Source organism: Streptomyces sp. NBC_01775 (genome assembly GCF_035917675.1).
In the GTDB taxonomy this organism is placed as follows: domain Bacteria; phylum Actinomycetota; class Actinomycetes; order Streptomycetales; family Streptomycetaceae; genus Streptomyces.
Window position 1 is genome coordinate 2,665,963 of the sequence record NZ_CP109104.1, and the last position, 114,981, is coordinate 2,780,943.

At 71.3% G+C, this 114,981-nt stretch carries 102 protein-coding genes, 3 tRNA genes and 2 pseudogenes (2 of these 107 cut by a window edge); 21 read left to right on the top strand and 86 right to left on the bottom strand.

The features are described 5' to 3' along the window. The 16 genes from OHB04_RS11880 to OHB04_RS11955 all read right to left on the bottom strand — a co-directional run. A protein-coding gene (locus OHB04_RS11880; protein WP_326687649.1) for a proline--tRNA ligase crosses the window boundary here: on the bottom strand, positions 1-717 show its 5' portion. Its footprint begins 993 nt before the window's first position; 717 of the gene's 1,710 nt are visible here — the first part of the coding sequence; the start codon lies at positions 715-717; its stop codon lies off the left edge, out of view. A gap of 255 nt (positions 718-972) precedes the next feature. Next, complete coding sequence (locus tag OHB04_RS11885; protein WP_326687650.1) at positions 973-1,542, bottom strand: GNAT family N-acetyltransferase; 570 nt, start codon at positions 1,540-1,542, stop codon at positions 973-975. Positions 1,543-1,608: 66 nt separating this feature from the next. Beyond that, positions 1,609-2,454: a GNAT family N-acetyltransferase gene (locus OHB04_RS11890; RefSeq protein WP_326687651.1), complete on the bottom strand. Its 846-nt coding sequence runs from the start codon at positions 2,452-2,454 to the stop codon at positions 1,609-1,611. 148 nt (positions 2,455-2,602) lie between these two features. Beyond that, the gene (gene ispG / locus OHB04_RS11895; RefSeq protein ID WP_326687652.1) at positions 2,603-3,760 is read right to left on the bottom strand and encodes a flavodoxin-dependent (E)-4-hydroxy-3-methylbut-2-enyl-diphosphate synthase; all 1,158 of its coding nucleotides are present in this window, start codon (positions 3,758-3,760) and stop codon (positions 2,603-2,605) included. A 158-nt stretch (positions 3,761-3,918) separates the two neighbouring features. Next, positions 3,919-5,223: a M50 family metallopeptidase gene (locus OHB04_RS11900; protein WP_326807432.1), complete on the bottom strand. Its 1,305-nt coding sequence runs from the start codon at positions 5,221-5,223 to the stop codon at positions 3,919-3,921. After that, positions 5,220-6,479: a 1-deoxy-D-xylulose-5-phosphate reductoisomerase gene (gene dxr / locus OHB04_RS11905; RefSeq protein ID WP_326687654.1), complete on the bottom strand. Its 1,260-nt coding sequence runs from the start codon at positions 6,477-6,479 to the stop codon at positions 5,220-5,222. The genes OHB04_RS11900 and dxr overlap by 4 nt, the downstream gene beginning before the upstream one ends. A 131-nt stretch (positions 6,480-6,610) precedes the next feature. Beyond that, on the bottom strand, positions 6,611-8,527 hold the full coding sequence (locus OHB04_RS11910) for an acyl-CoA dehydrogenase family protein (protein WP_326809432.1): 1,917 nt from the start codon (positions 8,525-8,527) through the stop codon (positions 6,611-6,613). Positions 8,528-8,740: 213 nt separating this feature from the next. Then, on the bottom strand, positions 8,741-9,421 hold the full coding sequence (locus OHB04_RS11915) for a response regulator transcription factor (protein ID WP_326687655.1): 681 nt from the start codon (positions 9,419-9,421) through the stop codon (positions 8,741-8,743). Positions 9,422-9,438: 17 nt separating this feature from the next. Further along, entirely contained in the window at positions 9,439-10,737 is a 1,299-nt protein-coding gene (locus OHB04_RS11920) for a sensor histidine kinase (protein ID WP_326687656.1), read from the bottom strand. A gap of 378 nt (positions 10,738-11,115) precedes the next feature. Continuing rightward, positions 11,116-11,886, bottom strand: a complete 771-nt coding sequence (locus OHB04_RS11925; RefSeq protein ID WP_326807433.1) for a phosphodiesterase — start codon at positions 11,884-11,886, stop codon at positions 11,116-11,118. 231 nt (positions 11,887-12,117) lie between these two features. Then, positions 12,118-13,041, bottom strand: coding sequence for a phosphotriesterase family protein (locus tag OHB04_RS11930; protein ID WP_326807434.1), 924 nt, complete (start codon positions 13,039-13,041; stop codon positions 12,118-12,120). Continuing rightward, on the bottom strand, positions 13,038-13,652 hold the full coding sequence (locus OHB04_RS11935; RefSeq protein WP_326687659.1) for a DUF4865 family protein: 615 nt from the start codon (positions 13,650-13,652) through the stop codon (positions 13,038-13,040). The genes OHB04_RS11930 and OHB04_RS11935 overlap by 4 nt, the downstream gene beginning before the upstream one ends. Positions 13,653-13,654: 2 nt before the next feature. Next, positions 13,655-14,266 carry a TetR/AcrR family transcriptional regulator gene (locus OHB04_RS11940; protein WP_326807435.1) on the bottom strand — a complete coding sequence of 204 codons (612 nt, stop codon included), beginning with the start codon at positions 14,264-14,266 and terminating at the stop codon, positions 13,655-13,657. Positions 14,267-14,427: 161 nt separating this feature from the next. Then, a complete protein-coding gene (locus OHB04_RS11945) occupies positions 14,428-15,882 on the bottom strand; it encodes an aldehyde dehydrogenase family protein (protein WP_326687661.1) in 1,455 nt (484 codons plus the stop codon). Positions 15,883-16,174: 292 nt separating this feature from the next. Continuing rightward, positions 16,175-18,109 carry a PucR family transcriptional regulator gene (locus OHB04_RS11950; RefSeq protein WP_326807436.1) on the bottom strand — a complete coding sequence of 645 codons (1,935 nt, stop codon included), beginning with the start codon at positions 18,107-18,109 and terminating at the stop codon, positions 16,175-16,177. Positions 18,110-18,166: 57 nt separating this feature from the next. After that, entirely contained in the window at positions 18,167-20,437 is a 2,271-nt protein-coding gene (locus OHB04_RS11955) for an ATP-binding protein (RefSeq protein WP_442814820.1), read from the bottom strand. Between the two features lie 308 nt (positions 20,438-20,745). Between OHB04_RS11955 and gabT the strand changes: the two genes are divergently transcribed. Both gabT and OHB04_RS11965 read left to right on the top strand, forming a co-directional pair. Next, positions 20,746-22,095, top strand: a complete 1,350-nt coding sequence (gene gabT / locus OHB04_RS11960; RefSeq protein ID WP_326692688.1) for a 4-aminobutyrate--2-oxoglutarate transaminase — start codon at positions 20,746-20,748, stop codon at positions 22,093-22,095. 396 nt (positions 22,096-22,491) lie between these two features. Continuing rightward, complete coding sequence (locus OHB04_RS11965) at positions 22,492-23,121, top strand: phosphatase PAP2 family protein (RefSeq protein WP_326807438.1); 630 nt, start codon at positions 22,492-22,494, stop codon at positions 23,119-23,121. Here OHB04_RS11965 and OHB04_RS11970 read toward each other — a convergent pair. From OHB04_RS11970 to OHB04_RS12005, 8 genes are all read right to left on the bottom strand, one after another. Then, the gene (locus tag OHB04_RS11970; RefSeq protein WP_326807439.1) at positions 23,108-23,596 is read right to left on the bottom strand and encodes a hypothetical protein; all 489 of its coding nucleotides are present in this window, start codon (positions 23,594-23,596) and stop codon (positions 23,108-23,110) included. The genes OHB04_RS11965 and OHB04_RS11970 overlap by 14 nt on opposite strands. Before the next feature lie 174 nt (positions 23,597-23,770). Beyond that, complete coding sequence (locus OHB04_RS11975) at positions 23,771-25,195, bottom strand: NAD(P)/FAD-dependent oxidoreductase (protein ID WP_326687666.1); 1,425 nt, start codon at positions 25,193-25,195, stop codon at positions 23,771-23,773. Between the two features lie 175 nt (positions 25,196-25,370). Continuing rightward, entirely contained in the window at positions 25,371-26,225 is an 855-nt protein-coding gene (locus OHB04_RS11980; RefSeq protein ID WP_442814821.1) for an ABC transporter permease, read from the bottom strand. Further along, positions 26,225-27,196 (bottom strand): ABC transporter permease, encoded by a 972-nt coding sequence (locus OHB04_RS11985; RefSeq protein ID WP_326687668.1) that lies wholly within the window; start codon positions 27,194-27,196, stop codon positions 26,225-26,227. Before OHB04_RS11985 ends, OHB04_RS11980 begins: the two co-directional genes overlap by 1 nt. After that, complete coding sequence (locus OHB04_RS11990; RefSeq protein WP_326687669.1) at positions 27,193-28,329, bottom strand: ABC transporter ATP-binding protein; 1,137 nt, start codon at positions 28,327-28,329, stop codon at positions 27,193-27,195. Before OHB04_RS11990 ends, OHB04_RS11985 begins: the two co-directional genes overlap by 4 nt. 81 nt (positions 28,330-28,410) lie before the next feature. Further along, complete coding sequence (locus OHB04_RS11995) at positions 28,411-29,652, bottom strand: polyamine ABC transporter substrate-binding protein (RefSeq protein ID WP_326807440.1); 1,242 nt, start codon at positions 29,650-29,652, stop codon at positions 28,411-28,413. Between the two features lie 140 nt (positions 29,653-29,792). Beyond that, complete coding sequence (locus OHB04_RS12000) at positions 29,793-31,316, bottom strand: gamma-aminobutyraldehyde dehydrogenase (RefSeq protein ID WP_326807441.1); 1,524 nt, start codon at positions 31,314-31,316, stop codon at positions 29,793-29,795. Between the two features lie 300 nt (positions 31,317-31,616). After that, a complete protein-coding gene (locus tag OHB04_RS12005) occupies positions 31,617-32,381 on the bottom strand; it encodes a DUF4190 domain-containing protein (protein ID WP_326807442.1) in 765 nt (254 codons plus the stop codon). Between the two features lie 85 nt (positions 32,382-32,466). Here OHB04_RS12005 and OHB04_RS12010 point away from each other — a divergent pair, with 85 nt between their 5' ends. The 3 genes from OHB04_RS12010 to OHB04_RS12020 all read left to right on the top strand — a co-directional run bounded on the left by OHB04_RS12010 (position 32,467) and on the right by OHB04_RS12020 (position 34,834). Then, on the top strand, positions 32,467-33,537 hold the full coding sequence (locus OHB04_RS12010; RefSeq protein ID WP_326807443.1) for an adenosine deaminase: 1,071 nt from the start codon (positions 32,467-32,469) through the stop codon (positions 33,535-33,537). Positions 33,538-33,542: 5 nt separating this feature from the next. Continuing rightward, positions 33,543-34,292: a glycerophosphodiester phosphodiesterase gene (locus tag OHB04_RS12015; protein ID WP_326687674.1), complete on the top strand. Its 750-nt coding sequence runs from the start codon at positions 33,543-33,545 to the stop codon at positions 34,290-34,292. Between the two features lie 176 nt (positions 34,293-34,468). Next, positions 34,469-34,834: a zinc-ribbon domain-containing protein gene (locus tag OHB04_RS12020; protein ID WP_326692689.1), complete on the top strand. Its 366-nt coding sequence runs from the start codon at positions 34,469-34,471 to the stop codon at positions 34,832-34,834. A gap of 98 nt (positions 34,835-34,932) precedes the next feature. Here the strand turns inward: OHB04_RS12020 and OHB04_RS12025 are convergent, their stop codons facing one another. Next, on the bottom strand, positions 34,933-36,366 hold the full coding sequence (locus OHB04_RS12025) for a gamma-aminobutyraldehyde dehydrogenase (RefSeq protein WP_326687675.1): 1,434 nt from the start codon (positions 36,364-36,366) through the stop codon (positions 34,933-34,935). 171 nt (positions 36,367-36,537) lie between these two features. Between OHB04_RS12025 and OHB04_RS12030 the strand changes: the two genes are divergently transcribed. From OHB04_RS12030 to OHB04_RS12050, 5 genes are all read left to right on the top strand, one after another. After that, positions 36,538-37,026, top strand: a complete 489-nt coding sequence (locus OHB04_RS12030; RefSeq protein ID WP_326687676.1) for an Lrp/AsnC family transcriptional regulator — start codon at positions 36,538-36,540, stop codon at positions 37,024-37,026. After that, a complete protein-coding gene (locus OHB04_RS12035; RefSeq protein WP_326687677.1) occupies positions 37,011-38,417 on the top strand; it encodes an aspartate aminotransferase family protein in 1,407 nt (468 codons plus the stop codon). Before OHB04_RS12030 ends, OHB04_RS12035 begins: the two co-directional genes overlap by 16 nt. A gap of 179 nt (positions 38,418-38,596) precedes the next feature. Further along, the gene (locus OHB04_RS12040; RefSeq protein WP_326687678.1) at positions 38,597-39,373 is read left to right on the top strand and encodes an ABC transporter ATP-binding protein; all 777 of its coding nucleotides are present in this window, start codon (positions 38,597-38,599) and stop codon (positions 39,371-39,373) included. Further along, positions 39,355-40,587 (top strand): hypothetical protein, encoded by a 1,233-nt coding sequence (locus OHB04_RS12045; RefSeq protein ID WP_326687679.1) that lies wholly within the window; start codon positions 39,355-39,357, stop codon positions 40,585-40,587. Before OHB04_RS12040 ends, OHB04_RS12045 begins: the two co-directional genes overlap by 19 nt. Positions 40,588-40,771: 184 nt before the next feature. Further along, positions 40,772-41,782: a hypothetical protein gene (locus OHB04_RS12050; RefSeq protein ID WP_326687680.1), complete on the top strand. Its 1,011-nt coding sequence runs from the start codon at positions 40,772-40,774 to the stop codon at positions 41,780-41,782. On the opposite strand, the gene OHB04_RS12055 is transcribed toward OHB04_RS12050, so the two are convergent. From OHB04_RS12055 to rpsB, 9 genes are all read right to left on the bottom strand, one after another. Continuing rightward, positions 41,765-42,808, bottom strand: coding sequence for an ABC transporter ATP-binding protein (locus OHB04_RS12055; protein ID WP_326807444.1), 1,044 nt, complete (start codon positions 42,806-42,808; stop codon positions 41,765-41,767). The genes OHB04_RS12050 and OHB04_RS12055 overlap by 18 nt on opposite strands. Next, positions 42,808-44,418 carry an ABC transporter permease gene (locus tag OHB04_RS12060; protein WP_326809434.1) on the bottom strand — a complete coding sequence of 537 codons (1,611 nt, stop codon included), beginning with the start codon at positions 44,416-44,418 and terminating at the stop codon, positions 42,808-42,810. Before OHB04_RS12060 ends, OHB04_RS12055 begins: the two co-directional genes overlap by 1 nt. A 122-nt stretch (positions 44,419-44,540) precedes the next feature. Further along, positions 44,541-45,617: a thiamine ABC transporter substrate-binding protein gene (locus tag OHB04_RS12065; RefSeq protein WP_326687682.1), complete on the bottom strand. Its 1,077-nt coding sequence runs from the start codon at positions 45,615-45,617 to the stop codon at positions 44,541-44,543. Positions 45,618-45,781: 164 nt separating this feature from the next. Next, complete coding sequence (rlmN, locus tag OHB04_RS12070) at positions 45,782-46,894, bottom strand: 23S rRNA (adenine(2503)-C(2))-methyltransferase RlmN (protein ID WP_326687683.1); 1,113 nt, start codon at positions 46,892-46,894, stop codon at positions 45,782-45,784. Between the two features lie 159 nt (positions 46,895-47,053). Continuing rightward, on the bottom strand, positions 47,054-48,217 hold the full coding sequence (locus OHB04_RS12075) for a phosphatidate cytidylyltransferase (protein ID WP_326687684.1): 1,164 nt from the start codon (positions 48,215-48,217) through the stop codon (positions 47,054-47,056). 39 nt (positions 48,218-48,256) lie between these two features. Further along, positions 48,257-48,814 carry a ribosome recycling factor gene (gene frr, locus OHB04_RS12080; protein WP_326687685.1) on the bottom strand — a complete coding sequence of 186 codons (558 nt, stop codon included), beginning with the start codon at positions 48,812-48,814 and terminating at the stop codon, positions 48,257-48,259. 245 nt (positions 48,815-49,059) lie between these two features. Continuing rightward, positions 49,060-49,812 carry a UMP kinase gene (gene pyrH, locus OHB04_RS12085; RefSeq protein WP_326687686.1) on the bottom strand — a complete coding sequence of 251 codons (753 nt, stop codon included), beginning with the start codon at positions 49,810-49,812 and terminating at the stop codon, positions 49,060-49,062. 193 nt (positions 49,813-50,005) lie between these two features. Further along, positions 50,006-50,842: a translation elongation factor Ts gene (gene tsf, locus OHB04_RS12090; RefSeq protein ID WP_326687687.1), complete on the bottom strand. Its 837-nt coding sequence runs from the start codon at positions 50,840-50,842 to the stop codon at positions 50,006-50,008. A gap of 147 nt (positions 50,843-50,989) precedes the next feature. Then, positions 50,990-51,934: a 30S ribosomal protein S2 gene (rpsB, locus tag OHB04_RS12095; protein WP_326687688.1), complete on the bottom strand. Its 945-nt coding sequence runs from the start codon at positions 51,932-51,934 to the stop codon at positions 50,990-50,992. A gap of 444 nt (positions 51,935-52,378) precedes the next feature. Between rpsB and OHB04_RS12100 the strand changes: the two are divergent. Further along, positions 52,379-52,987, top strand: a pseudogene (locus OHB04_RS12100) (peptidoglycan DD-metalloendopeptidase family protein); the annotation flags it as partial. A 409-nt stretch (positions 52,988-53,396) separates the two neighbouring features. On the opposite strand, the gene OHB04_RS12105 reads toward OHB04_RS12100, so the two are convergent. The 16 genes from OHB04_RS12105 to OHB04_RS12180 form a co-directional block, all read right to left on the bottom strand. Further along, positions 53,397-53,954 (bottom strand): TetR/AcrR family transcriptional regulator, encoded by a 558-nt coding sequence (locus tag OHB04_RS12105; RefSeq protein WP_326692691.1) that lies wholly within the window; start codon positions 53,952-53,954, stop codon positions 53,397-53,399. Positions 53,955-54,075: 121 nt separating this feature from the next. Further along, positions 54,076-54,921: an RNA polymerase sigma factor WhiG gene (whiG, locus tag OHB04_RS12110; RefSeq protein ID WP_326687689.1), complete on the bottom strand. Its 846-nt coding sequence runs from the start codon at positions 54,919-54,921 to the stop codon at positions 54,076-54,078. Between the two features lie 320 nt (positions 54,922-55,241). Then, a complete protein-coding gene (gene dprA / locus OHB04_RS12115) occupies positions 55,242-56,567 on the bottom strand; it encodes a DNA-processing protein DprA (protein WP_442815087.1) in 1,326 nt (441 codons plus the stop codon). Positions 56,568-56,602: 35 nt separating this feature from the next. Continuing rightward, positions 56,603-58,219 carry a YifB family Mg chelatase-like AAA ATPase gene (locus OHB04_RS12120; protein ID WP_326687690.1) on the bottom strand — a complete coding sequence of 539 codons (1,617 nt, stop codon included), beginning with the start codon at positions 58,217-58,219 and terminating at the stop codon, positions 56,603-56,605. Beyond that, positions 58,219-58,749, bottom strand: a complete 531-nt coding sequence (locus tag OHB04_RS12125) for a YraN family protein (protein ID WP_326687691.1) — start codon at positions 58,747-58,749, stop codon at positions 58,219-58,221. The genes OHB04_RS12120 and OHB04_RS12125 overlap by 1 nt, the downstream gene beginning before the upstream one ends. Positions 58,750-58,897: 148 nt before the next feature. Further along, a complete protein-coding gene (locus OHB04_RS12130) occupies positions 58,898-59,221 on the bottom strand; it encodes a DUF2469 domain-containing protein (RefSeq protein ID WP_027735391.1) in 324 nt (107 codons plus the stop codon). Between the two features lie 39 nt (positions 59,222-59,260). After that, the gene (lepB, locus tag OHB04_RS12135; RefSeq protein WP_326687692.1) at positions 59,261-59,998 is read right to left on the bottom strand and encodes a signal peptidase I; all 738 of its coding nucleotides are present in this window, start codon (positions 59,996-59,998) and stop codon (positions 59,261-59,263) included. 71 nt (positions 59,999-60,069) lie between these two features. Further along, positions 60,070-61,089, bottom strand: a complete 1,020-nt coding sequence (gene lepB, locus OHB04_RS12140; protein ID WP_326692693.1) for a signal peptidase I — start codon at positions 61,087-61,089, stop codon at positions 60,070-60,072. Beyond that, the gene (gene lepB, locus OHB04_RS12145; protein ID WP_326809435.1) at positions 60,971-61,972 is read right to left on the bottom strand and encodes a signal peptidase I; all 1,002 of its coding nucleotides are present in this window, start codon (positions 61,970-61,972) and stop codon (positions 60,971-60,973) included. Before lepB (OHB04_RS12145) ends, lepB (OHB04_RS12140) begins: the two co-directional genes overlap by 119 nt. Positions 61,973-62,621: 649 nt before the next feature. After that, on the bottom strand, positions 62,622-63,344 hold the full coding sequence (gene lepB, locus OHB04_RS12150; RefSeq protein WP_326687693.1) for a signal peptidase I: 723 nt from the start codon (positions 63,342-63,344) through the stop codon (positions 62,622-62,624). A gap of 44 nt (positions 63,345-63,388) precedes the next feature. Beyond that, a complete protein-coding gene (gene rplS / locus OHB04_RS12155; protein ID WP_326687694.1) occupies positions 63,389-63,739 on the bottom strand; it encodes a 50S ribosomal protein L19 in 351 nt (116 codons plus the stop codon). A 129-nt stretch (positions 63,740-63,868) separates the two neighbouring features. Beyond that, positions 63,869-64,678 carry a tRNA (guanosine(37)-N1)-methyltransferase TrmD gene (gene trmD / locus OHB04_RS12160; protein WP_326687695.1) on the bottom strand — a complete coding sequence of 270 codons (810 nt, stop codon included), beginning with the start codon at positions 64,676-64,678 and terminating at the stop codon, positions 63,869-63,871. Continuing rightward, positions 64,675-65,289 carry a ribosome maturation factor RimM gene (gene rimM / locus OHB04_RS12165; protein WP_326687696.1) on the bottom strand — a complete coding sequence of 205 codons (615 nt, stop codon included), beginning with the start codon at positions 65,287-65,289 and terminating at the stop codon, positions 64,675-64,677. The genes trmD and rimM overlap by 4 nt, the downstream gene beginning before the upstream one ends. 97 nt (positions 65,290-65,386) lie before the next feature. Next, positions 65,387-65,626, bottom strand: coding sequence for an RNA-binding protein (locus OHB04_RS12170; RefSeq protein ID WP_326687697.1), 240 nt, complete (start codon positions 65,624-65,626; stop codon positions 65,387-65,389). A 2-nt stretch (positions 65,627-65,628) separates the two neighbouring features. Then, a complete protein-coding gene (rpsP, locus tag OHB04_RS12175; RefSeq protein WP_326687698.1) occupies positions 65,629-66,081 on the bottom strand; it encodes a 30S ribosomal protein S16 in 453 nt (150 codons plus the stop codon). A 247-nt stretch (positions 66,082-66,328) separates the two neighbouring features. Then, positions 66,329-67,027, bottom strand: coding sequence for a hypothetical protein (locus OHB04_RS12180; RefSeq protein ID WP_326687699.1), 699 nt, complete (start codon positions 67,025-67,027; stop codon positions 66,329-66,331). A 481-nt stretch (positions 67,028-67,508) separates the two neighbouring features. Between OHB04_RS12180 and OHB04_RS12185 the strand changes: the two genes are divergently transcribed. Further along, positions 67,509-68,312 carry a class I SAM-dependent methyltransferase gene (locus OHB04_RS12185; RefSeq protein WP_326807445.1) on the top strand — a complete coding sequence of 268 codons (804 nt, stop codon included), beginning with the start codon at positions 67,509-67,511 and terminating at the stop codon, positions 68,310-68,312. Between the two features lie 34 nt (positions 68,313-68,346). Here OHB04_RS12185 and OHB04_RS12190 read toward each other — a convergent pair whose 3' ends face one another. From OHB04_RS12190 to OHB04_RS12215, 6 genes are all read right to left on the bottom strand, one after another. Further along, the gene (locus OHB04_RS12190; protein ID WP_326687701.1) at positions 68,347-68,865 is read right to left on the bottom strand and encodes a GNAT family N-acetyltransferase; all 519 of its coding nucleotides are present in this window, start codon (positions 68,863-68,865) and stop codon (positions 68,347-68,349) included. Between the two features lie 32 nt (positions 68,866-68,897). After that, positions 68,898-70,454: a signal recognition particle protein gene (ffh, locus tag OHB04_RS12195; RefSeq protein WP_326687702.1), complete on the bottom strand. Its 1,557-nt coding sequence runs from the start codon at positions 70,452-70,454 to the stop codon at positions 68,898-68,900. 138 nt (positions 70,455-70,592) lie between these two features. Then, a complete protein-coding gene (locus tag OHB04_RS12200; RefSeq protein ID WP_442815088.1) occupies positions 70,593-73,196 on the bottom strand; it encodes a [protein-PII] uridylyltransferase in 2,604 nt (867 codons plus the stop codon). 59 nt (positions 73,197-73,255) lie between these two features. Next, entirely contained in the window at positions 73,256-73,594 is a 339-nt protein-coding gene (locus OHB04_RS12205) for a P-II family nitrogen regulator (RefSeq protein ID WP_326687703.1), read from the bottom strand. Next, complete coding sequence (locus tag OHB04_RS12210; RefSeq protein ID WP_326687704.1) at positions 73,591-74,913, bottom strand: ammonium transporter; 1,323 nt, start codon at positions 74,911-74,913, stop codon at positions 73,591-73,593. The genes OHB04_RS12205 and OHB04_RS12210 overlap by 4 nt, the downstream gene beginning before the upstream one ends. Before the next feature lie 300 nt (positions 74,914-75,213). Next, positions 75,214-76,956 (bottom strand): hypothetical protein, encoded by a 1,743-nt coding sequence (locus tag OHB04_RS12215; protein ID WP_326687705.1) that lies wholly within the window; start codon positions 76,954-76,956, stop codon positions 75,214-75,216. 376 nt (positions 76,957-77,332) lie between these two features. Here OHB04_RS12215 and OHB04_RS12220 point away from each other — a divergent pair, with 376 nt between their 5' ends. After that, positions 77,333-78,031, top strand: a complete 699-nt coding sequence (locus OHB04_RS12220) for a bifunctional DNA primase/polymerase (RefSeq protein ID WP_326687706.1) — start codon at positions 77,333-77,335, stop codon at positions 78,029-78,031. A gap of 126 nt (positions 78,032-78,157) precedes the next feature. Here the strand turns inward: OHB04_RS12220 and ftsY are convergent, their stop codons facing one another. After that, positions 78,158-79,378 (bottom strand): signal recognition particle-docking protein FtsY, encoded by a 1,221-nt coding sequence (gene ftsY, locus OHB04_RS12225; protein ID WP_326687707.1) that lies wholly within the window; start codon positions 79,376-79,378, stop codon positions 78,158-78,160. A 93-nt stretch (positions 79,379-79,471) separates the two neighbouring features. Here ftsY and OHB04_RS12230 point away from each other — a divergent pair, with 93 nt between their 5' ends. Beyond that, the gene (locus OHB04_RS12230) at positions 79,472-80,497 is read left to right on the top strand and encodes an LLM class flavin-dependent oxidoreductase (protein WP_442814823.1); all 1,026 of its coding nucleotides are present in this window, start codon (positions 79,472-79,474) and stop codon (positions 80,495-80,497) included. 97 nt (positions 80,498-80,594) lie between these two features. On the opposite strand, the gene OHB04_RS12235 is transcribed toward OHB04_RS12230, so the two are convergent. The 4 genes and pseudogenes from OHB04_RS12235 to OHB04_RS12250 all read right to left on the bottom strand — a co-directional run. After that, positions 80,595-82,019 carry a sugar porter family MFS transporter gene (locus OHB04_RS12235; protein WP_326687708.1) on the bottom strand — a complete coding sequence of 475 codons (1,425 nt, stop codon included), beginning with the start codon at positions 82,017-82,019 and terminating at the stop codon, positions 80,595-80,597. Positions 82,020-82,356: 337 nt separating this feature from the next. After that, positions 82,357-85,938, bottom strand: a complete 3,582-nt coding sequence (gene smc, locus OHB04_RS12240; RefSeq protein ID WP_326807446.1) for a chromosome segregation protein SMC — start codon at positions 85,936-85,938, stop codon at positions 82,357-82,359. Between the two features lie 280 nt (positions 85,939-86,218). After that, a complete protein-coding gene (locus OHB04_RS12245) occupies positions 86,219-86,434 on the bottom strand; it encodes a hypothetical protein (RefSeq protein ID WP_326687710.1) in 216 nt (71 codons plus the stop codon). Positions 86,435-86,744: 310 nt separating this feature from the next. After that, a pseudogene (locus OHB04_RS12250) lies at positions 86,745-87,020 on the bottom strand (acylphosphatase); the annotation flags it as partial. A gap of 276 nt (positions 87,021-87,296) precedes the next feature. Between OHB04_RS12250 and OHB04_RS12255 the strand changes: the two are divergent. After that, a complete protein-coding gene (locus OHB04_RS12255; RefSeq protein WP_326807447.1) occupies positions 87,297-88,226 on the top strand; it encodes a CAP domain-containing protein in 930 nt (309 codons plus the stop codon). Between the two features lie 40 nt (positions 88,227-88,266). Here OHB04_RS12255 and mutM read toward each other — a convergent pair whose 3' ends face one another. From mutM to OHB04_RS12300, 9 genes are all read right to left on the bottom strand, one after another. Next, positions 88,267-89,130 carry a bifunctional DNA-formamidopyrimidine glycosylase/DNA-(apurinic or apyrimidinic site) lyase gene (gene mutM, locus OHB04_RS12260; protein WP_326687712.1) on the bottom strand — a complete coding sequence of 288 codons (864 nt, stop codon included), beginning with the start codon at positions 89,128-89,130 and terminating at the stop codon, positions 88,267-88,269. Positions 89,131-89,246: 116 nt separating this feature from the next. Continuing rightward, on the bottom strand, positions 89,247-90,158 hold the full coding sequence (gene rnc, locus OHB04_RS12265) for a ribonuclease III (RefSeq protein ID WP_326687713.1): 912 nt from the start codon (positions 90,156-90,158) through the stop codon (positions 89,247-89,249). A 19-nt stretch (positions 90,159-90,177) separates the two neighbouring features. Then, the gene (gene rpmF, locus OHB04_RS12270) at positions 90,178-90,351 is read right to left on the bottom strand and encodes a 50S ribosomal protein L32 (RefSeq protein ID WP_016470089.1); all 174 of its coding nucleotides are present in this window, start codon (positions 90,349-90,351) and stop codon (positions 90,178-90,180) included. Positions 90,352-90,353: 2 nt separating this feature from the next. Then, positions 90,354-90,950 carry a YceD family protein gene (locus tag OHB04_RS12275; protein WP_326687714.1) on the bottom strand — a complete coding sequence of 199 codons (597 nt, stop codon included), beginning with the start codon at positions 90,948-90,950 and terminating at the stop codon, positions 90,354-90,356. A 171-nt stretch (positions 90,951-91,121) separates the two neighbouring features. Beyond that, complete coding sequence (locus OHB04_RS12280; protein ID WP_326807448.1) at positions 91,122-92,330, bottom strand: cell division initiation protein; 1,209 nt, start codon at positions 92,328-92,330, stop codon at positions 91,122-91,124. 58 nt (positions 92,331-92,388) lie between these two features. After that, positions 92,389-92,868 (bottom strand): pantetheine-phosphate adenylyltransferase, encoded by a 480-nt coding sequence (gene coaD / locus OHB04_RS12285; protein ID WP_326687716.1) that lies wholly within the window; start codon positions 92,866-92,868, stop codon positions 92,389-92,391. A 53-nt stretch (positions 92,869-92,921) separates the two neighbouring features. Continuing rightward, positions 92,922-93,521, bottom strand: a complete 600-nt coding sequence (gene rsmD, locus OHB04_RS12290; protein WP_326687717.1) for a 16S rRNA (guanine(966)-N(2))-methyltransferase RsmD — start codon at positions 93,519-93,521, stop codon at positions 92,922-92,924. Between the two features lie 292 nt (positions 93,522-93,813). Further along, the gene (gene recG / locus OHB04_RS12295; protein WP_442815089.1) at positions 93,814-95,991 is read right to left on the bottom strand and encodes an ATP-dependent DNA helicase RecG; all 2,178 of its coding nucleotides are present in this window, start codon (positions 95,989-95,991) and stop codon (positions 93,814-93,816) included. 279 nt (positions 95,992-96,270) lie between these two features. Continuing rightward, on the bottom strand, positions 96,271-98,022 hold the full coding sequence (locus OHB04_RS12300; protein WP_326807450.1) for a DAK2 domain-containing protein: 1,752 nt from the start codon (positions 98,020-98,022) through the stop codon (positions 96,271-96,273). Between the two features lie 257 nt (positions 98,023-98,279). Between OHB04_RS12300 and rpmB the strand changes: the two genes are divergently transcribed. Next, a complete protein-coding gene (rpmB, locus tag OHB04_RS12305) occupies positions 98,280-98,465 on the top strand; it encodes a 50S ribosomal protein L28 (RefSeq protein WP_016470082.1) in 186 nt (61 codons plus the stop codon). Positions 98,466-98,602: 137 nt separating this feature from the next. Here rpmB and thiD read toward each other — a convergent pair whose 3' ends face one another. Together thiD and OHB04_RS12315 are read right to left on the bottom strand one after the other, a co-directional pair. Beyond that, on the bottom strand, positions 98,603-99,412 hold the full coding sequence (gene thiD / locus OHB04_RS12310) for a bifunctional hydroxymethylpyrimidine kinase/phosphomethylpyrimidine kinase (protein ID WP_326807451.1): 810 nt from the start codon (positions 99,410-99,412) through the stop codon (positions 98,603-98,605). A gap of 14 nt (positions 99,413-99,426) precedes the next feature. Further along, positions 99,427-100,476, bottom strand: a complete 1,050-nt coding sequence (locus tag OHB04_RS12315) for a thiamine-phosphate kinase (RefSeq protein WP_326687721.1) — start codon at positions 100,474-100,476, stop codon at positions 99,427-99,429. 189 nt (positions 100,477-100,665) lie between these two features. On the opposite strand from OHB04_RS12315, the gene OHB04_RS12320 reads away from it, so the two are divergent. Both OHB04_RS12320 and OHB04_RS12325 read left to right on the top strand, forming a co-directional pair. After that, the gene (locus OHB04_RS12320) at positions 100,666-100,899 is read left to right on the top strand and encodes an Lrp/AsnC family transcriptional regulator (RefSeq protein ID WP_326687722.1); all 234 of its coding nucleotides are present in this window, start codon (positions 100,666-100,668) and stop codon (positions 100,897-100,899) included. Positions 100,900-100,972: 73 nt separating this feature from the next. After that, positions 100,973-101,434 carry a DUF3515 domain-containing protein gene (locus OHB04_RS12325; protein ID WP_326687723.1) on the top strand — a complete coding sequence of 154 codons (462 nt, stop codon included), beginning with the start codon at positions 100,973-100,975 and terminating at the stop codon, positions 101,432-101,434. A gap of 158 nt (positions 101,435-101,592) precedes the next feature. Here the strand turns inward: OHB04_RS12325 and OHB04_RS12330 are convergent, their stop codons facing one another. The 3 genes from OHB04_RS12330 to OHB04_RS12340 all read right to left on the bottom strand — a co-directional run bounded on the left by OHB04_RS12330 (position 101,593) and on the right by OHB04_RS12340 (position 104,794). Continuing rightward, on the bottom strand, positions 101,593-102,729 hold the full coding sequence (locus OHB04_RS12330; RefSeq protein WP_326687724.1) for a D-alanine--D-alanine ligase family protein: 1,137 nt from the start codon (positions 102,727-102,729) through the stop codon (positions 101,593-101,595). Between the two features lie 203 nt (positions 102,730-102,932). Beyond that, a complete protein-coding gene (locus OHB04_RS12335; RefSeq protein WP_326687725.1) occupies positions 102,933-103,958 on the bottom strand; it encodes an NAD(P)H-dependent glycerol-3-phosphate dehydrogenase in 1,026 nt (341 codons plus the stop codon). Further along, a complete protein-coding gene (locus tag OHB04_RS12340; protein WP_326687726.1) occupies positions 103,955-104,794 on the bottom strand; it encodes a lysophospholipid acyltransferase family protein in 840 nt (279 codons plus the stop codon). The genes OHB04_RS12335 and OHB04_RS12340 overlap by 4 nt, the downstream gene beginning before the upstream one ends. A 223-nt stretch (positions 104,795-105,017) precedes the next feature. Between OHB04_RS12340 and cofC the strand changes: the two genes are divergently transcribed. Then, positions 105,018-105,680: a 2-phospho-L-lactate guanylyltransferase gene (gene cofC, locus OHB04_RS12345; protein WP_326687727.1), complete on the top strand. Its 663-nt coding sequence runs from the start codon at positions 105,018-105,020 to the stop codon at positions 105,678-105,680. 18 nt (positions 105,681-105,698) lie between these two features. Then, positions 105,699-105,902 (top strand): hypothetical protein, encoded by a 204-nt coding sequence (locus tag OHB04_RS12350; protein WP_326687728.1) that lies wholly within the window; start codon positions 105,699-105,701, stop codon positions 105,900-105,902. A gap of 152 nt (positions 105,903-106,054) precedes the next feature. Here OHB04_RS12350 and OHB04_RS12355 read toward each other — a convergent pair whose 3' ends face one another. The 4 genes from OHB04_RS12355 to leuC all read right to left on the bottom strand — a co-directional run bounded on the left by OHB04_RS12355 (position 106,055) and on the right by leuC (position 109,410). Then, on the bottom strand, positions 106,055-106,711 hold the full coding sequence (locus OHB04_RS12355) for an HU family DNA-binding protein (RefSeq protein ID WP_326687729.1): 657 nt from the start codon (positions 106,709-106,711) through the stop codon (positions 106,055-106,057). Positions 106,712-106,836: 125 nt separating this feature from the next. Further along, on the bottom strand, positions 106,837-107,091 hold the full coding sequence (locus OHB04_RS12360; RefSeq protein ID WP_326687730.1) for a hypothetical protein: 255 nt from the start codon (positions 107,089-107,091) through the stop codon (positions 106,837-106,839). Positions 107,092-107,364: 273 nt separating this feature from the next. Further along, a complete protein-coding gene (gene leuD / locus OHB04_RS12365; protein WP_326687731.1) occupies positions 107,365-107,958 on the bottom strand; it encodes a 3-isopropylmalate dehydratase small subunit in 594 nt (197 codons plus the stop codon). Positions 107,959-107,985: 27 nt separating this feature from the next. Then, positions 107,986-109,410 carry a 3-isopropylmalate dehydratase large subunit gene (leuC, locus tag OHB04_RS12370; RefSeq protein ID WP_326687732.1) on the bottom strand — a complete coding sequence of 475 codons (1,425 nt, stop codon included), beginning with the start codon at positions 109,408-109,410 and terminating at the stop codon, positions 107,986-107,988. Between the two features lie 166 nt (positions 109,411-109,576). On the opposite strand from leuC, the gene ndgR reads away from it, so the two are divergent. Continuing rightward, entirely contained in the window at positions 109,577-110,293 is a 717-nt protein-coding gene (gene ndgR / locus OHB04_RS12375; RefSeq protein WP_326687733.1) for an IclR family transcriptional regulator NdgR, read from the top strand. A gap of 84 nt (positions 110,294-110,377) precedes the next feature. Here the strand turns inward: ndgR and OHB04_RS12380 are convergent. The 7 genes from OHB04_RS12380 to OHB04_RS12410 all read right to left on the bottom strand — a co-directional run. Next, positions 110,378-110,450, bottom strand: a tRNA-Glu gene (locus tag OHB04_RS12380). Between the two features lie 25 nt (positions 110,451-110,475). Further along, positions 110,476-110,548 (bottom strand) — tRNA-Glu (locus OHB04_RS12385). A gap of 26 nt (positions 110,549-110,574) precedes the next feature. Continuing rightward, positions 110,575-110,646 (bottom strand) — tRNA-Gln (locus tag OHB04_RS12390). A 469-nt stretch (positions 110,647-111,115) separates the two neighbouring features. Beyond that, positions 111,116-112,729, bottom strand: coding sequence for a glutamate--tRNA ligase (gene gltX / locus OHB04_RS12395; RefSeq protein WP_405805725.1), 1,614 nt, complete (start codon positions 112,727-112,729; stop codon positions 111,116-111,118). Then, positions 112,719-113,504 carry a fumarylacetoacetate hydrolase family protein gene (locus tag OHB04_RS12400; RefSeq protein WP_326687734.1) on the bottom strand — a complete coding sequence of 262 codons (786 nt, stop codon included), beginning with the start codon at positions 113,502-113,504 and terminating at the stop codon, positions 112,719-112,721. The genes gltX and OHB04_RS12400 overlap by 11 nt, the downstream gene beginning before the upstream one ends. 218 nt (positions 113,505-113,722) lie before the next feature. After that, positions 113,723-114,319: a GTP-binding protein gene (locus tag OHB04_RS12405; RefSeq protein ID WP_326687735.1), complete on the bottom strand. Its 597-nt coding sequence runs from the start codon at positions 114,317-114,319 to the stop codon at positions 113,723-113,725. Continuing rightward, positions 114,300-114,981: the 3' portion of a DUF742 domain-containing protein gene (locus tag OHB04_RS12410; protein WP_326807452.1), read on the bottom strand. It continues 107 nt past the right edge of the window; only the last 682 of its 789 coding nucleotides appear in the window; its start codon lies off the right edge, out of view; the stop codon is at positions 114,300-114,302. The genes OHB04_RS12405 and OHB04_RS12410 overlap by 20 nt, the downstream gene beginning before the upstream one ends.

Sequence of the window (114,981 nt, forward strand, 5' to 3'; positions counted from 1 at the left end):
CTCGGTGTTCGCCGCGTATCCGCACTGCGGGCACTGCACGAAGGTGTCCTCGCCCGCGGCGGCGGGAGCCAGGAACTCCTCGGAGGCCGAGCCGCCCATGGCGCCGGAGATGGCGGAGACGATGCGGTAGTCCAGCCCGAGGCGCTCGAAGATGCGCTTGTAGGCGACACGGTGCTTGGCGTACGAGTCGGCCAGGCCCTCGTCGGAGACGTCGAAGGAGTACGAGTCCTTCATCGTGAACTCCCGGCCCCGCAGGATGCCGGAGCGGGGGCGGGCCTCGTCGCGGTACTTGGTCTGGATCTGGTAGACGGTCACCGGCATGTCCTTGTAGGACGTGCACTGGTCCTTGACGACCTGGGTGAAGATCTCCTCGTGGGTGGGCCCGAGCAGGTACTCGCCGCCCTTGCGGTCCTTGAGGCGGAAGAGCAGGTCGCCGTACTCCTCGTACCGCCCGGACACCTCGTAGGGCTCCTTGGGCAGCAGCGCGGGCAACAGCACCTCCTGGCCGCCGATGGCGTCCATCTCCTCGCGCACGATCCGGGTGATGTTCTCCAGCACCTGCTTGCCGAGCGGCAGCCACGTCCACAGCCCGGCGGCGGTACGGCGCACGTAACCGGCGCGGACCAGCAGCTTGTGGCTGAGCGTCTCGGCGTCGGCCGGGTCGTCCCGCAGCGTCTTCAGCATCGACCGGGACAAACGCTGGACACGGGCTGCCATGGGAACTCCTGCTCGGGGCTGCTGGTGATAGGTGACGAACTCGTCGAGGCGGAGCCTATCCGCCCGCACCGACGCCACGAAAACGAGATGTCACCGCCAGGGCAGTGGGGAGCCCCCGCACACTGCCACGGCGGCGGCAAGCCCCCCGCTCACCGCCGCACCAACGGCAACACAGCCCCCATCACCGCATATGGCTGCACCGCACTGGGACTGCCACCTCCCGGGGGACAACCCCCGTACCCCCGGCCGCACCCCTCACCGCCGCACCAACGGCAACACAGCACCCATCACCGCATATGGCTGCACCGCACTGGGGAACTGCACGCGGCGGGCCAGGTCGTGGTAGCCGAGGCCGTGGTAGAGGGCGCGGGCCGGGCTGTCGGTGTCCAGGGCCGAGAGCAGGGAGCGGGGTTCGGCGGCGGTGTCGGTGAGGGCGGTGATCAGGCCGCGGCCCACGCCCCGGTGCTGGAAGGCCGGGTGGACGTGCAGCTCCGTGATCACGAAGGAGTCGCTGAGCCAGCCCTCGTTGCCCTCCCGTGCCAGGTAGGGCCGCACGACACTGGACCACCACTGGGTGTCGTCGTTGGGCATGCCGTAGACGAAGCCGACGAGCCGGCCCTCCTCGGTGGTGGCGCCCAGGGCCCTGGCACCGGGGCTGGTCATGTGGCGCAGGACGATGTGCCTGCGGACGCCGATCTCGTCGTCGGTGAGGCCGAAGGCCACCGCCTGCACCGCCAGCGCGTCGTCCACACGGGCGGCCAGGTCCAGCGGGCCGATGATCACGCTCCGGGGGTCCGGGAGCTGCCCCCGGGCTGAATGCCGCATGGCGGGGAGGCTACTTCCTCGGCCGTGCCGCCGCGAAGAGGCGGCACACCGCGGGGCAGACGGCGCTCAGAACAGCACGCTCATGAAAGCGCCGACCTCACGGAAGCCGACGCGGTGGTAGGCGGCCCGCGCGGGGGCGTTGTAGTCGTTGACGTAGAGGCTGACCAGCGGCGCGACATCCCGCAGCGCGTAGGCGACGACGGCGGCCATGCCCGTCTCGGACAGGCCCTCGCCACGCCGCTCGGGCGCCACCCAGACCCCCTGGATCTGGCAGGCGTAGGGGGTGGCGGCGCCGATCTCGGCCTTGAAGACGACCTGGCCGTCCTCGATGTGCGCGAAGGAGCGGCCCGAGCTGACGAGTTCGGCCACGCGGGCCTGGTAGACGAGGCCGCCGTCACCGGCGAGCGGGGAGATGCCGACCTCTTCGGTGAACATGGCCACGCAGGCGGGCAGGACGATGTCCATCTCGTCCTTGGTCACGCGGCGCACCAGCGGGTCGGGCTCGATGTCGCGCGGCACGCGGTCGGTGATCATCAGCGGCTGGTTGGCGCGCACCTCGCGCGCCGGGCCCCAGTACGGTTCGAGGGCGGCCCACAGGGCCGTCGTGGGGCCTACGGGGCCGACGATGGAGGAGCAGCGCCTGCCCTGGCGCCGGGCGCGCTCGGCGAAGGCGCTCACGGCCTCGGGGCCCGCGCACAGGGGGACGAGGTTGGCTCCGGCGTAGCAGAGGGACTCCAGGCGCCCGTCCTGGTACCAGCCCCACATCTCCCCGCCCAGGCGCCACGGGTCGAGCCCGGAGACCTGGACGCGGGCCGTGACGAAGGCGTTGTTGACCGGCTCCCTGCGCAGCACGGCCAGCGCGTCCTGGAGCTCGGCCGGTTCAACGACCTTGGTGGAGGTGGTGGTCAACAACGTCTCGGTGCCTCACCGTACGGCCCGTGGGCAAGAGGGAACGATCTCTCGCACTGTACCTCTGCCCATGGCCCGGCCGCCGCCGTGCGTCCGGATCGGCCGCGCGACGGCGCTTCGGGGTGGTGGAGCGCGAAGGGACGGTGCGGGATCAGTCGGCGGTGGTGACGACCGGCTCGCCGGAGGCGACGCCTTCCTTCTCCATCTGCTCGGCGATCTTCATCGCCTCGTCGATGAGCGTCTCGACGATCTTGGACTCGGGGACGGTCTTGATGACCTCGCCCTTCACGAAGATCTGGCCCTTGCCGTTGCCGGAGGCGACACCCAGGTCGGCCTCACGGGCCTCACCGGGACCGTTGACGACACAGCCCATGACGGCCACGCGCAGCGGAACGTCCATGCCCTCCAGGCCCGCGGTGACCTCGTCGGCGAGCTTGTAGACGTCCACCTGGGCCCGGCCGCAGGAGGGGCAGGAGACGATCTCCAGGCCGCGCTGGCGCAGGCCGAGGGACTCCAGGATCTGGATGCCGACCTTGACCTCCTCGGCGGGCGGCGCGGACAGCGAGACCCGGATGGTGTCGCCGATGCCCTCGCTGAGCAGGGCGCCGAAGGCGACGGCCGACTTGATCGTGCCCTGGAAGGAGGGGCCCGCCTCGGTGACGCCGAGGTGCAGCGGGTAGTCGCACTGGGCGGCGAGCCGGCGGTAGGCGTTGACCATCACGACCGGGTCGTTGTGCTTGACCGAGATCTTGATGTCGCGGAAGCCGTGCTCCTCGAAGAGTGAGCACTCCCACAGCGCGGATTCGGCCAGCGCCTCGGGGGTGGCCTTGCCGTACTTCTGGAGGAGCCGCTTGTCGAGGGAGCCCGCGTTGACGCCGATGCGGATCGGGGTGCCGGCCGCGGAGGCGGCGTCGGCGATCTCCTTGACCTTGTCGTCGAACTGCTTGATGTTGCCGGGGTTGACGCGGACGGCGGCGCAGCCCGCGTCGATGGCCTGGAAGACGTACTTCGGCTGGAAGTGGATGTCCGCGATCACCGGGATCTGGGACTTCCGGGCGATCGTGGCGAGGGCGTCGGCGTCGTCCTGTGTGGGGCACGCCACACGCACGATCTGGCAGCCGGACGCCGTCAGCTCCGCGATCTGCTGAAGCGTCGAGCCGATGTCCGAGGTGCGGGTCGTGGTCATCGACTGCACGGACACCGGCGCGTCTCCGCCCACGGCGACCTGTCCGACCTGGATCTTCCGGCTGACCCTGCGGTCGGCGAGCTTGGCGGGAACGTCCGGCATTCCGAGCGAAATCGCTGTCATCAGCGTGCAACCCCAACGGTGTGGTTCAAGTCCCGGGTTCGACGGGCTCCAGGCCCCGAGATTACGGCACCCGCTCCGCATCGAGCACATCCCTACCGGGAAGCAACAGCAAAGTGTGACGTCCGCACACGAAACGTACGGACGTCACACGAGCCGGGCTAGCCGGTGAGTCTCACCGGATTCACCACGTCGGCGACCAGGACCAGCAGGGTGAAGCACAGGAAGATCCCGGCCACGACATACGCGACCGGCATCAGCTTGGCGACGTCGAAGGGACCGGGGTCGGGGCGCCGGAAGACCCGGGCGAACATCCTGCGTACGGACTCCCACAGCGCCCCCGCGATGTGCCCGCCGTCCAGCGGCAGCAGCGGCAGCATGTTGAACAGGAACAGGCTGAGGTTGAAGCCGGCGACCAGGAAGAGCATGGTCGCCACCCGCTGGCTGGGCGGGATGTCGAGCGAGAAGACCTCACCGCCGACCCGTGCGGCGCCCACGACGCCCATCGGGGAGTCCTGCTTGCGCTCCCCGCCGTCGAAGGCCGCGTTCCACAGGTCCGGCACCTTGCCCGGCAGGTCGATGAGCGCCTGGACGCCGTTGACCATCATGTCGCCCATCCGGTCCACGGCCTGCGGGAAGGACTGCTGCACGACGCCGCTGGCCGGGGTGAAGCCGAGGAATCCGGCCTTCACGTACTCGTCGGGGACGTAGCTGCCGCTGCCGTCGGACTTGGCGACCTTGTTCTCGATGAGGTTCGCGTGCAGCGTGCGGCGGGCGCCGTCGCGCTCGACCGTGATCGTGGCCGGGCCTGTCGTGTCGCGGATGTGCTGCTGAAGGCCGCTCCAGTCCTCCACGCGGCGGCCGTCGAAAGAGACGATCTTGTCGCCGGGCTTGATGCCCGCGGCCTTGGCCGGGGAGTCCTTGGCGTCGGAGGGACACTTGTCGGTCTGCGCCGAGGCGGGGATCACACACTTCGAGACGGAGGAGACGGTAGTCGTCTGGGTGTTCACCCCGAAGGTCATCAGCACCGTCAGGAAGATCACCACGGCCAGGATCAGGTTCATGAACGGCCCGGCGAACATCACGATGACGCGCTTCCACGGCTTGCGCGTGTAGAGCATCCGGTGCTCGTCGCCGGGCTTCAGCTCTTCGTACGCCGCCGCCCTGGCGTCCTCGATCATGCCGCGGAACGGCGAGGAGGAGCGCTGCCGCACGGTGCCGTCGTCCCCCGGCGGGAACATGCCGATCATCCGGATGTAGCCGCCCAGCGGGACCGCCTTGACGCCGTACTCGGTCTCGCCCTTGTGCTTGGACCAGATGGTGGGCCCGAATCCGACCATGAACTGCGGGACGCGGACACCGAACATCTTCGCTGTGGAGAAGTGCCCCAGCTCGTGCCAGGCGATGGAGAAGAGCAGGCCGACAACGAAGACGACTATGCCGAGGATGGTCATGAACGTCGTCATGCGCGGGCCTCCGCTGCTTTCGCCGACTGTGCGGCCAGTTCGCGGGCGCGCTCACGCGCCCAGGTCTCTGCGGCGAGGACATCGGACAGGGTCAGCCCGGTTCCACCCGGGGTGCCGTGCTCCTCGACCACAGCGGCAACCGTATCCACGATGCCGGTGAACGGCAGCCTTCCCGCGAGGAACGCCTCGACGCACTCCTCGTTCGCCGCGTTGAAGACGGCGGGGGCGGTGCCCCCCAGCGCGCCCACGTGGCAGGCCAGCGGCACGGAGGGGAAGGCGTCCTCATCCAGCGGGTAGAAGTCCCAGGACATGGCCTGGCCCCAGGGGAAGACCGGTCCCGCGTCCGGCACCCGCTCGGGCCAGCCCAGCCCCAGCGCGATCGGCAGCCGCATGTCGGGGGGCCCGCACTGGGCGAGCGTGGATCCGTCCACGAACTCCACCATCGAGTGGACCGCTGACTGCGGATGGACCACGACCTGGATGCGGTCGAAGGGGATGTCGTAGAGCAGGTGGGCCTCGATGACCTCCAGGCCCTTGTTCACCAGCGTGGCCGAGTTGACCGTGATGACCGGGCCCATGTCCCACGTGGGGTGCGCCAGCGCGTCCTTGGGGGTCACGTCGGCCAGCTCCGCCCTGGTGCGGCCCCGGAAAGGGCCGCCCGAGGCGGTGACCAGCAGCTTGCGCACCTCCGCTCGGGTGCCGCCCATGAGTGCCTGGAAGAGCGCCGAGTGCTCGGAGTCGACCGGAACGATCTGGCCCGGCTTGGCCAGGGCCCGCACCAGGGGGCCGCCGACGATCAGCGACTCCTTGTTGGCGAGCGCCAGCGTGCGGCCCGCCTCCAGGGCCGCCAGGGTCGGGGCGAGCCCGATGGAGCCGGTGATGCCGTTGAGCACGGTGTGGCAGGGGGAGGCGGCCAGCTCGGTCGCCGCCTCGCTGCCCGCCAGCACCTCCGGCGGTGGCTCCCCCGTCCCGTACACGGCGCGCAGTGCCTCGCGCAGCTCCTGCGCCTTGTCCTCACGGGCGACGGCGACGGTGCGGACGCCCAGCCGGTGCGCCTGCTCGGCCAGCAGCCCGACCCGGCCGCCGGACGCGGCCAGCGCGGTGACCCGGAAGCGGTCCGGATTGTTCAGCACGACGTCGACGGCCTGGGTGCCGATCGATCCCGTTGAGCCGAGGATCACGATGTCGCGCGGGGCACCTGCCTCCGGCGCGATGCCGGGATAGCGCAGATGCGGGTCAGCGAGGGAGTCGGTCATGCCTCCATTGTGTCCGCTCCCCGCGCGGGACCCGACAGCGCACTGACCGCGCACGGACGTGGGCGCCGTATCCCCCGCGTACCGCACGTTGCTGCCGGGGCGTCAGCGCCCCCTTCGGGCCGGTCCGGGGATCAGCGGACGCGGCGGTGGACGTTGTCCTTCCTGGAGGGGCCGGGGGTCGCGTCGGCGATCCAGGGGCCTTCGGTGGACGGGTCGACGATGCCTTCCTCCAGCCAGGTGTAGGAGCCGTCGAGAACCTCGCGTACGACCTTGTGGTCGAGGTCGTCGGTGTTGGTCCACAGGCGGGCGAACAGCTCGTCGACACGGATGCGGGACTGGCGGCAGAAGGCGTCGGCCAGCTGGTGGGCGGCGGTGCCGTCCGCGCCGTCGCGGCGCAGCTTCTCCGCGCGCACGCAGGCGGCGCTCATCGCGAACAGCTCCGCGCCGATGTCGACGATCCGGCCGAGGAAGCCCTGCTTGGTCTCCATGCGGCCCTGCCAGCGGGACATGGCGTAGAACGTGGAGCGGGCCAGCTTGCGGGCGGTGCGCTCTACGTGGCGCAGGTGCGGGGCGAGCGTCCCGAACTCCGCGAACGTACGGGGCAGCTGGCCGGGGCCCGCGACGAGTTTGGGCAGCCACTTCGCGTAGAAGGTGCCAGCGGCGACGGCTGCCTTGCGCTTGTCGGCGAGGGTCTTGTCCGGGTCGATGAGGTCGCCGGCGACGGACAGGTGCGCGTCGACGGCCTCGCGCGCGATCAGCAGGTGCATGATCTCGGTGGAGCCCTCGAAGATGCGGTTGATGCGCAGGTCGCGGAGCACCTGTTCGGCGGGGACGCCGCGCTCGCCCCGGGCCGCGAGGGACTCGGCCGTCTCGAAGCCCCGGCCACCGCGGATCTGCACCAGTTCGTCGGCCATCAGCCAGGCCATCTCGCTGCCGTACAGCTTGGCGAGCGCCGCCTCGATGCGGATGTCGTTGCGGTCCTCGTCCGCCATCTGCGAGGACAGATCGAGCACGGCCTCCAGCGCGAAGGTGGTGGCTGCGATGAAGGAGATCTTGCTGCCCACGGCCTCGTGCTCCGCGACGGGACGGCCCCACTGGACGCGCTCCTGCGACCACTCGCGGGCGATCTTCAGGCACCACTTGCCGGCGCCGACACAGGTGGCGGGGAGGGAGAGCCGGCCGGTGTTGAGCGTGGTGAGCGCGATCTTGAGGCCGGCGCCCTCGGGGCCGATGCGGTTGGCCGCGGGGACGCGGACCTGGTGGAAGCGGGTGACGCCGTTCTCCAGGCCGCGCAGGCCCATGAAGGCGTTGCGGTTCTCGACGGTGATGCCTTCGGCGTCCCCCTCGACGACGAAGGCGGTGATGCCGCCCTTGTGGCCCTCGGCCTGGCGCTCGTCGCTCTTGGGCACGCGGGCCATGACCACGAGGAGGTCGGCGACGACGCCGTTGGTGGTCCACAGCTTGACGCCGTCCAGGACGTAGTCGTCACCATCCGGTACCGCGCTGGTGGCCAGGCGCGCCGGGTCGGAGCCGACATCCGGTTCGGTCAGCAGGAACGCGGAGATGTCCGTACGGGCGCAGCGGGGCAGGAAGGCGTCCTTCTGTTCCTGGGTACCGAACAGCTTCACCGGCTGGGGTACGCCGATGGACTGGTGCGCCGAGAGCAGGGCGCCGACGGCGGGGCTCGCGGAGCTGACCAGGGCGAGCGCCTTGTTGTAGTAGACCTGGGTGAGGCCGAGGCCGCCGTACTCGGTGCCGACCTTCATGCCGAGCGCGCCCAGCTCCTTCAGCCCGCTGAGGACCTCGTCGGGGATGCGGGCCTCGCGCTCGACGAGGGCGCCGTCGACCTTCGCCTGGACGAACTCCCGCAGCTTGCCGAGGAATTCCTCGCCGCGCCTGATGTCCTCGGCCGCCGGTTCGGGATGGGGGTGGATGAGGTCGAGGCGGAAGCGGCCGAGGAACAGCTCCTTGGCGAAGCTGGGCTTGCGCCAGTCCTTCTCTCGGGCTGCCTCGGCGACTTCGCGTGCTTCGCGCTCGGAGACGGTCATCTCGCTCACCTCGTGGCGGTATGGGAGGAGGGTTCGCCGTGCGTGACGGTGACTACCGACGGGTGCTACTCGCTCGTATGTACCCGATTCATCCGGTGCGTACCAGACGCCGCGCACGAGAAAGGCCGGATGCGGTCCCTCCGGGGCGGGCCCGCGCGGGGCCCCGCCGGGCGCTCCGTGGCCGAGCGGCCGTTCCCCGCGGCGGCACCCTGCTCAAGCCCCCGCGTGGCCTCCGCCCGGGGTGACCAGGCCGGACTCGTACGCGAGGACGACGGCCTGGGCGCGGCTGCCCAGGCCGAGCTTGGCCATCGTGCGGTTGAGGTGGGTCTTGACGGTCGACTCGCTGATGACGAGGGCCTCGGCGATCTCCGGGTTGGACAGGCCACCGGCCACCAGCCGCAGCACATCCAGCTCCCGCCCGGTGAGGACTTCCAGGGTCTCGGGGGTGCGGGCCCCGGGCTCGGTGCGGGGCGCGTACGCCTCGATCAGGCGGCGGGTGACGCTGGGCGAGAAGAGCGTGTCGCCCTCGCAGACGGCGGCGATCGCGGCCAGCAGCCGCTGTGGCCCGGTGTCCTTGAGCAGGAAGCCGCAGGCCCCGGCGCGCAGCGCGGCGTACACGTACTCGTCCAGGTCGAAGGTGGTCAGCACCAGGACGCGGGGGCGCGGGTCGGTGACCGTCTCCAGGATGCGTTCGGTAGCGGTGATGCCGCTGGTGCCGGGCATCCGGATGTCCATGAGGACGACGTCGGGGCGGTGCTGTTCGGCGAGTTGGACGGCCTCGTCGCCGTCGGACGCCTCGCCCACGACCTCCATGCCCGGGGCCGCGCGCAGCAGCGCCGCCACACCCGCCCGGATGAGCACCTGGTCATCGACGACGAGCACTCTGGTCGGCACCGTGTCCCCCCTGCCTGTCAGGCGGGGAGGATCAGCCGTACCTCGAATCCGCCGCTCGCCCGTGGTCCGGCGTGGAGCCGGCCCCCGTAGATCCTGGCGCGCTCGCGCATCCCGATCAACCCGTGCCCGCCGGAGGGCAGTTGGTGGGCAGGGGCCTGACCGCTGCCGTCGTCGGTGACGGTCACGGTGAACTGGCGCGGCTCGTAGGCGACCGTCACCCGCGCCTGTGCGGGACAGGCGTGCTTGAGCACGTTGGTGAGCGCCTCCTGGACGACGCGGTAGGCGCACTGGCCTGCGCCGGGGGCCAGGACGCGCTGTTCGCCGGTGACGGTGAACAGCACCGGCACGCCCGCGCCGCGCACCCGTTCGGCCAGCGCGGGCAGCTGGTCGACGCCGGGGGCCGGGCCGAAGTCCGGCTCGCCGCCGGGGCCCCGTTCCAGCCCGCTGCCGCCGCCCGGGGACGTGTCGCCCGCGGGCCGCTGTCCTTCGGCGCCGCCCCCTTCGAGCCTGCCTCCGTCCAGCCTGCCCCCTTCGAGCCGGTCCCCGTCCTCGATGCGCAAGACCGCGAGCAGGCGGCGCAGTTCGGCCAGGGCCTCGCCGGAGGTGTCGGAGATGGTGCCCAGGGCGCCGCGCGCGGTCTGCGGGTCGGAGTCGAAGACGTATCCGGCCAGGCCCGCCTGCACGGAGATCACCGACATGTGGTGGGCGACGACATCGTGCAGCTCACGGGCGATGCGGACCCGCTCCTCGGCGACGGCCCGGCGCTCGGCGCCCGCGCGCTCCTTGCGCAACTGTTCGGCCAGCCGCGCCAGTTCGACGTTGCGCCGTGCCGCCTTCCGGGCGAGGTGGCCGAAGCCGCAGATGACGGTGGTGTACAGGACGCTCTGGCCGAGAACGGTGGCCCAGGAGCTCTCCTGGCCGGTGGTGCCCGCGAAGTTCCACAGCCCGGCGAGCAGCAGCGCGCAGAAGGCGGCCTCGCGCAGCGGGCGCATGGAGGCGACGGTGTAGAGCGCGAGGAGCGGGCCGAGGGTGTTGACGACGGGCCAGTAGTCGAGCGCGATGTAGACCGCCCACACGGCCAGCACACCGGTGCACAGCACCACGGGGGCCTTGCGGCGGGCGGCCAGGGGGAGGTTGACGACGCAGGTCAGCACCACGCCGGTGACATCCGGGCCGTGCCAGCCCTGCGGCGTGCGGTCGTTGCCGAGCAGAAGGCTGACGGCAGTGATGGCCAGCGCGATGGCGCCGTCGTATGCCCGGGCCGGCACCCGCTCAGCCCCGCGGCGCAACTCGCCCCACACCGTCGCGCTCCCCATCGTCGCAGCGTAGCCACCCTTCCTCGGCGCCGGCATCCACCGCACGCGCTGTCCGGAGGGCGTCGGGGTCTACCGCGTGGGTATGACAGCCGGACGCGGCTACCGCAGAAGGACGGGTTCCACTTACACCCACACGCTGACGACCGGGCGCCGAGTGCCCGCGTACCTTCGATTTCCGGAAGCGCGTCACGCCCCGGAGCACGGGGGAGGGACCTGGCCGGGGGGCGGGTCCCAGGAAGGCGGCTCCAGGGCGTGGCGCAGCCCGCCGCCGGGCGCCGTTCCGGCACGGTCCCCGTGCCGGAACGGGGGCCGTCAAGTGGGCGGGAGTCGGGGCTCATCTCGCCCTCGGCGGCCCGGCAGGCGGGCGGGCGGGCGCGCCTACATCACGACACGGAAGTGCGTGGTCAGCCGCCGCTCGTCGTCGTAGACGTGGTAGGCGATCATGGGCGGCAGCTCGTAGTCGATCGGGCCGCTCTCCTCGCCCTCCCAGGGCATCTTGAGGGTCGAGACGACGCCCGGGGCCGCGACCAGCGGCAGCCCGGCGAAGGTGGTGACGGCCGGCGTGTGGCTGTGCCCGCACAGCAGCCCCGCCACGTGCGCGTGCCTGCCGACAACCTCCGCCAGGCGCTCCTCGCCGAACTGCCGGATGGGGTCGACGTACTGGCCGTGCAAGGGCACCGGAGGGTGGTGGAAGCAGACGAAGGCGGGCTTGTCGCGGGGCGCGCCGGCCAGCGCCTGGTCGAGCCAGGCGAGGGTGGCGTCGTCGAGGTAGCCGTGGCCCCTGCCGGGGACGCTGGAGTCGCACATCAAGAAGGTGGCGCCCAGCAGCTGGTGGGCCTGGTTGACCGGCGAGCGGTCGGAGACGTCGCCACCCAGGAGCTCGGCGCGGTAGGGGCCCCGCACGTCGTGGTTGCCGGGGCAGATCAAAGGCAGCACGCCGTACTCGGCGAACAGCTTTGCGGCCAGCGCGTATTCGGCCTCTTCGCCGTGGTCGGCGATGTCTCCGGTGAGCAGGACGGCGTCCAGGCTGCCGGGCAACGCGGCCAGGTAGGAGAGCACGCGCTCGGTGCGCTCACGGGCGCGTGAGCCGCCGTCCCCCTCCCTGTCCTGGCCGATGTGTATGTCGCTGATCTGCGCGAAGGCGAACATCCGGAGTGTCCTCGCTTGTCGTGGGGCGTCTGTTGTCGTGGTGCGTTCGGCCGGGTGCGTTCTGTCGGGTCGGGCGCGCCTGTCGGGATACGGGTCGGGCGTCGCGCCTGTCGGGATGCGTTCTGCCGGTGGGCGTTGAGCGGGCGGCGTCTGCCGGTGGGCGCGTTGGGCGGTTCGTCGTGGGGCGCGGCAGGACGGCCCTTCTCCGCCGGGTTCCTGCGTGGGCGGCGCTCAGTCCTTCCAATCGGCCGCGAAGGCGCGCGCGGGGTTGGCCACGAAGATCCGCCGCGCCAGGTCCTCGCCCAGCTCACGGGCCAGGCGGGGGCGCAGCACCCGCGTCACGTACGGCGCTCCTGTCTCGGCACGCGCCGCCGAGGAGACCGTGTCGCCGCCTACAAGCAGCTGCCCTGCGTGGCCCCGCTCCGCCAGCTCGGCGAAGCTGTCCAACAGCCTCCAGTCCGTGGCGTGGTGCGTACGCGAAGGACCGTCGAAAACCAGCCAGGCGCCCGCGCGCGCCGCCTCGCGCTGCATCCGGAGGTCGGGACACCGTCCCGGATGCCCCAGCAGGACGCTGCCCGGCGGCACTTCGTGCCGGGAGCACAGCAGGTCGAGCACCTCGGTGGCGCCCGTGCCCAGCTCCAGGTGTACGGCGATGGGGGCCCCGGTGGCGTGGTGGGCCTCGGCTGCGGCGCTCATGGCACGGCACGCGTGGGCGCCCAGTCCGTGGAAGTCACCGGCGACCTTGATCAGTCCGGCACGGGGCCCCTCGCCGCACACGGCGCCCCGCACACCGCGGGTCAGCTCCTCCACGAAGAGCGCGGCGGGGTCGGCGGGCGGGCCCTCGGGGTAGTGCACGGCCTGGTGCAGCCCGGTCGCCGCGATCACGTGCACACCGGTCCGGCGGGCCAGCTCCACGAGGGCACCCGCGCGCCGCCCCATGCCGTAGGGCGTCCACTGCACGAGGGCCTCTCCCCCGTGCTCGGCGAACCCGCGCAGCTGCCGCTCGGCCTCGTCGGTATCGGCCAGCTCCTGGCCGGGCAGCCGGGGACTGCGCAGGAAGAGGTGGTCGTGCGCGTCGCACACGCCCAACTCGGGCCCGGATATGTCGCGTCGGACCGTACGCACCCGCCCGGCCGGTGTGCCGCCTTCGCTCACGGGGCGGCCCCGAGCGCCGGGGCCGCCGCGCCGAGGGACAGACGCAGGATCTCGTACGTCTCCCCGGGCGCGTCCGCCGTCTCCCCCGGCACGTGCTCGCTCGGCGCTGAGGGCGTGCCCTCGCGCAGCAGGAAGCGCACCAGCTCCCAGCGGTACGGGTCCAACCCCAGCACGGCCGCGCCGATGCCCGGCCGACCGGCGACCTCGCGCAGTTCCGCCAGGGCCCGTTCGGTGCGCTCACCGACGTCCTCGCCCTCGCCGAGCGGGGTGATCCGGCGTTCGGCCGTGGTCAGCCGCGCGCCGTACGACGGACCTTCATGGCGGCCCAGGACATGCCAGGTGCGCACCGGGGGCCGGCCGAAGTCCGCGCTCAGACCGCGGAACCCCGGACCGCGCAGCATGCCGGTCAGCGCCGCGGACCGGTCCCAGAGGTAGAAGGGCGCGTACTCGTTCACGGAGGAACCGTTCTTGCCGCGCTCGCGGATGCCGTACACCTTGAAGGCCAGGCCCTCGGCGCCGTCGAGGAGATGACCTCTGGTGCGGACGCGATCCCGGATGATCTCCATGTCGTAGTCGGCGGGCAGCGTGATGTCGTACTGCATGGCGTGCATGATCAGCTCCTTGCCATGGGCCGGGCGCCTGCCGGCCCGCCGTCCGCCGCGTGGGAGTCCAGAAGCGCGATCAGCCCCTCGACCGCCTCCCGGAACGGGCCGGGGTTCCCCGCGGCACGGGCGAGGACGTAGCCGCCCTGGACGACGGCGAGGATGACGGCGGCGGTGCCGTGCGCGTCGAGCCCGGGTCTGAACTCGCCCCGCTCGCGGCCCTCTTCCAGCACGCGGGTGAGACGGCCGCGCAGCCAGGACAGCGTCTCCTCCACCGGAGCGCGCAGCGCGGGGTCGGCCACCACGTCGGGGTCCTGCGCGAGTCCGCCGATCCGGCAGCCGCGCAACACGTCGCGCTCGCGCCGCAGATAGGCACGTACGCGCTCCAGCGCCGCCCCGTCCCCCGCGAGATCCGCCTCGGCGCGCGCCCTCAGCTGCTCCGCGCTCCTGCGCACCGCCGCTCGCGCCAGGTCGGGCTTGCCGCCGAAGTGGTGGTACATGCTGCCCTGGCCCGCGCCGGCGCGCTGCTGGATGGCCCGCGGACTGGTGCCCACGTAACCGCGCTCCCACAGGAGGTCCTGTGTGGCCTCGATCAGCTTCCCGGCCGTGTCTCCGTCGCCCATACCCAGACTGTACATACTAGTAGGTACAGAATCCAGAGGTCCCGGCCCCGCCCACAAGGTCCCTCCCCCACAAGCCCGCTGCCGGGCACCCCGAAGGGCACCCGGCAGCGGTGGCGGCATCGCCGATGTTGGTGGTCGTCAGCGAGGGAGACCCGAAAGAGTCACAGGTCGAGGCCGGTGAGGACCATGACGCGCTCGTAGGTGTAGTCCTCCATCGCGAACCGGACGCCCTCGCGGCCGACGCCCGACTCCTTGACCCCGCCGTACGGCATCTGGTCCGCGCGGTAGGAGGGGACGTCGCCGACGATCAGGCCGCCCACCTCCAGGGCGCGGTGCGCGCGGAAGGCGGTCTGCACGTCGTGGGTGAACAGTCCCGCCTGGAGGCCGTACTTGGAGGAGTTGACCGCCTCGAAGGCGGCTTCCTCGCTGTCCACCTTGGTGAAGGACATGACCGGCCCGAAGACCTCCTCGCAGCCGATCTGGGTGTCGGCGGGCACGTTCTCCAAGACCGTCGGGGCGACCGTCGCGCCCTCGCGCTTGCCGCCCGTGAGCAGCTTCGCGCCACGGGAGACGGCCTCCTCGACCCAGGACTCGACGCGCTTGGCGGCGTCCTCGCTGACGAGGGGGCCGACGTCGGTCTCGTCGTCGGAGGGGTCGCCGGTCCGCAGTGCCTCGACCGCCGCGACGACCTTCGGGACCAGCCGGTCGTAGACCGAGGCGTCGGCCACCACGCGCTGCACGGAGATGCAGGACTGGCCCGCCTGGTAGTTGGAGAAGGTGGCGATGCGCTGGGCCGCCCAGTCCAGGTCGGCCTCGGAGGAGTAGTCGGCGAGCACGACGGCCGCGCCGTTGCCGCCCAGCTCCAGGGTGACGCGCTTGCGCGGCGCCGAGTCGAGGATGGACCAGCCGACCGGCGCCGAGCCGGTGAAGGAGATGATCGGCAGCCGCTCGTCCTGGACCAGGCCGGGCATCTGGTCGTTCGGCACCGGAAGCACCGACCAGGAGCCGGCCGGAAGGTCCGTCTCGGCCAGCAGCTCGCCCAGCAGCAGGCCCGACAGCGGGGTGGCGGGCGCGGGCTTGAGGAGGATCGGGGTGCCGACCGCGATGGCCGGGGCGACCTTGTGCGCGCACAGGTTGAGCGGGAAGTTGAACGGCGCGATGCCGAGCACCGGGCCGTAGGGGAAGCGGCGGGTGTAGGCCAGGCGGCCGGTGCCGCCCGCGTCCGAGTCCAGCCGCTGGGCCTCGCCGCCGTTGAACCGGCGCGCCTCCTCGGCCGCCCACCGGAAGACGGAGATACAGCGGCCGACCTCGCCACGCGCCCACTTCATGGGCTTGCCGTTCTCCGCCGAGATCAGCTCGGCGATCTCCTGGGTGCGCTCGACGAGGCGGGTCACGACATGGTCGAGAGCGGCGGCCCGTACGTGCGCGGGGGTGGCGGAGAACTCTCCGGCCACCGCAGCCGCCGCGGCCACAGCCTCCTCCACCTGGTCCGCCGTGGGGATGCTGACACTGCCGACGTGCCTGCCGTCCCAGGGCGAGGTGACATCGAGCGTGCTGTCGCCGGTGGCCTTGCGGCCGGCGAGCCAGAATGCGTGAGGGGAAGTCGCTGTCGTCACTGCGGATCGCCTTCCGGAAGGGGGGAGGTTGGCTCACTCCGAGAGTGTGGGTCCACCGTAGGGCGTGCGGGCCCGGCCGCTTCTTGTCCGCTGCGTAGCATCTGACGGGTAGGGTGCTACGGATTGGCTCTTTACGCGCTTCCCCGGACTGTCTTGGGGCCGTGAGCTGGGACTTCGAGGCGGCTGGAGCTTCGGGCTCCGGGTCAGCCGGGCTCCGGCCGGCTGGGGATTCCGGTCCGCTGGGATTCCGGTCCGCTGGGGATTCCGGTCGGCTGGGGCTTTGGGCTTCGGGTCAGCTGGTGGCTTTGAGGGCCAGCCACAGCTCCATGCGCACGTCCGGGTCGTCCAGGGAGCGGCCGAGGATCTCCTCCACCCGGCGCATGCGGTAGCGCAACGTGTGCCGGTGCACGCCCAGTTCGGCGGCGGCGGCGTCCCACTGGCCGTGCCGGGACAGCCAGGCGCGCAGCGAGGCGACCAGGTCGCCCCGGCCGTTGGCGTCGTGCTCGCGCAGCGCGCGCAGCAGCCCGTCGGCGAACGCGCGGACGGCGTCGTCGGCGAGCAGCGGCAGCACCGAACCGGCCGCCACATCCTCGTGCTCCACCAGCGGTACGCCACGGCGCCGGGCGACGGAGAGGGCCTGGTCGGCCTGCTTGAAGGCGACGGCCGCCGCCGGGAGGCCGATGGGGGCCGAGACGCCGATGGCCAGCCCCTCCTCCCCCGCCCCGCTGCCGCGCCGTCCCGGCTGGGCCAGCGGGTTGGTGGCCGCGAACTCGCCGCAGGCCGCGACCGCCGCGCCGCCGTCCGACGCCAGGACGACCAGCCGCGCCCCGTCGGGAACCACGAGCACGGCCTCACCGTTGCGCGCCGCCGCCGTCTCCATGGCGTCGGACAGCTCCTCCAGCGGCCACACGGCCCTGCCGGGGGCGCCGCCGTCCGCGGGATCGGTCTGCGGGCCGCTGCCGGAGCCGACGACCACGCCGGCGGTGGCGCGGGACTCGTCACCGGAGCCGGAACCTGAACTGGAGGCGGAGCCGGGCCCGGGGCTCTGTCTGGAGGCCGATCCGCCTCTGCTGCCGGACGCGGCGCCGGGCCGGGAGCCGACCGCGGCCCCCGACTGATCGATGGTGCTCCCGGACTCCGGGGCGGGGGCGGCGGAGCCGGTCCAGGCAGCGGACCCGGACTTGGACGCGGAGCCGGACTGGGACGCGGAGCCGGTCCGGGTCCGCGCCGCGTGGGTGGCCAGCACGCTCTCCTGCGCGACCCGCACGGCGGCACCCGAGGCGGGCTCGGCCACGATCACCCGCATCGGCGCGTCCAGCAGCCCTCCGTAGAGCTGACCGGAGACCGCCCGCGCGTGATCGCCCTCCCCCACCAGCAGCATCTTCAAGACCGCCGCGCCCAGCCTCTGTTCCGCCTCCTGGAGGGCGCGCGAACGCTCCGTCGTCAAGGTGAGCAGGGCGATCGCGGAGTGCACGGCGTAGCGCTCGGCAGTGCCCAGCGGAGCCGCCGTCCCCACGGCGAGCACCGCCTTGGCGCGCCTGCCGCTGCCCACCGATTGCAGCTCGACGCGGTCATCGCCGCTGTCCGACTCGCTGACCAGGGCGCTGGCCGGCGTAGGCCGGTCCCGCAGCCGGACGGCGTCGCCGATGAAGCGGGAGGCGCGGCGCACCGCCCAGGACGGCGCGGTGGCGACGACGGCACCGGAGGCGTCGTAGAGCGCGGCCCAGCCGTCCACCTGCGAGGCGAGCCGCGCCAGCAGCGCCGCCGGGCCCTCGCGGGAGAGCGCGGCGCGGGTCATTTCGCGCTGCGCGTCGAAGCCCGCCGTCACCGCGCGGTATTGCTCGGCGGCGATGGCCGCGGAGACCGCCTTGCTGATCGCGATGAAGGGGGTGCGTCTGGGCACCTCCAGCAGCGGCAGGCCGGCGCTCTCGCAGGCGTCGGTCAGCGCCTTCGGCACCCCTTCGTAGTTGACCCCCGCGGCGAAACCGAGCCCGACCACGTCCTTGCCGACCAGCTTGTCCACGTAGGCGTGCATGGCCTCCGGGTCGGCGGCGTCCAGCTTGAGTCCCGTGAAGAGGATCAGCTCGCCGCCGTCCATGTACGGCGTGGGGTCGGCCAGCTCACTGGCGTGCGCCCACCGCACAGGCACGTCCAGCCGATCGTGCCCCGCGAGCACGGAGAGCCGGAGTGCGGAGTGCTGAACGAGCGTGGCAAGAGTCGGTGGCATAACGCACCTCACCGTACAGGCGTCCTGCCGAATTCGGTCATTCGGCCATTCTCCCGGTCACTCCCCCAACTTTGTGAGGATGGGAGGCGTACGCTCACCGCGCACCGTAGTCAGAGAAAGCACCAGATGCTCGGGCTGCAACTCGTTGGCCAGGTCGGATGCCGACCAGCGCTCCCGCTGCTCACTACGCACCGTGACCGACTCGGCTGTGACGTGCTTGCCGGTGGCCAGCCGCCGCACGGCGTGCAGGACGCGGGTGAACGGCTCGTCGGAGACCAGCTGGCGGTTGGTGACCGTACGGGTCTGCACCCACTCGGTGCCCCACACCTCGGCGAACCGTTCGGCGTCCCACGGGGTGACCCCGGCGCACACCATCCGGCAGCCGACCGCGCCCAGCAGCGGGCCGCGCAGCGGCTCGGGAACGTCGTCCAGCGCACGCAGGGTCAGCAGCACCCCCGCGTGCGCCGAACGCAGCCGCTGGAGCCCGCGCAGCGCCTGAGGGGTCACCGTCTGGGCCGCGTCGTCCAGCACCAGGCAGGCGAACAGCGACTGATCCCCCCGGGCGACCGCGCACTCGGTGAACTGCGCAAGGATCAGCCGCGCCAGGATCCGGGACGCCTCCGCGTGTCCCCGCTCGGGCAGGTCGATCCGCACCCGCAGGGGGTGCTCCAGGGCGCGCGGGGAGAAGGTCCGCCGTCCATCGGCGCGGGCTACGCCCTCGGACTGCTCGGGCTGGAAGAAGTCGGCGAAGGCCGGACGGTCGAGCAGCGCTATCCGGTCCGCCAGCAGCGCCGCGAGATCGCCCGCGCGCCCGGACTGACGCTCGAAAGCGTCGAGTTCGCGCAGCTGGGCGCCCTGGTTCGCCGCGCGCAGCTCCTGGCGCAGCCCGTCGAGCGCCACCGCACCTCCGTCCAGCAGCTCGCGCAGTTCCGGGACGGCGGGGAAGCGGCCGTGCACGGCGGCGAACGGGCCGATGAGCTGCGCCAGCGAGGTGGCGGCCCGCCTGCTGTCGCCGCCGGGGAGGGTGGCGGTCAGGTCGCCGACCAGCGCTTCGGCGAGCATCCCCGCCGCCTCGTCCGGGTCGGTCGTCCCGCCGTAGAGATCGAGGTCGTGGGTGGAGTCGGGGTGGCCGATACGGATGACAAGGTCGAAGGACTGATCGGGCACGAACTGCGCCCCCGCCGGACTCACCGCGATCACCGCCGCCTGACCCGCCAGCGCCTGGAGGCAGAGCGACTCCACGACGGGGCGCGCGAGCCTGCTGGTCTTGCCGGTGCCCGGCGGCCCGACCGCCAGGGCCGAGGTGCCCAGCAGCGAGGGGTCGAGCGCGACCCCGGCGCCCCGGTACTCGTGCGGGTTGCGCTCGACATCGGGTGCGGTGCCGATGCGGACCTGCCGCAGGGAGAGGTCGTGCCGGGCGGCTCGCAGGGGCAGATCGCGCGCCCCCGAGGGGTGGCCGCACGCCTCGGACCCGCGAGCGAGCACGCTGTCGGTGAACGCCTTGAGCCGCTGCGGCTTGGCGCGTACGGACTGCCAGGCCCGGTCGATGCGGGCGTGGTCGACGTCCGTCATCCGGCCCGCCCGCACCTCGTCCGCCAGCCGGTCCGCCGCCTCGCTCGCGCCGCCCCCGCGCAACTCGGGCCACTCGACCGGGTCGAGGTGCGGCGGCGGCTGCGGTACGGGGGCCACGGGCAGGTCCGGCGTGACTCCGCCCTGCCTCCGGCCTCCCTCCCCACGCAGCCGCGCGAGGGCCCGGCGGCCCAGCTCGTCCCAGCGGCCGATGCGGCCGAAGAAGACAACGAGCGACACGAACACGACGGCGTAGTAGCCGTTGGCGATGTATGAACGCGCTTCTGTGCCCACGGAGTCAGGGGTCATGGCGTACAGCGGCCAGAGCCAGAAGCTGCCCAGATACCCGTTCCACAGCAGCGACCAGAGCAGCCAGCCGATGAGGAAGGCGACGAGCGCCCCGCTGATGAGCTGGCGCGCGGGAATGCGGTCGGGGTCCTCGGGCCGGCGGGGCTCGTAGCCGCAGCGCCAGACGCCGGGCAGCGCCTCGGGGCGGGGCAGCCGCAGCCAGTCGGCCAGCGGCGGGCCGGAGACCGGCGCCCCGGCGGGCCTCGGCGGTGGCCCGGCGGACGGCGGCCCGGACGGAGGCGGCACGGCTGCCGGGGAGTGGCGCGGCACGGCGGCCGACGGTGGCGAGGCCGGGCGCGCGGGGGCGGCGGGGACGCCGTTGCCGCCGGGCTCGGGCGAGGTCTCCCCCCAGGCGTGCCCGGAGTCGTACGCGCCGTCGCCCGTGCCCTGCTTCCGGTGGGGAAGCCCCATGTCCATGTGCTGCCTCTGCTCCCTGACGCCCCGACGCACCGGCCCGGCGAGGCCGACGCACTCCTGTCCCAATCTAGCGGCCGACCACCACAGTTGGACTACGGCCGTGAGCCCGTCCCGCCCTGCCGTGACCGCACCTGTCCCCATACGTGCCCGGCCCCGCCGCGAACCACGGGTGACGCTATGTCCGTGACGGCCAACACGCGCTCCGCACTTCTCCGGAGCGGCGCATGTGTCGGCCCCCGGGGTGCCCCTAGCCTGCGAAGTGCCAGACCCCCGTTCCTCCCGAGGAGTGCGCTATGACCGCAATGACGGAACTGTCCGGAGGCCCCACCCTCCCCCAGGAGCGGCGCGTCGTCACCGCCATCCCCGGGCCCAAGTCGCAGGAGCTGATGGCCCGCAAGCAGGCCACGGTCGCCAACGGCATCGGCACGGTGATGCCCGTCTTCGCGCGGCGCGCGGGCGGCGGAGTGCTGGAGGACGTGGACGGCAACTCGTTCATCGACTTCGGCTCCGGCATCGCCGTGGCCTCGGTGGGCAACAGCGCCGAGGCCGTGGTCCGCCGGGCGACCCAGCAGCTCGGCGACTTCACGCACACCTGCATGATGGTCACGCCTTACGAGCCGTACGTCGAGGTCTGTGAGGAGCTGGCCAAGGTCACCCCTGGCGACCACGCGAAGAAGAGCGTGCTGTTCAACTCCGGCGCGGAGGCCGTCGAGAACGCCGTCAAGATCGCGCGGGCGCACACCGGCCGCCAGGCCATCGTCGTCTTCGACCACGGCTACCACGGCCGCACCAACCTGACGATGGCGCTCACCTCCAAGAACATGCCGTACAAGCACAGCTTCGGCCCGTTCGCGCCCGAGGTCTACCGCGTGCCGGTCGCCTACCCCTACCGCTGGCTGACCGGCCCCGAGAACTGCGCCGAGGAGGCGGCGGCCCAGGCCATCGACCAGATCACCAAGCAGATCGGCCCGGACAACGTCGCGGCCATCCTGATCGAACCGGTGCTCGGCGAGGGCGGGTTCATCGTCCCGGCAGAGGGCTTCCTGCCGCGTCTCCAGCAGTTCGCGCGGGACAACGGCATCGTCTTCGTCGCCGACGAGATCCAGTCCGGCTTCTGCCGCACCGGCCAGTGGTTCGCGTGCGAGGACGAGGGCATCGTCCCGGACCTGATCACCACGGCGAAGGGCATCGCGGGCGGCCTGCCGCTCGCCGCCGTCACCGGCCGGGCCGACATCATGGACGCCGCCCACAGCGGCGGCCTCGGGGGCACCTACGGCGGCAACCCGGTCGCCTGTGCCGCCGCGCTCGGCGCGATCGAGACGATGCGCGAGCAGGACCTGCCCGCCAAGGCGCGGCGCATCGAGGAGGTCATGAAGCCGCGCCTGGAGAAGCTGGCGGCGCAGTCCGACGTCATCGGCGATGTGCGCGGACGGGGCGCCATGCTCGCCCTCGAACTGGTCAAGCCCGGCGGCAAGGAGCCCAACCCGGAGGCCACCGCCGCGCTCGCCAAGGCCTGCCACCAGCAGGGCCTGCTCGTGCTGACGACCGGCACCTACAGCAACGTCGTCCGCTTCCTGCCGCCCCTGGTGATCAGCGAGGAGCTGCTCAACGAGGGTCTGGACATCCTGGAGGACGCGCTCTCCGGTCTGTGAGCGACAGCCGGCAGGTGCGGCGGGCGGGCCGGCCGTGCCGGACCGTGCGGGGTGCGGGCGTTCGGTCGCCCGCACCCCGCGCGCAGGAGATGTGGGGGATGACGGTGGCGGGAGCGGTACCCGTGAAGAATCTGTGCGGGGGCGATGTCCGCTGCGTAGACCGACTGTCCGGCGCTGTTGTCCTGCCGTACGGTTTCCGCAGATGCCGGGATGTACGGGGGATCGCCCCCGGAATTCCGGTCCGAGCCCGTCACTCCCCTGGACAGGCCCGGTCGTGCCCTCGCGCACGCTCCACGGCGATCGGTTGACAGCGTGTCCCATACCCCCCGGGGCCCGCGGAAACCCGGTCGCCCCGGCCGCCCCGGAACTCTCCCCCCTGTTCCCGGGCGGCCGACCATGTTTGCGGGGGTCCCCGGTCTGGCAGCCACGCTTCTGTGCGCCATCGCCTTCGCGCTGTTCACCTGGCAGGTGCTCGCGAACGGACCATTGCGCCGCTGGGACGAGGCAGCGGGTGACGCCCTGCGGGCCGCGCCGCCGCCCCGCGAAGCCGCCGAACTCCTCGCCGATCTCGGCAATCTGTCCGTCGCCCTTCCCCTGCTTGCCTTGGCCATGGCGCTGACGCTCCGGCACAGCCGTGGCCGCGACTGGTGGCCGGTTCTGTGCTACGCCCTCGCCATGGGCGTCATGGCCCCGTCCGTCACCGGTCTGAAGGCGTGGGTCGACAGGACGGGGCCCCTGGGTGGCGGCGGCTTCTTCCCCTCGGGCCACGCCGCCACGACGGCTGTCGCCCTCGGGGCCGCGGCCCTGCTGCTCACCGGCCGGCTCCCCGCCCTCGCCGTACGCGCCGTATGGGCCGCCGCCGCGATCCTGACGGTGGGCAACGGGCTGGGGCTCGTATGGCGCGGGTATCACTGGCCGCTGGATGTGGCGGCGAGCTGGTGTCTCGGGGTGCTGCTGCTGGCGGCGGCCGACGCAGCCGCCCGCCGTGGCTCCCCGCTGTCCGGCCGGGGTCTCATCCGTCGTTGAACCCCCTCGCACCGCCGTCGTCCTCGTGGCCGGCGATCCGTGCGGCGGCCTCGTGCAGGGCCATTTCCACCACCACCGGGTCGTTGAGCGTGCCCCGTCCGTCAGGGGGAACGAGCCAGCGGGTGCCCCCCGTGGCCCGCCCCGGGTACGGCACGACGACCCAGGTGCCCTGCCCGGCACAGCGCACGCCGGTGCCCAGCCAGCGGGAGGCCGTGCCGGGCGGAACGAAGAAGCCGACGCGGGAGTCGCCGAAGTCCGCGAGGACGGGCCCCGGCTGGTCCAGACAGCCGGTGAGCACGTCCAGCGCGGGGTGTCCGAGTGCGGAGCTGACGATCAGGACGTCCCACAGCCGCCCGGCGGGCAGCAGGGTGACCCCCAGCGGATTGCTTTCCCACGCCCGTCGGCAGGCCGCCGGGTCCGGAGCGGCCGACGCCAGCCACTCCACAGCGCCTTGGGGCCCCGCCCTGCCACTCATGTCTCAGCCTTTCCTCGTGACTGCGTACGCCATCACGAGGGAGAGCCGGCCGGTGCGGAATCCTTACAGCACTTCGCCGGGGTTTCTCCGCGAGACTTCGCCCGGTTCTTCCGTGAGACTTCGCCGGGGTTCTCCGCGAGCCCGTCCGGCAGGGGACCGGCGCCGAGCCCGGCCTCAGCTGTCGAAGCCCATACCCACCTTGTCCATCGCCTTCAGCCACAGGTTGCGGCGTCCGCCCCCGGCGTCGGAGCGGGCCAGCGACCACTGGGTGAGGCCGATGCCCGCCCAGCGCGCCGGCTCGGGCGGGAAGGGCAGCGGCTTCTTGCGCACCATCTCCAGCCCGGTGCGCTCCGTACGCTCCCCCGCCAGCAGGTCGAGCATCACCTCGGCCCCGAAGCGGGTGGCGCCCACGCCGAGTCCGGTGTAGCCCGCCGCGTAGCTGACGCGGCCGTCCATGGCCGTGCCGAAGAACGGGGAGAAGCGCGAGCAGGTGTCGATGACGCCGCCCCAGCGGTGCGAGAAGCGGAGCCCTTCGAGCTGGGGGAAGCAGCGGAAGAAATGGCGGGCGAGCGTGGCGAAGGTCTCCGGCCGCTGGTGGTAGTCGCGGGAGACGCGGCTGCCGTAGTGGTACAGCACGTCGTAGCCGCCCCACAGGACGCGGTTGTCGGCGGTGACGCGGAAGTAGTGGAAGTGGTTGGCGCTGTCGCTGAGGCCCTGGCGGCCCTGCCAGCCGATGGCGGCCAGCTGCCGCTCGCTGAGCGGTTCGGTCATCAGCGCGTAGTCGTAGACCGGGACGATGTACGGGCGTACGCGGCGCAGCAGCGAGGGGAAGGCGTTGGTGCCGAGCGCGATGTGGCGGGCTCGGACCCGGCCGTAGGGGGTGGCGATGGCGACCTCGCCGCCGCGGGCGCCGATGCGGGTGGCCGGGGTGTGCTCGTAGAGGCGGACGCCGGCGCGCTCGCAGGCCCGCTTGAGGCCCCAGGCCAGGCGGGCGGGGTTGACCATGGCGACGCCGGCGCGGTCCCACAGCCCGGCCAGGAAGGTGGGCGAGTCGGCCTGGGCGCGCACCTCGTCGCGGTCCAGCAGGGTGAGTTCGTCCCCCAGGCCCAGCGCGTCCGCCTGTTCGGCCTGCTCTCGGAGTTCGGCCACCTGGTGCGGCTCGGTGGCCACGACGATCTCGCCGGTGCGCTCGAAGTCGCAGTCGAGGTCGTAGCGGTCGACGGCCTCCTCGATGGCGTCGAGGTTGCGCAGGCCCAGCCGCTCCAGCTGGACGATCTCCTCGGGCCAGCGGGCGAGTCCGTTGCCGAAGCCGTGGGTGAGGGAGGCGGCGCAGAACCCTCCGTTGCGGCCGGAGGCGGCCCAGCCGACCTCGTCGCCCTCGACGAGCACGACGTCCCGGGCGGGGTCGCGCTCCTTGGCGAGTAGCGCGGTCCACAGGCCGCTGTAGCCGCCGCCGACGACGAGCAGGTCGCAGTGCTCGTCGCCGATGAGCGCCGGGCGGGCCTCGGGGCGGTGTGCGGGATCGTCCAGCCAGAAGGGGGTGGGCCGGGCGTCGGCGAGGGAGCGGAGGGCAGCGTCGGAGGCTACGGCATCGCTCACGGTTATCGGCTCCTTGTTGGTTCCCGTACGGGTGTTCTCGCGGGCCGGGCCCCGGGATCCGGCCTCGGCTGCGGCGTGAGCGGGGTGCGGGCCCCGAGGTGCGGGCCCCGAGGTGCGGGCCTCGGGCGCGGCCCGCCACGTCAGGTCTTCCCGCCCGCTCAGGTCTCCCGCCTGCTCAGGTCTTCTTACGGCGGTTCGAGATGATCTGTCCGCCGAGCACGATCGCGATCGCGAGGACGAACATCGCCGAGCCGATCACATTGACCTGTACCGGCACCCCCCGCTGCGCCGCTCCCCACACGAACATGGGGAAGGTCACCGTGGAGGGGCCCGCGTTGAACTGGGTGATGATGAAGTCGTCGAAGGAGAGCGCGAAACTCAGCATCGCGCCTGCCGCGATCCCCGGCGCGGCGAGCGGGAGCGTGACCCGCCAGAAGGTCTGGAAGGGCCCCGCGTACAGATCGCGCGCCGCCTCTTCCAGCCTCGGGTCCATGCTCATGACCCGCGCCTTGACCGCGACCACGACAAAGCTCAGACAGAACATGACGTGCGCGATCAGAATCGTCATGAAGCCGAAGCTCACCCGCATGTTGAGGAAGAGCGTGCCGAGCGAGGCGGCCATGACGACCTCGGGCATGGCCATCGGCAGGAAGATCAGCGCGTTGGTGGTGCTCTTGCCCCGGAAGCGGTAGCGGGCCAGCGCGAAGGCGGCGAACGTGCCGAAGGCGGTGGCGATGAGCGTCGCCAGCACGGCGATCTGGAGGCTGAGCCCCAGCGAGCCGCACATGTCGGCGACACCGCAGGGGTCGGTCCACGCGTCGGTGGAGAACGTGCGCCAGGCGTAGTTGAAGCGGCCGGCTGGCTTGTTGAACGAGAACAGCAGGACGACGAGGTTGGGCAGCAGCAGATACGCCAGCGCCGCGCAGCCGGCCAGGACGACGGCGTTCTTGCGCAGCCGGCGCAGCAGCGCGGCCAGGGCCGGTGGCGGGGAAGAGGCGCGAGTGGAGGCGGAAGCGGGAGTGGAGGGCATCAGACCAGCTCCTCCGTCCCGGCCTTGCGCATATAGACGCTCACCATGATCAGAATGAGTGCCATCAGGATGAAGGACATCGCCGCCGCCGTCGGGTAGTCGAGGACGTTGAGGAACTGCTTCTGGATGGCGTTGCCGACCATCTGTTCGCTGGGAGAGCCCAGGAGCTGCGCGTTGATGTAGTCACCGGATGCCGGGATGAAAGTGAGCAGCGTCCCGGCCACGACGCCCGGCAACGACAGCGGGAAGGTCACCTTCCGGAAGGTCGTCGAGGGTTTGGCGTACAGGTCACGTGCCGCCTCGTGCAGCGAGGTGTCGATCCGCTCCAGGGAGCTGTAGAGCGGAAGGATCATGAACGGCAGGAAGTTGTACGTCAGTCCGCACACCACGGCCAGCGGGGTGGCGAGCACCCGTTCGTCACCGGTCAGGCCCAGCCAACTCGTCACATCCAGGATGTGCAGGGAGCTGAGGGCGCCGACGACGGGGCCGCCGTCGGACAGGATCGTCTTCCAGGCCAGGGTGCGGATGAGGAAACTGGTGAAGAACGGCGCGATCACCATCACCAGTACCAGATTGCGCCAGCGCCCCGCCCTGAAGGCGATCATGTAGGCGAGCGGGTAGCCGATCAGCAGGCACAGGATTGTCGCGGAGGCCGCGTAGAGGAACGAGCGGAGGAAGTGTTCGCCGTAGGTGCTGAGCGCGTCGGTGTAGTTCGAGAACTGCCAGGTGACCCGGAAGCCGTCCTCCAGCGAGCCGCTCTGCACGGACGTGGACGCCTGGTAGAAGAGCGGCGCCACGAAGAAGACGGCGAGCCACAGACCGGCGGGCAGCAGCAGCCAGTAAGGCGTGAGGCGGCGGCGTGGGAGCCGCCCCGCGCCTCCTTCCGCCCCTGCTTCGGGCCCGCTCGCGGCGTCCGGGCCCGCGCCGGAGGGCGGCGTGGCCGAGGACGGGACGGGGGCGACGGCGGTCATACGGTCTCCTCGCCCGCCGTCACGTCCTGTGCGGCGTCCAGAGCGAAGGTGTGTGCGGGCCGCCAGTGGAGGACGACGCGCTGGCCGGGCACGAGCCGCGTGTCGCGCTCGATGTTCTGCTCGTAGACGGTCAGTCCGGGGCAGGCCGGGGTCTCGACGAGGTAGTGGAGCGAGACGCCGAGGTAGCCGGCGTCGGTGATGCGTCCGGTGAGCTGGTTGCGGCCCTCGGGTATGGCGTGCGCGTCGTCCGCGTGGGCGAGGGAGATCTTCTCGGGGCGCACTCCGACCAGCACTTTCACACCGGCCTTCGGGGCCTGAGCCGCGCAGCGTGCCGTGGGCAGCCGCAGCGTGGAGTCCGCACCGGGGGCCTTGACCCGGAGTTCACCGTCGTCGCCCGTCTCGTGGGAGAGGACCTCGGACTCGATGAGGTTGGAGGTGCCCAGAAAGTTGGCGACGAAGGTCGAGCGCGGATTCTCGTACAGTTCGGCGGGCGGCCCGAGTTGTTCGACCCGGCCCCCGTACATCACCGCGACGCTGTCGGCCATGGTCATGGCCTCCTCCTGGTCGTGGGTGACGTGCACGAAGGTGATGCCGACCTCGGTCTGGATACGCTTGAGTTCGAGCTGCATCTGACGGCGCAGCTTGAGGTCGAGGGCGCCCAGCGGCTCGTCGAGCAGCAGCACTTCGGGGCGGTTGATCAGCGCGCGGGCCAGGGCCACCCGCTGCTGCTGGCCGCCGGAGAGCCGGCGCGGCTTGCGGCGGGCCATGTCGCCGAGCTGGACGAGGTCGAGCATCTCCGCGACCTGCTTGCCGACGGACTTGACCCCGCGCCGCCGCAGGCCGAAGGCGACGTTCTCCTGGACGTCCAGGTGCGGGAAGAGCGCGTAGTTCTGGAAGACGGTGTTGACGGGGCGCTTGTGGGGCGGGAGGCGGGTGATGTCCTTGTCACCGAGGAGGACGCTGCCGCCGGTGGGCTCCTCCAGGCCCGCGATCATGCGGAGCGTGGTGGTCTTGCCGCAGCCGGAAGCGCCGAGGAGCGCGAAGAAGGAGCCCTCGGGGATGGTGAGATCGAGCGGGTGCACGGCGGTGAAGCCGCCGAAGGTCTTGCTGATACCGGAAAGAGTGATGGTCATGGCCGGTCCTCGGGGGTGAGGGGGGCTGGGCACAGGGGGTCGAAGGCGGGGCCCGGGGCGGAGCGCCCCGGCGAGCGGGGGTCAGGCCCCGATGAGCTTGGCGAACTTCTCCTCGTACGCGGCCTCTTCCTTGGCGCTCATCGGCCGGAAGTTCTTGCCCTTGGAGATCATGCGCGCGTCGGGGAAGAGCAGCTTGTCGTCCGCCAGCTCCTTGTCGATCTTCTCCATCTCGGCCTTCGCTCCGGAGACGGGACAGATGTAGTTGACCCACGCGGCCAGCTCGGCGGCCTCCTTGGGCCGGTAGTAGAAGTCGATCAGGGCCTCGGCGTTGCTCTGGTGGCGGGCCTTGGCCGGGACGAGCAGGTCGTCGGTGCCGAAGAGATAGCCGCGCTCGGGTACGGCGAACTCGACGTCCGGATTGTCGAGCTGGAGCTGCACGATGTCGCCCGCCCAGGCCACGCAGGCGGCGATGTCGCCCGAGTCCAGCTCGTCCATGTAGTCGTTGCCGCTGAATCGGCGCAGCTGTTTGCGGTCGACGGCCTTCTGGATGCGGGCGATGGCGGCGTTGAAGTCGTCCTCGTCGAAGCGTTCGGAGTTGACGCCCATGTCGAGCATGGTCAGCCCGATGGTGTCGGTCATCTCCGTCAGCATCGAGACGCGGCCCTTGAGGGACTCGTCCTCCAGCAGCTGGGTGACGCTGGTGACCTTCTTCCCCTTCGTCGCCTTCTTGTTGTACGCGACGATGCAGGCGGTGCCCGCCCACGGGTAGCTGAACTGGCGCCCGGGATCGTGCGCCGCCGCGCGGAAGCGGTCCTCCAGGTTGGTGACCGCGTGCGGGAGGCGGGCCGGGTCGAGGCGCTGCGCCCAGCCCTGCCGGATCATGCGCCCCGCCATCCAGTCGGACAGACACACCAGGTCGCGCCCGGTGTCCTGGCCCGCCGCCAGCTGGGGCTTGATCTTGCCGTAGAACTCGTTGTTGTCGTTGACGTCCTCGACGTACTTGACCTTGACGCCGCTCTCCCGCTCGAAGCGGTCGAGGGTGGGGCGCTTCTTCTTGTTCTTCGGGTCGACGTCGATGTAGAGGGGCCAGTTGGCGAAGTTGAGGACCTTCTCCTCGCGGGAGTGGTCCGGGGTGTCGCCCGGCCCGTCGCCGCCCTTGCTGCCGGCGGCCGGTGGAATGCCGCAGGCGGCCAGTGCCGTGCCGCCCGCGGCGAGCGAGGCGGCGCGCAGCAGTCTGCGCCGGGACATGGCGGCCCGGCCGCTGGTGAGGCCGCGCTCCCACGCCTTGGCGACGGGCTCCGGCATGCCTTCGTACAGGTCCATGGGGACCGCCTTCCTGGGGAACGGGGAGGGGGAAGGGCTGGAGGGGGGTGGCAGAGGGGAGCCCTCATGGGCGCTCCCGAATGCCCTCGGAGAGGACCCCCGGGGGGTCGCTGTCGGGGGGCAGCCCCCACGGGCAGCCGTCAGCGGTCACCGAAGACGGTGCGGTGCCAGTCCTTCCGGACGACCCCCGTGGTCTCCGACATGACGTGCTTGATCTGGGTGTACTCCTCGAAGGAGTAGGCCGACATGTCCTTGCCGTGACCGGATGCCTTGTATCCGCCGTGCGGCATCTCGCTGATGATCGGGATGTGGTCGTTGAGCCACACGCATCCGGCCTGGAGCTCGCGGGACGCGCGCCCGGTGCGGAAGACGTCGCGGCTCCAGGCGGAGGCGGCGAGTCCGTAGGGGGTGTCGTTGGCGAGCGCGATGCCCTCGTCATCGGTGTCGAACGGCAGCACGACCAGGACGGGCCCGAAGATCTCCTGCTGGACGATCTCGCTGCCTTGCGGGGCGCCGGTGACCAGCGTCGGCAGGTAGTAGGCGCCCTTCGCCAGCTCCCCGCCCGGCGCCTGCCCGCCGGTGACGACGGTGGCGTAGGCGCGCGCCCGCTCCACGAAGGCGGCGACCCGGTCGCGCTGCGCGTGCGAGATCAGCGGCCCCAGGTCGGTCCCCTCGGCGAACGGGTCGCCCACGCGCACCCCGCTCATCAGGTCGGCGACGGCGGTCACGAACGCTTCGTAGAGGGGCCGCTGCACATAGGCGCGGGTCGCCGCGGTGCAGTCCTGGCCGGTGTTGATGAGCGCGCCCGCGACGGCGCCGTGGGCCGCAGCCGCCACGTCGGCGTCGTCGAAGACCAGGAAGGGCGCCTTGCCGCCCAGTTCGAGATGGAGCCGCTTGGCGGCGCGGGAGGCCGTGGTGGCGATCTCGGCGACGCGTCGTCCGACGGCGGTGGAGCCCGTGAAGGAGGTCATGGCGACGTCCGGGTGCCCGACGAGGGCCTCTCCCGCGTCCTTGCCCGCGCCCGTGACGATGTTGATGACGCCGTCCGGGATGCCCGCCTCCTGGGCCGCGGCGGCGAACATCAGCGAGGTGAGCGGGGTGAGTTCGGAGGGCTTCAGCACGATGGTGTTGCCCGCCGCGACGGCGGGGAGCACCTTCCAGGCCGCCATCTGGAGCGGGTAGTTCCACGGCGCGATGGAGCCGATGACACCGAGTGGCTCGCGGCGTACGTACGAGGTGTGGCCGCCGCTGTACTCGCCTGCCGCGACGCCGGTCAGCCCGCGCGCGGCGCCCGCGAAGAAGGCGACGTTGTCGAAGGAGCCGGGGATGTCGAACTCCCGCGACAGCTTCAGCGGCTTGCCGCACTGGAGCGACTCGGCGTACACGAACTCCTCGCTCAGCTCGCCCAGCCGCACGGCCCAGCGGTGCATGGCCTCGGAGCGCTCGGCGGGCGTGGCGCCCGCCCACTCCGGAAAGGCCGCCCGGGCCGCGCCGACGGCGGCGTCGACATCGGCGGCGCCCGCCAGGCCGAAGGTGAGGACGCGCTCGCCGGTCGCCGGATCCACGACCGGATGCGAGCGGCCCGAGGTGCCCGAGGCGGGTTTCCCCGCGACGTACTGGGCTCCTGCGGCAAACCGCTCTGACACGTCGAAGCGCTGGACCATCGGGGACTCTCCTGCCTGTGCGGCGCGGGGGCGTACTCCGGGCGGCCGGACCAGGCGTGGCAACACACCGTGGCCTGGACCGCCATTGGCAGCCGATCCTGACAGGGGATCCGTCAACCAACAAGGGATTCCGTCGGAACCTTTTGATTACGCCACGGAATCTGTACCCAGCACGCCCTCCCACCCACCGATTGAGCAGCCCCGGGTTCGCACGGCACACGAAAGCGGGCCGCGGCCGAAGTACCGGCCACGGCCCGGGAGTACGGTCCGGGAGCACAGCCCGGAAGTACGCCCCTCGCCCTACCTCCCGAGGTGCGGCGCGCTCCCCGGAACAGCCGGGGCCGAGACCTTCGCGTCGTACGAGTCCCCGCCACCCCCGCCGCCGCCCCCGCCGGGGCCACCGTCCTGGCCGCCTCCGGAATCGCCGTCCCCGGACGTCAGCCCGATCACCAGCAGGGTGCTGACGACGACCGCGACGACCAGCCCGACGATCCCCAGCACGAAGCCGGCCGTCGCCTGGCCGCGCCCGCCCAGCTCCCCTGCGCGCACGGCGCGGCGTGCCCTGACGCCGAGAATGAGCGCCACGGTCGAGGTGATCACGCTGAGAAAGCTGCCCCAGCAGGTGACGATCAGCACCACGCTGACGATGCCCACCACCATGGCGGCGATGGACCTGCCCGCCGGCGGCGGCGGTCCCTGCCAGCCGTATCCGTAGGACGCGTACGAGCCCGCGCCGTACGCCCCCTGGCCGGGCGCACCGGGATACCCCTGCTGTACGCCGTAGGGCCCCGCCTTCGGCCCCGTCCCGGGTCCAGGTCCCGCGCCAGGGCCGGGCCCCGCGCCGGTGCCGTATCCGTACCCGGCGCCGTATCCGGGCTGCCCCGCGTACGGCCCTGCCGGTCCGTCCGGAGCGAGGGGAATCGGCGGCGGCTGCTCCTGCCCGGCGCCGCCCGGACCGGCCGCGTCGCCGCTTCCGGGCGACCCGGCCGCCCATGGGCCCTGCTGCTGGCCGTCCGTCCACCCCGGTCCCCCGAAGGGCGGCGGATGCCCGGCCCCGTCGTCCATCCTGTCCCCTCTCCTGCCCTCCCGTTCACTCGCCGTCCCATGCTATTCGCCAGCTCAGACACCGCTCCGGGCCATCCGACCTACGATGAACCGGTCCCCAAGGAGCCGGAGGCACAACTTGTCCGATTCAACCGACCTGAGCGCCTTCATCGCCGGGCTGCCCAAAGCCGAGCTGCACGTCCACCACGTCGGCTCTGCCTCCCCCCGCATCGTCGCCGAACTCGCCGCGCGGCACCCGGGCGCCGGGGTGCCGACCGATCCCGAAGCGCTCGCCGAGTACTTCACGTTCACGGACTTCGCGCACTTCATCCAGATCTACCTCTCCGTCGTCGACCTCATCCGCGACGCCGAGGACGTGAGGCTGCTCACCTACGAGATCGCCCGCGACATGGCGCGCCAGTCGATCCGCTACGCCGAGCTGACCGTCACCCCTTACTCCTCGGTGAGCCGTGGCATCCCCGACGGCGCCTTCCTGGAGGCGATCGAGGACGCCCGGGTCTCCGCCGAGCGCGAGCTGGGCGTGGTGCTGCGCTGGACCTTCGACATCCCGGGCGAGGCCGGCCTCGCCGCCGCCGAGGAGACCACCAGGATCGCGACACAGATGGCACCCGACGGGCTGGTCTCCTTCGGGCTGGGCGGGCCCGAGATCGGTGTGCCGCGCCCGCAGTTCAAGCCCTACTTCGACCGCGCGGTCGCCACCGGCCTGCACAGCGTGCCGCACGCGGGCGAGACCACGGGCCCCGGCACGATCTGGGACGCGCTCACCTCGCTGCGGGCCGAGCGCATCGGCCACGGCACCAGCGCCACGCAGGACCCCCGGCTGCTGGAGCACCTGGCGGAACGAGCCATTCCGCTGGAGGTCTGCCCCACCTCGAACATCGCGACCCGCGCCGTGGAGACCCTGGAGAGCCACCCGATCGGGGAAATGGTCAAAGCGGGCGTCCTGGTCACCATCAACAGCGACGACCCGCCGATGTTCGGCACCGACCTCAACACCGAATACGCCATCGCCGCCCGGCTGCTGGGCCTGGACGCCCCGGGAGTCGCTGCGCTGGCCAGGAACGCCGTCAAGGTCTCCTTCCTGGACGACACGGGCAAGTCCCGGCTGTACGAGGAGATCGACGCCCACCTGGCCGCCTGGCAGCGGCAGGCGTGAGGGCCATGGCGACGCCGGGATACGGCACGGCCGGCGAGGTCCGGCCGCGGGACGGCGCCAAGCGGCTGAGGGCGGTCGCACACCGGGGAGCGCCCTTCACCGCGCGCGAGAACACCCTGGCCTCCTTCCGCGCCGCCGTCGAACAGGGCGCCGACGCGGTGGAGCTGGACGTCCGTCTGACGCGGGACGGGGCACCCGTCGTGCTGCACGACAGGACGCTGGCGCGGCTGTGGGGGCACGACGTGGCCGTCGCCTCCCTGACCCGCGAGCGGCTGGCCTCCCTGGCATCCGGCATCCCCTCGCTCACCGAGGCGCTGGCGGAGACCGGCGAGGTGCGCACGATGATCGACCTTCCGGACCCGGGAGCGGTACGCGCCACCGTCGGCGCCGTACACGAGGCGGGAGCGGCGGACCGCGTGTACTACTGCGGCGGCCCGGAGGCCATGCGCCGGGTGCGGGCCGCCGACCCGTCGGCCGAGCTGGCGCTCAGCTGGGACCGCGCGGCCCCGGTGCGGGCCACGTTGCTGGACGAGCTGCGCCCGCGCTGGCTCAACTACGGCTTCGGGCTGCTCACTCCCGAACTGGTGGCACGCGCGCACGCGGACGGCCGGCTGGTCTCCGCGTGGACCGCGGACCGGCTGCGTACCATGCGCAGGCTGGCGGCGATGGGCGCCGACTCGATCACCACGAACCACATCGCACGGCTGGTCGGGGAGCTGGGCCGGAAGGAAGGGACGGCTCCGCGGGGCCGGTGAGCCGGATGCTCCGTCGAGCACCGTGCGGGGCTGCCGGACACCACGGCCGCCGTGCGGCGCCACGACGCCGCACGGGGCCCGTCGGTGCAGGGCTGTTACACGATTCGGCTTACGGCAGGAGTCCGCCCGATGGTTGGCTTGAGGTAACACCTACGCACGCGTGAATGGAGCCCGCCGTGATCATCTTCGGCACCACCAGCAAGCTGGTTCAGCTGGCCATGCTGAATCTGCTCTGCGGTTTCTGTGGCAACCCGTCCGCACACGGACTGCGCAAGCGGGTAACGAAGTTCTCCCTCTTCTTCATCCCGCTCTTCCCGATCGCACCTGCGAAGCACTCGTTGCAGTGCACGTTCTGCGGCGCCCAGAGCGAGGTGCCCAAGGAGGAGGCGGAGCGCATGCTCGCGCAGGCGGCGGCCCCCGGCGGCCAGCCCGGTCCCCAGCAGGGCATGAACGGTGTCCCGCAGCAGCCGGGCCAGGGCGGCAACCCGTACGCCGGGCAGTACCAGCCCCAGCAGCAGCCGGGAAACCCCTACCAGTCCTGAAGCGGACCCCGCACACGGCAGAAGCGTCAGGGGCCCGGTACCGCACACGGCGGTACCGGGCCCCTTCGTGCCGGCTCACATCGCGGTTTCGCGGTGGCTCACATCGCGGTCATCACGTGCTTGACCCGCGTGTAGTCCTCCAACCCGTACATCGACAGGTCCTTGCCGTACCCGGACTTCTTGAAGCCGCCGTGCGGCATCTCGGCGACCAGCGGGATGTGGGTGTTGATCCACACACAGCCGAAGTCGAGCGCCTTGGACATCCGCATGGCGGTGCCGTGGTTGGTCGTCCACACCGAGGAGGCCAGCGCGTAGTCGACATCGTTGGCCCAGGAGAGGGCCTGTGCCTCGTCGGTGAACTTCTGGACGGTGATCACCGGCCCGAAGACCTCGTTCTGGATGATCTCGTCGTCCTGCTTGAGGCCGGAGACGACGGTGGGCGCGTAGAAGTAGCCCTTGTCACCGACGCGTTCGCCGCCCGCCTCGACCTTGGCGTGGGCCGGGAGGCGGTCGATGAAGCCGACGACCTTCTCCAGGTGGGTGGGGTTGTTGAGCGGCCCGTAGAAGCAGTCCTCGTCGCTCAGGTCTCCGGTCTTGACCTCGGCGGCGGCCTTGGCGAGCGCGGTCACGAACTCCTCGTGGACGCCTTCCTGCACGAGCACGCGGGTCGCGGCCGTGCAGTCCTGGCCCGCGTTGAAGAAGCCGCCGTCCCTGATGCCCTCGACGGCCGCCGGGATGTCGGCGTCGTCGAAGACGACACACGGCGCCTTGCCGCCGAGCTCCAGGTGGACGCGCTTGAGGTCCGTGGCGGCGCCGCTCGCGACCTCCATGCCCGCGCGCACCGAACCGGTGATGGAGGCCATGGCGGGGGTCTTGTGCTCGACCATGAGGCGGCCGGTGTCGCGGTCGCCGCACACGACGTTGAAGACGCCCTTCGGCAGGATCTCTCCCATCACCTCGGCCAGGAAGACCGTGGAGGCCGGGGTGGTGTCGGAGGGCTTGAGGACGACCGTGTTGCCCGCCGCCAGCGCCGGGGCGAACTTCCATACGGCCATCATCGCCGGATAGTTCCACGGCGCGACCTGCGCACACACGCCGATGGGCTCGCGCCGCACGAAGGAGGTGAGGCCCTCCATGTACTCGCCCGCCGACTTTCCGTCCAGCATCCGGGCGGCGCCCGCGAAGAAGCGGATCTGGTCGAGCATCATCGGCAGCTCTTCCTGCCGGGTCAGCTCCAGCGGCTTGCCGCAGTTCTCGCACTCGGCGGCCAGCAGTTCGCCCGCTCGCGCCTCCAGCGCGTCGGCGATCTTGAGGATGGCCATCTGACGGGTGCCGGGGGTCGCGTCGCGCCAGGCCGGGAAGGCGGCCTCGGCAGCGGCCATCGCGGCGTCGATATCCGCGCCGCCCGACAGCGGCGCCGTGGCGTACGCCTCGCCGGTGGCCGGGTTGACCACCTCCGTGGTCCGGCCGTCAGCGGCGTCCCGGAACTCCCCGTCGATGTAGTTGCGCAGCCGACGCAGCTCGGTGGTCACTTCGCACCCCTCCTGCTCCGTTGTCCAATGGGTGAGACCGCCACCCTAACTGCCCGCACAACGCATTCGATACACCTGACCCCCCAGAACAACGGAATCAGTTTCTTTCTCACCCATCGACTGCGGATTACATCGCATACGGGTTGCGGTACGGAGGAGGTCTCATGCACAGTGACGCCTGTGGCTCGCGACTCGAAGAAGACGAACGGCTCCTCGTCCCTGGATGCCGTGTCCCTGGCGATCATCGAACAGCTCCAGGAGGACGGACGGCGTCCGTACGCCGCGATCGGCAAGGCCGTGGGCCTGTCCGAGGCGGCCGTGCGGCAGCGCGTCCAGAAGCTCCAGGAGCAGGGCGTCATGCAGATCGTCGCGGTGACCGATCCGCTCACCGTCGGCTTCATGCGCCAGGCGATGCTCGGCGTCACGGTCGAGGGGGACGTCGAGCCGGTCGCCGACGCGCTCGTGGAGATCGAGGAGGTCGACTACGTCGTGATAGCGGCGGGCTCCTACGACCTGCTGGTCGAGATCGTGTGCCAGGACGACGAACACCTCCTGGAGCTGATCAACAAGCGCATCCGGTCCCTTCCCGGCGTGCGCTCCACCGAGAGCTTCGTCTACCTCAAGCTGCGCAAGCAGACCTACACATGGGGAACGCGATAACAGTGAGCAAGGACAGTCACGCCGGCCAGGAAAGCAACGACCTCTCCCGCACCGCGCACGAGCACCTGTGGATGCACTTCACCCGCATGTCCTCGTACGAGAACGCGCCGGTCCCGACCATCGTCCGCGGCGAGGGCACGTACATCTACGACACCGAGGGCAAGCGCTACCTCGACGGTCTGGCCGGCCTGTTCGTCGTCCAGGCGGGCCACGGCCGCGTCGAGCTGGCCGAGGCGGCCAACAAACAGGCCCAGGACCTCGCCTTCTTCCCCATCTGGTCCTACGCCCACCCCAAGGCCATCGAACTGGCCGAGCGGCTCGCGCAGCACGCGCCCGGCGACCTGAACAAGGTCTTCTTCACCACGGGCGGCGGCGAGGCCGTAGAGACGGCCTGGAAGCTGGCCAAGCAGTACCACAAGCTCACCGGCAACCCCGGCAAGTACAAGGTGATCTCACGCGCCGTCGCCTACCACGGCACCCCGCACGGCGCCCTGTCCATCACCGGACTGCCCGCGCTCAAGGCCCCCTTCGAGCCGCTGGTCCCCGGCGCGCACAAGGTGCCCAACACCAACATCTACCGCGCCCCGGTCCACGGCGACGACCCGGAGGCGTTCGGCCGCTGGGCCGCCGACCAGATCGAGCAGCAGATCCTCTTCGAGGGCCCGGAGACGGTCGCCGCGGTCTTCCTGGAGCCGGTGCAGAACGCCGGCGGCTGCTTCCCGCCACCGCCCGGATACTTCCAGCGGGTACGCGAGATCTGCGACCAGTACGACGTCCTGCTCGTCTCGGACGAGGTCATCTGCGCCTTCGGCCGCCTGGGCACGATGTTCGCCTGCGACAAGTTCGGCTACATCCCCGACATCATCACCTGCGCCAAGGGGATGACGTCCGGATACTCGCCGATAGGCGCCGCGATCATCTCCGACCGGCTGGCCGAGCCCTTCTGGAAGGCCGACAACACCTTCCTGCACGGCTACACCTTCGGCGGCCACCCGGTCTCGGCTGCCGTCGCGCTCGCCAACCTCGACATCTTCGAGCGCGAGGGCCTCAACCAGCACGTGCTGGACAACGAGGCCAACTTCCACACCACGCTGCGGAAGCTGCACGACCTGCCGATCGTCGGCGACGTCCGCGGCAACGGCTTCTTCTACGGCATCGAACTGGTCAAGGACAAGGCGACCAAGGAGACCTTCTCCGACGAGGAGTCCGAGCGCGTCCTGTACGGCTTCTTGTCCAAGGCGCTGTTCGAGGCGGGCCTGTACTGCCGCGCCGATGACAGGGGCGACCCGGTCATCCAGCTCGCGCCCCCGCTGATCTCCGGCCAGGAGGTCTTCGACGAGGCCGAGCAGATCCTGCGCTCGGTGCTCACCGAGGCGTGGACCAAGCTGTAGCCCGGACAGCGCCGCGGGCCCGGACCGAGCTGTAGGCCCGGACCGGCTCCAGCCGGGCGGCAGGGCTCCCCCGCGCGCGGTCTCCCAAGGCGGGGGCATCGGTTCCAGTGACCGATGCCCCCGCCTCTCGTTTCACCCTCCAGAGGGAACACGGCGCACAGTTGAGTGGAGGTGCCCCCATGGCCTCGCCGGACAACGACGTGCTCTGGGCACGCGGACTGCATTACGCCTACGACGGGTCACCCGCGCTCCAGGGCGTCTCGCTCGGCATCCGGGAGGGCGAGATCGTCGCCGTCACCGGTCCACGCGGCAGCGGCAAAACGACACTGCTGCGCTGTCTGTCCGGACAGTCGCTGCCCGGGCAGGGCGAAGTCTGGTTCAACAGCGCCCCGGTGAACGCCCTGAGCCGCCCGGCCCGCGAGCGGCTGCGGCTCAGCCGGTTCGGCTGGATCGACAGCAGCCCCCGCCTCATCCCCGAGCTGACCGCCTGGGAGAACGCGGCCCTCCCGCTCCTGCTGCACGGCTCGGGCCACCGGACGGCGCGCAAGGCGGCCCAGGAGTGGCTTGAGCGGCTGGACGTCGGCGACTGCGCGCGCAAGCGCCCCGTCGCGCTGCGCCAGTCCCAGCGCCAGCGGGTGGCCGTGGCCCGCGCCCTGATCCACTCCCCCTCCGTGCTGTTCGCCGACGAGCCCACGGCGCCGCTCCACCAGAGCGACCGCGCCCAGGTGCTGCGTACGCTGAGCGCCGCCGCCCGCTCGCACGGCATCACGGTGGTGCTGGCCACCCACGACCTGGCCCTCACCCAGGCGGCACGGACGGCGGATGTGACGGGCGCCGCGCTGGCCGACCGCACCGTGGCACTGGCCGACGGGCGCCTCGTCCGCGCCCTCACGCCGGGAGCCGCTCCCCTGCCCGCCGGACCGGAAGGCGCGACAGCGTGCTCGCTCTCCGTCTGACCTTCTCGGCGCCGCCCCTCGCGCTGCTGCTCCGGATGCTGCTGCTGTGTTCCTCGGCGGGAGTGGGCCTGCTGCTTGTGACGGCCCTCGGTCACGCCCTCGAACACCAGGCGCATCCCGCACCGTCGGTGGCCCGGCTGCTGTGGTGCCTGGTGCCGCTGGCCGTCACCGCGCAGTTGTCCGCCGCGCTCTCCCGTACGGAGCCGCGGCTGGATGCCCGCACGGGGCTGGCCTCGGCCGGGCTGGGGCCCGGCGGACTGCCGCTGCTGGCGGCGCTCACGGCCGCGGTGCCGTGTGTGGCGGGCAGCGGTGTCGCCCTGCTGCTGGTGGCCCGCCGCAGCGGCGAGAACGGTCTGACGCTGCCCGGGGCGCTGGTCGACATCCCCCTGCCGGGCCTGCCGCTCCCGGTGCCCGCGACCCTGACGCTGCTCAGCGCCGTCCCCGTGGTGGCGGCCGGAGCGGCGGCCTGGGCCGCACGGCCGCGCGGGACCGGGGCGGCGACCGGCGCACCGGATGCCGCATCATCCGACGCGTCCACCAGTGAGGCACCCCAGGAGCGGCTCGACGCGCGCGGTGCGCCCGTGCGGACGGGGCTGCTGTGGGGCACGGCGCTGACCGCGTCAGGGCTGCTGCTCGCCGCCTTCTCCGCGAGCAGGCTGCCCGGACGCACGCCCTCGTCGCCGGGGAGCACGGAACGTCCCGTCCGGGCCGAGGACCTGGTGGCCTCGCCGCTGCCCGCCGGATGGACGCTGGCGGCGGTCGGCCTGGTGCTGGCCGGCCCCGGTCTGGTGGCGCTCGGCGGACGCCTGCTGGCCCTCGGACTGCCAGGGCCCGTACGGCTGTTGGCCGGGCGGGCGCTGGTGAGGGAGGCCCCGTACGTCGGACGGCCACTGGGCGGGCTGGGGGTGACCGCCGCCGCGCTGGTGGCCTTCGCGCGGATCCGGGGCACCGGGGGCGGAGCTGCGGCGCGTCTCCCGGGTCCGCTGGTGGGGCTGGCGGTCGCGCTGATGGCGTGCTGTGTGGCGGGTACGGTGCTGGCGGCGCTGGCCCGGGCCCGGCACACCCGGCTGCCCGCCTCGCGGGTGCTGGACCGGCTCGGTGCCCCCCGCAGGGTGCGGCGCCGTGTGACGCTCTCGCGCATGGCGGTCCTGACGGCGGTCTTCGTGCTGCTGGTCTGGGGCGCCGGCCTGCTGGCCGCGCTGCCGCTCTCCTGAGAGGCCCCGAGGGAGGTCTCCCCACAGTCCCGGCGGTGGCCCCGCCCGCGGCATACCTAAAGGCGCGCGGTCCCGGGGCGCGGCGTTTTTGCGTATACCTACGTAGCCGGTCACCGATGACCGGATACCGCGCGCGCGACCACGCTGGAGCACACAACCGGACCGATGTGTGTGCGGAGGCGGAATGGTGATGGCAGGCATCTTCGACCGTGAGGAAGGGCGTGCGCAGCACGGATTCCCTGGACTGATCGGCCGGGGCTGGGAGTCCGCGAAACTGGACGGCTTGCTGCGGCGGTTCCGGCTGGTGACGGTCGTGGGCATGGGCGGGGTCGGCAAGAGCGCCCTGGCGGCGGACGCGGCCGAGCGGGTGGGCCGTACGGGCACCACGGTGGTCGCCGTCGACATGGCGGGACTCAGCGGCACCGAGCCCGTCTTCCAGGCCGTCGGCCGCTCGTCGTCCCAAGCGCTGCTGCTCGTTGACAACTGCGACCGCCTGCCGGCCCCCTCGGCGGCCCTCGGCCGGCTGCTGGAGGCCCGTCCAGGGCTGCGGGTGCTGGTCACCTCGCGACGCGGGCTCGGCACGAAGGGCGAGGCGGTGCTGCCGCTGGCACCGATGCAGCTCCACGACGCGGTCGCCCTGCTGAAGCTGCGGGCCCGGCAGCTGGGCGCCCCGCTGGCGGACGACGACGAGGCGCGGGTGACAGCGGGCCGGATCTGTCTTCGGCTGGACTGTCTGCCGCTGGCGCTCGGCCTGGCAGCGGGCCGGCTGCCCGACCGGGGCCCCCGCGAACTGCTGGTACGGCTCTCGGATCGGGGCGGTCCGCTGGGGCTCTCAGGGGTCGGCAGCGACATTCCCGACCGGCACCGCACGCTGCGGCACTGCCACGGGTGGAGCCACGAGCTGTGCATCGCCCAGGAGCGGCTGCTGTGGGCACGGCTGAGCGCCTTCGGCGGCACCTTCACGCGCACCGCCGCCGAACAGGTGTGTGGGGACGAGCAGTTGTCGCGCTCCGCCATCGCCTCGGCCGTGAACGGGCTGGTGGGCCAGGGACTGCTGGAGCACGTCAACGAGCGCCCCGAGCTGCTCAGGATGCCGCGCACCGTCCAGGACTACGGAGCCGAGTGGCTGACCCGGCTGGGCGAGGAGACCCGGCTGCTGGAGCGGGTCCTGATGTGGTCACGCGGCCTGCTGTGAGCCGCCGAGCGCCACCACCTCGCGCGGGTCGAAGACGACCCCCACCTCTTCGCCCTCCCGCGGCGCGTCCTGCAGCGTGCATGCGGCCTCCAGCGGCGGCCCGTCATACGGGCGCAGCAGGACCGTGACGGCCGACGCGTCGCCGCCGCGGAACGTACGGGCCTCCACCGTGCAGCGCAGCCCCTCCTCCGGGGCGCGCAGCAGCACCCCGCCGGGCCGTACGAGCAGCCGGGTCCCGCCCTGCGGAGTGTCTTGAGGGACGGCGAGCTTGCCCCAGGCCGTCTCGGCGGAGTCGCCGCGCACCGTCGCCTCCGTGATGTTGTCGAAGCCGAGGAAGCGCGCCACGAACTCCGAGGCGGGCCGCAGCCACACCTCCAGCGGGCTGCCCGCCTGTGCGATGCGCCCCTCCTCCATGACCACGACCCGGTCGGCGAGCGCGAAGGCTTCCCCGTGGTCGTGGGTGACGGCCAACGCCGTGGTGCCCAGCCGGTGGAAGAGCGCGCGCAGTTCGACGACCAGCCGCTCGCGCAAGCTGCGGTCCAGCTGCCCCAGCGGCTCGTCCAGCATCAGCAGCCGGGGGCGCGGCGCCAGGGCACGAGCGAGCGCGACCCGCTGCTGTTCGCCGCCCGACAGCGCCGTCACGGCCCGCCGCCCGGCCCCGGGCAGCCCGACGAGTTCCAGGAGTTCGGCGACCTGACGGGCCGTCTCCTCCTTGCCCGTACGGTGCATACGCGGCCCGAAGGCGACGTTTCCCGCCACGTCCCGCTGCGGGAACAGCTGGTGGTCCTGGAACATCAGCCCGACGCCCCGCTTGTGCGGCGGCACCCCGGCCTGGTCCCGGCCCGAGAGCAGCACCCGGCCGGCGTCGGTCCGCTGGAGCCCGGCGACCACCCGCAGGAGGGTGGATTTTCCGCTGCCGCTCGGCCCGAGGACGCACACGGTCTCGTGCTCGGCCACCTGAAGGTCCACGGCGTCCAGCGCCGTCCGCCCGCCGAAGCGTACGGTCACATCCTCCACTCGCAGCATCACAACTCTCCCTGGCTGTCGGTGCGTACCCGCTCCAGCGCGAGCAGTACGCCCGCGCACACGAGCATCAAGATGGTGCTCAGGGCCATCGCCTGCCCGTAGTTGGTCTCTCCCGCGCGGCCGAGCATCCGGGCGATCGCCACCGGCAGGGTCGGCGCGTCGGGCCGCGCGATGAACACGGTGGCGCCGAACTCGCCCAGGGAGACGGCGAACGCGAACCCGGCGGCGACCAGCAGCGCGCGCCGCACCATCGGAAAGTCGACCTCCCGCCAGGCCCGCAGCGGCGAGGCGCCCAGCACGGCGGCGGCCTCCCGCAGCCGTACGTCCACGGCACGCAGCACCGGAAGCATCGTCCGGATGACGAAGGGCACCCCCACCAGGGCCTGGGCCAGCGGCACCAGGATCCAGGACGAGCGCAGGTCGAGGGGAGGCTCGTCCAGGGCGATGAGGAAGCCGAAGCCGACGGTGACGGCCGAGGTGCCCAGCGGCAGCATCAGCAGCGCGTCGAAGCCGCGCACGAGCCGGCCCGCACGCCTGGTCAGCGCCGTGGCAGCCAGCCCGCCCACCACCAGCGCGATGGCCGTCGCCGCCGCGGCACAGGCGAGGGAGTTTCCGAGCGCTTCGATGGGTGCGACGACGAACGTCGCGCTGTCGGGCTGTGCCCCCAGCGCGCGGAAGAAGGTGAGCCCGTACCCGTCGGGCCCGTCGAAGGCCCGCTCGACCAGCACCGCGAGGGGGACGACGACCAGCACCGCGATCACCCCCAGCACCGACCACAGCACCGCCCACTGGCCTGCCCCGGCCGGGCGGCGCGCGGTCTGTGCTGCGGGGACGAGGTGCAGCGCCGTCTCCCGCTTGCGCAGCGACCAGGCGTGCACGGCCAGCAGCGCGGCGACGGCGACGAACTGGGTGAGCGTCAGCACGGCCGCCGTCGGCAGGTCCAGCAAGGTGGCGGTCTGGCGGTAGATCTCCACCTCCAGCGTCGCGAAGCGGGGCCCGCCCAGCACCTGGATGACGCCGAAGCTGGTGAAGGTGAACAGGAAGACGATCAGCGCCGCGGCACCCAGCGAGGGGGCCAGCGCGGGCAGGGTGACGCGCCGCCAGGCGGCCAGGCGACCGGCGCCCAGGACCCGTGCCGCCTCCTCCTGGCGCGGGTCGAGCTGGGACCAGAAGCCGCCGACGGTGCGCACGACCACCGCGTAGTTGAAGAAGACGTGCGCCAGGAGGATGGCCCACACGCTGGTGTCCAGCCGCACCCCGAACCACTCGTCGAGCGCTCCCCCGCGCCCGGCGAGCGCCAGGAAGGCCGAGCCCACCACGACGGTCGGCAGCACGAACGGAACGGTGACCAGGGCCCGCAGCAGCCGCTTGCCGGGAAAGTCCAGCCGGGCGAAGACGTAGGCGGCCGGCAGTGCCAGCGCGAGGGTGAGCGCCGTGGAGGCCGCCGCCTGCCAGACGGTGAACCACAGCACCTGGAGGACGTCGGGATCGCTGAGCACCTGTCCGATGCGCCCGAAGTGCCACCGCCCACCCTCGCGCAGCCCCCGGCTGACGATGGCGATGACCGGATACCCGAAGAAAACGACGAAGAAGACCGCCGGCACTGCCATCAGCCCCAGCCGCGCCCAGGTGCCGCGCTTCCGCCATCCGGTGCGCGAGCCGCGGCCGGTGCGGGGCCGCCCGGCCGGAGGCGGGGCGGCCGGGAGAGGGAGAGCCGGGTCGGGTGCGTCGGCTATTTCACGACGAGCGAGGTCCACGTCTTGATCCACTGCTCACGGTTCTTGGCGATCTTCTTCGGTGCCACGGTGGCGGGGCTGTCGATGGTCTCGCCGTACTTGGTGAACAGCTTCGGCAGCCTGGCGTCCTCGCGTGCCGGGCTGACGAACATCTTCAGCGGCAGATCCTCCTGAAACCTCTTGCTCAGCAGGAAATCCAGCAGCGCCTTGCCGCCCTTGGTGTTCTTCGCGCCCTTGAGCAGCCCGGCGTACTCGGTCTGCCGGAAGCAGGTGTCCTTCGCGATCCCGGTCGGCGCCCGCGCGGGCTCCGGCTTGGCGCCCAGCACCTCGACGGGCGGGCTGGAGGCGTAGGAGACGACCAGCGGCTTGTCGCCCTTGCCCTTGCCGCCGCGCGAGCCGCTGAAGCGGTCGTTGTACGCCTGCTCCCAACTGTCGACAACCTCCACGCCGTTGACACGCAGCTTCTTCCAGTAGCCCTGCCAGCCCTTTTCGCCGTATTCGTCGACGCCGGCCAGGAGGAAGGCGAGACCGGGCGAGGAGTTGGCGACGTTCTCGGTGACCAGGAGGTTCTTGTAGCGGGGCTTGGCCAGGTCGGCCAGGGTGCGCGGCGGGGTGAGCTTCTTGTCGGCGAACCACTTGCGGTCGTAGTTCACGCACACGTCGCCCGTGTCGACGGGGGTGACCCGGTGCCTGCCCCGGTCGGCCTGGAGCCTGGCGGGCACCTTGGCCAGGCCCTTGGCCTTGTACGGCTGGAAGACACCCCCGTCCAGCGGGCGGGACAAGAGCGTGTTGTCCACGCCGAACAGGACGTCTCCTTGGGGGTTGTCCTTGTTGAGCACGGCCTGGTTGACGGTGGCGCCCGCGTCCCCGCCCCGCATGACCTTGACCTTGTAGCCGGTGCGCTTCGTGAAGTCCTTGAGCACGGACTTGGAGGCGGCGAAGGAGTCGTGGGTGACGAGGGTGACGGTCTTGGAGTCGCCCTCGCCCCCGGAGCCGCCGCAGGCGGTGGCGAGAAGGGCGAGGGTGAGGACGGCTGTGGTGGCGGCAGCGGCGCGGCGCGCGTGCTTGTTCATGGAGTGCATCGACTTCCTACCCGGCATGACCCGGGCGAGGTTCGAGGGTCTGCGGCGCGTACGGGACGCACGGCCGCACTCTCAGCGCTGTAAGCGCTCCCCTGTCGGCTGTTCGGTTGTCGGGCCGCCCACAGACGGCCCATTCGAACACTACCAGCCAGGCTTCACCGCTCGGTCGCGGCGAGCTGCCCGCACGCTCCGTCGATCTCCTGGCCCCGGGTGTCCCGTACGGTCACCGGCACACCGTGCGACTCCAGGGTCCGCACGAACTCCGCCTCGTCCTCGGGCCGAGAGGCGGTCCACTTGGAGCCCGGGGTGGGGTTGAGCGGGATGAGGTTGACGTGCACCCGCTTGCCCTTGAGGAGCCGGCCCAGCAGATCGGCACGCCATGCCTGGTCGTTGATGTCCTTGATCAGCGCGTACTCGATGGAGATCCGGCGGCCGGACTTCGCCGCGTACTCCCAGGCGGCGTCCAGGACCTCTCGGACCTTCCAGCGCGTGTTGACGGGCACGAGGGTGTCGCGCAGCTCGTCGTCGGGCGCGTGCAGCGAGACCGCCAGCCGGCACTTGAAGCCCTCGTCGGCAAAGCGCAGCATCGCGGGCACGAGGCCCACGGTGGAGACGGTGATCCCGCGCTGGGAGAGCCCGAGGCCGTCCGGTTCCGGGTCGGTCAGCCGCCGGATGGCGCCGACGACGCGCTTGTAGTTGGCCAGCGGCTCGCCCATGCCCATGAAGACGATGTTGGACAGCCTGGAGGGGCCTCCGGGCACCTCGCCGTCACGCAGCGCGCGCATCCCGTCGACGATCTGGTGCACGATCTCGGCCGTGGACAGGTTCCGGTCGAGCCCCGCCTGGCCCGTCGCGCAGAACGGGCAGTTCATGCCGCAGCCGGCCTGAGAGCTGATGCACATGGTGACCCGGTCCGGGTAGCGCATCAGGACGGACTCGACGAGTGTGCCGTCGTGCAGCCGCCAGAGCGTCTTGCGTGTCGTGTCGTCGTCGCAGCTGATGTGCCGCACCACGCTCATCAGGTCGGGCAGCAGTTCGGCGGCGAGCTTCTCGCGGGCGGCTGCGGGGATGTCCGTCCACTGCTCCGGGCCGCGTGCGAGCCGGGCGAAATAGTGCTGGGACAGCTGCCGGGCGCGGAAGGGCTTCTCCCCCGCCGCCGCGACGGCCTCCCGCCGCTCCTCGGGGCTGAGGTCGGCGAGGTGCCGCGGGGGCCGCTTGGCTCCGCGGGGCGCCACGAAGGTGAGTTCGCCTGGTGCGGGCGGTGCCATGGGACAAGCTCCTACGTCGGGGCAACCCCGTCGGCGCGGGGAGGACTGCGGGTGGGCCTGCGCCGGGAGACTCGCCGGACCGCCCCGACTCGTACGGGGTGCCAAGGTCACGGGCTCGGCCGGATTGCAAACCTGTCCCAGCGTACCCGGTGCCGCGGGTTACGAGCCGACGAAGATCACGAACAGCAGCCAGACCACCGGCGCCGTCGGCAGCAGCGAGTCGAGGCGGTCCATGATGCCGCCGTGACCGGGCAGCAGCGTGCCCATGTCCTTGATCCCCAGATCCCGCTTCATCATGGATTCGCCCAGGTCACCCAGGGTGGCGCTGGCCGCGACGGCGAACCCCAGCAGCAGCCCCTGCCACCAGACGCCGTCCTCGATCAGGAACTGGGTGCACAGCGCCCCGGCCACCATGGCGAAGGCCACAGCACCGGCCAGGCCCTCCCGGGTCTTGCCCGGGCTGATCCTGGGAGCCAGCTTGTGCCGCCCGAAGCGCCAGCCCACGGCGTAGGCCCCCGTGTCGCTGACGACAGTGAGGATCAGGAAGGTCAGCACCCGCCACGGCCCGTCGTCGGCCGCCAGCATGAGCGCCACGAAGGTCGCGAGGAAGGGCACGTAGAAGGCGGCGAAGAGGCCCGCCGTCACATCCCGCAGATAGTCGGCGGGCGGCTCCGTCATCCGCCACACGAGCACCGCGAGGGCCGTGAGCGCCATCGCGACCCACGCACCCTCGGCCCCCCGTACATAGCCGGCGACCACCATGGCCGCACCGCCCACCGCCAGGGGCACCAGGGGGGCACGGATGCCCTTGCGCTCGTTCAGCCGGGAGGTCAGCTCCCACAGGCCCACCACCACGGCGACCACGATGACGCCGATGAAGACGGGCTTGTAGAGGAAGAGCGAAGCCACCACGAGCACGCCCAGACCGAGGCCGACCCCTACCGCTGCGCGCAGGTCACGGCCGGCGCGCTTCTTGCCCTCCCCCGCGGAAGGCGCGGGCGCAGGCGAAGGGGCACCGGCGGCCGGCTCCTGCTCGTACCGCTGCGGGTGAGGGTCTGAGCGACCCGCGGGACCCGTGGGGCCGGGGCCCTGCGGCCGACGGCCGTTCCGGTCGCCGCCCTCGTCACCTGGGTCGGACACAATGGGCATACGCCGAGTCTGCGACGCTTCACCGCCCACGTCGTGCGCTGGAGCGGTCACGTCGTAAGCGGACACCCCCACGTCGCCCGGCCGGGGCAGCGCCCCCGGCGCTGCGGGCCCTGGATCGGGAGGGCCCCAGTAGCCCGCGCCCGGTTGCGGCACTCCCCAGGATGAGTCGTTCACAGATAGCAGCCTTCGACCTCGGACCGTAGACAGGGGACCTCAGACTTCGAGCAGCTCGGACTCCTTGTGCTTGAGCAGCTCGTCCACCTGCGCGACGTACTTCGCGGTGGTGTCGTCCAGCTCCTTCTCACCCCTGCGGCCCTCGTCCTCGCCGACGTCGCCGTCCTTGATGGCCTTGTCGAGAGTCTCCTTGGCCTTGCGGCGGACGCTGCGGATGGAGATCTTGGCGTCCTCGCCCTTGGTCTTGGCGACCTTGATGTACTCCCTGCGGCGCTCCTCGGTCAGCTCGGGGAACGTCACCCGGATGATGTGGCCGTCGTTGGAGGGGTTGACGCCCAGGTCCGAGTCGCGAATGGCCTGTTCGATGTTGCGCAGCGAGCTCTTGTCGAACGGGGTCACCACGGCCATCCTGGGCTCGGGAACCGAGAACGACGCGAGCTGGTTGATGGGCGTCATCGTGCCGTAGTACTCAGCCACGATCTTGTTGAACATCGCCGGGTGCGCACGGCCGGTGCGGATGGCCGCGAAGTCCTCCTTGGCGACGACGACCGCCTTCTCCATCTTTTCCTCGGCTTCGAGGAGGGTCTCTTCGATCACCACGTGCTCCTGGTTCGATGAATGAGCCTGACTGCTTCATCCGGGGCTGTGCCGCTTCCCCCTCGGGGCCGCGTCCCGGAAGACCGCCCCAGGAGCCGCCCCGGCCCCCGCAATGCCCTGATTCCTGCACGGTGTCCGACCGGCAGGCTGTTGTCCATCCCCGTACCGTGCCGTTCGTACGCCACGGTGTTGCCGTCGGCACCCGTCTCGTGAACGCGGTCGCCCGGCCTCGGCCCGGCGGCCGGTCAGTCGCGGGTGCCCTGATTGCTCACCAGGGTGCCGATCTTCTCACCCTTGACCGCACGGGCGATATTGCCTTCGGCGAGCAGTTCGAAGACGAGGATCGGCAGTTTGTTGTCACGGCAGAGCGTGATCGCCGTCATGTCGGCGACCTTGAGATCGCGGGTGATGACCTCGCCGTACTCAAGAGCGTCGAACTTGACCGCCGCGGGGTTGTGCGCGGGGTCGGCGTCATAGACACCGTCGACGCCGTTCTTGCCCATCAGCATCAACTCGGCGTTGATCTCCAGCGCGCGCTGTGCGGCCGTGGTGTCGGTCGAGAAGTACGGCATGCCCATACCGGCGCCGAAGATGACGACGCGGCCCTTCTCCAGGTGCCGGATGGCGCGCAGGGGAATGTAGGGCTCGGCGACCTGTCCCATCGAGATGGCGGTCTGGACGCGCGAGTCGATGCCCTCCTTCTCCAGGAAGTCCTGGAGCGCCAGGCAGTTCATGACCGTGCCCAGCATGCCCATGTAGTCCGAGCGGGCCCGGTCCATGCCGCGCTGCTGCAATTCCGCGCCGCGGAAGAAGTTGCCGCCCCCGATGACGACGGCGATCTCGGCGCCGTCGCGGACGACAGAGGCGATCTCCCTCGCCACCTTGTGCACGACGTCGGGGTCGACACCGAGTCCTCCGCCTCCGGAGAACGCCTCGCCGGAGAGCTTCAGCAAGAAGCGCCGGCGGCGGTCGCTGTCTTTGTCGGTGTCATTGCTCATGGAGATCTCCTCGTGCACATACGAAAGAGGCCACTGCCGTCGGATCCTCGCGGTCCCTGTGCGGCAATGGCCTCCTCGTCACAACTGCCCTGTGCCCGACCTTATCGGGCCCGTGCCGGTTCCGTGCGCCCTACGGAGTGCTCCGCGCGCGGACGAGCGGAACCGGCCTTCGGGATACGTCAGGGTGCGGCTGTCAGGCGCCGACGCGGAAGCGCGCGAAACGCTTCAGCGAGACACCGGCCTCGTCCAGAACCTTCTGGACGGACTTCTTGTTGTCCTTGGCGAAGGGCTGGTCGAGCAGGGTGTTCTCCTTGAAGAACCCGTTGACCCGACCCTCGACGATCTTCGCCAGGGCCTGCTCCGGCTTGCCCTCCTCGCGCGCGGTCTCCTCGGCGATGCGGCGCTCGCTGGCGACCGTCTCCTCCGGGATCTCCTCACGGGTGAGGAACTTCGGCGCGAACGCGGCGATGTGCTGCGCGACGTCCTTGGCGATGTCGGCGTCGGCCTTGTCCAGCTCGACCAGCACGCCGACCTGCGGAGGCAGGTCCGGGCTGGTGCGGTGCAGGTAGGAGCCGACGTAGGCGCCGGAGAACTGCGCGAAGCGGTCCAGGACGATCTTCTCGCCCAGGGTGGCGTTGGCCTCGTCGACGTACGCCTGGACGGTCTTGCCTGCCTCGATCTCGGAGGCGAGCAGCGCGTCGATGTCGGCCGGGGAGGTGGCCTCGATGTGCGCGGCGATGGCCTCGGCGACGGCGACGAACTTGTCACCCTTGGCGACGAAGTCGGTCTCGCACTTCAGCTCGACCAGGACACCGGTGGAGTTGTCGTCGGCGATACGGGCGATGGCCGCGCCGTTCTCGGCCGTACGGCTCTCGCGCTTGGCGACGCCCTTCTGGCCCTTGACGCGCAGGATCTCTACTGCCTTGTCGACGTTGCCCTCGGCCTCGTCCAGCGCCTTCTTGCAGTCCATCATGCCGGCGCCGGTCAGCTCCCGGAGCTTCTTGACGTCGGCGGCGGAGTAGTTCGCCATGGTCTGTGAATCTCTTCTCGAATAAGTCGATGAGGATGGATCGGCCCACTGCGGATCAGGGGCTTCCACGGCTGTACGGCGGGGGCACCCGGCCCCCGCCGTATCACCGCGCAACAGCGGAGCCCACGTGATCCACGTGGCCGTGGATCAGGCCTGCTCGGCGGCGGGCTTCTCGGCCTGCTCGGCCTCGGCGGCCTGCTCGGTCTCCGGGGAGGACTGGACCTCGGCCTCGGCGGCGGTCTCGTCCTTGGCCTCGGCAACCTCAGCCGGCTCGGCGGGCTTCTCGGCCTCGGCAGGCTTCTCGGCCTCGGCGGCCTTCTCGCCCTCCAGCAGGTCGCGCTCCCACTCGGCCAGCGGCTCGCCCGCGGCCTTCTCGCCCTTGCCCTCGCCGGAACCACCGGACGAACGGGCGATGAGGCCCTCGGCGACAGCGTCGGCGATCACACGGGTGAGCAGGGTGACGGAGCGGATCGCGTCGTCGTTGCCCGGGATCTTGTAGTCGACCTCGTCCGGGTCGCAGTTGGTGTCGAGGATCGCGACCACCGGGATGTTGAGCTTGCGCGCCTCACCGACGGCGATGTGCTCCTTCTTGGTGTCCACGATCCAGACGGCGCTGGGCACCTTCTGCATCTCGCGGATACCACCGAGGGTCTTCTCCAGCTTGGCCTTCTCGCGGGAGAGGACCAGCAGCTCCTTCTTGGTGAGACCGGAGGCGGCCACATCCTCGAAGTCGATCTGCTCCAGCTCCTTGAGGCGCTGGAGCCGCTTGTAGACCGTCGAGAAGTTGGTCAGCATGCCGCCGAGCCAGCGCTGGTTCACGTAGGGCATGCCCACGCGGGTGGCCTGCTCGGCGATGGCCTCCTGGGCCTGCTTCTTGGTGCCGACGAACATGATGGAGCCGCCGTGCGCGACGGTCTCCTTGACGAACTCGTAGGCGCGGTCGATGTACGACAGCGACTGGAGCAGGTCGATGATGTAAATGCCGTTGCGCTCGGTGAAGATGAAGCGCTTCATCTTCGGGTTCCAGCGGCGGGTCTGGTGCCCGAAGTGGACGCCGCTCTCCAGCAGCTCCCGCATCGTGACGACGGCCATGGCCGTTCTCCTTGGGTTACTCGGTTGTCATCAGCGAGGGCCGGGATGGCCCCCGCTTGCCTGACGCCCCTGTCGCGCCGCCCTGGAACTACCGACTGGCGGACCGTTCCTGGGACCGAGATGCGCGGCCACCGGGTGAGGGTGGCGGGGCGTGCGAAGTCAGCCCGGTCACCCGGGCCGCACAAAGCAGTGTACGGGACCCGCGAAGGGGCCCGCGCCGGGTGTGGGAGCGGGGACCTCGGTGGGCGCGGATAAGCACCATGACCCATGGGAGAGAGGAGAATCTTTACCCGTTTTTTCTGCATTTTGCCCCGGTGCACCGAAGCTCCACCCCGGGCCGCGTTCATCCCCCGGGCGAGTGACGGTTTTATCCACATCTCATGGGTTACCCACAGATCTTGCCCATGATCCCAGCCGGTCCGGGATGTGCGTCAGGGTCTCCGCATGAGGCAACGCGGACCCCACTACGGGGCGGGCACGACGAGCGACGGGCGTCCGGTGGAACGCCCACGCGGGGCGACGCGGGCGAGGGCTCTGATCCTGGTGACGGGGTTCTCGTGGGTGATCGCGGGGGCGATCGCGTGCGTGCTCGCGAGCGGGTTCACGCACGGGGGCCCCGACGGGTCGGCGGTCCCGCGCTCGTATGCGCCCTCGCCCGGACGAGCGGCCTCGGCGTATGAGCCTCCCGCACCCGCCCTTCTCCTCACGCCGGCGGGTGCGGGAGCTTCCGGCGGCAGAGCCTGGCCGGTGACAGGGACCGGTGGGGCGCTGCGGCCCCTGGTGCCGCGCGGCTGGGATCCGCCGCCGGAGCCGTGGGCCGCCGGTCACCGTGGAGTGGACCTGGCGGCCGGGCCGGGGCAGCCGGTACGGGCCGCCGCAGGCGGGAAGGTGTCCTTCGCGGGAAAGGTCGCCGGGCGCGGAGTGGTGTCCATCGAGCTGCCGGGGACCGGCCGCCCGCCCCTGCGTACGACGTACGAGCCGGTACGGGCCTCGGTGCGCAAAGGGGACCGGGTGAAGGCCGGCGAGCGGGTGGGGACCGTCGCCAGAGGCCGCCACTGCCCCCGCACCTGTCTGCACTGGGGCCTGTTGCGCGGCGACCGCTACCTCGACCCGCTCTCTCTGCTGCCGCCGGGCATGCTCGGCGGAGACTCACGCCTCCTGCCCGTCACCGGAGTCCCGGTGCCCGGCCGCCGGGCCCACGCGGGCCGGCAGCCCACAGCCGCGGACACCGCCGAGGATCTCGCCCCGCTGCGCAACGCCGCCCCGTCAGACGCTCCTGGCTACGACGCGGCGGGAGGGGTCATCCGTGACCATGGCGAAGCAGGAGGGATCCTCGCGCTGGCGCTGGCCGTGTGCGCGCTGTGGGCGCACCGGCGGCTGCGCGACGGGCACGACAAGGCGGCGACGGCACCACGGCAGAGAGCACCGGCCGCGCGGAGGCGGCCGGAGGGCCCTGATGACCTCAGCCCCGGACGCCGTTCAGCGCCATGGAGACGGCGGCCTCGGCGATCTGCTGCGGGTCCTCGGCGGCACCGAGCTCGATACGGCGTACCCCGGCGTCCACGACGCCCTGAAGCAGCATGGCCGCGAGCCGCGGCTGCTCGTGGCCGAGGTCGCCGAGCGCCTCGACGACCATGGAGATCAGCCCGCCGTGGGCGGCGCGGATGCGCTCTCGGGCCCCCGCGTCCAGCTCCCCCGCCGAGATCGCGACGACGGCACGGTGCCGGCGGTCACCGACCAGCGCGAGCTGCTGACGTACATATGCTTCGATCTTGCCCCCGGGACTCTCGGCCTGGGCCATCGCGGATTCGACCTCGGCCGCCCACACGGGGAAGTCGACGGCGCACAGCTCCTCCACGACCGCGGCGCGGGAGCGGAAATACTCATAGACGGAGGAGCGCGCGAGGCCCGTGTGCTGGGCGAGGGCGGGGAAGGTCAGCGCCTCCGTTCCCCCCTCGGACAGCAGTGACCTCGCGGCGTCCAGCAAGGCCGCGCGCTGCATGGTCCGGTGCTCGGCCACGGAGGCCGCTCGAATCCTGGGCACGCTTCTAGCTTACGGACAGAAGGTCGAGGCTCACATGGGTAGGGCCGGGGCGGGCTCTGAAGGACCGGTTCAGCAGGGTGAAGGGATCGTCACCGGGTCAGCGTCCGAGGTCGGCGAGCTTGGCGCGGAGCTGGAGGACGGACTTGGTGTGGATCTGGCTGACCCTGCTCTCGGTCACCCCCAGCACCTGGCCGATCTCGGCGAGCGTCAGCCCTTCGTAGTAGTAGAGAGTGACCACGGTCTTCTCCCGTTCGGGCAAGGTGTTGATCGCGCGCGCGAGGAGTCTGCGCAGCTCACGGTCCTCGGCCACCTCGACGGGGTTGTCGGCGGCCGTGTCCTCCAGCGTGTCCATGAGGCTGAGCCGGTCACCACCGTCGCCGCCCACATGCAGCAGCTCTTCGAGGGCGACGACGTTGGCCAGGGACAACTGGCTGAAAACGCCATGCAGTTCCTCCATGGCGATGCCCATCTCGGAGGCCACCTCGGACTCGGAGGGGCTGCGGCGGAGCTTGGCCTCCAAGGTGGCGTAGGCGCGCTCGACCGCGCGGGCCTTCTGCCGTACGGAGCGGGGGATCCAGTCCAGCGCCCGCAGTTCGTCGATCATCGCGCCCCGGATGCGGGTGATGGCGTAGGTCTCGAACTTGATGGAGCGCTCGGGGTCGAACTTCTCGATAGCGTCGATCAGCCCGAAGACCCCGGAGGAGACGAAGTCGGCCTGCTCGACGTTGGAGGGCAGACCGACGCTGACCCTGCCCGCGACGTACTTGACCAGCGGCGAATAGTGCAGGATCAGCTGCTCGCGAAGCCTGCTGTCGGCTGTGTCCTTGTACGACTGCCAGAGTTCCTCCAGCGAGCTGGGCGCAGTCCTGGGCGTGCCGTCGTCGACCACGGCGGGCGCCACCGCGGCGGCTGTGCGGTCGGGCCCGGAGATGTGCTGAGGCATGCGTCGCCTTGAGCCGTTCTGCTGGGTGGTGGTGGTCTGTTGGTGTGCGGAGCCGTGCCTCTCATTGAGAGATGGTGTGAGCGTAACGTGACGACAGCGTCGCAGTGAGCGACGGAGCGTTCGTTCTCGTGTACGCGGTCGTGCTCCTTTCGACGATGGCTCGGCGCTCGCCGGCAGGGCCGCAGGCGGTGACCGCGTGCAGGGCGGGTGTGAGGCGCTTCGCGGGGCACTCCTCGACCCGGCACGCGCACATGCCTCGGCCCAGCACGCTCACATGGCTCAGGCTTTCACCCGATAGCCCCAGGTCAAGGACCGCCTCATCACCCGATGGAGTGCCCCTTCCGTGCTCGGACCAACAGCCAGCGCTCGCCGGTGCGTTCGACGAAGCCGAGAGCTCGCAGCTCATGGAGCCGGGCCAGCGTGACCTCTACGGGTACACCTGCGGACCGGGCGATTCGCGCCAGATCACTCGCCCCGCGCCCTGGTACCGCCTCCAGCACCCGGCCGGCGCTCGCGCTCAACGCGTCGCGTGGAACAGTCGGTCCGCGCCGCTCGGGTGCCAGCTCGCCCACCATTCCCACCAGTTCGATCACCTCGGCGGCGTCGGTGACCACGGTGGCCTCGCCCCGCAGGAGCTCGTGCACCCCTTGTGAGAGCCCGGAGGTGACCGGCCCCGGCAGCCCCATCACATGCCGCCCCAGCCCCAGGGCGCGGCGCGCCGTCACCAGGGCACCGCTGCGCAAAGCTGCCTCGATGACGACGGTGCCCCGCGACAGCGCCGCGATCACGCGGTTGCGCAGTACGAATCTGCTGCGGGTCGGATGGGCGCCGGGAGGCAGCTCCGCGACAAGCAGCCCACGCTCGCCCAGCAGCCTGATCAGCTCCTGGTGGCCCGGCGGATAGGCGACATCCACGCCGCAGGCCAGCACTCCCACGGTAGGGCCTCGCACCGCCAGGGCTCCCCGGTGCGCACCCCCGTCGATGCCGTAGGCAGCCCCGGAGACCACCGTCCAGCCCCGCTCGGCGAGCCCGGCGCCCAGCAGGGACGCGCAGTGGGCGCCGTATTCCGTGCAGGCGCGGGCGCCGACCACCGCCACCGAGCGCAGTGCCCATACCCGCAGCGAGGCCGAGCCGCGGACCCACAGGCCGAAGGGCCTTCTGGCGCCCAAGTCGTCCAGCTGTTGCGGCCATTCCATGTCCCCGGGGCAGACGAACCGCCCGCCCAGCGCCTCGATCGCTTCGAGGTCCGCATGGGGCCGCGCCCCCTCGGCTCGCAGCCGCAGGCCCTCCCAGCGCTGTTCTTTGGCGCCTTTCAGCGGTGGCCCTCCCTCTTTCAGCGCGGCCAGGACCTCCTGCGGGGTGCAGGCGGCAAGCCAGCCGCCCACCAGCTCGTCGCCGGGCTCCGCGATCCGGGTGAGCGCGGCCCGGGCGATCCGCTCGGGGTCACCGGGCGGGCCGAAAACAGGGGAACTCCGGGGAGCGGCAGCGGTGAGCGCGTGGGCGGCTCCGCCCGAAGAGGGAGAACCCGAAGAGGGAGAAGGGGCAGAAGGGAGTGAGGGAGGGAGGGGTGACGTGGGGGCGGGGGAGACTGGTCCGGCAGAGGGTGGCGTCGCCGTGTCGGCATCCCCGGCACAGCCGGCCTTCACACCGCTGCCCCGGGTGCGGGCCCGGCCGCTCGCCGTCATGCGAAGCGCCCCGGCACGAGTGCGTCGCGCCGGATGCCGGTGCGCAGCTCCAGCGCGAAGTTGACGTCGTCGGGCGAGGGCCTGTCGTGCCCCGCCAGGTCAGCGACGGTCCAGGCGACCCGCAACACCCTGTCCAGCCCGCGCGCGGTGAGTACGCCGCGCTCCAGATCCGCTTCGGCCTCCCCCAGCGCTCCGGGCATCGCCGGGTGGCGGGTGCGCAGCTCGTGTCCGGGCACCTCGCTGTTGGTCTTCCACGGCATGCCCTCATAGCGGGCCGCGGCCCGCTCCCTGGCCTCCAGGACCCGGGCGGCGGCCACGGCGCTGGACTCGGCGCTCCCGCCCACGGCTACCAGCTCCGAGCGGGCCAGTGGCTCCACGGTGACGCGCAGATCGACCCGGTCCAGCAGCGGCCCCGACAGCCGTGCGCGGTAGCGGCGTACCGAGGCGGGACGGCACTCGCACTCGCCACCCCGGATGCCGTGCCGCCCGCACGGACAGGGGTTGGCGGCCAGGACCAGCAAGAACCTCGCCGGCATCCGCATCATCCCGGCGGCCCGCGCCACGACGACATGGCCCGACTCCAAGGGCTGCCGCATGGCATCCAGCACCCTGGGGCTGCACTCTGCCGCCTCGTCCAGAAAGAGCACGCCGTTGTGCGCCAGGGACACGGCGCCGGGGCGCGGAAGCCCCGTCCCGCCGCCCACCAGTGCCGCCATCGTGGCTGAGTGGTGCGGAGCGCAGTAAGGCGGCCTGGCGACCAGCGGCTGGCCGGGCGGCAGCGCACCGGCGACCGAGTGGACGGCCGTGACCTCCAGCGACTCCTTGCGGCTGAGCGCCGGAAGCAGCCCGGGGAGGCGCTCGGCCAGCATCGTCTTGCCCGCGCCCGGCGGCCCCTTGAAGTAGAGGTGGTGTCGGCCTGCCGCCGCGATCTCCAGCGCACGGCGGGCACGGCGCTGTCCCACCACATCGGCCAGGTCGACGGGGCGTTCCTCCGCCAGGAGCCCGGTGAGCCCGGGTGTGCCCGGAGGCAGCCCCGTGAGGCCGGCGAGACCCGGATCGGGCAGGCCGTCGCCCGGTCGCCCCGTCTCCTCGGGGACGGGCTCGTCCGTCAGTACGGCGATGAGCTGGCGCAGGCTGCGCACTCCCACCACGGACACGTCGGGGACGAGCGCCGCCTCGGCCGCCGTCTGCTCGGGGACGACCACCTGGCGGTATCCGGCGTCCGCCGCGGCCAGCACCGCCGGCAGGACGCCGCGTACGGGCAGCACGCGGCCGTCCAGACCCAGCTCGCCGATCATCATCAGACCGGCGATCTCGCGGGGGTCGATGCGCTCGGCCGCGGCGAGGACCGCGCAGGCCACAGCGATATCGAAGCCGCTGCCGCCCTTGGGAACGGAGGCGGGGCTCAGGCCCACGGTGAGCTTCTTCTGCGGCCAGGCGACGCCGGAGTTGACCACGGCAGCGCGCACGCGATCCCGGCTCTCGGTGAGGCTCTTGTCGGGCAGCCCGACGAGGGTGAAGGCCGCGACCCCCGGCTCCAGGTCGGCCTGGACCTCGACCAGAACCCCCTCGACCCCGACGAGCGCCACGGCGCAGGTGCGGGCGAACCCCATCAGCCAACCCCTTGTACATGCTGGACGACGGGCGCGCCCCGGCCCGGCAGCACAACGCCCACCAGGTCGATCCGCACTCCGCCGACCGGAGGGTGGCCGTACCGGGCGATCCAGCGCTCGGTCAGCCAGCGTGCCGCCAGGCGGCGCAGCCGCGCCGTCTTGGCGGCGGGAAGGGCGTCCATCGGATGCTGAAAGGGGATGGCCCTGCGCGTTTTGACCTCGCAGATCACCAGCGCGTCCGCATCCCGCGCGATCAGGTCGATCTCGCCCTCGGCACAGCGCCAGTTCCGCTCAAGGATCATCATGCCCGCCTCGCGCAGCCTGCGGGCCGCGAGGTCTTCTCCGTACCGCCCCAGCGCACCCCGCGCGCCCGTCCCGACTCCGGCCCCCGCCCGGGCCCCGGCTCCAGCGCCGGACGGCCTGGCCCGAGCTCCCGTCGCCCTCGGGGCTCCCGCTCCGGCGGCACCGCCTGTCCGTGTCGGCTGCCGCCTGCGCGTGCTTTCTGTGCTCCGCGCGTTCTTCGTGGTCATACGAACCACCTCCGGACACCGACTGTGACGGCGCCGGAGGCGGCTCAGGGATCTTGGTCTTTTTCTGGGGAGAACTCAGCGGTTGTGGACAATTCCGTCACCCTCACGAGTGGTCCACGGGTAGCGGGACCGACGACGGACCCCGTGCTCAGCCCTTGAAGCCCGAGTCCTCGGGAAGATCCAGCTCACTCTTGTTGAGCTCCTCGATGTTCACATCCTTGAAAGTGAGCACTCGTACTTGCTTGACGAATCTGGCCGGCCTGTACATGTCCCAGACCCACGCGTCCGCCATCGAGACCTCGAAGAAGACCTCGCCCTGTACCGAGTGGACCTGCATCTCGTAGTCGTTGGTGAGATAGAAACGCCGGTCGGTCTCGATCACATATTTGAACAGTCCGACGACGTCCCTGTACTCCCTGTAGAGCTTCAGCTCCATCTCGGTCTCGTACTTTTCGAGGTCCTCGGCGCTCATGGCATGTTCCCCTTCAGCCGTGCGTCCCCCCATTGTGCGTCACCCCGAGCGGCCATGTGCCGAAGATGCGATGCGTCGCGCGATCGGCCCGTAGGCGGCGCCGCCCAGCACCAGGACGGCGCCCACCACGACGGCGGCCAACGCCAGCGGCAGGGGCCCGCGTTCCGAGGTGCCCTCCGGCATGGCGGCGAATCCGGTCGCCTCCGGCAGCATGCCGAGCGAGCCGAAGGGCCAGGCGACCGCGTCGACCCGGCCCTTCACGGCGGAGCGCGGCACGGCACCGTGGTCCGCGTCCTGGAGGTGCACCCGGGAGTCGAGCGACTCCAGCCGGTTGTCCCCCAGCAGGAAGAGCTTGCCCTTGGGGACGTCCGTGCTGTCGAAAGGCCGCTGGGAGTCGGCCCCCCGCGAGCGCAGATAGGGCTCCTCGACGGGCTTGCCGTTGACGGTGAGCCTGCCGCTCTTGTCGCAGCAGGCCACCTTGTCGCCACCGACCCCGACGACCCGCTTCACCATGGGGACCGCTCCCCACACCGAGTCCTGGAAGACGACGACATCACCCCGCCGTACCTCCTCGCCGTCCACCCGTTCGGCCAGCACCCGGCTGTCGGACTTGACGGTGGGGTGCATCGAGTCGGTGGGCACGGTGTAGGGCTGGTAGAGCACGGCGCCCCAGACGAACCCGCCGAGGAAGAGCACACAGCCGAGGGCCACGGCCAGCCCGGACAGTCTGTTGCCCAGGCGACCGTGGCCCTCGTCGGTACGTATCGCCTTGCTCACTTCCGCACTCCCGGTCGTCCGCAGCAGTCTCGAAGATCTGCGCGCACCCTACCCGGGGGTACGGGAAGCCGTCAGCCCTTGGCCTGGCCCTTGTCGGACCGGCCGACGTCCTTGGCTACCAGGCGCTTGCGCCGCCACAGCACCAGCGGGAGGGCGCCGGCGATACCCAGCGCGGCCGGTGCCGCGTTCAGAGCACGGGCCTGGATGCCCTGCTGGTCGAAGGTCTCGGGCACGGGCAGCGTGCCCCAGCGGTTGATTGGCCACGCCTTGACGATCGCCCGCCCGACGACCTTGCTCTCCGGCACGAAGCCGCCACCGGGCTGGTTTTGGTGGTAGCGGGAGTCGAGGGAGTCCTGACGGTGGTCGCCCATCACCCACAGCTTGCCCTTGGGCACCTTGATCGGGCCGAACGGCTTGTCGTCGCAGGGGGTGTTGCCCGGGTAGAGGTAGGAAGACTCGTTCAGGGGCGTGCCGTTGACACGCACCTTGCCGCCCTCCTTGCACTCCACGGTGTCCCCGCCGACCGCGATGACTCGCTTGATCAGGTCCTTCTCGTTGGCGGAGGGCATCAGTCCGATGAAGCTGAGCGCCGTCTGGACGAAGTTCTCCTCGACGTTCGCCTCCGGGAGCCAGCCGCCCGGGTCGTTGAAGACGACGACCTCGCCCCGGTCGGGCGTCGACCCGAACCACGGGGTGAGCTTGTCCACCAGCACCCGGTCCCCGCGCTGGAGGGTGTCCTGCATCGAGTCCGAGGGGATGGAGAACGCCTGCACGAGGAAGGTCTTGATGATCAGGGCGAGGATCAGCGCGATGCCGATGAGCATCGGCAGTTCCTGCCAGAACGACCGCTGCTTCTTGCCGCCCTTCTTGGCGCCCCGCGAGGAGTCGCTGTCGCCCGCGCCGGAGCCGCGCGCGTCGTCTCCGCCCGCGTCGTCGGCCGCATGTGTCCCATCAGTTTCGGCGGTCACACCGTCACTCTCTCTTTCCACGGTCGGTGGCCCTGCGTCGCCCGTCCCGTTGCCCGTCCCGCCGCCCACATCGGAACGCTTGTCTTCCGGGTCGCCGGAACCGGACCGTGCGCCGACCGCCAAGTCCCCCACATTCACTCCTCACACCGCGCTGCCGCCTGTCCGAGTACCGGTACAGGCCCACCACTCCCATAACGAGCGGGAGTTCCGCAGAGAACGGGAGTTGCGCCACTCGATTGTCAGGGGCGACGGACGCCGAGGCCGGTGCGCCACGTCCGTCAGGTACCGAAGCATATGTCTCCGGCTCCTCAAGCCGCCGCCAGTGCCCGAACGGCCAGGCGATGACGACCGCTCTTCCCTGGACGAGATCCTCCGGGACCGTCCCTCTGTCGGGCTCCCGGAGGTGGTAACGGGAGTCGGCGGAGTTGGCACGGTGATCGCCCATCACGAACACGCGCCCCACGGGAACCGTGACCTTGAACTTGATCTGGGAGGGCTTGTTGCCCGGATGCAGATACGGCTCCTTGAGAGGCGTGCCGTTCACCGTAACGCGCCCCTGCTTGTCGCAGCAGCGCACGGTGTCGCCGCCCACGCCGACGACGCGCTTGATCAGGTCCTGTTCGTCGTCCGAGGGCAGCAGCCCGATGAAGGTCAGGAACTCCTTGCCCTGCTTGATGCCCGGAGGGGGATCCTCCTTCTTGGCCTGCTCGCCCTTCAGCCATCCGCCGGGGTCCTCGAAGACCACCACATCCCCCCGCTGCGGCTTGGAGCCGAACCAGGGGGTGAGCTTGTCGACCAGGACCCTGTCGCCGATCTTGATGGTCTGCTCCATCGACCCGGAGGGAATCACGAACGCCTGGACGAGAAAGGTCTTCAGCACCAGTGCGATCAGCAGCGCGACCCCTATGAGGATCGGTATTTCCTTGGTCGCCGAGAGCCGGCGGCGGCGCTTGATGCGCTTGGCCGCGCGCCTGCGGGCCGCCCGGCCCTGGCCGGGACGGCGCAGCCCGGACTCTTCCCCGCCGTCCGGAGCCCCGCCGTCCCCGGGTCCGGCTCCAGGGGGCTCAGGGCTCGGCGGCGGGCCCTGGCCGTTGGCCCACTGGTCGTTGGTCCGCTGCCGCTGATAGCCGTCGACCGGAACACCCGTATGGGCCACGGGGGGCGGCGGGGGGCGGTCCTGAGCGGTGTAGTCGAACGGTTCGCTGTACTCGTAGGTGCTGCCGTACGGATCTGCCGAAGGGGGCTGGACGGCCGGACCGCCGTTGCCGTTGCCGTTGCCGTTGCCGTTCGGATAAGCGGGGCCGTTCGGATAAGCGGGGCCGCGACCAGGGCCCGGACCTGGGCCAGGACCGGAACCAGAGCCAGACCCGGCGCCAGGGCCGAACGGCGCGTCCCACTGCCGCTCGTCCCGCGGCCACTGGTCCTGCTGCCCCTCGTATCCGTACCCCTCATACCCGGGGCCCTGGTGGCCGGAGCCCGGATTCCCGTAGCCGCCGTTCCCCTGGCCGAAGGGGGCGCGGTCTTCGTAGCCGTCCTCGTAGTTGGCGTCGTCCTCGCTGGGGACGCCATAGGCGTAGCGCTGTCTCGGGGGCTGTGGGGGACGGGGGTGCGGAGGCCGGGGGTGTCCGTCGCGGCCGGGGTACCGGCCCCGGTGGTCAGTCATGGCCGCCGCCGACGGCCGCGCCGGGGGTCACCGACCCGAGGCGGCGCGGAGGCCACCCGATCCAGTCGGCCCGGCCGATCACGCGCTCCACGGGCACGGTCCCGCCGCCCGGCTCGCCGAGGTGGTCGCGGGAGTCGCTCGACTGTGAGCGGTGGTCGCCCATGACCCACATGCGCCCGTCGGGTACACGGGTCTCGAAGGGAACGGAAGAGGGGGCGTCCGAGCCGTAGAGGTAGCCCTCGTCCACAGGCCGACCGTTCACCTCGATCCTCCCCCGCTTGTCGCAGCAGCTCACCAAGTCTCCGCCGACGCCGATCACGCGCTTCACATAGTCCGTCTCGGAGGGGCGGACCAGGCCGGTGGCAGCTCCGGCCTTGCGCAGCGCGGTGGTCACCGCGTTGCCGCCCGCGCCCTCCTCCCCCGCGAAGGAATCCGTCCCGTCGAAGACCACAACGTCCCCGCGCTCCGGATGGTTGCCGAAACGGTAAGCCAGCTTGTTCACCAGCACCCGGTCACCGACGTCCAAGGTCGGCTCCATGGAAGAGCTCGGAATCAGAAAAGGCTGCACCACAAAGGCGCTGGTCAGCAAGAGGACCCCCAGGACCCCCGCTGCCCAGGCAGCGATACGAAAGGAGCGCGACCTGCTCCCCCCTCCCCCTTCGGGGCCGGAAGAGCGGTCGCGCTCCGGTTCGTTCTGCTGTTCTTGGGTGTCCATCGCTCGGAAGCCTAACCGGCGGTCCGGACGCCCAGAACGCGAGATCAGTTCTCGCGCTTCTCCTTGATCTTGGCGGCCTTGCCGCGCAGGTCACGGAGGTAGTAGAGCTTGGCGCGGCGGACGTCACCGCGGGTCACGACCTCGATCTTCTCGACGATCGGGGTGTGCACCGGGAAGGTGCGCTCGACGCCGACGCTGAAGCTGACCTTGCGGACCGTGAAGGTCTCCCGCACGCCCGAGCCCTGGCGGCGGATGCAGACGCCCTTGAACTGCTGCACACGCGAGCGGTTGCCCTCGATGACGCGGACGTGGACGTTGACCGTGTCGCCGGGGCGGAACCCGGGGACGTCCTCGCGCAGGGAGGCGGAGTCGACGCTGTCGAGAAGGTTGGACATGACCGTCTGCTTTCCTCGCTGATGCCACAGGTCATCAGCGGAATGTCGTGATGATGATGGGGAGCCGCCACTCCGTGCGTGCGTTGGTCCCCCTGTGGCAGGGTCGCGCGCCGGAAGCGAGGCAGCGGCCTATTCTTCCACGGGCTCCCCGCCCGGCCAAAATCGGCCGTCCGTTCCCTGCCGCCAGCCCAGCGCCTCCAGGGTCGCCCTGTCGTGCTTGTCCAGGGACCCGGGCTCGCAGCGCGCGATCAGGTCGGGGCGGTGGGCCGCCGTACGGGCGAGCGCCTCGTCGCGGCGCCAGCGGGCGATCTTACCGTGGTGCCCGCTCAGCAGCACCTCGGGGATGCCGCGCTCCCGCCACTCGGGCGGCTTGGTGTAGACGGGGCCCTCCAGGAGGTCCGCCATCGCGCCGGGTGCGAAGGAGTCGTCACGGTGCGACTCGGCGTTGCCGAGGACTCCGGGCAGCAGCCGGGCGACGGCCTCGACCATGACGAGCACGGGCGCTTCCCCGCCGGCCAGGACGTAGTCCCCGATGGAGACCTCGCGCACCTCGACGCGCTCCGCGTACTCCTCGATGACTCGGCGGTCGATGCCCTCGTAGCGGGCCGGTGTGAACACCAGCCAGGGCTTCGCGGCCAGTTCGACGGCCAGCTCCTGGGTGAAGGGCTTGCCGCTGGGGGTGGGGACGACGAGCACGGGCTCGTCCTGGCCGGATCGCAGGATCTCATCCAGCGCCTCACCCCAGGGCTCCGGCTTCATGACCATGCCGGGGCCGCCGCCGTAGGGGGTGTCATCGACAGTGTTGTGCCGGTCGTGGGTCCACGTACGCAGGTCGTGGACGCGCACGTCCAGCACCCCGCGCGCACGGGCCTTGCCGACCAGGGAGACGTTCAGCGGCTCCAGGTACTCGGGAAAGATCGTGACCACGTCGAGCCTCACCGCGAGCGCTCCTCGCCCTCGCCGCGCGGGCTCTCCGCGTTCTCGCCGTGCGGCCTCTCCCCGTCCGCGTCCTCGGCCCCGCCCGCATCCTCGGCCTCGTCCTCGTCGCCGAGCAGGCCGGGCGGCGGGTCGATGACGGCCCGCTGCGCCTCCAGGTCGATCTCGGGGACGATCTCGCTGACGAACGGGATCAGCACCTCGGCGCCGTCCTCGCGCCGGACGACGAGCAGATCCTGCGCGGGCAGGTGCGCGACGCTCTCGATGCGCCCCACGGCCACTCCCTCGCGCGTCACCACGTCCAGGTCTTCGAGCTGATGGTCGTAGAACTCCTCGGGGTCCTCCGGCTGCTCATCCGGATCGACCTCGGCGATGAGCAGGGTGTTGCGCAGGGCCTCGGCCGCCGTGCGGTCGCCGACTCCTTCGAAGCGCAGGACCAGGCGCCCGCTGTGCACCCGGCCACTGCGGATGGTGAGCGGTCCGGCGGAGGCGGGCTCGGTGGCCAGCACGGCGCCGGGGCCGAGCCGCAGCTCGGGCTCGTCCGTCCTGACCTCGACCGTGACCTCGCCCTTGATGCCGTGGGGGCGGCCGATCCGTGCGACGACTAGCTGCACTGTGCTTCTCCGTGCTCGGTCTGTGGGCACTCGCGACGACGGGCCGGGGACGGCTGTAGTGCCGTCCCCGGCCCGTGCCGGTGCTGCATGCTGCTGTTCAGCGGACCTGGTCCACGTCGACGAGGTCGACGCGGACGCCACGGCCGCCGAGGGCACCCACGACGGTACGCAGAGCGCGCGCGGTGCGGCCGTTACGGCCGATCACCTTGCCGAGGTCGTCGGGGTGGACCCGGACCTCCAGCACGCGTCCACGACGGAGGTTGCGGGAAGCGATCCCCACCTCGTCGGGGTGGTCGACAATGCCCTTCACCAGGTGCTCGAGGGCCTCCTCGAGCATCCTCAGGCCTCGGTCGACTCGGTGGCGGACGCCGGCGAGTCAGCCTTCTCGGCCTCATCCGCCTTCTTGTCCGCCTTCTTGGCCTTGGGCGTGACGGCCTCGCCCTTCGGGCCGTCCGAGGAGTCCTTGGCCGCGGCCTCGAAGAGAGCCTTCTTGTCGGTCTTCGGCTCGGCGACCTTCATCGGCTCGGGCGCGGGCAGACCCTTGAACTTCTGCCAGTCGCCAGTGACCTTGAGGATCGCGGCGACCGGCTCGGTCGGCTGCGCGCCGACGCTCAGCCAGTACTGCACACGCTCCGAGTCGACCTCGATGCGCGAGGGGTTCTGCACCGGGTGGTACAGGCCGATCTCCTCGATGGCCCGGCCGTCACGGCGGGTGCGGGAGTCGGCGACGATGATGCGGTAGTGAGGCGCGCGGATCTTGCCCAGACGCTTCAGCTTGATCTTGACTGCCACTGGTGTGGTGTCTCCTGGTCTTGACGTGGGTGGACACGACGGACTTCCACGTGGGGTTGTGGGGCCGGGTATCCGATGGACGCGTCAGCCGGAGGAGAGAGGGGTCCTATGCGACTGTCGAGTACAGCCGACCATGATGCCACACCGCACGGGCCCGGCCGAAACCTGCCCCCGGGCCGGGAACGAGACCGCGTCCGGAGGGCCGGGCCCGGACGGGAGACCGGCGCCGCGAGGTGGGGCGGACGCCTCAGCCGACGGCCACCGCGGGCTCGGCGGGAGCAGCCGCTTCGACGGGATCGACGGAGCTGACAGGGTTGACGGGTTCGACGGGGATGCGGAACTGCTTCCCGCAGGCCCCGCACATGATGGGCGCCTGGGCGAGGACGGACGGGACGACACGGACGTTGCGCCCGCAGTCGCAGACCGCCTTCACGCGGACTCCGCCTCCCGAGGAGCCGTGCCGGGCCGCCGGACCGCGAAAACTGCGGCCGGTGTCGGTCTCGGTGGCGGCGCTGTACGCCTTCAGGGCTCGCTGGAGCCGTTCGATGGTGGGGCGGTACCGCCTTCTGGTCTCGGGGGTGAGGACCACGAGGGAGAAACCACTGCTGGGGTGCGGCTCTTCGGGGTGATCCAGACCGAGTTCCTCGGCGATCGCCAGGAAACGACGGTTGTGATAGCGGCCTGCCCGTGAGGTGTCCCGGACGCCGCGGGCGGCGGCGATGCCGTGGACTGCCTCATGGAGCAGCCGTTCGAAGGAGAGGCCGGTGCCGCAGGCGGACGACGACTCTCCGATGAGTGATTCGGGCGCGGCCAGATCCGGCAGCTCGGGATGGTGCCGTTGAATGTCGGCCCAGGCGGCTGCCAGCTCGGCGGCGAGAACTGGTGGTGTCGTGCTCACGTCGTTCCCAACGAGCAGGAGTGCCCCGGTGTTCCGATTCCGGGGCATCCCAAATAATTTGCACGTACCAGTCAGTCAACGCTGATGGGTCGGGACGAGGGCGGGTGCGCAGATCTACGGAGAAGCCACACACGCGACTCAAGCCGGGACGTATCACCGGATAGGCGCGCCCCTGTAATGCAGTAGGCGCGCATCCCCCTGCTTGCGGATGCGGGCCCGCCCTCCGCTGCCGCGGTGTGAGCGGTGTCGTTGATCGTACGCACACTTTCTGTGTGCCCTGAACGCCACTGGCCTCCCGAAGCACCAGAGCGCCCGTTTCGCCGTCGGGTGCGGGATCCGGCCGCCCGCTGTCCCCTTCGGTGTGGACGGCGCACACGGCGGGAGGGGCGCACGGCAGGGTCGTGGAAGTCATGAGGGCGCACCCCCTGGACGCGTGTACCGATGCGCAGTTCTCTGGGCACACGGGGACGGGCATCACTTCGGGGGGACCCAAACGGCTGCGAACGGATCTTCGGATTGAGGCGTTGCGATGACACCCGCGCTCGTACACCACCGGCACCCGGCCGTACGCGGCGCCGCCGAGCACGCGGCGCGCGCACGGGACTGGGCAGAGATCCAGGAACGGATGCTGGTTCCGCTCTACGAAGCGGTGTACGAACGGATGGAGACCGGCCCCGGAACGCGGGTGCTCGGTCTCGGCTGCGGTTCGGGCCTGGCGCTGCTGCTGGCGGCCGGCCGCGGGGCCGCCGTGCACGGCGTGGACGTGGACGGGGCACGGCTGGAGCTGGCGCAGGAGCGGCTGCTGGGCGGTGAGGTGCCCGTACGGGACGCGCGGCTGACGCGGGGCTCGTGCCTGGAGGCCCTCGCGGAGGCACCGCCGCCGGCCCTGGTGACCGCCTTTGACGCGCCGCCCGGCAGCGAGGAGCTGTTGCGTCTGCGGGAGTCGCTGGGCAAGGGCGTCCCCGTGGTGCTGGCGGGATGGGGCCCGGCCGAGCGCTGCGCGGTGGCGCCCGCGCTGCGGGTCGCCGAGCGGCTGGCCGAACCTTCGGACGCGCCGCCCGGATGGTGCGGGAGGGACCACCTGGAAGAGCTGGCAATACGCTCCGGACTGCGGCTGGACGGATCCGGCCGGGTGGCCTGCCCCTTCGGTTACGCGGGCATGGAAAGCGCGGTGCGCGGCCTGCTCTCGACCGGGCTGTACGACCTCGCGGTGCGCGCGACCGATGAGGAGCAGGTCCTCAAGGAGCTGACGGAGGCGCTGCATCCGTATCTGCGCGCCGACGGAACGGTATGGATGCCGAACCTCTTCCGGTACGTCGTCGCGCGTACGTAGCCCCGCCGGACCTGACTGCCGGAGCAGGGGCCTGTCAGACCTCGCCCGACCACTCCTCGGCGGTCAGCGCGAAGCGCTCGTGGTCGCGCCAGGCGTTGTTGATGAAGAGCATCCGGGGCGAGAAACCCTCGTGCCGGAATCCGAGGCGCTTGGCCATCGCGAGGGAACGCTCGTTCTCGGGCTGGACGCTGATCTCCAGGCGGTGCAGTCCGAGCCCGTCGGGGCCCGGCTGGAAGCAGCGGTCGACCACCAGCCGCATCCCTTCGGACATGCGTCCGGTTCCGGCGTAGGGGACGTAACTGTCATAGCCGAGGGAGCCGTTGCGGAATCGGGCCCGCACGATGTTGGCGACATTGACGCGGCCGACCAGGCCGTCGTCCTCGTTGTCGAGGATCAAGAACGTGCGCAGCGCGGGCCCCTGGCGGCGCAGCAGATCGGGAAAGCCGTCGGGCTCCACCGGATTCCACGGGCTGAGGTGGTCCGCCGAGCGGACGACAGCTTCACTGTAGAGACGTTCGTCGGACGGCCGCGGCGGGCGGATGTATACGCGCATGCACGACATCATCCGCCTCCGCCGCGGCGGACTCACTTGGGGGGCAGCATGTCCTTGAACTCCTGCGGGAGTTCGAAGTTGCCCGGGTCCTGACCCGGTCCGGGGATGCCGAAGGCGCCGCCCTCGTCCCCTTCGCCGGCCCGGCGCGCGGCAGCGGCCTGCTCTTCCTGCTTGCGCTTCATGGGGTTGCCGGACTGGCGCTTGCCCTTGACCTTCTTCTGCGGCTTGCCCTTCTTCTTGCCGCCTCCGACACCCGGCATCCCGGGCATCCCCGGCATGCCGCCGCCCTGGGCCATTTTGGACATCATCTTGCGGGCCTCGAAGAAGCGCTCCACAAGGTTCTTGACCGCGCTGACCTCGACACCGGAGCCGCGTGCGATACGGGCACGGCGGGAGCCGTTGATGAGCGTCGGCTCGGCGCGCTCGCCGGGCGTCATCGACTTGATGATGGCGGCGGTGCGGTCGACCTCGCGCTCGTCCAGATTGTTGATCTGTTCCTTCATCTGGCCCATGCCCGGCATCATCCCGAGCAGCTTGGAGATGGAGCCCATCTTGCGGACCTGCTCCATCTGAGCCAGGAAGTCGTCGAGCGTGAACTCCTTGGGGCCCTTGGCCAGCTTGGCGGCCATCTTCTCGGCCTCTTGCTGGCTGAAGGTCTGCTCGGCCTTCTCGATCAGCGTGAGCATGTCGCCCATGCCGAGGATGCGCGACGCCATCCGGTCCGGGTGGAAGGCATCGAAGTCGTCGAGCTTCTCACCGTTGGAGGCGAACATGATCTGCTTGCCGGTGACCTGCGCGACCGAGAGGGCCGCACCGCCCCGGGCGTCGCCGTCGAGCTTGGAGAGCACGACGCCGTCGAAGCCGACGCCGTCCTGGAACGCCTCGGCCGTGGTGACGGCGTCCTGACCGATCATGGCGTCCACGACGAAGAGGATCTCGTCGGGGCTGACCGCGTCGCGGATGTCGGCCGCCTGCCGCATCAGGTCCTGGTCGATGCCCAGGCGTCCCGCGGTGTCGACGATGACCACGTCGTGCTGCTTGTCACGCGCGTAGGTGATCGAGTCCTGCGCGACCTTGACCGGGTCACCGACGCCGTTGCCCGGCTCGGGGGCGAAGATGGCGACGCCTGCGCGCTCGGCGACGACCGACAGCTGGTTGACCGCGTTCGGGCGCTGGAGGTCGGCGGCGACCAGCATCGGGGTGTGCCCCTGCTGCTGGAGCCAGCGGCCGAGCTTGCCCGCCAGGGTGGTCTTGCCCGCGCCCTGGAGGCCCGCGAGCATGATGACGGTCGGCGGGTTCTTGGCGAAGCGCAGCCGCCTCGTCTCGCCGCCGAGGATGCCGACCAGTTCCTCGTTGACGATCTTGATGACCTGCTGGGCGGGATTGAGCGCCTGGGAGACCTCCACCCCCAGGGCGCGCTCCTTGACCTGCCGGATGAAGGTGCGCACGACGGGCAGCGCGACATCCGCCTCCAGCAGGGCGATACGGATCTCGCGCGCGGTGGCGTCGATGTCCGCCTCGCTGAGGCGCCCTTTGCCCCGGAGGTTCTTGAACGTCGCACTCAGACGGTCGGAAAGGGTATCGAACACAGCGCTCGTTGGTCCTCGGGTCGGTGGCGGAGTCAATCTCTGCCAAGGGTAGCCGCCTCCGGCGCGGGCACTCCCTCGCCCGCCGGAATCAGCACGGTCTCGCCTGCCTGAGTACTCGCAACCGGACGCGGCTACCGCTCAGCGCAGCTCCGTCTCCAGGCGCTCCGCGAGCCGGGCCGCCTCGGCGTCCGGCAGCCGGGCGCCTTCCGGGTCCGTCACGTAGAAGGCGTCCACCGCGTTCGCTCCCAGGGTGCTCACATGCGCGCTGCGCACCCGCACACCGGATGCTTCAAGCGCGTGCCCCAGCCGGTACAGGAGCCCCGGGGCGTCCTGGGCGCGGACCTCGATGACCGTGGCGGCGCGGGAGCCGCCCGGTGCGACGGCCGCCCTGGGCGGCGGTGCCTGCGCGCCCCTGCGGCGCGGTCCCCGGTAGGCGGCCTCGCGCTCGGCTAGGCGGGACGCGATGTCGAGGGAGCCGTCGAGCGCGCGTACGAGGTCGGCGCGCAGCCGCGCCTCCTGCGGGAGTGCGCCGAACTCGGCCGCCACCCGCCAGGTCAGCAACAGCACACGGCCCTCGCTCTCGCCCTCCTGTGCCGCCCCGGACGGCAGCTCGGCAAGCTGTAGGTCGGCCGCGCGTACCGTCAGCCGGTGCAGCGCCAGGACGCCGGCGACCGCGGGCAGCACCCCGGGCTGATCGTGCAGCGCCACCATCAGCTCGACCCCGACCGGCTCCTGCTCCTCCCCGGTCCCGGAACCCGCTTCATCCGGTACGAGCTTTCCCGTACGGGCATCCGGTGCGCCTCCGGAAGCACGGGCATCCGGTGCGGCGGCCGTCCCGGCGGGGCCGGTGTGCGCGTGCAGCGTCAGTACCGGCCCCTTGGTGCGCCATGCCTCCATGGCCAGCCGTTCGGCCTCGGCCGACAGCTCCCGGGGCTCGGTCTGGTGCTCGGCCGGCTCGCCCGCCAGCACGGCGCCGACGCGGTTGACGAGGTCGGCCACGAGCGCGGCGCGCCAGGCCGACCAGGCGGCGGGCCCGGTGGCCAGCGCGTCCGCCTCGGTCAGCGCGTGCAGCAGCTCCAGGGTGCCGGGCCCGCCGACGGCCGTGGCGACCGAGGAGATGGTCGCGGGGTCGTCCAGGTCCCGCCGCGTCGCGGTGTCGATGAGCAGCAGATGGTTGCGCACAAGTGTCGCGAGCACCTCCGTGTCCGCGCTGCCGAAGCCGATCCGGCCCGCCATGTCGCGGACGATCGTCTCGCCGGCCACGGAGTGGTCCCCCGGCCAGCCCTTGCCGATGTCGTGCAGCAGCGCCCCGACCAGCAGCAGGTCGGGACGGTGGACCCGCCGGGTGAGCGCCGAGGCCCGCACGGCGGTCTCCACCAGGTGCCGGTCGACGGTGTAGAGGTGCACGGGGTTGCGCTGCGGGCGGCAGCGCACCCGCTCCCAGTCGGGCAGCAGCCGGGTGATCAGGCCCGCTGCCTCCAGCGCCTCCCACACCGGTACGGTCGCCTCTCCCGCGCCGAGGAGCGTGACGAAGTCCTCACGGGCCTGCGCGGGCCATGGCACCGGCAGGTCGGGAACGGTGCGGGCCATCTTCCGCACGGCGGGCAGAGCCAGGGGCAGCCCCGCCTGCGCGGCGGCAGCCGCCGCCCGCAGCGGCAGCACCGGGTCACGGTCGGGGCGGGCGCTCAGCGCGAGCGATGCCTCACCGTCGTGTTCGACCACTCCCTCCGCCAGGGGCGTGCGCTCCCCCGCGGAAGCTCCGGCGCGCGTTCCCGTCCGCCCTCCGGGACGCCGGCCGGCGCTCAGCAGACCCCGCAGGCGCGCCCCGCGCGCGGCGCCGGAGCGGGGCCGCGCCACCCTGCCGACCTCGCGCCAGGTCACATCGCTGGCGTAGGCGATGGTGCCGGCCGCCTCGTAGACCCGGCGCAGCAGGATGTCGGCGTCCAGCAGACCGAGCCCTTCGGCGACCTGGTCCTGGTCCTGGAGGGCGAGGCGGTCGGTGGCGCGGCCCGTGGACAGGTGCAGGGTGTCGCGGACGTTGAGCAGCGTGGTCCGCGCCTCCTCCAGGCCCTCGCGCGGTGCGTCGGCGAGCCAGGAGGCGGCGACGGCGCGCAGCGCGGTGACATCCCGCAGCCCGCCGCGGGCCTCCTTCAGGTCGGGCTCCAGCAGGAACCGCAGCTCGCCGTGGCGCCGGGCCCGCTCCTCCGTCAGATCGTGCAGCTCGGGCAGCCGCTCGCGGGCGCGGGCACGCCACTGCGCGAGCGCCCCGGCGCGCATCTGAGCCGTGAGCGCCGAATCCCCTGCGATGTGCCGGGCCTCCAGCAGGCCGAGCTGCACCTTGAGGTCCTCATCGGCGGTGGCGCGCGCCTCGGCGAGGGTGCGTACGGAGTGGTCGAGCGCGAGACCGAGATCCCAGACCGGGTACCAGACCCGGTCGGCGATCCCGGCGACGACATCGGCGGCCACCCGGCCGTCGTGCAGCAGGAGCAGGTCGAGGTCGCTGCGCGGGGAGAGTTCACCCCGCCCGTAGCCGCCGACGGCCACCAGGGAGACCCCGGGGGGCGCGTTCTTGCCTACGAGTCCGGCCAGCCAGCGGTCCGTCAGTTCGGACAGCGCGCGGCGCCGCTGCGGCCCCGGCTGTCCCTCTTTCTGGAGCAGCCGCAGCCGGGCCGCGGCGTATCCCCGCTCCCTCCGCTCCACCGTCTCCCGCTCGTTCCGCGCCGCCTGCCGCTCGTTCCGCACCGCGTCACGCGCCCCCGCTCCCTCGTCCGTTCCCCAGGTCTCCACCGCCGAGGGCTCCGTCACAGCGCGTCAGGCCCACGCTCGCCCGTGCGTACCCGTACCGCCGTCTCGACGGGCACCATCCACACCTTTCCGTCGCCGATCTTCCCGGTGCGCGAGGCCTTGACGATGATCTCGGTCAGCTCTTCGGCGTCGCCGTCCTCGGCCAGCAACTCGATCCGGACCTTGGGCACGAGGTCGACGGTGTACTCCGCGCCCCGGTAGACCTCGGTGTGGCCGCGCTGGCGCCCGTAGCCGCTGGCCTCGGTGACGGTGAGGCCCTGCACGCCGAAGGCCCGCAGCGCCTCCTTCACCTCGTCCAGCCGGTGCGGCTTGATGACCGCGGTGATGAGCTTCATGCGTCCACCTTGGTGTCGTGGTTGGCACTGTCGTTCCCGCCCGGACCGCCCTCACCGGGCGCCCCGCCTGCCTTGGTCAGGCCGAATGCGGGCACCTCACCACGCGGCCGGTCCGAGGGGCCGCCGAAAGAGCTGAAGTCGTAGGCGGTCTCCGCGTGGAACGCCTGGTCGACCCCGGCTGTCTCGTCGTCCGGGTCGGCACGGAAGCCGATGGTGGCGTGCACCAGTTTGGCCAGCAGCCAGGAGACGACGAAGGAGAACCCCATCACGGAGAAGGCCCCCGCCGCCTGCTTGCCGAACTGTGTCAGACCGCCCACGCCGTCCGTGGCGAGGAAACCGACCAGCAGGGTGCCGATGACACCACCCACGAGGTGAACGCCGACGACGTCCAGGGAGTCGTCGTAGCCCAGCTTGTACTTGAGACTGACCGCCCAGGAGCACACTGCTCCGGCCACGACACCGATGGCCAGCGCGCCCATGGCGTTGACGGCCGCTCCCGCCGGAGTGATCGCCACCAGCCCCGCGACGGCGCCGGATGCGGCACCGAGGGTGGTGAAGGCACCGTGCCGTACGCGCTCGTAGACGAGCCAGCCCAAGACGGCGGCTCCGGTGGCGACCTGGGTGTTGAGCGCCATGTTGGCCGCGGTGCCGTCGGCGGCGAGCGCGGAGCCGGCGTTGAAGCCGAACCAGCCGAACCACAGGAGCGCGGCGCCGAGCACCACGAAGGGCAGGCTGTGCGGGCGCATCGGGTCCTTCTTGAAGCCGATGCGCTTGCCGACGACGAGGACGGCCGCGAGCGCGCCGACACCGGCGTTGATGTGGACGGCGGTGCCTCCGGCGAAGTCGATGACCTCCAGCTCATAGAGCCAGCCGCCCGGGGCCCAGACCCAGTGGGCGACGGGGAAGTAGACGACCGTGACCCACAGGGTGATGAACAGCGCCCAGGCGCTGAACTTCACGCGGTCGGCCAGCGCACCGCTCATCAGGGCGGGCGTGAGGATCGCGAACATCATCTGGAACAGGACGAAGGCGAATACCGGAATGCCCCCCTTCTCGGTGAGGGTGTCCGGCGAGATTCCCTTGAGCCCCACGAAGTCCAGGTTTCCGATCACTCCACCGGTGTCGGGGCCGAATGCCAGCGAGTATCCGTAGAGCACCCACAAGACGGTGACGATCCCCAGCGAGATGAAGGACATCATCAGCATGTTGAGCACGCTCTTGACCCGGACCATGCCGCCGTAGAAGAAGGCGAGGGCGGGCGTCATCAGCATTACGAGACACGCGCTGATCAGTACGAAAGTGGTATCCGCGCCGTTCAATGTGGACGTCTCCTCGATGTCGAGACCTCAGGGGCCGGATCGGCGGGTGGTATGCGCGCCAGATTCCCCAAGCCCCGTTTCGAACGACGCCACTCGGTGTTTCGCCGGAGTGAAAACGCGCCCGGCGTTGTTACGAGGAGGTGAAGCACTGCCCCGGAGGTGACAGACAGCCGTACTCTCCGGCCCACGGAAGAGCCGGTCAGCCGGTCACGCGACCGGGTCCGTCACCCGTGGAGTCCGTCACCGGTTCAGCCGGTCTCCCGGCGCGGCCCCCGCCCGAGCAGCCCCCGCCCGTGCGCGTCACACGGCCGCCGCGGCCTCGCCCTCCGGCAGCTCCGCCCGCAGCCGCTCGCTCAGGTGCACGACCTCGGCGACATCTCCGTACTCCCTGACCGCGCTGGCCGCCGTGCGTCGCAGGCGGTTGTTGACCCGCTCCGAACGCAGCTGCCGGGCCACCCCGATCGCCTCGCCCGCGCGCGCCGCGCAGCCCTCGGGCTCCTGCTGGAGCAGGTGGACGCTCGCCATCCCGATGAGGTTGAGCGCGTAGGAGCGCTGGTGTCCGCCGCCGTCGGTCTCGTCCGCCTCCCGGCTGAACAGCTCGACCGCTCGCTCCATCACGGGCCGCGCCAGCGAGGCATAGGTGGGGCTGCGGCCCGACGAGTAGGCCAGATCGCGGTAGGAGTGCGCGTTCTCCGCGCACAGCTCGGCTTCGGAGAAGAACCGGATCCAGTCCGGGTCGCCGTCGACGGGGTCGATGTCGCTGAAGGTCTCCTCGGCCATCCGCACCGCCCGCTTGCACTTGCCGGGCTGGCCCATGTTCGCGTAGGCGCGGGCCTCCATGGCGTACAGCATGGCCTGGGTGCGCGGCGTGGAGCCCTCCCTGCTGCCGTACTGCGCCAGGTGGATCAGTTCGAGGGCGTCCTCGGAGCGGCCCAGGTGGATCATCTGGCGGCCCATCTTGCTGAGCACGTACGACCCCAGCGGCCGGTCGCCCGCCTCCTTGGCGGCGTGCAGGGCGAGGACGAAGTATTTCTGGGCGGTGGGCTGGAGGCCGATGTCGTAGCTCATCCATCCGGCCAGCTCCGCCAGCTCCGCCGTGACGCGGAAGAGCCGCCGGGTGCTCTGCTCGCCGTGCCGCTCCTGGAGCAGGTCCGTCACCTCGTGCAGCTGTCCGACGACGGCCTTGCGGCGCAGCCCTCCCCCGCACTGCGCGTCCCAGGTGCGGAACATCTCGGTCGTCTGCTCCAGCAGCTCCAGCTCGGGCGGGGAGAGCCGGGAGCCCCGCCGCAGCCCGCCGCCACGGCTCGCCCGCTCCCGCGCGGGACCGGAGGCCGCGCCACCGGCCGGCCCGGAAGCCGCGGCACCGGCTCCCCCCGACGCCGAGGTGCCCGCGAAGGACGCCGTGCCGGCCGCCAGGCCTGCGGACGCTCCGGCGCCCCCGACAGCCGCGTGCCCGCCGCCCGGCCGGCGCCCGCCGGTGGATCCGGCCGCCGCCCCGTAGCCCGTCGCACCAGAGGCGCCCACCCCGGGACCGCCCGCCGCCGTACGCGGCACGCCGTCCCCGGGCATCCCGCTCTCGGGGCCCGGGCTGGGAACGAGCCAGCGCTGCATGGGCTCGATCAGCGCGGGCCCCGCGGCCATGGTGAGGGAGTTCCCGAGGAAGCCGCGGCGGCCCAGCATCAGGTCGCTGCGCGTGAAGTCGCTGATCAGCGCCACCGTCTGCGGCCCGGCCCACGGCAGGTCCACCCCGGAGGCCGCGGGGGACTGCCGGACGGGCCGCAGGCCGAGATCCTCGACCGCGACGACGCAGCCGAAGCGCTCGGAGAAGAGTTCGGACAGGATGCGGGGAATCGGCTCACGGGGCTGCTCACCGTCCAGCCAGCGGCGTACGCGCGAGGTGTCGGTGCTGATGTGGTGGGCGCCCAGCTGCCGGGCGCGACGGTTCACCTGACGCGCCAGCTCGCCTTTGGACCAGCCGCTGCGCACGAACCACGAGCGCAGCCGCTCGTTCGGGCTCTTGCCGGACTGGCCGCCCTCACCCACTGGTCACGCCCCCATTCGCGTCAGCGGCGGGCTCTGGCCCCGCCGACCGGCCGCACGCTGTGCGCCGCTCCCGCACACGATGCCTCCGGCATAGTCGGCTGCCGCGCTCTCTCCACTGTGTGCACCGAAAGTAATCCTACGATCACGGACACGCGAGGGTGATTCCAGAATCGCCACCATTCGCCACCCCTTCGAATGAACCTTTCAGCGCTTAGGCGCGCTTGACTTGACGCCTTGGCACGGCCGCACGGAAACACGCCCCACCTCACGGGCTCCGCGCGAGGCTCCCCCACTCGCGGACCTCGCCCCGCCACCCGTTCGTCACTGTGCGCAATGACTTCGTAACCATAGGCATACGAGACCCGTTGGAGGGGGCATGGGCTTCACGATCGGCGCCATCGGCGGTCTCAGCGGCATCCGGGAGATCAGGGATCTGCGGCCCGGCTCACGCAGGCGCGGTCACGCCTCGGCGTGCACAGCTGTCGCGGAGTACACGGGGCTGTGGGGCTGGGACGTGGTCCCTGGCGCCCGCGCCGCCCGCTCCGGCGGCCGGGTGGAGTGCTCATGCGGGGCCGTCGCCTGCCCCGCCCCAGGGGCCCACCCGCTGGACGCGTCCTTGGAGATCCCCGCCGGTGCCACCCTCGCGGAGGCGGGTGAAGCCTGGGCCGGTGTCCCGGGAGCGGCGCTGCTGCTTCCGACGGGACGTTTCTTCGACGTGATCGAGGTGGCCGAGCCCGCCGGACAGTGCGCCCTGGCGCGGCTGGAGCGGATGGGCGTGCCGCTGGGCCCGGTCGCGGCGACGCCGCACGGCAGGACGTGGTTCCTGGTCGCCCCCGGAGCCGCCGCCGAACTGCCCGAGCTGCTCTACCGGATGGGCTGGGACGACGCCGACCTCGATCTGCGCGGCAGGGGCGAGGGCGAGTACATCACCGCGCCGCCCTCCGACCTCGGCGGATTCGGACCGGTGCGGTGGCTGCGTCCGCCCACTCTGGAGGCGACGGGCCACCCGCCGCAGGCGAGGCTCCTGCTGGGCACGCTCGCCTACATCAGCCACCGCTCCGCCGTCGCGGACTAGCGCGGAAGCGGAGCGGGGCGGCGCCGTCGCGGCGGCATCGGGGGTGCGTCGCGACGGCGCCGATGTGTGTTCCGTGCAGCGGCAGGTCAGACCACTTCGATGCTGGTCCGACCGCCCCGTGGCGGGTCAGGCCTCTTCGACCAGGGCGTCCACGAACGCCTCCGGCTCGAACGGCGCCAGGTCGTCGGCGCCTTCACCCAGGCCCACCAGCTTGACCGGGACGCCCAGCTCGCGCTGCACGGCGACGACGATGCCGCCCTTGGCCGTGCCGTCCAGCTTGGTCAGCACGATGCCGGTGATGTCGACGACCTCGGCGAAGACCCGGGCCTGCACCAGCCCGTTCTGGCCCGTGGTCGCGTCCAGGACCAGCAGGACCTCGTCCACCGGGCCCTGCTTCTCCACGACGCGCTTGACCTTGCCCAGCTCGTCCATGAGGCCCGTCTTGGTGTGCAGCCGGCCCGCTGTGTCGATCAGGACGACGTCGGCGCCGGCCTCGGTGCCCTGCTTGACCGCGTCGAAGGCCACCGACGCGGGGTCGCCGCCCTCGGGGCCGCGGACCGTACGGGCGCCCACTCGGGTGCCCCAGGTCTCCAGCTGATCGGCGGCGGCGGCGCGGAAGGTGTCGGCGGCGCCCAGCACCACGGACTTGCCGTCGGCCACCAGTACGCGGGCGAGCTTGCCGCTGGTGGTGGTCTTGCCGGTGCCGTTGACGCCGACGACGAGCACGACACCGGGGCGGTCGACGGCGCCCTGGGTCTCGGTGTGCACGGTGCGGTCCAGGTCGGTGCCGATGAGGGTCAGCAGCTCCTCGCGCAGCAGGTCGCGCAGGTCCTGCGGGGTGCGGGTGCCGAGCACCCGGACGCGCTCGCGCAGCCGCTCGACCAGCTCCTGGGTGGGGCCGACGCCGACATCGGCGGTCAGCAGCGTGTCCTCCACCTCCTCCCAGGTCTCCTCGTCCAGGTGTTCCCTGGACAGCAGGGTCAGCAGGCCCTTGCCGAGGGTGTTCTGGGAGCGGGAGAGCCGGGCGCGCAGCCGCACCAGGCGTCCGGCGGTGGGCTCGGGGGTCTCGATCTCGGGCTCCGCCGGGGCGGCGGGTGCCGGTACGGCGGTCTCCGGCGGCGCCTCGGCCTCGGGGAGGCCGACCTCCTCGATCGTTCTGCGCGGCCCTCCCGGCGCGCCCTCGGCCTCCTCACCGACGTGTGGTTCGACGGTCGGAGTGGTGGTGCCTTCGTGGGTGGCGGGCTCCTCGGTCTTCAGCGCCTTCTTCTTACGGCCGCTGATCACGAGCCCGCTGATCGCGCCCAGCGCGATCACGGCGATGACTACAACAAGGATGACGATTTCCATAGCGGGTCCAGTATCCGCCACCGTCAACACTTCCCGGCCATTCCCTCTTCGCGCGCGCTCCGCTACGGTCCCCGCGCCCGTGCCGTCTCCCTGATGGGGGCCCTTGTGACCGTGACGACCAACATCCGATTCAACCTCGTACAGCCGCCGCATCCCCCAGGCGCACCCGACGCACCGCGGGAGAGTCTGGGCGACCGCTACCGTGCCGCGCTCGACATGGCGGCCTACGCCGACGAACACGGTGTGACTTCTCTCGTCGTCGAGGAGCACCACGGGTCCCCGGACGGCTGGCTGCCCGCGCCGCTGGCGCTGGCCGGGACGCTGCTGGGGCGCACGCGGCGGGCGGTGGTGACGGCGTGCGCGATCGTGGCGCCGCTGTACGACCCGCTGCGGCTGGCGGAGGACATCGCGGTGCTCGACCTGGCCAGCGGCGGGCGCCTGGTCACCGTCGCGGGGATCGGCTACCGCCCCGAGGAGTACGCGGCGCTCGGGCGGGACTTCGCACGCCGGGGCGCGCTCCAGGACGAGGCGCTGGAGACGCTGCTGGCGGCGTGGACCGGAGAGCTGTTCGACCACCGGGGCCGCAAGGTGCGGGTGACGCCGCGCCCGTACACCCGTCCGCATCCGATGCTGTTCGTCGGAGGCAGCTCCCGTCCGGCCGCCCGCCGGGCCGCACGGCTGGGGCTGCCGCTGTTCCTGTCCGCGCACCTGCCCGACCTCGCCCGCTACTACGAGGAGAAGTGCCAGGAGAGCGGGAGCAGCCCGCTGTGTCTGATGCCGCCCGCCGATCTGCCCACGCTGCACCTGACCGAGGACCCGGACCGCGCGTGGGCCGAGCTGGGCGAGCACTTCCTGTACGAGGCGCGCCAGTACGCCTCCTGGCAGACGCCGGACATGCACTCCGCGATGCGGGCGCGGGCCACGACGGTGCAGGAGTTGCGCGAGGAGGGCCTGTACCGCTTCGTCACCCCCCAGGAGTGCCTGGAGTTGGTCGCCCGGCAGCCGGAGGACGACCGGCAGGTGCTGTTGCACCCGCTGTGCGGCGGGATGCCCGTCGAGGAGGGATGGCGGTCGCTGCGCCTGCTGGCGGAGGAAGTCATTCCGCGGCTGCCCGGGTAGGAGCTTGTCTCCGGCGTACCGGATTCGACAGCGCGCTGCCCGGCTCGGATGGTTTCGAGCCGGGCAGCGCGTGCCGAGGAGTGGGCGGCGGGGGGGGTTAGCCCATCTCCTCCAACGCCTTGCCCTTGGTCTCCGGCACCCACTTGAGGATGAAGGGGATCGAGAGCACGGCGAAGACCGTGTAGAGGATGTACGTCGTCGACAGGTTCCACTCCGACAGGCTCGGGAAGCTCGCGGTGATCGCCCAGTTGGCGACCCACTGCGCGGAGGCGGCGACACCGAGCGCCGCGGCACGGATCTTGTTCGGGAAGATCTCGCCGAGCAGCACCCAGACGACCACGCCCCAGGAGAGGGCGAAGAAGAGCGTGAAGGTGTGCGCGCCGATGAGCGCGACGACGCCCTGGGCGTCCGGGAGGGAGACGTTGTCGCCGGAGCCCGTCTTGGCGGAGAACGCCCAGGCGACCAGCCCCAGGGAGACCGCCATGCCCGCCGAGCCGATCAGCGCGAGCGGCTTGCGGCCGATCTTGTCGACCAGAAGCATCGCGATGACGGTGCCGAGGATGTTCACGATCGAGGTCGTGAAGGAGTAGAAGAACGAGCTTTCGGGGTTGATGCCCACCGACTGCCACAGCGTCGAGGAGTAGTAGAAGACGACGTTGATGCCGACGAGCTGCTGGAAGACCGAGAGCCCGATGCCGATCCACACGATGGGCAGCAGGCCGGCACGGCTGCTGAGCAGGTCCTTGAAGGTGGACTTGTGCTCGCTGCGCATCGCGGTCTCGATCTCGCCGAGCCGCTGGTCGAGGCGCTCGTGTTCACCCTCGACGCCGGCCAGCACCTTCCGTGCCTCGGTCTGGCGGCCGACGGAGATCAAGAAGCGGGGCGACTCGGGAATCACGAAGGAGAGCAGGAAGTAGGCGATGGCGGGGATCACCATGATCCCGAGCATCCACTGCCAGGCTTCGAGGCCGGCGAGGGTGCCGCGCTGGTCGCCGTCGGCGAGGTTGAGCAGGCCCCAGTTGACCAGCTGGGAGACCGCGATGCCGAGGACGATGGCACCCTGCTGGAAGGAGGCGAGCCGGCCGCGGTAGGCGGGCGGGGAGACCTCGGCGATGTAGGCCGGGCCGATCACGGAGGCCATGCCGATCGCGATGCCGCCGAGCACGCGCCAGAACGCGAGGTCCCACAGCGCGAACGGAAGGGCCGAGCCGATGGCGCTGACCGTGAAGAGGACGGCGGCGATCCGCATGACCTGGATACGGCCTATACGGTCGGCTATTCGGCCCGCTATGGCGGCGCCGATCGCGCTGCCGATCAGCGCTGCGGCGATGACCTGGGCCAGCAGGGCCGAGCCGACGTCGAAGCGGCCACGCACCGCTTCGACCGCGCCGTTGATCACTGAGCTGTCATAGCCGAAGAGGAAGCCGCCCATGGCGGCTGCGGCCGTGATGAAGACGACACGGCCGAGGGGTGCGGTCTGCGCACCGGATGCTGGCCGCGCGGCCTGCGCTGTGCTGGTCACGATCTTCTCCTGAGGTGCCGGCGACGGTGCCGGATGGGGGCCGCCACCTTCCAAGGGGCCGCGTTCTGGAGCGAGAGCAAGAGCGCGCCACGGCTTGAACATCTCGATGGCACTTCAGACTGTAAGCCTTCATGTTTCGAAGTCAATACATGCTCGTGTGCGACTCTGAGCACAGAGCGCCCTGTGTTTCGTTCGGGTTATGAAGAGAAGCGGCCTCTGGAAGTCCGGGAGGACTTCCAGGGGCCGCGACAGGCCGCCACAGAGGGCCAGTTGAAGCATCCGGTGCTCCGGTTCGGCCCCGACGGTCTCGGTTCAGACGGTGTCGGTTCAGACGGTCTCAGTTCAGACGCTGGCTGATGACCTTGGAGACGCCGTCGCCCTGCATGGAGACGCCGTAGAGCGCGTCGGCGACCTCCATCGTGCGCTTCTGGTGGGTGATCACGATGAGCTGTGAGCTGTCCTTCAGCTCCTCCATGATCCGGATCAGCCGCTGGAGGTTGGTGTCGTCCAGCGCCGCCTCGACCTCGTCCATCACGTAGAAGGGGCTCGGCCGCGCTTTGAAGATCGACACCAGCAGCGCCACGGCCGTCAGCGAGCGCTCGCCACCGGACAGCAGCGAGAGGCGCTTGACCTTCTTGCCCGGAGGACGGGCCTCCACATCGACTCCCGTGGAGAGCATGTCGTCCGGGTTCGTGAGGACGAGCCGCCCCTCGCCGCCGGGGAAGAGGCGCGAGAAGACGCCCTCGAACTCCCTGGCCGTGTCGTGGTAGGCCTCGGTGAAGACCTGCTCGACGCGCTCGTCGACCTCCTTGACGACCTGGAGCAGGTCGGCGCGCGTCTTCTTCAGGTCCTCCAGCTGCTCGCTGAGGAACTGGTGCCGCTCCTCCAGCGCCGCGAACTCCTCCAGAGCCAGCGGGTTGATCTTGCCGAGCTTCTGGTAGGCGCGCTCGGCTGCCTTGAGCCGCTTCTCCTGCTCGGCCCGCACGAACGGCACCGGCCTGTTCCGGGGATGTTCCGGGTCTTCGGGGAGCTCCTCGTCCTCGGCGGGCGGCGAGGGCGGCACCAGCTGGTCGGGGCCGTAGTCGCGGACCAGACCCGCGGGCTCGACACCCAGCTCCTCCAGCGCCTTGGTCTCCAGCTGCTCGACACGCATCCGCTTCTCCGCGCCGAGCACCTCGCCCTTGTGGACCGAGTCGGTGAGCTTGTCCAGCTCGTCCTTCAGCTCCCTGCCCTGGTTGCGCTCGGCGACCAGGGCCTGCTCCCGCTCGGCCTTGGCCCGCTCCGCGCCCTCGCGCTCCTCGCGGGCCCGCTCCAACGACGCCTCCACATGCGCCAGCAACTGCCGGGCGCCGGCGGCCACCGCCTCGGCGACCTCGGCCTCGTGACGCAACCTGGCCCGCCGCTCCTCGGCGCGGGCCCGCGCCTCGCGCTCCGCCCGCGCGCCCCGGTTCAGCGAATCGGCCCGTCCGGCGAGCGACTTGACGCGCTCCTCGTGCGTACGGACCTGAAGGCGCGCCTCCATCTCCGTCTGCCGCGCGTTGGCGCCGTCGGCCGAGAGCCTGTCCCGTACGGAGGTGTCCGGATCCACCGAGCCCTCGGCCTCCTGCACCTCCTCGGCGACGGCCAGCCGCTCGGCCAGCTCCTCGGCCTCCTGAGTGGCCCGCGCCAGCGCCTCCTCGGCCTTGGCCACCGCGGCGGACGAGCGCTCCGCCTCGCCCTGGGCCGCGCGGGCCTGACCACCGAGGGTGCCCAGGCGGCCCGCCACCCGGGACTTCTCCCGCTCGGCCGCGCTCCGGCTCGCGGCCAGTTCCTCGACCCGGGACGCGCACACCCTGCGGGCCTCTTTCGCGCTGAGCTGCTCCTCCTTGAGCCGCTCGCGCCTGGTCTCCAGCTCCGTCAGCTCGGCCGCGGCCTCGTCGACCGCCGCCTGCGCCTCCAGGTAGGAGGGCGCGCCCTCCGAGCCGCCACGGGCGAAGTGGGTGCCCAGCAGATCGCCTTCGGCGGTGACCGCCGTGCACTCGGGACGCAGGGCCAGCAGCTCTTCGGCGGCCTCCAAGGTGTCCACGACGACGATGTCCCGCAGCAGGTGCTCCATCGTCGAGCGCAGCGATTCCGGTGCCGTCACCAGGGAGACGGCGGGGGTGCCCCGCCGGGGTGCGTCGCCGTCGCGGTCCCGGGACCAGGCACCCTCCTGTGCGCGTCGACCGCTCACCAGCAGCGCGGCCCTGCCCCCGTCCTCCTTCCGCAGGAGGCGCAGCGCCTCGGCCGCCGTCGCCACGTCGGCCACTGCCAGAGCGTCGGCCGCCGTGCCGAGCGCTGCCGCTATCGGGAGTTCGTAGCCGGGGGTCACACTCAGGAGTTCGGCCGCCGGGCCCAGCAGGCCGCCAAGCCGGTCCTTGGCCGCCAGGAGCGCGCCGGTGCCGTCCTTGCGCCGCAGGCCCAGGGCGAGCGCGTCGTGGCGAGCGGAGGTCGCGGCGCGCTCGCGCTCCGCCTCGGTCAGCGCCTCCCGCGCCGCGCCGAAGGCGGCCTCCGCCTCGGCCAGTTCCCCCTTGGCCGCCTCGTGCTGGGTGCCCAGGTCCTCATCGCCCTCCTCCAGGCCCTCGACCTCGGCGCGCAGCGTCTCGTACTCCTCCTGGGCCTCGGTGGCACGCTGGAGAGCCTCGTCCCTGGCCGCTGCCAAGCGGTCGATCTCGGACTGCGCGGAGGCCGCCCGGCTGCGGGCCGTTCCCGCCTGGCCGCGCAGCCGTTCGAGTCCCGCACGGCGGTCGGCCAGCGCCCGCGCCTCGTCCCTGAGCCGGCGCTCCTCCTGCTCCAACTGGCGCTCCAGCTCCGAGCGGTGCGCCACGGTCTCCTCCAGCGCCGTGGTGGCCGCCTCCAGGGCCGCCTCCAGCTCGGCCTCCTGCTCGCGGACGCGGGCGGCCTCGCGCTCCATGTCCTCCGGCTCGCGGCCCCGGCGCTCCTCGGCGGGCGCCGCGGCGGCGTGCTGCACCCGCTGGTCCGCCAGGCTGATGGTGCCGCGCACCCGTTCGGCGAGCTGGGAGAGTTCGTACCAGGTCTGCTGGGCCCGCTCCAGCCTCGGGCTGAGCGTGCGCACCTGCTGCTCCAGGTCCGCCTCGCGGCGCAGAGCCTCTTTCAGCTCGGCCTCCGCCGCCTCCTTGCGCTGCTTCAGCTCGGCCTCGTCCGCGACTTCCGTACGCAGGGCCTCGCGCAGCCCCACCAGGTCGTCGGCCAGCAGCCGCAGCCGGGCATCGCGCAGGTCGGCCTGGATGACCTGGGCCTTGCGCGCGACCGCCGCCTGGCGGCCCAGCGGCTTGAGCTGGCGGCGCAGTTCGTCGGTGAGGTCCTGGACGCGGGCGAGGTTGGCCTGCATCGCGTCCAGCTTGCGCAGCGCCTTCTCCTTGCGCTTGCGGTGCTTGAGGACGCCGGCCGCCTCCTCGATGAAGGCGCGCCGCCCGGTCGGGTCGGCGTGCAGGACGCCGTCGAGCTGGCCCTGTCCGACGATGACGTGCATCTCGCGGCCGATGCCGGAGTCGGACAGCAGTTCCTGGATGTCGAGCAGCCGGCAGGTGTCGCCGTTGATCTGGTACTCGCTGCCGCCGTTGCGGAACATTATCCGCGTAATGGTGACTTCCGAGTATTCGATGGGCAGCGCGCCGTCGGCGTTGTCGATGGTCAGGGAGACCTCGGCGCGGCCCAGCGGGGGGCGCCCCGTGGTCCCGGCGAAGATGACGTCCTCCATCTTGCCGCCACGCAGCGACTTGGCGCCCTGCTCGCCCATCACCCAGGACAGGGCGTCGACGACGTTGGACTTGCCGGAGCCGTTGGGGCCGACGACGCAGGTGATGCCGGGCTCGAAGCGCAGCGTCGTGGCGGAGGCGAAGGACTTGAATCCCCTCAGTGTCAGGCTCTTGAGATGCACGCGTCCGGACCCTACCGAGGTTGTCCCGGCGATGTCGCGCCGACTGACCCGAAGGCCCGTGAAGGGTTTCCTCTGAGGGTTTCACCGAGAGAGGCGGGGGGCACATCAGACGGTAACGAGAACGCCCCCACCGCAGCCGAGGCAATCCCGGCGGGGGCGTGCCGGTACTGCTGGCGACGAGAGCACCGAGGAGCACAACGACGAAGGGACGCCGAAGCGTCCCTTACAGATCTGTGTATACGGCCGTCCTGCTTCAGCCCGTCCTGCCCGGCGGGCCGGATCAGGTCAGCGCAGGCTCCGCCGAGGAAACGTCGATGCCTTCAATGCCTTCGAGCACCGAGTCGGGGTGCCGTGCGGCGGCGGACAGAGCGTCGTTCTCGGCCTGGATCCGTACGATTTCGGATTCGAGGTCCTGGACGCGCTGCTGCAGCCGTCGCATCTCGGCAAGAACCCGGGGGTCGGAGCCGCCGACGTAACCGAGAAGCGCCTTTGCCATGATGGATGGTCCTCCACACTGAGTGACCGACCGTCGATGCGGTCGTTCGTGAGGGAATCGCACCCGCAGTGTCTGCCTCTGGACTTTTGCTAAAGAATCTCTGGATCAAACAGCTCAGGTGCGCGGGGATTCCAGGATCTCACCAAAAGGTTTGACGGTCAACACGATCACACACCGCGACTCCGGGCCTGCCCTGACTCGACGGCGACCGGCGCCGGAGGGGCTGCCCGCTGGTGCTTGCGGAAGATCCACTGTGCTCTCCTGTGGCGGCAGCCTCGCACGCCACAGCTGGATTGGCAACCGATGTGGATCACCGGATCGCGAAGCCGCGATAGCCGCCGCGCGGCTCGTCCCAGATCTCCGTGACACCCTCCACGTGCCCGGGTGTGTCCCCGCCCCGCAGCCATTCCAGCATCTGCTCACAGTGGGCTCTGGTGCCCTCGCCCACGATCTGGACCCGTCCGTCGTCGAGGTTGAGGGCGAAGCCGACGAGTCCGCCGATACGGAGCGCCGCGGCGCGGGTGAACCAGCGGAACCCGACCCCCTGCACCTCGCCGCGCACCCAGATGGTCAGCCGTGCGGGCTCCTCGCCCCGCGGGCCTTGTCCTTCCGGTGCGGCTTTTGGCGGCGCGGTCTGGTCCGTCGCTTCTCCGGGCGCCGTTGTGGCACTCGTCTCGCCGGTCTCTTCGTGGATCGAGTCGCTCGCAGCCATGGGTGCACGCTATCCGGACAATTCTTCGGCGGGCACATCCGCCCCGGGCGTGATGCCGTACATTGCCCGTCAACACGCTTCACACACAAGGGTGAAGCGCGTGTGTGCATTGACCGCCTCGTGACCGTCGAGCCCTGGAGGACAGCGAAGATGGGCCGCCATCGACGTGCTACCCCCGCTCCCGTCGCTCCGCCCGAGCCTTCCCACCGGCAGGACGCCGTCCCGCACCGGGGAGGTGGACACGCCGGGCACCGCAAGAGGAGCGCGACGCCCGTACGCACCGGGCTGATCGGCGCCTCGGCCGCGATGGCGATGGGGGCCGTCGCTGTGGCCTCCGGACTGATACCCGGCCCCGGCGGGCTGGGCGGCCACCAGAGCGGGGACCGGGTACGGGCCGATGGGCCCACCGGCCTGGATTCCCCGGCCGTGCCTTCGCTCACCCCTTCGGCACGGGCCTCCGACTCCGCGGCCAGCCGTGCCGAGGAACGCAACGACGGGCCCACGCGCTCGCCCTCACGGGAGAGTTCCCGCTCGTCGAAGAAGCCCGGCGACAAGCCCTCGCGGGAACAGGCGTCCGAGACCCCCGAGAAGAAGAAGCAGAGTGACGAGCCCTCACGCTCGGGTTCGGGCTCGGGCTCGGGACGCGAGTCCGGCCCGGACAGGGAGGGCGGCGCGGGTGGCGCCACCAAGTCCGCCGACCCGGAGACCGCTGCCGAGCAGGAGGTACTGACGCTCGTCAACCAGGAGCGGGCCAAGGCGGGCTGTCAGCCCGTCAAGGCCAACAGCGACCTGGCGGGGCTGGCCCAGGACTTCAGCGAGGACATGGCGGGGCGCGGCTTCTTCTCCCACACCGACCCGGACGGGCGCAGCCCCTGGGACCGGGCCGAGGCCGCCGGTGTCAGCGGCCTCGGCGGCGAGAACATCGCGCGCGGCCAGGCCAACGCGCGCTCGGTGATGGACTCCTGGATGAACAGCCCCGGCCACAAGGCCAACATCCTCAACTGCGACTACCGCACCCTTGGCGTCGGCGCGCACTTCGCCGAGGGCGGCCCGTGGTGGACCCAGGACTTCGGCTTCTGAGCCCCGCCTTGGTGCGCCCTTCCGCGCCGGATCGGCCGGATCAGGTCCGGACCGGGCGCGGGGGGCGCTGGCAGCGGGGGCAGAAGTAGCTGGAGCGGTTCATCCACGCGCGCCGGCGCACGGGAGTGCCGCAGCGGCGGCAGGGCTCGTCCTCGCGCCCGTAGGCATCGAGGGAACGGGCGAAGTATCCGGACTCGCCGTTGACGTTCACATAGAGGCTGTCGAAGCTGGTGCCGCCCACGGCGAGGGCCTCGGTCATCACGTCCCGCACATGGTCCACCAGTTCGGTGGTCTGCGGGCGGGTGAGGGTGGCGGTGGGGCGGTCGTAGTGCAGCCGGGTGCGCCAGAGTGCCTCGTCGGCGTAGATGTTGCCGACGCCGCTGATCAGGGACTGGTCCAGCAGGGCGCGCTTGACCGTCGTACGGCGGCGGCGCAGGGCCGCGTGGAAGACCGGCAGGTCGAACGCGGGATCCAGCGGATCGCGCGCGATGTGGGCGATGACGTCGGGCAGCCCGTCCTCGGCCGCCGGGTGGAGCGAGAGGCCGCCGAAGGTGCGCTGGTCGACAAAGCGCAGCTCGCCGCCCTCGGCGTCGTCGAAGGTTATCCGCACCCGCAGATGCCGCTCGTCGGGAGTGCCGGCGCGCTGGATGAGGAGCTGGCCGCTCATGCCGAGGTGGGCGAGCATCGCGTGGCCGCCGTCACCGACGGGCAGCCACAGATACTTGCCGCGCCGCATGGCCGGGCCGACGCGCAGCCCCTTCAGCCGGGTGGCGAAGTCCAGCGGACCCGCCGTGTGGCGGCGGATGGCGCGGGGATGCAGCACCTCGGCGGTGGTGACCGTACGGCCGCTGGCCCAGCGCTCCAGACCGCGGCGTACGACCTCGACTTCGGGCAGCTCGGGCACGGGGGCTCCTTGAGGAGTGGGCCGGCGAAGAACGGCCCACTCCCCGGAGCGTGCTCCCCGGGGGCGGGCTTGTCCGGCCGCGGGGCGGCCGGGTTGTGCTTCAGCGGCTCAGCGGATCACTGCGAGCGACCGGCGGGGGTGCCCTGCGAGGGCTCGCCCTGGGTGGCCGCCGGCGCCTCGTCCTTGCGCACGGTGCCGTCCCGCTGCTGCCCGGCGCCTTCTTCCTCGGCCCCGGACTTGTCAGCAACCGCGGACTTGTCGGCAGCCGCGGACTCGCTGCGTGCCGAGATGGCCCGCCAGGCGGCCTCGGCCGCCTGCTGTTCCGCTTCCTTCTTGCTGCGTCCTGTGCCGGTGCCGTACGCGACACCACCGACGCGGGCAGCAGCCGTGAAGGTCTTCTCGTGGTCGGGACCCGTCTCCGAGACCAGGTACTCGGGAACCCCGAGCCCTTCGGCCGCGGTCAGCTCCTGAAGACTCGTCTTCCAGTCGAGACCGGCGCCCAGATTGGAGGAGCGCTCGATGAGCGGGTCGAAGAGCCGGTGGACCAGCTCGGAGGCGGCCTCCAGCTCCTGGTCGAGATAGACCGCACCGATGACCGCTTCCAGGGTGTCGGCGAGGATCGAAGCCTTGTCACGGCCTCCGGTGCCTTCCTCACCTCTGCCGAGCCGGATGAACGCGCCAAGGTCGAGGCCCCGGGCGACGCCGGCGAGGGCGCGGGAGTTGACCACCGCGGCGCGCAGCTTGGCGAGCTGGCCCTCCGGGAGGTCGGGATGCATCCGGTAGAGCGTGTCTGTGACGACCAGTCCGAGGACGGAGTCACCGAGGAACTCAAGACGCTCGTTGGTGGGCAGCCCGCCGTTCTCGTACGCGTACGAGCGGTGCGTCAGCGCACGCACCAGAAGGGCGGACTCAAGGTGATAACCGAGCCGCCCTTCCAGGAGCGTGTGGGACGAGGCCGCATCCACCAGCTCCGCCGGATCCCCTCCCTTCTCCGGGGCGGGGGGGCGGGGGGTACTGGCGTCTGACATGAAGCCTGTCACCCGCCGATCAGACCTCGAGGACCTGACGCTTGTTGTAGGTGCCGCAGCTCGGGCACGCGATGTGCTGCTGCTTGGGCTCGCGGCAGCGCTCGCACTTCACCAGGGTCGGGACCGCAGCCTTCCACTGCGACCGGCGGTGGCGCGTGTTGCTGCGCGACATCTTCCGCTTCGGAACAGCCACGGCTACTTCTCCTGTGAGTCGTCCCCGCCGGAGCGGGGCTCTTTGTCCTTCTCGCCGTCCCCGATGGTCTCGGCGAGTCCCTGCAATGCCGCCCAACGGATGTCGACGGCTTCTTCGTGCCCGTGGTCGGGGTCGTCCGCCAGCCGGGCCCCGCATTCGGGGCACAGACCGGGGCAGCCCTCCTGGCACACCGGCTGCAACGGCAGTGCGAGCACCACCGCATCCCGCAGCACGGGTTCGAGGTCGAACAGATCGGCCTCTAGGAAGAGTGTGTCCTCCTCGTCCTCGTCGCCGTCGGGCTCCGCGCTGGGGCGGCCCCGCTCATCGGCGTCGGGATAGGTGAACATCTCCTGGAAGTCCGCTTCGACTTCCTGCTGAAGCGGCTCCAGACACCTTACGCACTCCCCCGTCAGCGGTGCACGGGCGGTGCCTGTGACAAGCACCCCTTCCATGACCGACTCCAGACGGAGGTCCAGCTCGATCTTCGCCCCGTCGGGAACCTTGATGACCTCGATGCCGAGGTCACCGGGAGATTCCACTTCGCGGGAGAGCCGCTTCATCGCACCAGGACGCCGCCCCAGCTCACGTGTGTCGAACACGAGAGGGGCGCGATGGTCGAGGGGGGCGTTCAGGGCTTCCTGCTTTCTACGGGTGGGGCGTGGGCCGCGTGCGTACTCGCGGCCGAAGAGCCAGGATACTTGACGCTCCCGCGATGACCCAATCCAGCCCGGACAGCCCCCGGAGGAGGCCGGTGCCCCGACGGGCGGGCCTCATCCGCCCTGGCCGTGGCGCCGCTCGTACTCCCTGACCTGCTCAATGTCGATCATGCTCGTGTCGAAAAGGCTGGTCTCGTCGAGCTGTCCCTGAGCCTGTGGGGCCTGCTGGTAGTGCTGGGGCTGCTGCGGCTGCTGCGTGTAGTAGCCGGCCTGCTGCTGACCGTAGCCGTAGGGGTCGCCCTGCTGCTGACCGTAGTAGGCGTCCTGGTAGGCGGCGTCCTGGTAGGCGTCCTGCGGGGCGTAGGCGTACGGGTCGTGCTGCTGGCCGTAGGCGGGCTGCTGCGCGTAGTACGGGTCGGCGACGGCGGCCGGCTGGACCTGGGGCTGGGCGGGGATGTGTGCCGGCTGGGGCGGGGGCGGCGGAACCGGCGCCTGGGGAGCCAGCGGCTGCGGGGGCATGTGCGGCTGGTCATACCCCTGGGACTGGTCGTAGCCCTGGGACTGGTCATACCCCTGGGCCTGCGCCGGGTCGTCCGTGTGGGCGAGGCCGGCGAGGAAGTCGGCGTCACTGGTGTGGCCCGCGAAGCCGTCCGCGCCGTCCTGCGCCGCCATGTGCGCCGCCAGCTCGTCGGAAGGCTCGTGACCGCGCAGCTTCAGCCGGCCGCGTCCCACGGCCTCCAGTGTCTTGGCGAGCACTGCCGAGACGGAGCCGAGGCGGGCCTCGACGTACTGGTCGGCCCTCAGCTGTAGCTCGCGCGGGTCGGCGGGACGCTCGGGGGCGTCCTGCGCGTACTGCTCGTTCCACTCCTCGGCGCCCGGTCCGCTGCCCAGCAGCTTCTCCCGGCCACGGTCGACGGAGCCGATGGTCTTGCTGAGGACGGCCTCGAAGTTGGCGAGCTTGCTGTCGACGTAGTCCTCGGCCTCGGCGCGGGTCTCGGCGGCCTCCCGGTTCGCTTCGGCGAGGATGCGGTCGGCCTCCTCCTGTGCGCGGCGGGCCACTTCGGTACCGGAGACGAGAGAGCCACGCTCGGCCTGGGCCGAGTCGATGATGCGCTGGGCCTCCTGGTGGGCCGCGGCCACCACCTGCTCGCGGTCTCCGAGGACCTCGCGTGCCTGGGCGAGCGAGCCGGGGAGGGCCTCGCGCACTTCGTCGAGCATGGCGAGCAGGTCGGCCCTGTTGACCACACAGGAGGCGGACATGGGCATCGAGCGCGCACCGTCGACGGCCGCCACGATCTCGTCGAGTTTCTGCTGTACGTCCACGTAGGTGACTGTACGGCCAGTGGGCGCAAGGCCGTTACCCGTTGCCCAAGGTGGCAGGTCAGGGCTTGGTGAGCCGTTCGGCCAGTGCGGCGAGCACGGGCTGGGGCACCAGGTGGGAGACGTCGCCGCCCCAGGTGGCGACCTCCTTGACCAGGCTGGAGGACAGGAAGCTGTAGGTGGGGTTGGTCGGCACGAAGAGGGTCTCCACGCCGGAGAGGCCGTTGTTCATCTGGGCCATCTGGAGTTCGTAGTCGAAGTCGCTGACCGCCCGCAGGCCCTTGACGATGGCGGGGATCTCCCGCTCCTTGCAGAAGTCGACCAGCAGGCCGTGGAAGGCTTCCACGCGCACGTTCCCGAAGCTCTCGGTGACCTCGCGGATCAGGTCCATGCGCTCGTCGACGGTGAAGAGGCCGCGCTTGGACTTGTTGATCATCACGGCGACATAGACCGTGTCGTACAGCTTGGAAGCGCGGGCGATGATGTCGAGGTGTCCATTGGTGATGGGGTCGAAGGACCCCGGACAGACTGCGCGACGCACTGGCTCTTCCTCGCTCTCCGGACGGCGGGCCCGGGGACCGGCCCCGGATGACCTCAGCATGACGCGGGCTCGGTCTCCCGCGCGGCGGCGCGACCGTACCAAAGCGTTCCCTCGCCGTAGCGACGGGACCTGAGCCCCTCGAAACCCTCCGGCCAGCGGAAATCGCCGCCTCTGGTGCTGCGCTCCACGGTGGCGAGGGCGTCCTCGGCGAGCCAGCCCCGCGCACGGAGTGTGAGCAGGATCTCCCGAAGATCATCGTCGGAAACGGCGTACGGAGGATCGAGAAAGACCAGGTCATAGGGGTCTTGCGGAGGGTCGCCCGCGGCGGTCTGCGCCGCCTTGCCCGCGCGGACCTCCACCCCGGGCAGGCCGACCGTGCGGACGTTGTCCTTGATGGTGCGTACGGCACGCGGCTCGGTCTCGACGAGCAGTACGTGCGCCGCCCCCCGCGAGAGGGCCTCCAGGCCGACGGCGCCCGAGCCCGCGTACAGGTCCAGCACCCTGGTGGCCCGCCAGGCGGCGGTGCCGCCGAGCTGGGACTCCCAGCTGGAGAAGAGCCCCTCGCGGGCCCGGTCCGAGGTGGGTCGGGTACCGGTGCCCGGCGGGACGGCCAGGCGCCTGCCGCCGGCGGCTCCGGCGATCACGCGGGTCATGAGTGGGGCCCTTCGGGACGAGGCGTGCGGGAGGTGCGTGCGGGCGCGGGGCCGATGTCGGACTTCCGCGTGCGCCCGGGGTGCGGCGCTGCCGATACTCGCTGCGTCCGTCTCGGACAGCCACCCCTGGAAAGAGGATCCCACGGCCTCGGCCCGCCCGCTCAACGACCACTGCCGTCTTCTGCGTTCCCTCCACGAAGACCGGACGCTCATGCCGCCGAACGCCCGGGACGCGACCGCTCGCCTTGGCTCGTCGGATGAAGGACGAGCGAAGAGCGAGCGAAGGACGAGTTCAGCCCTTGTCGAGGAATTCCTCCCGCTCCTCGTCCAGCAGCGCGTCCAGGGCCGTGCGCAGCTCCGGATGCTCCGTCAGTTCGGGGTCGGCGGCGACCAGTGCGCTCGCCTCGTCCCGCGCCTCGGCGATGACGTCCTCGTCCTCGATGACCGTGAGCATCCGGAGCGAGGAGCGCACTCCGGACTGGGCCTGGCCGAGCACGTCGCCCTCGCGGCGCTGCTCCAGGTCGATGCGGGACAGCTCGAAGCCGTCCAGCGTCGCGGCCACCGCCTCCAGTCGGGAGCGCGCCGGGCTCGCCTCGGGCATCTCCGTCACCAGCAGGCACAGGCCGGGCGCCGAGCCGCGGCCGACACGTCCGCGCAGTTGGTGGAGCTGGGATACGCCGAAGCGGTCGGCGTCCATGATGACCATGCCGGTGGCGTTGGGAACGTTGACGCCGACCTCGATGACCGTCGTCGCCACGAGCACGTCCACCTCGCCCGCGGCGAAGCGGCGCATCACCTCGTCCTTGGCGTCGGGATGCATCCGGCCGTGCAGCGCCTCGACCTTCAGTCCGCCGAGCGGCCCGGCCGTGAGCTGCTGGGCGATGTCGAGGACCGCCAGCGGCGGACGCTTCTCCTCCGCGTCGGCCCCGGTGTCCTCGTCCGCCTCCTCCGGGTCACGGGAGGGCTTCTTCTTCGCGCTCTTCGCGGGCTGCTCCTCCTCGTCGCCGATGCGCGGGCAGACGACGTACGCCTGGTGCCCCGCCTCGGCCTCCTCCCGTACGCGCTCCCAGGTGCGTGCCAGGAAGTGCGGCTTGTCCTTCGCGGGCACCACATGGGTGGAGATCGGGGACCGGCCGGCCGGGAGCTGGTCGAGCACCGAGGTCTCCAGATCACCGAAGACGGTCATGGCGACGGTCCGGGGGATCGGGGTCGCGGTCATCACCAGCAGGTGGGGCGGCTGCTCGCCTTTGGAGCGCAGCGCGTCGCGCTGTTCGACGCCGAAGCGGTGCTGTTCGTCGACGACGACGAGGCCCAGGTCGTGGAACTTCACCTTGTCCTCGATCAGGGCGTGGGTGCCCACGACGATCCCGGCCTCGCCCGTCACCAGGTCCAGCAGGGCCTGACGGCGCTGGGCGGTGCTCATCGAGCCGGTGAGCAGCACGACCTTGGTGCCCTGTTCGGCGCCGCCCAGCATCCCGCCCTCGGCGAGCTCGCCCATCATCTCCGTGATGGAGCGGTGGTGCTGCTGGGCCAGGACCTCGGTGGGCGCGAGCATCGCGGCCTGGCCGCCCGCGTCGACCGTGGCCAGCATGGCGCGCAGCGCCACCAGCGTCTTGCCGGAGCCGACCTCGCCCTGGAGGAGACGGTGCATGGGGTGTTCGGTGGCCAGGTCGGCGAAGATCTCGCGGCTGACTTCGCGCTGGCCGTCGGTGAGGGTGAAGGGCAGCCGCTCGTCGAAGGCGTCCAGCATCCCGCCGGGCACGGGGACGCGGGGAACGGCGGGCAGTTCCGTCTCCTTGGCGCGGCGCCGGGCCAGCGCGACCTGGAGGACGAACGCCTCGTCCCACTTGAGGCGGGCGCGCGCCTGGGCGATGTCGGCCTTGGTGCGCGGCCGGTGGATCTTTTCGAACGCCTCGGGGAGCGGGATGAGGTCGCGCTCCTCGCGCAGCGCGGCGGGCAGCGGGTCGGCGAGGCCGCGCCATCCGGTGGCCTGGAGCGCGCTCAGGATCATGGCGGCGGACTGCTCGATGTTCCAGGACGAGAGCTGCTTGCACGCCGGATACAGCGGCAGCAGCTCGTTGGCGAACTTCTCGACCGTGTCCTCGCCGCTCTCCTCGTCCAGCAGCTTGTAGTCCGGGTGGGACAGCTGGAGCTTGCGGTTGAAGACGCCGACCTTGCCCGCGAACATGCCCCGCCTGCCGGGCAGCAGTTCGCGCTGGTGGTAGTGCACGGAGCGGCCGAAGAAGACGATCTGGAGGCGTCCGCTGCCGTCGGTCAGGGTGACCTCCAGCCGCTGGCCCTTGCCCCGGTTGAACTTGTGCACGCGCGCGTCGGCGATCCGCGCGACGACGGTGACGTGTTCGTCCAGTGGCAGCTCGGCCAGCCGCGTCAGCTCACCGCGCTCGGCGTACCTGCGCGGGTAGTGATGCAGGAGGTCGCCGACCGTGCGCAGGTCGAGGTGCTCGGACATCACCTTGGCGGTGTTGCCGCCGAGCAGCGCCTTCAGCGGCTCCTGGAGAGGTTCGGTACGCGTGATTTCTGGCGAGGGCACGGCACCATCCTGCCGGACACGTATGACACCGGTGCCGCGATGGAGCGCCGACCCTCCGGAACTCCCGGCATCCGGTGCCCGCGTCCGGCACGCGGCATCCGGTGCCGGCCTTCGGCGGCGGGCATCCGGTGCCCCGGAGCGCGCTGTCCACCCTGCTGGTCCCAGCAGCCGCCCTGCTTGTCCTGCTCGGCGTTCGCCCTATTCGACGCCGACGAGCAGCGGTGAGGTCTGCTGCTGTCCCTCGTAGACGACCGTGTCGACAGCCAGATGCGAGCCGCGCACATACGCCTCCAGCCCGGCGGCCAGCCCTCGCGGCGCGTCCTCCCCCAGGACGAGCGTGACCAGTTCCCCGCCGGCGGCGAGCATCCGGACGAGCACATCCATGGCGACCTGTCCGACGTCGGCGCCGATCACGGCGACATCGCCCTCCACCAGCCCGAGCACGTCCCCGGCCTGGCAGATGCCCGCCGTCGTCCACGACTCGCGCGCCGCGACGGTCACTTCGCCGTAGCGGGTGGCTCCGGCGGCCGAGGTCATGGCGACCACGTCCTCGTCGAACCGGCACCCCGGCGCGTGCACGGCCAGCGCCGCCAGGCCCTGGACGGCGGCCCGGGTGGGGATGACGGTGGCGCGCACGCCCCGGGCGCGCGCGGCGTCCGCCGCGCGCGCGGCGGCAGCGTGGAACTCGGTGCCGTTGGGCAGCAGGACGGCCTCGGCGGCACCCGTGGCCTGTACGGCGGCGAGCAGCGCGTCGTCCCGGGCGGCGTCGGCGGCGGGGACCACGGCGGCGCCCGCCTCCCGGCACAGCCCGGCCAGCCCCTCCCCCGGCACCACGGCCACAACGGCCCGCGCGCCCGAGGACTCCGGCGTCTCCCACGCGGCCTCGCCGCCCTCCTCCGTTCCGTGCTCCGGCAAGGAGGGCAGGTGCGCGATGCGGACCCGGTACGGGCGCCCTGCGGCGAGGCCCGCCTCCACCGCGGCACCGGCGTCCGCGACGTGGACGTGGACGCTCCACAGCCCGTCGCCGCCGCCGATCACCAGGGAGTCGCCGAGCGCGTCGAGGCGTTCACGGAGTGCGTCGACGGCCTTGATGTCCTCGGCCTCGATGAGATACATCACTTCGAATTCGGGCGCGGCTTCGGCGGGCGCCGCTTCGTTTGCGGGCGTCGCTTCGGCGGGCGCCGCTTCGTTTGCGGGCGCCGCCTCACACGCGGGCGCCGAGGCCGTGGGCACGTCGGCCGGGTGTACGGGGGCGGGGACGGCACAGCTCCTCCCCGCCTCGGTCTGTGCCCGCTGCGGCGTCACGCCCGTGTCCCGGGGGGCTCCCGCGCTCGGGGGCAGCGCGGCGATGAGCGCCGCCAGCAGGGTCGTCAGGCCGAGCGCGCCCGCGTCCACGACCCCTGCGCGCGAGAGGGAGGGGAGTTGCGCGGGGGTGGCGGCCAGCGCCTCGCGGGCCGCTGACGCCGGGTCGCCCTCCGCCTCCGCCGCTTCGGCCGCTGCCGCCGCCACCGTGAGCATCGTCCCCTCGACGGGGCGGGCGACGGCGGCGTACGCGGCCTCCGCGCCCCGGCGCAGCGCACATGGCAGGGCGCGCTCCTGCGCGGACTCCTCCGCCAGGCCCTGTGCCATCCCGCGCAGATACTCGGCGAGGATCGTCCCGGAGTTGCCCCGCGCCTCCAGCAGTGCCGCACGTGCCATGACGCGCAGCACCCCGGCGCCTCCGTCCCCCGGACCCGCTTCGCCCTCACGCTCCTCGCCGCGCGCCCCGGCGGTGGCCTCGGCCGCAGCGCGGGCAGCGGCTTCGAAGGTGAGACAGAGGTTCGTGCCGGTGTCGCCGTCCGCGACGGGGAAGACGTTGATCGCGTCCATCCGGGAGCGCTCCGCGCGGAGCGCCTCCCTGCCCAGGGCGCACCATCTGCGTACCGCGGCGGTGTCGAGCGGTTGCAGCACGTGCGTGACCTCCTCCGAGCCGGCGGCGATGCGGGAAGGCTAGTCCGGAAGGGGAGGGAATCCCAGGTCGGGGGCGGGGTGACGGGGCCTGGTTTCGCTGTTCGAGACCGGCCGTTGTATGCTGCTCCGGTTGCCTGATCCGGATGTCCCTCCCGAGGGTCCGGAGGGTGACGATCCCTCCTGGCAGTGCCGGTCATCTCTTGATCCTGCGTCGCCGGGATTCACCGTACGTGTATCTGAAGTCTTTGGAGTGACCCGTGGCTGCGAACTGCGACGTCTGCGGCAAGGGGCCGGAGTTCGGCAACAACATCTCCCACTCGCACCGCCGCACCCGCCGTCGCTGGAACCCGAACATCCAGCGTGTGCGTGCCGTGGTCGGCGGGACGCCGAAGCGCCTCAACGCCTGCACCTCGTGCATCAAGGCCGGCAAGGTCTCGCGCTGACGTCATTGACGTATCGCAGCGCGGCCACCTCGCCGACCGCCGGACAGAAAACCGGCCCGCTCTCCGCGGGCCGGTTTTTTCATGGTCTCCCTCAGCCATGACCGCTTTCCCATGACCGCCTCAGCCGTGGCCGCACCTCAGCGCAGCCGCCACCCGTGATCCACGGGCCCCAGCCCCGAACCCAGCGGGAATCCGGCGGCGATGGCTCCGGTGGTGTACTCCTTGGCCGCCCGCGCGGCCTCCGGCACCGGCAGGCCCTTGGCCAGGTATGACGCCAGGGCGCTGGCCAGCGTGCAGCCGGTGCCGTGGGTGTGGCGGTTGTCGTGGCGCGGGGCGCGCAGCCAGTGCTCCTCTGTGCCGTCCGTGAGGAGGTCGACGGCCTCCCCCGGCAGGTGTCCGCCCTTGATCAGCGCCCAGCGCGGCCCGTACGAGAGCACCGCGTCCGCCGCCCCGCGCAGGCCCTCCTCGTCCCGCACGTGGACGCCGGTGAGCTGGGCGACCTCGTCCAGGTTGGGGGTGGCGACGGTGGCGACGGGCAGCAGCTTGGTGCGCACCGCGTCCACAGCCTCGGCCGCGAGCAGCGCGTCCCCGTGCTTGGAGACCCCGACGGGGTCGACGACCACGGGTGCCGGAGTCGCGGAGAGCAGTTCAGCGACCGTCTCGACGAGTTCGGACGAGGCGAGCATCCCGGTCTTGACGGCCTGCACCCCGATGTCGTCCACGACGCTGCGGTACTGCGCGCGGACCGCCTCGGCGGGCAGTTCCCAATAACCCTGGACGCCCAGGGAGTTCTGCGCTGTCACGGCGGCGATCACGCTCATGCCGTGGGTGCCCAGGGCCAGCATCGTCTTGAGGTCGGCCTGGATGCCGGCGCCGCCGCCGGAGTCGGATCCGGCGACGGTCAGCACGAGAGGCGGCCTGCCGGGGCGGGGATTCGGTGCGTCCATGGCCCCGACGGTACTCAGCCTTCCGGGTCGTCGGAGAAGTGGTCCCAGCCGCTCGCCTTGTCCCAGGTGACGCCGTCGACGGTGACCTGCGGCAGAGCGGAGGGCGCGAGCACCTCGCCGATGACGCGCCAGCGCGCGGGGAGCTTCTGGTCGGCGGGGAAGGTGGCCACGATCGCGTGGTCCTCTCCCCCGGTGAGCACCCACTGGAGCGGGTCGACACCGACGGCCTGCCCGATGTCGGACATCTGCGCGGGCACGTCGAGGTCGGCGGAGCGGATGTTGATGCGCACCTTGCTGGCCTCGGCGATGTGGCCGAGGTCGGCCACGAGCCCGTCGCTGACGTCGGTCATCGCCGTGGCGCCGAGCCCGGCCGCCGCGGGGCCCGCGTGGTACGGGGGCTCGGGGCGGCGGTGTGCCTCGACGAAGGCGCGGGGCGAGCGGAAGCCGCGCGAGAGCACCGCGTGCCCGGCGGCCGACCAGCCGAGCCAGCCGGTGACCGCGACCAGGTCCCCGGCGCCCGCGCCGGCACGGGTGACCGGTTCCTTGTTGCGCAGGTCGCCGAGCGCGGTGATGGAGACGGCGATGCTGTCGCCGCGCACCACGTCGCCGCCGACCACGGCCGCCGCGGCGACCTGGGCCTCGTCGCGGATGCCGTCCATCAGCTCGCTGGGCCAGTTCGCGGGGAGTTCGGCGGGCACGATGAGGCCGAGCAGCAGCGCGGTGGGCACGGCGCCCATGGCGGCGATGTCGGCGAGGTTCTGCGCCGCGGCCTTGCGGCCCACGTCGTACGCCGTTGACCAGTCGCGGCGGAAATGGCGTCCTTCGAGGAGGATGTCGGTGCTGGCGACCACCCGCCGGTCCGGAGCCGCGACCACGGCCGCGTCGTCCCCGGGGCCCACGCGCACCGCGGGAGTGGTGGTGAGCCGGGAGGTCAGCTCCCGGATCAGGCCGAACTCCCCCAGCTCCCCCACGGTGCCCTTCCCCCGCCCCTGGGCGTGCCCCTGAGGGACCTCCGCGCCCGAGGATGACGGCTCGGACGCGGTGCCGTCCTTCAGATCCCGCATTGCTCTGCCCCTTCGTTCACTTCGGTCACTTCGCTGTCACGCGCCACTCGCCGTGCACGGTCCGCCGGCCGTCGCTCCCCGTCTTCCGCCGGGCTCGCCGCTCTGCGGGACTCCCGGCGGACAAGGGGACGCGGTACGGTGGCGTCTCTTCTCGCCCCGCATGATCCTCGTAGCCCCCTGGGAGGTTCCGTGGTACAGGCGTACGTCTTGATCCAGACGGAGGTCGGCAAGGCTTCGACCGTTGCCGAGATCGTCTCCAAGATCCCCGGCGTGATCCAGGCCGAGGATGTAACGGGTCCATACGATGTGATCGTGCGGGCCCAGGCGGACACCATGGACGACCTCGGTCGCATGGTGGTCGCCAAAGTCCAGCAGGTGGATGGCATCACCCGCACTCTGACCTGCCCCATCGTCCATCTCTAGCCCCCCGTATGCTCGCCCGGTGAGCACTCGACGCCGGGCTTCCACTCGTACCGTTCCTGCTGTTCCCGCTGCCGTGACCGCTCTTGTGGCGCTGACGACGGCGGCCTGCTCGTTCACCGGCGACAGCGCGGGCCCCGCAGCTCCCAGCCCTTCGGGCAGGGCGGCGAAAGCGTGCCGTGCACTCCACGACGCACTGCCGAAGCGGGTGGACGGGCAGCGGTCCGGCACCACGGAGCCCGAGTCCGACTACACCGCCGTATGGGGCGATCCGGCCGTCGAACTGCGCTGTGGGGTCGCCGAGCCCGCCAAGCTCACTCCCGGCAACGAAGAGTACAACCCCACGTCCGACGCGGTGGAGGTCAACGGGGTTCCATGGCTGAGCGAGCAGCGCAAGGGCGGCTATCGCTTCACCACCACCGACAAGGTCGCGTACGTGGAGGTGACCGTCCCCGACGACTACGCGCCCGAGGTCAACCCGCTGACCGACCTCAGCGAAGCGGTCAAGCGGACGGTACCGAAGAAGAAAGAGGGCTGACCCGGGCCCGTGCCCCGGCCTCATGAGCCGTCCCCCGGCGGCCCGCTCCGTACGGCGCCGCCCTCGGACGGTCGCCTGGGTCGTGTCTTCAAAGTCCCGTCTGCCCGGCGGTGCCTGGCACGCCCTCCGGGCGGACGACGCTACTTTGAAGACACTCCCTAGCGCAGCCCCGTCGACCGGTTCAGCGCCGCCTGGATGAGGCGGTCGACCAGTTCGGGGTAGCTGAGGCCGCTCTCCTGCCACATGCGCGGGTACATGGAGATGGGGGTGAAGCCCGGCATCGTGTTGATCTCGTTGATGACGAACTCGCCGTTCTCGCACAGGAAGAAATCGGCCCGCACCAGCCCCTCGCAGGAGGCCGCCTCGAAGGCGAGCAGGGCAAGCTCGCGCACCCGCGCGGTCTCCGCCTCGGTGAGCGGGGCCGGGACGATGCCGGAGGCCGAGTCGATGTACTTGGCCTCGAAGTCGTAGAAGTCGTGCTCGCCGACCGGCGGGATCTCGGCGGGCACGCTCGCGCGCGGCCCGTCCTCGAACTCCAGCACCCCGCACTCGATCTCCCGCCCGCGCAGCAGCGATTCGACGACGATCTTCGGGTCGTGCCGCCGGGCCTGCTCGACCGCCTCGTCGATCGCGCACAGGTCGTCGACCTTGGAGATGCCCATGGAGGACCCGGCTCGCGCGGGCTTCAAGAAGACCGGCCAGCCGTGCTCGCCCGCGAAGTCCACGATCTTCTTGCGGGCCGCTGAGGGGTCCACCTCCCACTCTCGGGGGCGGATGGTGATGTAGGGGCCGATGGGCAGCCCGAAGGAGGTGAAGATCCGCTTCATGTACTCCTTGTCCATGCCGACGGCCGAGGCCAGCACGCCCGCGCCGACATAGGGGACCCCGGACATCTCCAGCAGCCCCTGGAGCGTGCCGTCCTCGCCGTAGGGGCCGTGCAGCACGGGGAAGACGACGTCGACCTCGCCCAGCGCCTTGGGCACCTGGCCCGGCTCGGTGTGGACGACCTCCCGGCTGTCCGGCGAGAGGGGGAGCAGCACCCCGCCGGTGTCGGACTCGGACAGGTCCTCCACGCTGGGCAGCCTGCGGTCCTCGATCGCCATCCGCGCCGGATCGTCGGCAGCCAGCGCCCAGCGTCCGTCCGCCGTGATCCCGATCGGCAGCACCTCGTACTTGTCGCGGTCGATGGCGCCGAGCACGGAACCTGCCGTGAGGACGGAGATCGCGTGCTCCGAGTTGCGTCCGCCGAAGACGACGGCGACCCGAGGCTTCTGGGAGGGGCTGTGGCTGCTCATAACGCTGGGACTTTACCGCTTTGTCCCAACACTGCCCGGCGGACGCTCCGGGCAGGTCCGTTCGGGGTTCGGGTCCGTTCCGCGCTCAGGTCCGTTCGGGTTTCAGGCCGGTTCGGAACTTGGGTCCGGCCGGGATTCAGGCCGTTCGGGACTCGGGGCCGTCCGGGTCTCAGGACCCGTCGGAACTCCGGGCCGTCCGGGTCTCAGGCCCGTTCGGGCTTGGCGCTGCGCGACATGAGTTCCTTCAGCGCGACGTGCGGCGGCTTGCCATCGTGGACGATGCCGACGACGGTCTCGGTGATGGGCATCTCCACCCCGTGCCTGCGGGCCAGGTCCAGCACGGACTCGCAGGACTTGACGCCCTCGGCCGTCTGCTTCGTGACCGCGATCGTCTCCTGAAGCGTCATGCCGCGGCCCAGGTTGGTGCCGAAGGTGTGGTTGCGCGACAGCGGCGAGGAGCAGGTGGCGACCAGGTCGCCCATCCCCGCCAGCCCCGCGAAGGTGTGGGCCTCGGCGCCCATGGCGAGGCCGAGCCGGGTGGTCTCGGCCAGGCCCCGGGTGATCAGCGACGCTTTGGAGTTGTCGCCCAGGCCCATGCCGTCGGCGATGCCAACGGCGAGCGCGATGACGTTCTTGACGGCGCCGCCCAGCTCGCAGCCGACCACGTCGGTGCTGGTGTAGGGCCGGAAGTACGGGGTGTGGCAGGCGCTCTGGAGGGCACGCGCCGCCTCCTCGTCCGCGCAGGCGGCGACGGCGGCGGCCGGCTGCCGGGCGGCGATCTCGCGGGCGAGGTTGGGCCCTGTCAGCACGGCGACCTTCCCGGCCGCCCGGCGCGCGCCGTCGTCGCCGGGGATCCGGGCGACCTCCTCGATGACCTCGCTCATGCGCTTGGCCGTGCCGAGTTCGACACCCTTCATCAGCGAGACCAGCACGGTGCCCGGGTGCAGGAGGGGCGCCCATTCCTCCAGGTTGCCGCGCAGCGTCTGGGAGGGGACGGACAAGACGGTGAACTCCGCGTCCCGGGCGGCCTCGGCAGGATCCGTGGTGGCGCGTACGGCCTCGGGGAGTTCGGTGCCGGGGTGGTAGGCGGGGTTGCGGCGCGTGCTGTTGACCGCCTCGACGATTTCGGCCCGGCGCCCCCACAAGGTCACCTCACAGCCGGCGTCGGCGAGCACCATCGCGAAGGCGGTGCCCCAGGAGCCGGTGCCGAATACGGCGGCTTTCCTCACGCGTTCTTCTCTCCCTCCGCCGCCTCGGCCCCGGCCGGCGCCTGGTCGGGCTGCGTGTGCTGGTGCTGTCGCTGCTTGTGCTGCGTGGTGCGCTGCTCGCGTCTGCGTACTGCCGCCTTGCGCGGGTCGTAGCGCTCGGCGGGAGCGGGCTCCCCGCGGATGCCGGCGAGCTGTTCGGTGACGGCGTCCATCATGACGTCGGTGACCTGGCGGAGCACGTCGGCGGTCGGCTCACAGTCGTAGAAGGCCGACAGGTCGATGGCGGGGCCCGCCTGCACGGTGAGGGTCTTGCGGGGGAAGAGCCGCAGCTTCTTCTCCTTGGCGTAGGGCGGCATCGCGAGGTTGGCGCCCCACTGGGCGACGGGGATGACCGGTGCCCTGGTCAGCAGCGCGACGCGGGCCGCACCCGTCTTGCCGGGCATGGGCCACATCGCGGGGTCGCGGGTGAGGGTGCCTTCGGGGTAGAAGGCCACGCACTCGCCCTTCTCGATGGCCTCGACGGCGGCGCGGAAGGCGCCCACGGCGTCGGCGGACTCGCGGTAGACGGGGATCTGGCCGGTGCCGCGCATGGCAGCGCCGACGAAGCCGCCCCTGAACAGCCCCACCTTGGCCAGGAAGCGGGGCACCCGGCCGGTGTTGTACTGGTAATGCGCGTAGGAGAGCGGGTCGAGATACGAGTTGTGATTGACGACGGTGATAAAGCCGCCGTCCTGTGGAATATGCTCCATTCCGCGCCAGTCCCGCTTGAAGAGCAGCACGAGCGGCGGCTTCACCATTACCGCAGCGAAGCGGTACCAGAAGCCGACCTTCCTGGGTTTCTGGTCACTCCCCGGCATTGCTCGCCCCCTTTTGGTCTGCTTTCCCGGCCGGCGGGCCGGTGGTTGCTCCCGGAGCAGACGCAACATGGCGGGACACCCGGACACCATCTCCTCTGGGGGCGAATCGACAACCGCACAAGTGTCGCTGCGTAGTGCTCCCGTGTCGAGCACACTGTCTGTCCCCCGCTGTCGTGCACACCGTAACCCCACCGCCTCCGCACCGCGTGGGGAGCAGGCGAGAATGGGGCCGATGCAGCCACATGTGACGCCCGTGGCATGGACCCTCGTGGTGCCGCTGAAGCCTCTGGAACGGGCCAAGAGCAGGCTCGCCGGCGCGGCGGCCGGCACCCCCCTGCCCGGCCTCGCGCTGGCGTTCGCGCAGGACACGGTCCGTGCGGCCCTCGCGAGTCCGGCGGTGCGCCGTGTGGTGGTTGTCACGGACGACGCGCTGGCCGCCGGCGAGCTGACGGCGCTGGGGGCGCGGGCTGTGCCCGACGCACCCGGCGCCGGGCTCAACGCGGCGCTCACGCACGGTGCACGCGTCGCACGCTCCGGTGACCCCTCGGCCGCCGTCGCGGCGCTGAACGCGGACCTTCCCGCGCTGCGCCCGGACGAATTGGAGCGAGTTCTGAATAGGGCCGCTCGCTTTCCCCGCGCTTTTCTCCCAGATGCGGCGGAAATCGGTACGACGTTCCTCTCGGCCCTCCCACCGGTCCCGCTCTCCCCTGCTTTCGGCGGTCCTTCACGGGCCAGGCACCGGGCCTCGGGAGCCGTGGAGCTGGACATTTCCGAGGTGCCGGGCATGCGGCAGGACGTGGATACGCCGGACGATCTGCGTACAGCTCTCGCGCTGGGCGTGGGCGCCTTCACTTCGGCGCTTCTGGCCGGACCCGTGCCGGGCTGAGGCCGTTAGGCTGCGGGTATGCAGGCCACGGCATACACCTACGACCAAGCGTCCCGCTCCGGCAGTGTCCTGCTGGATGACGGAACCCCGCTCCCCTTCGACGCCGCCGCCTTCGACGCGGGCGGCCTGCGGCTGCTGCGGCCCGGCCAGCGGGTGCGCATCGAGACCGACGGCGAGGGCGACTCCCGCCGGGTCACTTTCGTGACGCTCCAGACGATGTGACGGCGGCGTGACCGGAGCGACGGGGCCCTGAACGGCCGCGGGCCGGGCTCCCCCGAGGGAGCCCGGCCCGGCGCTGCCGCGTGCGGCATGTGTGCCGCGTTCTCGCGGGCCGCCCGGTGGGGGCGGCCTTCTTCTTCTCGGCCCTGTCGGCCTTATCGCCTGCGTGAGGCGGCCTTCTTGGCGGTGGTCTTGCGCGCCGCGGTCTTGCGCGCCGGAGCCTTCTTGGCGGTGGTCTTGCGCGCGGGGGCCTTCTTGGCGGTGGTCTTCTTGGCCGCGGCGGTCTTGGCACCGGTGGTCTTCTTGGCGGTGCTCTTCTTGGCCGCCGCCGACTTCTTCGCGGTCGTGGCCTTCTTGGCGGTGGTCTTCTTCGCCGCCGCGGTCTTCTTGGCCGGGGTGGCCTTCTTGGCGGTGGTCTTCTTGGCCGTCGCCTTCTTCGCCGACGCCTTCTTGGCCGTGGCCTTCTTGGTGGCGGTGCCACCGGAGAGGCTGCCCTTGGGGGCCTTCTTGACGGCCACATCGTTCTTCGGGAGCTTCTTGGTCCCGCTCACCAGGTCCTTGAAGCCCGCGCCCGCGCGGAAGCGCGGAACGGAGGTCTTCTTGACCCGCACCCGCTCGCCCGTCTGCGGGTTGCGGGCGTAACGGGCCGGGCGGTCGACCTTCTCGAAAGAGCCGAAACCGGTGACCGAAACACGCTCACCGGACACGACCGCACGGACGATGGCGTCCAGAACGACGTCTACCGCGTCTGCGGCCTGCTGACGTCCGCCGAGCTGGTCTTGGATTGCTTCAACGAGCTGCGCCTTGTTCACGTCTTCCCCTTCGGAGACATTGCTGGAACGAATGTGTTCAAGCTTTTTCGCACGTTAGGCAGATATATACCGCAAATCAAACACGAAACGGGCGAATCACCCTTGTGCCGCAACGAACTCGACCTTCAAGGAGTTCCGTCAACGGGCACGTCCCCGTGCCCCGCAGGGAATCGTCCCTCGTCGATGTCGGTCATCAGGCGCTCCAGACGCCGTTCCGCATCGGCGAGATCGTGCTTCGAAGCCGCGGTGATGACGAGCAGCTTCCGGGTCAGCGTGACCCGTGCGCTCTCCGGGACTTGCGAGGCGCGAACCCGGGTATGCGCTTCCTTGAGCCGGGCGGCGAGTCGGTCGTAGAGCTCCAGTTGACCGTCGCGTTCCATGCGGTGATTGTGCCATCTGGGATGAGTTGTCGCTTCCAGCGGGTCTTCATATGGCCGTCGAGTGGCAGGAGCGGCACCAACACCGCTGGCCGCGACCGTAGTTGGCGCTCCTGCGCGTCGCCTGCGAGCGGGTCGCGAGCGGCACCGTTCCCTAGTACGAAAGGAACCGGCGCTCAAGACTAATTCACGTCAATCGTTAACGCACGCGTGTGCGGACGCAGCAGCGCGCCCCCGCCGGATCGACGGGGGCGCGACAGGGCTTCTGAGGGGTACTCAGACCGGGAGTGTGCGGGGCTTGAACGCCGCGCGGGATGCCTCGAACTCGACGATGGTGTCCTCGTTCTTCAGGGTGAGGCTGATGTCGTCCAGCCCCTCCAGCAGCCGCCATCGGGCGTTCTCGTCCAGCTCGAAGTCGGCGTCGACGCCTGGCGCGAGAACCTTGCGCCGGACCAGGTCGACGGTCACCTCGGTGGCCGGGTCGGCCTCCGTCAGCTTCCACAGCGCCTCGACCGTCTCCTGCGGCAGGACGACCGTGAGCAGGCCGTTCTTCAGCGAGTTGCCCCGGAAGATGTCGGCGAAGCGGGAGGAGATCACGGCCTTGAAGCCGTAGTTCTGGAGCGCCCAGACCGCGTGCTCGCGGGAGGAGCCCGTACCGAAATCAGGCCCGGCGACCAGCACGGTCGCCCCCTGGTGAACGCTCTGGTTCAGCACGAAGGCCGGGTCCTTGCGCCACGCCTCGAAGAGCCCGTCCTCGAAGCCGTCGCGGGTGACCTTCTTCAGCCAGTGCGCCGGAATGATCTGGTCGGTGTCGACATTGCTGCGGCGCAGCGGGACGGCCCGGCCGGTGTGGGTGGTGAAAGCTTCCATGTCAGTCTCCGTCTTTCCCCTCGGTCCTCAGACTCCGGCGGGCTCGCGTACGTCGGTCAGGTCGGCCGGCGAGGCCAGGTGCCCCAGCACCGCCGTCGCAGCCGCGACCTGCGGCGAGACCAGATGGGTGCGTCCGCCCTTGCCCTGCCTGCCCTCGAAGTTGCGGTTGGAGGTGGAGGCGGCGCGCTCACCCGGCTGGAGCTGGTCGGGGTTCATACCCAGGCACATCGAGCATCCGGCGTGCCGCCATTCGGCGCCGGCGGCCGTGAACACCTTGTCCAGTCCCTCCTCCACGGCCTGGAGCGCGACGCGTACGGAGCCGGGCACCACCAGCATGCGTACGCCCTCGGCCACCTCACGGCCCTCCAGTACGGCCGCGGCCGAACGCAGGTCTTCGATACGGCCGTTGGTGCAGGAGCCGACGAAGACGGTGTCCACGCCGACCTCACGCAGCGGCTGACCGGCACTCAGACCCATGTACTCCAGCGCCTTCTCGGCGGCGAAGCGGGCGCTCTCGTCGGCGAAGGAGGCGGGGTCGGGCACCGAGGCGGACAGCGGCGCTCCCTGGCCGGGGTTGGTGCCCCAGGTCACGAAGGGGGCCAGCTCGCCGGCTTCGATGACGACCTCGTGGTCGAAGACCGCGTCCTCGTCGCTGCGCAGCGTCTTCCAGTAGGCGACGGCGTCGTCCCAGTCCTTGCCCTCGGGGGCGTGCTCGCGGCCCTCGACGTAGGCGAAGGTCGTCTCGTCCGGGGCGATCATCCCGGCGCGGGCGCCGGCCTCGATGGACATGTTGCAGATCGTCATCCGGGCCTCCATCGAGAGCTTCTCGATGGCCTCGCCTCGGTACTCGATCACATAGCCCTGGCCGCCGCCGGTCCCGATCTTGGTGATGACCGCGAGGATCAGGTCCTTGGCCGTCACGTCCTCGGGCAGCTCGCCGTTGACGGTGACCGCCATGGTCTTGAAGGGGGCCATGGGCAGCGTCTGGGTGGCCAGCACGTGCTCGACCTGGGAGGTGCCGATCCCGAACGCCAGTGCGCCGAAGGCGCCGTGCGTGGAGGTGTGGCTGTCGCCACAGACCACGGTCGTGCCGGGCTGGGTCAGCCCCAGCTGCGGCCCTACGACGTGCACGACGCCCTGCTCGACGTCGCCCAGCGGGTGCAGCCGTACGCCGAAGTCCGCGCAGTTCTTGCGCAGGGTCTCCAACTGGGTGCGCGAGACCGGGTCGGCGATGGGCTTGTCGATGTCGAGGGTCGGGGTGTTGTGGTCCTCGGTCGCGATGGTGAGATCCGTACGCCGCACGGCCCGCCCCGCCTTGCGGAGCCCGTCGAACGCCTGCGGGCTGGTCACCTCGTGGATCAGGTGCAGATCGATGAAGAGAAGATCCGGCTCGCCTTCCGCGTGCCTGACGACATGGTCGTCCCAGACTTTCTCCGCGAGTGTGCGTCCCATCGATTTCCCTCCAGCCGGCAGCACTGCCGACCACATGTCGAGATCAGTTCCTCCCCCAGCCTTCGGCCGGGGGGACCCCCAAGAAAAAGCGGCCGTACCCCAAGGTTGGCGGGTGGCCCGGAAAATTGAACTTGCGTTTCACACTCTGAGACGCGAGTATCGACGCATGGACAACTCTAGCGGCGTCGGCGTTCTCGACAAGGCGGCTCTGGTACTGAGCGCTCTGGAGTCCGGTCCGGCCACCCTCGCCGGGCTGGTCGGAGCGACCGGTCTCGCGCGCCCCACGGCGCACCGGCTGGCGGTGGCCCTTGAGCACCACCGCATGGTGGCCCGCGACATGCAGGGCCGCTTCATACTCGGCCCCCGGCTCGGGGAGCTGGCAGCGGCGGCGGGCGAGGACCGGCTCCTGGCCTCGGCCGGCCCCGTGCTCACCCACCTACGGGATGTGACCGGCGAGAGCGCACAGCTCTACCGGCGCCAGGGCGACCAGCGGATCTGCGTGGCCGCCGCCGAGCGGCTCTCCGGGCTGCGCGACACCGTCCCGGTCGGCTCGACGCTGCCGATGAAGGCAGGCTCGGCCGCGCAGATCCTCATGGCCTGGGAGGAGCCCGAGCGGCTGCACCGCGGTCTCCAGGGCGCCCGCTTCACCGCGACCGCGCTCTCGGGCGTACGGCGCAGGGGCTGGGCCCAGTCCATCGGTGAGCGCGAGCCGGGCGTCGCCTCCGTCTCCGCACCTGTACGCGGCCCCTCCAACCGCGTGGTGGCCGCCGTCTCCGTCTCGGGCCCCATCGAGCGCCTGACCCGCCACCCGGGCCGCATGCACGCCCAGGCCATCGTCGACGCGGCGGCCCGCCTGAGCGAGTCCCTGCGGCGGCCCAGCTGACCCCCTGCCGCCCGCCCCTCCGGGGGCTTGGGCGCGGCATGACGAAGGCCCCGCACCTGGAGTGCGGGGCCTTCGTTGATCGAGTACCCCCGACCGGATTCGAACCGGCGCTACCGCCTTGAGAGGGCGGCGTGCTAGGCCGCTACACAACGGGGGCCCTAGCTGATCCTGTGACGGATCCGTACCCCCGACCGGATTCGAACCGGCGCTACCGCCTTGAGAGGGCGGCGTGCTAGGCCGCTACACAACGGGGGCCTCGATCTCGCAAAGTGCGGATCGTGCTGGGCTACCAGGACTCGAACCTAGACTAACTGAACCAGAATCAGCCGTGCTGCCAATTACACCATAGCCCACCAAAACGCAACCCCCGATGGGGATTTTGTTTGGATTGTCACCTTCGGCTTGGCCTGTGCGGCCTGCCCCGTTCGGCGACAGGAAGAACATTACCCGATGGGGGTCAGTGCTCCAAAACGAGTTCCACCGCCGACCAGGCCTCAGCGGCGGGCGTGTGCGTGGCGTCGGACGCCGCGGGCGAAGAGGTCCCGCATGTCCGCAGCCACCCCAAGGGCGGGGCCGTCCCCCCGCAGCCGAAGACGTTCGGATACCGCTCCGGTCGCGGGTACTTGCGGGCCGAGCCGACGACGTCACCCGGCAATCTCCCTTCCGGGCGGCCTGGTTCGACCGCCCTCGGCTGATCAATGGGGCGCCGGGCGCCGCGTCGTGGGCAAGGCCGTGTGGGCTCGGCTGCTGGTCAGATCTGAGCCGGTGCGCGCGAAAGGGGCTCCGGAGTCGTTCCGGAGCCCCTTTGCGGCGTGTGGCGGCTCAGCCCGGCTGCGCGGCCAGCTTCGCCAGTGCCGCGTCGATGCGCTCCAGGGTGCGGTCCTTGCCCAGGACCTGGAGGGACTCGAAGAGCGGGAGGCCGACCGTGCGGCCGGTGACGGCCACGCGGACCGGGGCCTGGGCCTTGCCGAGCTTGAGGCCGTGCTCCTCGCCGGCGCCCAGGACCGCCTCCTTGAGGGATTCGGGCGAGGTCCAGTCGGCGATGTCGAGCTTGGCGCGCGCCGTGCGCAGGAGGTCGGCCGAGCCCTCCTTCATCGCCTTCTGCCAGGACTTCTCGTCCTCGACGGGCTCGTCCAGGAACAGGAAGTCGACGTTGTCGGTAATGTCGGCCAGGACCGTGAGGCGGGTCTGGGCCAGGGGAGCCAGCTCCTCGAACGCCCGCTGGGAGAAGTTCGCCTCGGGCCACGGCGCGTACGGGGCCTTCAGCCACGGCTCGCAGGCCGCGATGAAGTCCTTCTCCGGCAGCTCGCGCAGGTGCGTGGCGTTGATCGCCTCGCACTTCTTCAGGTCGAAGCGGGCCGGGTTGGCGTTGACGTCGTGGATGTCGAAGGCGGCGACCATCTCGTCCATGGAGAAGATGTCGCGGTCCTCGGAGATCGACCAGCCAAGGAGGGAAAGGTAGTTGAGCAGCCCCGAGGGCAGGAAGCCGCGCTCGCGGTAGAGGTTGAGGGAGGCTTGCGGGTCGCGCTTGGAGAGCTTCTTGTTGCCCTCCCCCATCACATACGGCAGGTGCCCGAACTCCGGGATCCGCTTGGCGACGCCCAGCTCCGTGAGTGCCTTGTAGAGGGCGATCTGGCGCGGGGTGGAGGAGAGCAGGTCCTCGCCGCGCAGCACGTGGGTGATGTCCATCAGCGCGTCGTCAACCGGGTTGACGAGCGTGTAGAGCGGGGCACCGTTGGCGCGCAGGATGCCGTAGTCGGTCACGTTCTCCGGCTGGAAGGTGATCTCGCCGCGGACCAGGTCCGTGAAGGTGACGGGCTCGTCCGGCATGCGGAAGCGGACGACGTGGCTGCGGCCCTCGGCCTCGTACGCGGCGATCTGCTCGCCGGTCAGCTCTCGGCACCGGCCGTCGTAGCCGGAGGGGCGGCCTGCCTCGCGGGCGGCCTCGCGGCGCTGCTCCAGCTCCTCGGCGGTGCAGTAGCAGGGGTAGGCGTAGCCGCCCTCCAGCAGCTTGCGGGCGACGTCCGCGTAGATGTCCATCCGCTGGGACTGGCGGTAGGGGCCGTGCGGGCCGCCCCCCGCGACGAAGCCGCCGTCGGACACCTCCGGGCCCTCGTCCCAGTCGAGGCCCAGCCAGCGCATCGAGTCCAGGAGCTGCTGGTAGGACTCCTCCGAGTCGCGTGCCGCGTCGGTGTCCTCGATGCGGAAGACCAGGGTGCCGCCGGTGTGGCGGGCGTACGCCCAGTTGAACAGGGCTGTGCGGACCAGCCCCACGTGGGGGTTGCCGGTCGGGGAGGGACAGAAACGTACACGGACGTCCGTGCCCGTGGCCCCCCCACCGGGAGCCGCCTCGCTCTGTCGATCCCGGCCCCCGGTGTGGCCTGCCTGTCCGGCTGGGGGTCCGGGGGGCGTCCCCCGGGAGAACTCAGTAGTCACGCTTGATCACCTTGTTGGTGAGAGTGCCGATGCCTTCGATGGTGACGGCGACCTCGTCGCCGACGTTCAGGGGGCCGACACCCGCGGGGGTGCCGGTGAGGATGACGTCGCCCGGCAGGAGAGTCATCGCCTCGGTGATGTGCACGATGAGGTCCTCGATGGACCGCACCATCTCGCTGGTGCGGCCGAGCTGGCGCTGCTCGCCGTTCACGGTGCACATGATGCCGAGGTCGGCCGGGTCCAGCTCCGTCTCGATCCAGGGGCCCAGCGGGCAGGAGCTGTCGAAGCCCTTGGCGCGGGCCCACTGCTTCTCGCTGCGCTGGATGTCGCGCGCGGTGACGTCGTTGGCGCAGGTATAGCCCATGATGACGTCCTTGACGCGCTCGCGGGGCACGTCCTTGCACAGGCGGCCGATGACGACGGCCAGCTCGGCCTCGTAGTGCACCTCGGAGGAGAAGGACGGGTACACGATCGGGTCGCCCGTGCCGATGACCGAGGTGGAGGGCTTGAAGAAGGCGACAGGGGTCTCCGGGACCTCGTTGCCCAGCTCCTTGGCGTGCTCGGCGTAGTTCCTGCCGATCGCGACGACCTTGTTGGGGAGCATGGGGGGCAGGAGGCGGAGCTTGTCCAGCGGGAGTTTCTGGCCCGAGCGCTCGAAGTCCGCGAAGGGGTGGCCCTTGATGATGTCCAGGACGGGGCCGCCTTCTGTGGAGGCGTCTCCCTCGACCACGCCGAAACCTACGGTTCCGTCTAGTGAGAATCTGGCGATGCGCACGGGGGTCTGTCCTTCGCTGGGGTGCTCTTTGGGCCTGACGCCCCAGCGTATTCCACTCGCCGTGGGGGCGGGCCTTGGGATTATTGCCCCTGCCCCTCCCCCAGCCTTCGGCCGGGGGGACCCCGCCTTCCCACTTCTTCCGGGGGCTCCACCCTCTTGCCCCCGCTCCTCGAACTCTTCCGGCCGTCGGCCGGGAGGTGCCCCCGGAGGGGCTGGTTTTAGCGCAGGCGGGCCATCAAGGCGTGTTCGACCAGCGTGATCAGGGCGCTCTTCGCGTCCGCGCGGTGGCGGGCGTCGGTGATGATGATCGGGGCGTCCGGGCCGATCTGGAGGGCTTCGCGGACTTCTTCCGGGGTGTAGGGCTGATGTCCGTCGAAGCCGTTGAGGGCGATGACGAAGGGCAGACCGCTGTTCTCGAAATAGTCGACCGCCGGGAAACAGTCCGCGAGACGACGGGTGTCGACCAGCACGACAGCGCCGATCGCACCGCGCACCAAGTCGTCCCACATGAACCAGAAACGGTCCTGACCCGGCGTACCGAACAGATACAGGATCAGGTCCTGGTCCAGGGTGATACGGCCGAAGTCCATGGCCACCGTCGTGGTGGTCTTGTCCGCGGTGTGGGTCAGATCGTCGATACCTGCCGAGGCGGAGGTCATGACGGCCTCGGTGCGCAGCGGGTTGATCTCCGAGACCGCGCCGACGAAGGTCGTCTTGCCCACGCCGAAGCCACCGGCCACCACGATCTTCGCGGAGGTCGTGGAGCGGGCTGTCGTACCCCCGACGGGCCCGCCGCTAGAGCTTCCGAAGTCCACTGAGCACCCTTTCGAGCAGTGTCACGTCTGGTTGGCCGTCGGCGCTGGTCGTCTCGCCGCCGGGCTGGTGGATGGCGACAAGTCCGGCCTCGGCCAAGTCGGCGACGAGGATCCGGGCGACGCCGAGCGGGATGGTCAAGAGTGCGGAGATCTCGGCGACCGACTTGATCTCGTAGCACAGGCGGCAGATCCGCTGGTGCTCCGGGAGCTGGCCCTGGAGCTGTGCGGCTTCGGCCGTGGTGTGCACCAGCGCCTCGATGGCGAGCTGGTAGCGGGGACGGGTCCGGCCACCCGTCATGGCGTACGGGCGGACCAGAGGCTGCTGCGGCGGCGAGTAGTGATCACCGTCGTCGGCGGTGCCGGGTTCCTCACCGTGCGTGGGCTGCACCGGCTGGATGCGGGAGTGCTGCGGCTGGTGCGGCTGGTACTGGGGATCGTGCTGGGGCTGCTGGCCGTACGGGGGCTGCGGGGGCTGCCCCTGCGGGTACTGCGCTTGCGCCTGCTGCCCCTGCGGGTACTGCCCCTGCTGCTGCCCGGAGTGCGGGGACTGCGGCTGCTGGAGCCGCTGCGACGGCCGCGTGCGGTGCGGCGGCCGGGGCTGGGCTGGCGGCTGCGGCGAGGAGGTCTGCACGGACTCGCTGGGCGCGGAGGGGAAGTTGAAG

Coding starts and splice junctions, on each gene's coding strand:
- OHB04_RS12185 (WP_326807445.1), top strand. CDS start 67,509: ATGACACCCGCGCTCGTACACCACCGGCACCCGGCCGTACGCGGCGCC.
- OHB04_RS12010 (WP_326807443.1), top strand. CDS start 32,467: ATGAACCGGTCCCCAAGGAGCCGGAGGCACAACTTGTCCGATTCAACC.
- rpsB (WP_326687688.1), bottom strand. CDS start 51,934: ATGGCCGTCGTCACGATGCGGGAGCTGCTGGAGAGCGGCGTCCACTTC.
- OHB04_RS12255 (WP_326807447.1), top strand. CDS start 87,297: ATGGGCCGCCATCGACGTGCTACCCCCGCTCCCGTCGCTCCGCCCGAG.
- OHB04_RS11920 (WP_326687656.1), bottom strand. CDS start 10,737: ATGGGGAGCGCGACGGTGTGGGGCGAGTTGCGCCGCGGGGCTGAGCGG.
- OHB04_RS12005 (WP_326807442.1), bottom strand. CDS start 32,381: ATGGACGACGGGGCCGGGCATCCGCCGCCCTTCGGGGGACCGGGGTGG.
- OHB04_RS11885 (WP_326687650.1), bottom strand. CDS start 1,542: ATGCGGCATTCAGCCCGGGGGCAGCTCCCGGACCCCCGGAGCGTGATC.
- OHB04_RS12245 (WP_326687710.1), bottom strand. CDS start 86,434: ATGGCAAAGGCGCTTCTCGGTTACGTCGGCGGCTCCGACCCCCGGGTT.
- OHB04_RS11990 (WP_326687669.1), bottom strand. CDS start 28,329: ATGACCATCACTCTTTCCGGTATCAGCAAGACCTTCGGCGGCTTCACC.
- ftsY (WP_326687707.1), bottom strand. CDS start 79,378: ATGGAAATCGTCATCCTTGTTGTAGTCATCGCCGTGATCGCGCTGGGC.
- whiG (WP_326687689.1), bottom strand. CDS start 54,921: ATGCCTCAGCACATCTCCGGGCCCGACCGCACAGCCGCCGCGGTGGCG.
- OHB04_RS11910 (WP_326809432.1), bottom strand. CDS start 8,527: ATGACCGTCTCCGAGCGCGAAGCACGCGAAGTCGCCGAGGCAGCCCGA.
- OHB04_RS12230 (WP_442814823.1), top strand. CDS start 79,472: ATGGGGGCCCTTGTGACCGTGACGACCAACATCCGATTCAACCTCGTA.
- OHB04_RS11980 (WP_442814821.1), bottom strand. CDS start 26,225: ATGCCCTCCACTCCCGCTTCCGCCTCCACTCGCGCCTCTTCCCCGCCA.
- OHB04_RS12330 (WP_326687724.1), bottom strand. CDS start 102,729: ATGAGCAGCCACAGCCCCTCCCAGAAGCCTCGGGTCGCCGTCGTCTTC.
- OHB04_RS12360 (WP_326687730.1), bottom strand. CDS start 107,091: ATGGAACGCGACGGTCAACTGGAGCTCTACGACCGACTCGCCGCCCGG.
- OHB04_RS11985 (WP_326687668.1), bottom strand. CDS start 27,196: ATGACCGCCGTCGCCCCCGTCCCGTCCTCGGCCACGCCGCCCTCCGGC.
- gabT (WP_326692688.1), top strand. CDS start 20,746: ATGACGGAACTGTCCGGAGGCCCCACCCTCCCCCAGGAGCGGCGCGTC.
- OHB04_RS12125 (WP_326687691.1), bottom strand. CDS start 58,749: ATGACCACGAAGAACGCGCGGAGCACAGAAAGCACGCGCAGGCGGCAG.
- dxr (WP_326687654.1), bottom strand. CDS start 6,479: ATGACCGACTCCCTCGCTGACCCGCATCTGCGCTATCCCGGCATCGCG.
- thiD (WP_326807451.1), bottom strand. CDS start 99,412: ATGGACGCACCGAATCCCCGCCCCGGCAGGCCGCCTCTCGTGCTGACC.
- OHB04_RS12035 (WP_326687677.1), top strand. CDS start 37,011: ATGGGGAACGCGATAACAGTGAGCAAGGACAGTCACGCCGGCCAGGAA.
- OHB04_RS12350 (WP_326687728.1), top strand. CDS start 105,699: ATGCAGGCCACGGCATACACCTACGACCAAGCGTCCCGCTCCGGCAGT.
- OHB04_RS11970 (WP_326807439.1), bottom strand. CDS start 23,596: ATGAGTGGCAGGGCGGGGCCCCAAGGCGCTGTGGAGTGGCTGGCGTCG.
- OHB04_RS11925 (WP_326807433.1), bottom strand. CDS start 11,886: ATGTTCGCCTTCGCGCAGATCAGCGACATACACATCGGCCAGGACAGG.
- pyrH (WP_326687686.1), bottom strand. CDS start 49,812: ATGAGCAATGACACCGACAAAGACAGCGACCGCCGCCGGCGCTTCTTG.
- OHB04_RS12120 (WP_326687690.1), bottom strand. CDS start 58,219: ATGGGGTTCGCCCGCACCTGCGCCGTGGCGCTCGTCGGGGTCGAGGGG.
- OHB04_RS12205 (WP_326687703.1), bottom strand. CDS start 73,594: ATGAAGCTCATCACCGCGGTCATCAAGCCGCACCGGCTGGACGAGGTG.
- leuC (WP_326687732.1), bottom strand. CDS start 109,410: ATGGGACGCACACTCGCGGAGAAAGTCTGGGACGACCATGTCGTCAGG.
- OHB04_RS12015 (WP_326687674.1), top strand. CDS start 33,543: ATGGCGACGCCGGGATACGGCACGGCCGGCGAGGTCCGGCCGCGGGAC.
- rsmD (WP_326687717.1), bottom strand. CDS start 93,521: ATGACCCGCGTGATCGCCGGAGCCGCCGGCGGCAGGCGCCTGGCCGTC.
- rlmN (WP_326687683.1), bottom strand. CDS start 46,894: ATGGCACCGCCCGCACCAGGCGAACTCACCTTCGTGGCGCCCCGCGGA.
- OHB04_RS12060 (WP_326809434.1), bottom strand. CDS start 44,418: ATGGCAGTGCCGGCGGTCTTCTTCGTCGTTTTCTTCGGGTATCCGGTC.
- OHB04_RS11935 (WP_326687659.1), bottom strand. CDS start 13,652: ATGCACGCCATGCAGTACGACATCACGCTGCCCGCCGACTACGACATG.
- ndgR (WP_326687733.1), top strand. CDS start 109,577: ATGGACAACTCTAGCGGCGTCGGCGTTCTCGACAAGGCGGCTCTGGTA.
- rnc (WP_326687713.1), bottom strand. CDS start 90,158: ATGTCAGACGCCAGTACCCCCCGCCCCCCCGCCCCGGAGAAGGGAGGG.
- OHB04_RS11900 (WP_326807432.1), bottom strand. CDS start 5,223: ATGACGACGTTCATGACCATCCTCGGCATAGTCGTCTTCGTTGTCGGC.
- cofC (WP_326687727.1), top strand. CDS start 105,018: ATGGGGCCGATGCAGCCACATGTGACGCCCGTGGCATGGACCCTCGTG.
- OHB04_RS12000 (WP_326807441.1), bottom strand. CDS start 31,316: ATGGTCCAGCGCTTCGACGTGTCAGAGCGGTTTGCCGCAGGAGCCCAG.
- OHB04_RS12055 (WP_326807444.1), bottom strand. CDS start 42,808: ATGCTGCGAGTGGAGGATGTGACCGTACGCTTCGGCGGGCGGACGGCG.
- OHB04_RS12180 (WP_326687699.1), bottom strand. CDS start 67,027: ATGCCCCGGAATCGGAACACCGGGGCACTCCTGCTCGTTGGGAACGAC.
- OHB04_RS12340 (WP_326687726.1), bottom strand. CDS start 104,794: ATGCCGGGGAGTGACCAGAAACCCAGGAAGGTCGGCTTCTGGTACCGC.
- OHB04_RS12190 (WP_326687701.1), bottom strand. CDS start 68,865: ATGCGCGTATACATCCGCCCGCCGCGGCCGTCCGACGAACGTCTCTAC.
- OHB04_RS12040 (WP_326687678.1), top strand. CDS start 38,597: ATGGCCTCGCCGGACAACGACGTGCTCTGGGCACGCGGACTGCATTAC.
- OHB04_RS11965 (WP_326807438.1), top strand. CDS start 22,492: ATGTTTGCGGGGGTCCCCGGTCTGGCAGCCACGCTTCTGTGCGCCATC.
- OHB04_RS11995 (WP_326807440.1), bottom strand. CDS start 29,652: ATGGACCTGTACGAAGGCATGCCGGAGCCCGTCGCCAAGGCGTGGGAG.
- OHB04_RS12315 (WP_326687721.1), bottom strand. CDS start 100,476: ATGCGGGATCTGAAGGACGGCACCGCGTCCGAGCCGTCATCCTCGGGC.
- OHB04_RS11950 (WP_326807436.1), bottom strand. CDS start 18,109: ATGCCACCGACTCTTGCCACGCTCGTTCAGCACTCCGCACTCCGGCTC.
- OHB04_RS11955 (WP_442814820.1), bottom strand. CDS start 20,437: ATGGGGCTTCCCCACCGGAAGCAGGGCACGGGCGACGGCGCGTACGAC.
- lepB (WP_326687693.1), bottom strand. CDS start 63,344: ATGGACACCCAAGAACAGCAGAACGAACCGGAGCGCGACCGCTCTTCC.
- OHB04_RS12065 (WP_326687682.1), bottom strand. CDS start 45,617: ATGAACAAGCACGCGCGCCGCGCCGCTGCCGCCACCACAGCCGTCCTC.
- OHB04_RS11940 (WP_326807435.1), bottom strand. CDS start 14,266: ATGGGCGACGGAGACACGGCCGGGAAGCTGATCGAGGCCACACAGGAC.
- OHB04_RS12050 (WP_326687680.1), top strand. CDS start 40,772: ATGGTGATGGCAGGCATCTTCGACCGTGAGGAAGGGCGTGCGCAGCAC.
- OHB04_RS12220 (WP_326687706.1), top strand. CDS start 77,333: ATGGGCTTCACGATCGGCGCCATCGGCGGTCTCAGCGGCATCCGGGAG.
- OHB04_RS12170 (WP_326687697.1), bottom strand. CDS start 65,626: ATGCTCGAGGAGGCCCTCGAGCACCTGGTGAAGGGCATTGTCGACCAC.
- ispG (WP_326687652.1), bottom strand. CDS start 3,760: ATGACAGCGATTTCGCTCGGAATGCCGGACGTTCCCGCCAAGCTCGCC.
- tsf (WP_326687687.1), bottom strand. CDS start 50,842: ATGGCGAACTACTCCGCCGCCGACGTCAAGAAGCTCCGGGAGCTGACC.
- leuD (WP_326687731.1), bottom strand. CDS start 107,958: ATGGAAGCTTTCACCACCCACACCGGCCGGGCCGTCCCGCTGCGCCGC.
- recG (WP_442815089.1), bottom strand. CDS start 95,991: ATGTCCGAGCACCTCGACCTGCGCACGGTCGGCGACCTCCTGCATCAC.
- rplS (WP_326687694.1), bottom strand. CDS start 63,739: ATGTCCAACCTTCTCGACAGCGTCGACTCCGCCTCCCTGCGCGAGGAC.
- OHB04_RS12130 (WP_027735391.1), bottom strand. CDS start 59,221: ATGAGCGCCGAGGACCTCGAAAAGTACGAGACCGAGATGGAGCTGAAG.